Genomic DNA, 115,343 nt, shown 5'->3' with positions numbered 1-115,343 from the left:
AAAATTTAAAATTATATTTTTATATTATGATATATTTAATTTATTAAAATTAATGATTAAATAATATGAAAGATATTATTTTTGGTATACATTCTGTTATTAGTATTTTAAAAAAAAATCCTTTTTGTTTAAAAAAAATATTTATTTTAAATAGTAAAAAAAAATCTAATAAAATTAAAGAATTATTTTTGTATATAAATAAATATAATATTAACATATATAAAGTAAGTAAAAAGTGGTTAGATAAAAAAACTAATAATAGTATCCATCAAGGAATTATGGCTAAAATAAGTATAGTAAAATCTTTTACAGAAAAAGATATTTTTAAAATTATAAATAAATCTAAAAAAATATTAATTCTTATTTTAGATCGTCTTACAGATACTCATAATTTTGGGGCATGTATTAGAAGTGCTGTTGCATTTGGTGTTAGTATGATTATTTTACCTAAAAGACATTCTGTTAAAATTAACGCTATAGTAAAAAAAATATCTTGTGGAACATCAGAATATATACCTATAATTTTTGTAAAAAATTTAATAAATATTATTAATTTTTTAAAATCTAATAACATTTATATTATTGGAGCTGATAATAATAAAAAAAATAATATTATTTATTGTAATAAATTAAAATATCCAATATGTTTAATTATTGGATCTGAAGATAAAGGGATAAGATTTATTATTAAAAAATATTGTGATGTATTAGTTTCTATACCTATGTTTAACAATTTAAATTCTTTAAATGTTTCTGTAGCTACTGGAATTTGTTTATTTGAAATAACTAGACAAAATAATACTTTTTAATTTTATCATTAATTAATTAAGAAAAATATAATTTATTAAATAAATATATTATTTAATAAATATTAAATATTTTCATATATTTATATATACATTGGAAATTTATTATGAATAATCCGTTATTATCTGATTTCCTATTACCTCCTTTTAATAAAATTACTAATAATTGCATGTTATCTGCAATAAAAATTACTATTAATAATTCTAAAGAAAAAATTAATAAAATTTTAAAAAAACATCAAAATAATTATAATTGGCATAATTTTTGTCAAAAAATATTAGAATTAGATGAAAATTTATATCGTATTTTTTCACCAATAAATCATTTAAATTATGTTTGTAATAATCATGAAACAAGAAAAATTTATGAAATTACTATTAAAATAGTAACTAATTATTGTTTATGGTTTAAACAAAATAAATATTTATATAATGCTTATATACAAGTACAAAATAATCAAAAAAATTTAAATTTTGATAAATTAAAAATTAAATCTATTAATAATATTATACGTGATTTTAAACTTTCAGGAATTTTATTATCTAAAGAAAAAAAAAATATATATTCAAAAATTATTACACGTTTATTAAAATTACAAAATATTTTTAATAATAATATTTTTGATAGTACTCAAAAATTAGAAAAAAATATTTTAGATAAAAAAGAACTAGATGGGATACCAGATCATATAATAAATATTATGAGTAAAAATGCTTTGTTAAAAAATAAGAAAGGGTATTTAATTACTTTAGATATTCCTATTTATTTATCAATTATAACATTTTGTAAAAATCATGTTTTAAGAAAAAAAATATATTATATGTATAATACAAGAGCATCTTCTTTTGATCTTAATTCATCAAAATTTAATAATGAACCTATTCTAATAGAAGAATTATCATTACGTTCAAAATTATCAAATTTATTAGGATATAATTCTTATGCTGAACAATCTTTAGCGGTTAAATCTGCTAAAAAAGTTTATAAAGTTTTATCTTTTTTATATAAATTAATACAATTATCAAAAAAACAAGCTGAAAAAGAAGTTTCAAATTTAAAAAAATTTATTAAAAAAAAATATGATTTAAACAATATAAATCCATGGGATATATCATTTTTTGCAGAAAAATACAAATTTTATCTATATGGAATAAATGATAATATTATTCGTAATTATTTTCCAATTAATATTGTAATGAAAGGGATGTTTATTATTATTAATAAAATATATGGTTTAATTTTTAAAAAAAGAAAAGTATCAGTTTGGCATAATAGTGTTATGTTTTTTGATGTTTTTAATTCTAATAATGAATTATATGGTAGTATTTATTTTGATTTATATATACGTTCAGAAAAACGTAGCGGAGCTTGGATGGATATATGTCAATCCAGAATATTAAAAGAAAATGGGATACTTCAATATCCAATAGCTTATGTTAATTGTAATTTTACTCCTTCTATTAATAATTTTTTTTTACTTAATCATAATGAAGTCTTAACTTTATTTCATGAATTTGGACATGCTTTACATCATATTACTTCCAGAATAAATATACCTAACATATCAGGAATTAATGGAATACCTTTAGATATTGTAGAATTTCCTAGTCAATTTATGGAATATTGGTGTTGGGAATTAGAATCTTTAAAATTAATTTCACAACATTATAAAAAAAAAAATAATTTTCCAGTAAGTATAATGAATAAATTAATTGAATCTAAAAAATATAATTCTGCTTTATCTCTTATGCGTCAAATAGAATTAAGTTTATTTGATATAAGAATACATAAAGAATTTAATTTTAAAAAAAATAATCAAATATCAGATTTAATTAAAGAAATAAGAAAAAATTTAATTACAATATCTCCTATCCCTAGTTGGTATAAATATACAAATGTATTTAATCATATATTTGGTGGAGAATATGCTGCTGGATATTACAGTTATTTATGGTCAGAACAATTAGCTGCAGATACTTTTTTATACTTTAAAAAAAATGGATTATTTAATTCAAAAATAGGAAAAAAATTTTTGAATAATGTCTTATCTTTAGGTAGTTCCGCAGATCCTATTATTTTATTTAAAAAATTTAGAGGTAAAGAATTAAATATTAATTCTTTACTTATACAAAGAGGGATTGAAATATAATTAAAAATATTTATTTTATAAAAATTGATTTTCTATATTTATAGGTTTTTAAAAAATTATTTTATGAAAAATATAAGAAATTTTTCAATTATTGCTCATATTGATCATGGTAAATCAACATTTGCCGATAGATTAATTGAAATTTGTGGTGGTTTATCTAAAAGAGAAATGACATCACAAGTATTAGATAGTATGTCATTAGAAAAAGAAAGAGGTATTACAATAAAAGCACAAAGTGTTTCTTTAAATTATAAAGCAAAAAATAATAATTTTTATAAATTAAATTTTATTGATACTCCTGGACATGTAGATTTTTCTTATGAAGTTTCAAGATCATTAGCTGCATGTGAAGGAGCTTTATTATTAATAGATGCTTCACAGGGAATAGAAGCTCAAACTTTATCTAATTATAATACTGCTATTACAATGGGATTAAAAGTATTACCAGTTATTAATAAAATTGATTTATTAAATATAAATATTGAAAAAATAAAAAAAGATATATGTAATATTATAGGTATTCAATCTAAAAAATTTCTTCAATGTTCAGCTAAAACTGGATTAGGAATAAAAAATATAATAGAAAATTTAATTAAAAATATTCCTTCACCTACAGGAAATATTAATACTTCTTTACAAGCTCTTATTATAGATTCATGGTTTGATAAATATTTAGGAGTTATAGTTTTAATATGTATTAAAAATGGTAAAATTTTTAAAGGAATGAAAATAATTATTTTAAATACTCGAAAAAAATATTTTATAGAAAAAATAGGTATTTTTACACCAAAAAAAATAAATTTAAGTAAATTAAAATGTGGTGATGTCGGCTGGATAGTATTAGGAATCAAAAATATAAATGAAGTACCAGTAGGGGCTACTATAACATCATATACAGAACCATCAAATATACTATTACCAGGATTTAAAAAAAGTGTTCCTAAAGTTTTTGCTGGTTTATTTCCTATAATATCTGATGAATATAAAATTTTTAGTAATGCATTAAAAAAATTAAGTTTAAATGATTCTGCTTTATTTTTTGAACCAGATAATTCAGAGATACTGGGTTATGGATATAGATGTGGTTTTTTAGGTTTATTACATATGGAAATTATACAGCAACGTTTATTAAATGAATATAATATAAATATTATTATAACTATACCTTCTGTAAAATATGAAATAGAAACAATTAATAAAGATATTCTATATATAGATAATTTATCTAAATTTCCTTCATCTCATTTTATAAAAGAAATAAGAGAACCAATTTTAAAATGTAAAATACTTTCTCCAGTAAAATATATTGGAAAAATTATTCAATTATGTATTACTAAAAACGGTATACAAAAAAATATAATGTATCATGGAAATCAAGTTATATTAATTTTTGAAATACCTATGATTGAAGTAATTATAAATTTTTTTGATAAATTAAAATCTATTACAAAAGGATATGGATCATTAGATTATAATTTTTTAAAATTTAAAAAATCTAATTTAGTTTGTATTAATATTTTAATTAATAAAAAACGTGTTGATGCATTAACAACAATTACTTATAAAAATAAAATTTATTCTTATAGTAAAATATTAGTAGAAAAAATTCAAAAATTAATTCCAAGACAACAATTTAATATTGTAATTCAAGCTGCAATTGGAAAAAAAATTATTTCTAGTGCAAATATTAGACAATTACGTAAAAATGTAATTGCTAAATGTTATGGAGGAGATGTTAGTAGAAAAAAAAAATTAATTCAAAAACAAAAAGAAGGGAAAAAAAGAATGAAAAATATTGGTAATGTAAAATTACCCCCTTCAGTTTTTCTATCTATATTAAAAACTGCTAAATAATTTATTTTAAAATAAAATTTAAATAATATTTATATTTTTTTATAAAATAAAAATTTTAAATTATTTTATTTTTATAAAAAAATATATCTAACTTAATTAGATAAAATATATGCTAAAAAAAAAATATTTAATAAAACAAATAAGCTCTCTATTACCTATAATTATATTAATTTTTATAGTTCGTTTTTTTATATATGAATCTTTTTATATACCTTCAGGTTCTATGGCACCTACCTTATTAGAAGGTGATTTTATTTTAGTAAATAAATTTATTTATGGAATTAAAAATCCTTTAAATAATAGAATTATTATTAATAATAAATTACCTAAAAGAGGGGATATAGTCGTTTTTAAATATCCTAAAAATACTAAAATAAATTATATTAAAAGAATTATTGGATTACCAGGAGATATTATTGTTTATAATTATAAAAATAAACAAATTACATTATATAATAAAAAATATATAAAACAAAATATTTTTATATATAAAAAACTTAAAAAAAGTAACTTTATTAAAGTTTCTAAAAATAAAGATGAAATATCATTTATTAACATTTCTGAAAATTTTAAAAAACATTATAATTTGAAAAAATTAAGATTTTTTCAATATACAGAATATATAAATAAATTATCACATAAAATATTATTTATTCCTGAATTAGACAATGAATCATTAAATATATATAAACAGAAAAATACCCCATTATATACATGGATTGTTCCAAATAAATGTTATTTTGTGATGGGTGATAATCGTGACTATAGTTTTGATAGTAGATATTGGGGTTTTGTACATAAAAAATATTTATTAGGAAAAGCTATATTAGTTTGGTTAAATATTAAAAAAAAATCAAATTCATGGTTTTTAAAAATTAGATTTAATCGAATACATAAAATTAATTAATTTATTAAAAATATTACTTATTTTATATAATAAATTAAAATATAATTATGTGAATTTTATTATGATTAATCAATTACAAAAAAGATTAGGTTATATGTTTAATCATCAAGATTTATTATATCAAGCTTTAACACATAGAAGTGCAAGTAGTAAACATAATGAAAGATTAGAATTTTTAGGAGATTCTATATTAAGCTATATAATAGCTAAAGCATTATATAATAAATTTCCTGATGTAAATGAAGGAAATATGAGTCGTATGCGCGCTACTTTAGTTAAAGGAAATACATTAGCAAGTATTGCGAGAGAGTTTAAATTAGGAGAATATTTATTTTTAGGTCCTGGTGAATTTAAAAATGGGGGATATAATAGAGAATCTATACTTGCTGATACAATGGAAGCTTTAATTGGTAGTATATGTTTAGATAGTAATATAAAAGTTGTAGAAAAAATTATTTTGTTATGGTATCAGTTTAGATTAAAAAAAATACTACCTGGTAATAATCAAAAAGATCCTAAAACAAGATTACAAGAATATTTACAAAGATCACATCTTCCTTTACCTTATTATTTTATAATACAAATAAATGGTGAAGTACATAATCAAAAATTTACTATACAATGTAAAATTAGCGGTATATCAGCAATAATTATAGGAATAGGATCTAGTCGTAGAAAAGCTGAACAATCAGCAGCAGAAAAAGCTTTAAAAAAACTTGGTTTAGAATAGTTTACTTTAATAATAAAGGTTATTTATGTGAACAAAATATCTACATACTATGGTAGTATTTTAATTATAGGTCGATCTAATGTAGGAAAATCTACTTTATTAAATACTTTAATAGGAAAAAAAATATCTATAATTTCTCATAAAATAAATACTACTAATTATAATATTATAGGTATATATAATAAAGATCATTATCAAATAGAATATATTGATACCCCAGGAGATATATTTTATAATAATAAAATTTTAGATTTACTAAAAAATAGTGGATATAATTATGTTTTTTTTATTTTAGATAAAAATAAATGGAATTATATAGAAGAAAAATTTGTAAAAATTTTAAATAAAATTAATATACCGATAATTTTAATTATTAATAAAATTGATAAAATAAAAAATAAAAATATTTTACTACCTTATATTAATTTTCTCAAACAAAGAATTAAATTTATCTATTTATTTATTATTTCAGCTAAATATAAATTATATACTAATGATATTAATCATATAATTTGTAAAAAATTACCTAAAAAAAAACATAATTATCCTAGTAATTATATTACCAATCAAACAAAAGAATTTATTTTGAAAGAAATTGTAAGAGAAAGTATTATAAAATATCTTCATCAAGAATTACCTTATTTTATAAAAATTAAATTAAATTATCTAAAAAAATTAAATAATTTACCAGAAAAAATAAATATTTTTTTATTTATTAAAAATATAAGACAAAAAAAAATAATAATAGGCAAAAATTCTGTAACAATAAAATTAATTAAATATAGATCTGAAAAAAATATAAAAAATTTTTTTAAAAAAAAAATAAATATAAATTTTTGGATAAAAGTAAAATAATATTTTTTATATATAAATTTATTAAAATTAAAATTAAAGTTATAAATATGAAAATTATTGGTATTGGTATTGATATTATAGAAATAAGTAGAATTAAAAAAATTTTTATACGTTTTGGTAAACGTTTTGCATATAAAATACTTACTAAATATGAATTATCTATTTATAAAAAAAGTAATAATAAAGTAAAAATTCTAGCAAAATTTTTTTCAGTAAAAGAAGCTGCAATTAAAGCTTTAAATAATAGTTTTACTAATGGTATTTTCTTTAATCAAATAGAATTGTCTAACTATAGGACAGGAAAACCAAAACTAAAATTTTTTTATCAAACATTAAAATTTTTGGAAAAAAAAATATATAATTACAATATTCATGTTTCATTTTCAGATGAAAAAAAATATGCTTGTGCAATAGTTATAATTGAAAAAAAATAAGATTTAGTTCATGTTATATGTTTTTTAATTATATTATATGCTCTATGTATGTTTTGTGTTTTAATTTTTGCTATTTCTAATTGTTCAGATGAATATCCTTTTGATACTAATTTATCCGGATGATATTTACTGATTAATTTATGATATGCTCTTTTTATAGTTAATAAATTATCATTATAATTTATTCCTAATAATTCATATGCTTTGTCTAATTCTGATTTATAATTTTTTTGATTTTGAAATTTATTTTTTTCTTTATAAAAATTATAAGTACTATTAGTAGAATAGTCTCTTTTTTTTTTTTCTTGAAAAAAATCATAAAAAAATAAATCTTTTTCATTAATAAAATTATTATTACATTTTAATTTTTTTATTATAAATAATATTTCATTAGTTGAAATATTAAGTTCTTGAAAAATAATATTTAATATTTTTTTAGTTTTAAAATTTAAAAAATTATTTATAAAAGATAATTCAATTTGTATTTCTAAAAATTTATTTATTAAATTTTTGTTTTTATAAATTAAATAATTTAAATTATTTAATTTATAAATTAAAGGATAGTTTATTTTTTTACCATTTTTAAATGCTTTTTTTACAAAAATTATCTCTTCACTATTTAAATTCATTTTTTTCATTAATTTAATAGTAAAATTTATATCATTTTTACTAATAAATCCTTTAGATTTACTAATATAACCCATAACTTCAAAATTTATTTGAAGAAATAATTTTTTTATATTATTAACATAGTTAAAATTATATTTTTTGTTATAAAATTTTATTATTTTATTAATCAAAAAACTAATTAATATAATTATCATTATATTTAATAAATTAAAATTTATATAATAATTAATAATTAAATTTATTAAAAAGAATAATAATTGTGAATAAGAAAACATATATTCCTCAATAAATATATTTAAACTATAATTTTATTATCTATAATAATTACTTATTATATAAATTTGCAATCATTAAATAATATTTTTAATATTTATTATTTAATAAATTTTATTTTTTATGATTAATAATAATAAATTTAATTAGTAATAGGATAAATAATGATGATTAAAAAAATAATTTATATTTTAATATTATCTTTTTATTTTTGTAATGTTTCTAAATGTATGTCTATGCAAAATACTAATAATATTAAAATAATTTTAAATAATGATATAATTTTACAAAAAAATATAAATGAAATTCTCTCTATTACACAAAAAATTTATAATATTAAATATTTTAAATTATATTCTTTTTTAAATATTAAAAACATAAAGGATGTAATAAAATATTTTATTTTTTTAAAAATAATACAAGATTATGGTTTTTCCGTATCTGAAGAAGATTTAAATAATCTAATATTAGAAATATATAAATTATGTCATATTAATGAAAATATATTAAAAAAAGATTTTATAATTAATAATATTAATTATAAAAAATTTTATAAAATTTTTAAAAATATTATGTTAATTAATGTATTAAAAAATAAATTTTTACCAAGAGATATTGATATTTATGATGAAGAAGTTGAATCATTAACCAATCAATTATATTTAAAATTAAAAAATTATAAAATTTATGATATTACTATATTTTATTTTACAATTCATAATAATCCTTTAAAAGATAAATTTAATTATAAAATTTATTTATTAAATCAATTAATATATTTTTTACAAAAAAAAAAATTAAATAATAATTTTCAAAAATATAATGAAAAAACATTTATTTCTCATTTTAATATAAAAAGAAAATTCTTAAAAAATAAAAGAGAAAATCAATTACCAAAAGATATTATTAATTATTTAGATAATTCTAAAAAAAAAGATATCATAGGACCAATATATTCAAATTCAAAATTATTTCTTATAAAAATAAATAATATTCTTATAAAAGATAATATAGATAATGAGAAAGTTTTATTACAATTTATTTATATAAAAAAAAATAATTTAAGTAATAAAGATTTTAATAATAAAATTAAAAATATATATTTTAATCTTTTAAAAAAAAAAATTACTTTTAAAAAAGCAATTCAATTATTTTCTGATGATGTATTAACAAATAAATTTGGAAATAATAAAAATTGGATGTTATTAAATAATTTTTCTCCAAAATTTCAAAAAATTATAAAAAAATTAAAAATAAATGAGTTTAGTTTACCTATTCAAGAATCTGATAGTTTTTTTATCATACAATTATTAGATAAAAGTAATATTCAAAATAATAAATTATTTTTAAAAAAAGAAGCATATAAAATTATTTTACAAGAAAATATAGAAAGAGAATCTGAACTTTTTATTTACGAATATGCTAAACAAATATATATAAAAAATATAAATTAATAATATAAATATTAATTTAATTAATAATTAATATTATATATAAAATAAAAAATTTTAAAAAAAAAGATCATATATGAAAATTATTTTAAAAAAAAAATATGGACAACATATATTAACTAATAAAAAAATTATTAAAAAAATTATTTCTTTTATAAATCCTAAATATTATCAAATTATGGTTGAAATAGGACCTGGATTAGGAGCATTAACTATTCCAATTATAAAATATAATAAAAATCTTTCTATTATTGAAATAGATAAAAAATTTGTTAATATTTTAAAAAAAAATAAAATTTTAATTAATGCAAATATTAATATTATTTTAAATAATATTTTAAATTTTAACTTTTTCATTTTCACAAAAAAATATAAAAAAAGAATACGTATATTTGGTAGTTTACCGTATAATATTTCTATAGAAGTGATTTTTTATTTATTTAAACATTTAAAAAATATTAAAGATATGCATTTTATTATGCAAAAAGAAGTAGTAAATCGTTTAACTGCTTATCCTGGGAGAAAAAATTATGGTTGTTTAAGTATAATAGCACAATTATTTTGTAAAATAAGATCTTTAATAGAAATTAAAGCAAGTAATTTTTTTCCTCAACCTAAAATTATTTCTAATATGGTATATATGAGACCTTATATTAATAATCCTTATAATTTAAATAATATTTTTTTTTTAAAAAAAATTATAAAACAAGCTTTTAGCATGAGAAGAAAAATTTTACGAAATAGTTTAGTAAATTTATTTTCTATAGAAGAATTAAATTATTTAGGTATTGATTATAAAATTCGTGCTGAAAATGTTTCAATATCAGAATATTGTCAATTAGCTAATTGGTTAGAGTTAAATAACAAAAGGTTATAAATTTATGAAATCATTGTTATCTCAAGTTTATATAAAAGGAAGTAGTATTTATATAAAATCACAATCAATACCTACAGCTAATCATTATGTTTTTACATATACAATTACTATTCATAATTTAGGAAAAAAAATTTTACAATTAATTAGTCGTTATTGGAGTATAACTAATGGTAATGGTAAAAAAATTCAAATATATGATGGGGGAATAATAGGACAAAAACCTTATGTTAAACCAGGAAATAATTTTCATCATACTAATATAATCATTTTAGAAACTCCAATTGGAATTATAGAGGGACATTATATCATAACAGATGAAAATAATAACGTTTATCATGTAGAAATTCCTATTTTTCGTTTAGCAATTAAAACTTATATTCATTAATTAATATAACTAATTTATAAAAAATATGACTACTTATTTTATTGGAGATATTCATGGTTATTATAATGAGCTTATTTCCTTATTAAAAAAAATTAATTTTAATTATAAAAATGATAAACTTTGGATTACAGGAGATCTTATAGCAAGAGGGCCAGATTCTATAAAAGTTTTATATTTTTTATATTCTATTAAAACATCTATAAAATTAGTTTTGGGAAATCATGATTTATATTTAATATTTTTAATTTTAAGTTCTGATAATTATAATATTAATGATCCAAAAATTTTAGATTTACTAAAAAATAAAAAAATACTATTTATTGTAAATAATTGGTTAAAATATCAACCTTTAGTACAACATGATAAAAATAAAAAAATTTTAATGTCACATGCAGGTATCCCTCCTCAATGGGATAATATTAATATTATTTTATCTGCTTCAAATGAAGCACAAGAAATTATTTCAAAAGAAAAAAATAGTTTTTTTTTAAACTATATAAATAATGAAAAATATCAAGTAAATAATTGGAAAGAAAATACATTAATAGGTTTTCAACGTTTTAATTATATTATTAATGCATTAACTAAAATGAGATATTGTTATTTAGATGGTACATTAGAAATGTTTACTAAAAAAGCGCCAAATGATATAAATAATAAAACATTAAAACCATGGTTTTGGTTTTCAAATATATTATATAATAAATATACAATATTTTTTGGTCATTGGTCTGATTTACAAGGAGGAGGATATACTCCAAAAAATATAATAGGTTTAGATACTGGATGTTGTTGGGGAAAAAATTTAACTGTTTATTCATGGGAGAAAAAACAATTTTATAGTATAATTTGTAAAGTTTAAAATGTATACACTATTACCAATAAACAAATATTTTTTACGCTTATTCAAAAATAAGTTTTTAAATAAAAAAGTTATTTTTGCTGGAGATTTTAAAGATAAAATACCTATTTATTTAAATACTCTAATGAGTTTCGTAAATACTCATAATTATGATTATTATATATGGTTAAAAAAACAAATGAATAATAATGTTTATTATGGATTAATGAATAATAAATATAAAAAATATAATTTTAATATTCTTATATTTTTTTGGTTAAAAAATAAAAAAGAATCTTTATTTATATTAAATAATATTTTATCATTTTTGTCTTTAAAAGTTGAAATATTTATTATTGGTTCTAATAATAGTGGTGTAAAAAAAATTAATAATATACAAGAATTAGAAATAATAAATTTAAAAAAAATTATTAATGCAAGAAAACATATTATTTTTCATGGAATTTTAACTAAAAATATTTTTTTTAATATAAATCATTATTGGAATTATTATTATTATGATAATTATCCAATATATAGTTTACCTGGCATATTTAGTGGGAATAAAATTGATAATGGTAGTAAATTATTAATTTCTACTATTATTAATAGTAATTTTTTAATAAAAGGAAAAATATTAGATTTAGGTTGTGGTTCTGGAATTATTTCTACTATTATAAATAGTAATTTAGAAAAATATAATATAAAATACTCAATATATGCTACTGATATAGATATAAAAGCAATCTATTCAACTAAAAAAACATTAAACAGAAATTTTATAAAAAATATAAAAGTATTTCCTAGTAATATTTATTCTGATATTAAAGAAAAGTTTAATTTTATTATATCTAATCCTCCTATACACAAAAATGTAAACTTTTCTTTAAAATTTATTTATAAAATGATAAGTAAGTTTAGAAAAAATACATATTATAAAGGAGAATTACTATTTGTAATTAATAATTTTATATCATACAAAAAAATTTTTAATAATTTCTCATTAAAATTTTCTATTTTATCTAAAAATAAAAAATTTTCAGTGTATAGAATAAAAAATATATAAATTTTAAATTTAAATTTTTATTTATTGATAAGTGATTTTTTATTAATTCCTGTTATTAACGCTATTGCTGACATAATATATATTGAAGAAATTGTGCCTATTATTACACCAATAATCATTATAAATATAAAATTCTTTAGAAATAAACCTCCAAAAAAATATAAATTTAATAACATTGTTAATAATATAGATGAAGTAAGAATACTTCTTTTTATTATTTGATTTATAGATAAATTAATAATATTAAAATTATTCTCATCTTTTAAACAAGAATAATTCTCTCTTATTCTATCTAAAATTATGATACTATCATTTAAGGAATAATTTATTATTAATATAATAGAAGTAATAATATTCAAATCTATCTCAATATGTAATAAAGAAATAATTCCCATTGATATTATTATATCATGGATTAAAGATACTATTGTACTAAATGCTAAATACCATTCAAATCTAAATCCAATATATAACCATATACTTAAAAATATAGCGAAAATAGCTGTAATTCCAGATAAAATAAAATCATTGTCTACACTAGGACCTAAAAATTCTATTTTTTTAATTACATACTTTTTTTTAAGTATATTATTAAATATATTTAATAATTTTTTTTTTATAAATTTATCTTTTATAAGATTTTTTGATAATTTAATTAAAAAAATATTTTTTTCTTTAAAAAAATTAATATTATTTTTTTTATTCAAAAAAAATGATTTTTGCAAAAAAAATTTTATTTTATTAAAATTATTTATTGGTTCATGAATATTTAATTCAATTTTCGTTCCTCCTGTAAAGTCTAAACTCCAATTAAATTTATTAGAATAAATAATAATAAAAGATAATATAATTAATATTATTGAAATAATAAAAACATATTTATTCCACTTCATAAAATTATAATATTCTAATTTTCTATTCTTTAATAATTTATTTTTTTTTTTATTAAAAATATACATAAAATTTAACTTTTTTAAATAGATAATTTTTTTATTTTTTTATTTTTATATAAAAAATTAATTATTATCTTCGTAATAAATACAGAAGTTAATATAGACGTAATAATACCAATAAAAGTAGTAATAGCAAATCCTTGCATTTCTCTAGATCCAAAAATATATAAAATAACAGTAGTAATAATATTTATTATACTTGAATCTAAAATGCTATATAAAGCACCTTTATATCCAAAATAAATTATTTTCTGAATAGATAATATTTTTTTAATTTCTTCTTTTATTCGTTCATTTATTATGATATTATAGTTTATTGCTATAGCTAAAGTTAATATTATTCCTACAATACCTGACATAGTTAAAGTAAAATTAGGTAATAAAGAAAAAAGACTAATCATTAATAAAATATTTAAAAATAATGCTATTACCGCAATAACACCAAAAATTTTATAATATAAAATCATAAAAATAATACATATAATAATACTTATAAAAAAAGCTTTTATTCCTTTCATAATATTTTTTCTTCCAATTAAAGGTTCTATAATTTCTTCTTTTATAATGTTTATGGGGGTATTTAATTTTCCTGACTTTAATAAAAGTGTTAATTTTTTTGCTTCTTGTAAATTTTTAAAACCTATAATGCTAAAAGAATTTTTAATCTGTGTTTTAATTTTTGCTATATTGAGAACTTCTATTTTTTTTATTACAGAAAATTTATTTTTTATATTCTTTTTATTATTTATATAACTTACTAATAAAGTAACTACATTTTTTCCAATATGTTTTTTAGTAAAATTAGAAAAAATTTTATTTCCTTTATTATTTAAAAAAACATTTACCTGAGGTTTATTATATTCATTTTTATTATAATTAGCATTTATTATATATGTTCCATCTATTATAATTTCTTTATCTATTAATAAAAAATTATTTTTTTTATTATTAAAATTATCTTCATTAATTAAATGAAATTCTATTGTAGATGTACTACCTAATATATCTTTAGCTTTTTTAATATTTTGTGTTCCTGGTAATTCTACAATTATATTATTTGAATTCCTTTTTTGTACTATAGCATTAGTAATACCCATTTGGTTTACTCTATTACGTAATACATTAATACTATTTTCTATAATAGAATTTTTTATTTTTTCTAATTCATTATTATCTAAATATATTCTAATTCCATTATTATTAATAATTTTATAATTAATAATTATATTATTATTTTTTTGATTTTTTAAAAAAGAAAAAACTTTATCTCTATAAGAGAGATTTTTAAAAAAAATTTTATAATTAAAATTATTTAATTTTTCATTTTTAATAAAAAAAATATTTTTTATATTTATAATTTTTTTTATATCTTCAATATTCTTTTCTTTTAATTTTTTTAAAAAATAATTATTATTAATTTGTATTAAAAAATACACTCCTCCTTTTAAATCTAAACCTAACATAATTGGTTTAGCTTTTATAAAAAGTAACCATTTAGGAATTGAAGATAAAAAGTTATTATTAATAGAAATTATACTATTATTTTTATTTAATTTGTTTTTTATAATTTTATATGCATTTAATTGATTTTGAATATTGTTAAATATAATTTCCATACTTTTATTGTATAAGTATATTTTAATATAAATTAAATTATTTTTTCTTATAATTTTATTAATATTATTAAAAACTTTAATATTAAAATTTTTATTTTTTAACAAACATATTTTAATACTTGGAATGTCATTATAAATATTTGGTAAAGAATAAATTATTCCAAATAAGAATAATGAAATTATAAAAATATATTGTTTAATATTATATTTATTTAACATAAAAATTATTTATTTTGAATAAATTTAAAAATATTATCAACTATTTTATAATAAAAATAAACTTTATTAATTAATATATTAAAATATAAAAATTGTGTAATAAAATTACATTTTATTTAAAATAAAAATCTTAATTAATAAATTTTTTTATATTTTATAATAATTTTATATATAATATTATTATATTTATAATAAATAAATTTAAAGAGAAAAATATGATTTTAGTAACTAAAAAAGCTCCTGATTTTAATGCTTCTGCTGTTTTATCAGATGGATCAATTATTGATAATTTTAATTTATATAAATATTCAAAAAATATGGTAACTGTATTATTTTTTTGGCCTTTAGATTTTACATTCGTTTGTCCTACAGAAATTATATCTTTAAATCAACATTTTGATAGTTTTAAAAAAAGAAATGTGAATTTATTAGGTATATCATGTGACTCTCAATTTGCACATCAAGCATGGAGAAATACTCCTATAAATAAAGGAGGAATAGGTCATATAAAATTTATAATGATATCTGATATCACAAAAAATATACAAAGATCTTATGGTATTGAACATCCACAATTAGGTATAGCTTTAAGAGCTTTATTTTTAATAGATAAAAAAGGAATAATAAGACATCAGTTAGTAAATGATCTTCAATTTGGAAGAAATATAAATGAAATAATTCGTATAATTGATGCTTTAAAACATTATGAAAAATATGGAGATGTATGTCCTGCACAATGGGAAAAAGGTAAAAAAAGTATAGCACCTACTTCTAAAGGAATTATTAATTATTTATCACATAATATACATGAATTATATTAATAATTAGAAATTTATAACATCAATACATTGTGCACGATAACGTAATAAATGATCCATTAAAATTATAGCAACCATAGATTCTCCTATTGGTACAGCTCTAATACCTACACAAGGATCATGTCGTCCTTGTGTAACACAATATGTTTCTTTTCCTAATAAATTAATTGTTTTTCCCGGCATCGAAATACTAGAAGTTGGTTTTACTACAAAATTTATAATTATATTTTGTCCTGTGCTAATACCTCCTAATATTCCTCCAGCATTATTACTTTGAAATCCATTTTTCCTTATTTCATCTCTATAATTACTTCCTAATTTATTTACAGAATTAAAACCATCTCCTATTTCAATTCCTTTTACTGCATTAATACTCATTATTGCATGAGCTAATTCAGCATCTAATTTATCAAATACTGGTTCCCCTAATCCTACTGGTACATTTTCTGCAATAATAGTAATTTTAGCTCCTATAGAATCACCAGATTTTTTTAAATCATTTATCATATTTTGTAAATATTTTATTTGATGTTTATTGGGACAAAAAAAGGGATTTTTATTTACTTCTTCCCAATTATCAAAATCACAAATTATATCACCTATTTGAGATAAATATCCCTGAATTTTTAAATTATATTTTATTAATAAATATTTTTTAGCAATAGCTCCTGCTGCTACACGCATAGTTGTTTCTCTTGCTGATGAACGTCCACCACCTCTATAATCTCTTATCCCATATTTTTTTTCATAAGTATAATCAGCATGACCAGGACGAAAAATATTTTTAATATTATCATAATCTTGAGATCTTATATCAATATTATTAATTAATAATCCAATACTTGTCCCTGTTGTAAAATTATTAAATACACCTGATAAAATTTGTATTTGATCTAATTCTTTACGAGGAGATGTATATTTTGATAATCCTGGTTTACGTCTATCTAAATCTTTTTGTATATCTTTAATTGTTAAAGGAATTTGAGGAGGAACTCCATCTATTATACATCCTAAAGATTTTCCATGAGATTCCCCAAAAGTTGTAACTTTAAATAATTTTCCAATACTATTACCTGCCATAAACATTTACTCCCAAAGTTTATAAATATTATTTCTATAAAATAATAAATTAAATATTTTCTATTTTAAATATTCCTATACCACCATTTTTTATATTAATCCATTGAAAACAAATTTTAGGATATTTTTCTATAATATCTAACATTTTATCTCCTACTTCGCAAATTAAAATACCATTTTTTTTTAGATAAAGAGGTGATTGAGATATTATTTTTTCAATAATTGCTATACCGTTATTTTTACAAAATAATCCTATTTTAGGTTCATATAAATATTCTTTTGGTAAAAACTTTATATCTTCTTTATCTACATATGGAGGATTAGTTATTATTAAATCATAAGTTGATTTTTTTAATTTATGAAATAAATTACTACATATAGGAGTAATACGATTTTCTAATCCGTGTAATTGGATATTATATTCTGCTACATTAATAGCATCAGTAGAAATATCTACTGCATCTATATGTGCATTTGGAAAAATATATGAACAGGCAATAGCTATACAACCACTGCCAGTACATAAATCTAATATATAGTTAGGTTTTCTATGTGGTAAAATAATGGATTTAAATTTATTATTAATTAGTTCAGCAATTGGAGATCTAGGTATTAATACTCTATTGTCAATATATAACTCATGTCCGCAAAACCAAGTTTTTTTTGTTAAATATGCTACTGGAATTCTTTTTTTTATACGTTTAAATACTAATTGATAAATTAGTTTACGTTCTTTAAAAGATAGTTTAGATTCACGAACATTATTCCATAAATAAGGAGGTAATCCTAATGAAGGTAAAACTAAATTTAAAGCTTCATCCCATGGATTATCACTACCATGACCATACCATAAATTTGAAATACTAAAACAACTTGTTATCCAGCGTATTATATCTTGAATAGAGAAAAGTTCATTTATAATTTCTTCATTAAATAAATGTTTTAATTTTATTACCATATAATATATGGTCCTTTAATAAAATATTTCTCAATAATATAAAAAAGTATAAAAATATATTTTATGATATAAAATTTTAATAATTTTAACTCCCCTGACTGGATTCGAACCAGTGACATACGGATTAACAGTCCGCCGTTCTACCAACTGAACTACAGAGGATCTTTGAGAACTTTTATAAGTTATTAGTTAGTAATTTTAATATATATATTATATATATGTCAAGAAAATTATATTTTTATCAAAAATTGATAATAATGTGATTAAATAATATTATTTAAAATAAAAAATATATTAAATTTTAAAAAATTTTTATTTAATATTATAAATTTTTTAATTCTTGAAAAAAAATTTCATATTTTTTACTTATATTAATACCAACATCATTTTGCCATATACCTTTATTAATTATTTGATTATTAGGATATAAAACATTATTATTAATCATATTTAATGGTAATAATTTTTGTGCTTGTAAATTTGGAGTAGAAAAACCTGTTTTTTGAGCTATTTTTGATGCAATATCAGGTCTTAATAAAAAATTAATTAATTTTAAAGCACCTTTAATATTTTTAGCATTACTAGGTATAACAAAACTATCCATCCAAAAAATACCTCCTTCTTTAGGCCAAATAAATTTTAAAGGGATACCTAATTGTTGAACAGAATAAGCAGAACCATTCCAAATCATTCCTATATTTACAGAACCTTCAATAAAGGGATATCCAGGATTATCAGAATTAAATGAAATTATATTAGGCATTAATTTTTTTAAATCAATAAAAGCTTCTTTTATATACTGAAGATTAGTTGTGTTGCCTGGATAACCGAGTTTTATTAGTGACATTTGGAATACTTCTTTAGCATCATCTATTAAAGAAATAGATTTATAATATTTTGGATTCCATAAATCATTCCAACTATTAACAGAATCTGGATTTATGATATTAGTGTTAATTCCTATAGCTGTGGCACCCCACATATATGGAATAGAATATTCATTATTTAAATCAAAAGATTTATTTAAAAATCTAGAATCTAAATTAACAAAATTAGGTATCTTTTTTTTATCTATTTTTTGTATCATACCTTCATTTTTCATTTTTGCTACAAAATATGTAGAAGGTACAACTAAATCATAAGATTGTTTTTTGTAAGTTTTTAGTTTAGCATACATACTTTCATTAGATTCATATGTAGAATAGATAATTTTAATACCAGTTTCTTTAGTAAATTGGTCTAAAATTTCTTGAGGAACATATTCTGTCCAATTATAAAAAAAAATAGTATTTTGAAAAGATTTTGTAAAATTTAAATATTTTTTTGTTATTGGTAAAAATAATATTATAAAAATAATACATATTAATCTAAAAAATAAAAACATTTTATTAAACCTTATTATTAATCATTTATATTGTAAAAATATTTTCTATAAATAAAACTTGTTATATATAGATTATTGATATTTTAAAAAAATAATATTCTATTTATATAATTTTGTAAAAATAAACATATTTTCAATAAAAATTTTATTAATAATTAACTAATTATCATTTTTTATAAAAATTTTTTAGATTTATTTATAAAAATAATAATATTATTATTAAAATATTTCTTCTTTTAATAAAGAAGTCATCATTATAGCTTTAATAGTATGAATTTTATTTTCTGCTTGTTGAAATATAATACTATTGTTAGATTCAAAAATGTCATCTGTTATTTCTACTCCATTATATAAATTATATTTTGAAATTATTTCTTTAGTAAATAAGTTTTTATAATGCTTATATAAATGTAATGATGGTAAACAATGCATAACTTTAACATTATTATTTTGACTTTTTTTAAGCAATAATTTATTAACTTGATAAGTATATAATTTTTCTATTTTTTTTTCCCATGCTTGTGAAGATTTTTTTTCTCCCATAGATAACCAAACATCAGTATAAATAAAATCTGTATTTTTAATACCTAAATTAATATTATTGGTAATATTAATATTACCATTATTATTAATTTTTTTTATTATATTATTTATATAAATATTTTTACTAAAATTAAGTTTTTGTGGTGAAATTAGAAATAATTCAAAACCAATTATACTTGCTGCTTCTATTAAACTATAAGATATATTATTATTAATATCTCCTATATAAGATAATTTAATTTGATCTATTTCTTTATTTTTAATATTTTCTTTAATAGTTAATAAATCAGCTAATATTTGAGTAGGATGAAATTCATTTGTTAATCCATTCCATACAGGAATAGTTGAATAATTAGCAAAAATTTCTAAATTTTTTTGATGTTTCCCTCTATATTCTATTCCATGATACATATTATTTAAAATTCTAGCTGAATCTTTTAAAGATTCTTTAACACCAATATGGCTATCTTTAATATTTAAATAAGTTACATTAGCTCCTTGATCAAAACAAGCTATTTCAAAAGAACATCTAGTTCTTGTTGAATTTTTTTCAAAAATAAGAATAATATTTTTATTAACTAATTTTTTTTTTTCTTTAAAATTTTTTTTTTCATATTTTAATTTTTTTGAAATTTTAATTAATTCATAAATATTTTCCTTTGAAAAATCTGATAATTTTAAAAAATGTTTATTATAAAATTGATTCATAAAACATATCCTTATTTTAAAATAATTTAAATATAAAGAAATATTATAAATTTTTAATTAAAGAAATTTTTTGTAATAATTCTTTTTTTAAAATTTTACAATTTTTTAATTTTTCTAAATTTTTTAATATAATATTCTCGGGAGCCTTAGATAAAAAATTTTTATTTATTATATTTTTGTTTAATAAATCTATTATTTTTTGGTTAATATTTAATTTATTATTCATTTTTTCTAATAATTTTTTTTGATTAATAATTTTATTATTTAGTGGAATAGCAAATTCAATATAATTTATTTTATTTACTAACGTTTTTTCCGGAAAATTAATATTCTTTTTAAGAAAAATAATTTTATTAAGATTCACAAATTTTTTAAAAAATTTTTTGTTATTTTGTAAAAAAATATCAAATTCATTATTCATATTTTTTATATATAAATTAATTTTTTTATTATTTTTTATATTCATTTCTATTTTATTATTACGAATAATTGTAATAATTTTAATAAAAATATTAAAAATATTTATTATTTTTTTATTTATTTCTATTTTATTAATTTTTGGGAAAGACTGTATCATGATACTACTTTTAGAAAATTTTTTATCATTTTTAATTATTTTTTGCCATATAACTTCAGTAATAAATGGAATTATTGGATGAGATAATCTTAATAATGATTCAAAGAGATGATATAATGTATAATGTGTACCAATATGTTTGGTTTGATCTTTTTCCTGAAAAATTATTTTACTATATTCTAAATACCAGTCACAAAATTTGTTCCATACAAAATTATATAAAATATTAGTAGCAAAATCAAAACGATATTCATTTAATGCTTTAGAATAATATTCTACAACTAAATAATATTCAGACCAAATCCATCTATCTATAATAGATAGATTTCTTTTTTCATTAGTAAATTTATAATTAATATTTTTTAAAATAAAAATACTAGCATTCCAAATTTTATTACAAAAATTACGATATCCTTCTAATCTAGTCATATCCCAATAGATATCACGACCTGTTGATGATAATGCAGCTAATGTAAATCTTAATGCATCAGCTCCATAAACTTTATTATTTTTTACTTTTTTTATAGAAGAAATACCTTCAATAAAATTCATAGGATTAATAACATTTCCTTTTGACTTAGACATTTTATTTCCTTTTTCATCTTTTACTAATCCAGTCATTAAAATATTTTTAAAAGGTATTTGAGAAATATTATTTTTATTTTTAACAATATGCATTGTCATCATAATCATTCTAGATATCCAAAAAAAAATAATATCAAAACCACTTATAATAACATTAGTAGGATGAAAAAAAAAAAAGTTTTTATTATTAGGCCAATCTAAAGTAATAAAAGTCCATAAACTAGAAGAAAACCATGTATCTAAAACATCAGAATCTTGTTTTAAATAAAAATTTTTATCTAAATTATATTTTTTTTTTATTTCTTTTTTATTTTTCCCTATATAAATATTATTTTTATTATCATACCAAACTGGTATTTTATGTCCCCACCATAATTGACGTGATATACACCAATCTTCAATATTATTCATCCAAGAATAAAACATATTTTCATATTTTTTAGGAAAAAATATTATTTTCTTTTCTTTTACAGCATTTATTGCATTTTGAGCTAAAATTTTAGTTTTTAAATACCATTGATTTGTTAACATAGGAATAATGATAGTATTACTACGAATACTAAATGGGATTAATCTATTTTTTATTTCATATTTATCTAGTAACCCTTGTTTTTTTATTTTTTTTAGAATAATATTTCTTGCTTTTAAAAAATTTATTTTTTGTAAAAATTTTGGAATATTATCAGTTAATTTTATAAATTGTTGTTCTTTATTAAAAATTTGACATTTTTCTAAAATATTACCTTTTAAATCAAAAATATTAATTAAAGGTAAATTATGTCTAATTGCAATTTGATAATCATTAAAATCATGAGCAGGACTAATTTTTACACATCCTGTTCCTTTTGTAATTTTAGCATAATTATCTGCTATAATAGGAATTTTACGATTAATTATAGGTATAATTACATATTTACCAATTAAATAATTATACCTTTTATCTAAAGGATTTATAGCAATTGCACTATCTGCTAATAATGTTTCTGGTCTAGTTGTAGCAACAGTTAAATACTTTTTATTATCAAGAGTTTTTATTTGATCTGAAAAAAAATATTTTATATACCATAAATTTGTTTTATTTTTTTTATATTCAACTTCTAAATCAGAAATTACAGTTTTAAGTTTTAAATCCCAATGTATTAACCTTTTTTTTTTATAAATTAATCCTTGATTATAAAGGATAATAAAAATATCTCTTACAGATTTAGTAAATTTAGCATCCATTGTAAATCTTGCTTTATTCCATTCTGTAGATAAACCTAAACTTTTCATTTGGTTATAAATAATATTACAATATTTATTTTTCCATTGCCAAATATTATCTAAAAAAAATTTTTTATTATAATTATTTTTAGTTTTTCCTGTTTCATTAAAAATTTTTTGTTCTATTAAATTTTGAGTAGCAATACCTGCGTGATCTATTCCTACTTGACATAATATATTTTTATCTAACATCCGATGATAACGTACTAAAATATCAATGAGAGTATATTGTAATGCATGGCCCATATGTAAAGAACCTGTAATATTAGGTGGTGGGACCATAATAGAAAAACATTTTTTTGAATAATCTAATTTATTTTTTAAAAAATTATTATTTTCCCAATAATTATAAATTTTTTTTTCAAAAATTTTGGGATTATATATTTTATCCATAATAAAAAATATCTCTTATAAAATATAAATTTATATTAAATTTATAAAAACTATTAATCATTGTATACTTGATTAATTAAAAATTGACATAACATACTAATAGGTCTTCCAGAAGACATTGCTTTTTGATTAACATAATACCAGGCTGTTCCAGCAATATCTATATGAGCCCATTTATATTTTTGAGTAAATTTAGATAAAAAACAGGCAGCAGTTATTGCACCAGCAACACCATCACTACTATTTACTAAATCAGCAATATTAGATTTTATTTTGTCAAAATATTTCTTATCATTAATAGGTAATTCCCAAACACGATCATCTGTTTCTAATGAAGCTGTTATAATTTTTTTACATAAAATATTATTATTTGACATTAAACCACTAATATTATTACCTAATGCAATAACACATGCTCCTGTTAAAGTAGCAATATCAATTACATATTTAGGTTTATATTTTTCAATATATGATAATATATCACATAAAATTAAACGTCCTTCAGCATCAGTATTTACAATTTCTACATTAAGACCAGACATTGTTTTAATAATATCACCAGGTCTATATGCATTAGAACTAGGCATATTTTCACTACCAGCTAAAATAGCAATAACATTTATAGGTAATTTTAATTCAGCTATTGCATATATAGTTCCATACACAGCAGCAGCACCACACATATCATATTTCATTTCTTCCATATTTCTACTAGGTTTTAAAGATATACCTCCTGAATCAAAAGTTATACCTTTACCTAATAGTATTATAGGTTGTGATTTTTTATCATTAAAATTATATTTTATTATAGATATAAAAGGTTTATTTTTAGATCCTTTACTAACAGCTAAATAAGCATTCATACCTTTTTTTTGCATAATTTTTTCATCAAGAATTTTTACAGATATATTTTTATATTTTTTTTGTAATTTTTTTGCTTTAATAGATAAATATTTAGGGGTACATATATTAGGAGGTAAATTAGCTATGTTTTTAGCTTTTTTTATACCTAAATTAATAGCATTACCATATTTTATTGCAGAAAAATAAATATCTTTATTATTATCATGAATATTAAATTTTAATTTTGATGAAAAATATGATTTATTTTTTTTAAATCTATGAAATAGATAAGTATTTTTTTCAAAAATATCAATTGTATCTCTTATATTCCAATATAATTTATAATTATCTATTTTTAGATCTGTAAGATACCATATAATTTCTTTAATAGAATATTTTTTTAAAATGTTAATAACATTATTTAAAATTAATTTATTTTTTTCTCTATTAAGTTTATTTTCAATACCACAACCAATAATAATTATTTTATTACACAAAAAATTAGGAATTTTATATAAAATTATATTTTGGTTAATTTTTCCTTGTATACTATTTTCTTTTAAAATATTTAATATATAATTATTAGATATATCATTAATTTTTTTCAAAATTTTAGAAAGTTTATATTGTTCAAATATAGGGATTACTATACAATCAAACGAACTTTTGTTTGAAATATTTATTTTTTCTGCTGTATATTTCATGTTATAATTCCCATAGTTATTAATAAAATTAATTTAGATAAAAATTAATAGTTTTCATTAATTTTAAAAAATAAAAAAATAATAAATGAAATTTTTTAATTAAAAATAATAAAATGTATATAATTTATATATAATATTATTTTTAAGAAAATAACTTTATTTTAAATGAGTAAAATTTTTTATATTTAAAAAATAAATTTAGATTACCCCCTTGATGCATTAATATGTGACCCCATTTCCCCTTAATTAGGAAACTATAATTTATATAATACATGTAAAACATATTATCAAATTTTTTTTAATAAGTTTTATATTTTAAAAAAATTAATTAACTTATAGGAGTTAATAATTTATATGAGTAAAATAATTGGTATTGATTTAGGAACAACAAATTCTTGTGTAGCCATCATTGATGGAAATAAGCCTCGTGTTTTAGAAAATGCTGAAGGAGATAGAACTACACCTTCTGTTATTGCTTATACACAAGATGGTGAAATTTTAGTAGGACAACCAGCAAAACGTCAAGCAGTTACAAATCCTCAAAATACACTTTTTGCTATTAAAAGATTAATTGGTCGGAAATTTAATGATAAAGAAGTACAGCGTGATATAAAAATAATGCCTTATAAAATTATAAGATCCGATAATGGAGATGCATGGATAGATATTAAAGGAAAAAAAATGGCTCCACCTCAAATTTCAGCAGAAATTTTAAAAAAAATGAAAAAAACAGCTGAAGATTTTTTAGGTGTTAAAATAAATAAAGCTGTTATTACAGTACCAGCTTATTTTAATGATGCTCAACGTCAAGCAACTAAAGATGCTGGTAAAATAGCTGGATTAGAAGTAAAAAGAATTATTAATGAACCTACAGCAGCAGCATTAGCATATGGATTAGATAAAGGACAAGGTAATCGTATAATAGCTGTATATGATTTAGGTGGTGGAACTTTTGATATTTCTATAATTGAAATAGATGATGTAGATGGTGAAAAAACTTTTGAAGTATTATCCACTAATGGTGATACCCATTTAGGAGGAGAAGATTTTGATAGTCGAGTTATAAATTATTTAGTAACAGAATTTAAAAAAGATCAAGGAATAGATTTAAAAAATGATCCTTTAGCTATGCAAAGATTAAAAGAAGCAGCAGAAAAAGCTAAAATAGAATTATCTTCTGCACAACAAACAGATGTAAATTTACCATATATTACCGCAAATGTTTCAGGACCAAAACATTTAAATATTAAATTAACTAGAGCTAAATTAGAATCTTTAGTAGAAGATTTAATAGATCAGTCAATAAAACCTTTAAAAATAGCTTTAAAAGATGCTAAGCTCTCTTCTTCAGATATTAATGATGTTATTTTAGTAGGTGGACAAACTCGTATGCCTATGGTGCAAAATAAAGTAGCATTATTTTTTGGTAAAGAACCAAGAAAAGATGTTAACCCCGATGAAGCAGTAGCTATTGGTGCAGCAGTACAAGGAGGAGTTTTAGCAGGAGATGTTAAAGATGTTTTATTATTAGATGTAACTCCTTTATCTTTAGGAATAGAAACTATTGGTGGAGTAATGACTTCATTAATAAATAAAAACACTACTATTCCAACTAAACATAGTCAAGTATTTTCAACTGCTGAAAATAATCAATCTTCTGTTACAATTCATGTTTTACAAGGAGAACGTAAAAGAGCAAATGATAATAAATCTTTAGGACAATTTAATTTAGATGGTATTAGCCCTGCTCCACGAGGTGTACCTCAGATAGAAGTAACATTTGATATAGATGCAGATGGAATTTTACATGTTTCAGCTAAAGATAAAAAAAGTGGTCAAGAGCAAAAAATTACAATACAAGCATCATCAGGTTTAAATAAAAATGAAGTAGAAAAAATGATAAGAGATGCTGAAGCTAATACTGAATCTGATCGTCTTTTTGAAGAATTAGTAAAAATACGTAATGAAGGTGATCAACTTATACATAATACTGAAAAAAAATTACAAGAAGTAAATGATCAAATTAAAGATGAAGATAAAAAATTAATCAAAAATTCAATTAATGAACTAAGTGAATCTCTTAAAAGAGAAAATAAAAATGATATACAAGTAAAACTACAAAAATTAATTGAAGTATCTAGTAAAATTATGAATTTAACTAATACTAAAAATACTAATGAGGAAAAAGATAATATAAAAACTGAAAACCAAGAAAATGAAGTTGTTGATGCTGAATTTGAAGAAGTTAAAGATAAAAAAAAATAATTATTTAATAATCTTATAAATAAATTATTAAATTATTTTATTAGTATTATTTATCTTTTATAAATAATACATATTTACAAAATTATGGGATTAAAGATTAGGACAATAATTTATTATGTCAAAAAAAGATTATTATGATATTTTAGGTATTACTAAGAATGCTGAAGATCGTGAAATTAAAAGAGCATATAAACGTTTAGCTATAAAATTTCATCCAGATCGTAATCCCGGGAATAAAAATGCTGAAAATAAGTTTAAAGAAATTAAACAAGCTTATGAGATTTTAAGTGATTCAAAAAAAAGAGCTGCTTATGATCAATATGGACATTCAGCTTTTGAACAAGAAAATATAAATAGTACAACTGATTTTGGTGATATTTTTGGAGATGTTTTTGGAGATATATTTGGAAGTAGTGCAAGAAATAAAAAGAAATCTAGAAAAGGATCTGATTTAAAATATTTAATTGAAATTTCATTAGAAGAAGCAATTAAAGGAATTACCAAAAAAATAAATATTCCTATTTTAAAAATTTGTAATTATTGTAATGGAACAGGTTCTCAAGGATCTTTACAAAAATGTAATACATGTAATGGTTATGGCCAAATACAAATGAGTCAAGGTTTTTTTACTGTTCAACAAACATGTCCAAGATGTCATGGAAAAGGTAATTTTATTAAAAATCCTTGTTTTTATTGTAAAAGTAAAGGTAAATTAGAAACTTATAAAACTTTATCAGTAAAGATACCAAGTGGTATTGATAGCGGAGATCGTATTAAATTAAATGGTGAAGGAGAATTAGGTGATAATGGAGCTCAATCAGGAGATTTATATATAGAAATTAAAATTAAAAAACATTCTCTTTTTGTTAGAGAGGGTAATAATTTATATTGCGAATTACCTATTAATTTTATTACAGCTATATTAGGTGGAAATATAAAAATACCTATATTAAATGGTTACGTAAAATTAAAAATTCCAGAAGGTACTCAAACAGGTAAAATACTTAGGATCCGTAATAAAGGGATAAAATCTATTAGAAGAAATAGTAATTTTGGTGATTTATTATGTAAAATAATAGTGGAAACTCCAATTAATTTAAATAATGAACAAAAAAATATTTTATGTCAATTAAACAAAGGTTTTAGTTATAAAAATAATCCTAAAATAGGAAAATTTCTAGTAATAATTAAAAACTTTTTTTACAACATTAAAAATTAATAATAAAAGAGGGTATAAAAAATAAGTTTATTTTTTATACTCTCTTTTATTAAAATTATTTAATTATTTAATTATTAAACCATGACAAAATTTATATTTTTTACCCGAGTAACAAGGACATTTTTCATTTCTACCTATTTTTTTTTTGATAAAATTAGTGTTATTCAAATATTTATTATCTTTATTTATATAAGCATTAACTCTTTTTTTTAAGATTAATAAATTATTATTTTTTATATTATTATTAATACTTTTAGTATTTTTTAAAGTACTGGCAAATTTATAATAATCATTTATTATTTTGTTTTCTGCTTTATTTAAAGCAATAATTACTTCTTTTTTTAAATTATCTAACATTGTATTAAACATATAGAAAGATTCTTTTTTATATTCTTGTTTAGGATCTTGTTGTGCATAACCTCTTAAATGTATACCTTGTTTTAAATATTCTATTGAGGCAAGATGTTCTTTCCATAAATCATCTAAAATTTTTAAAATAATATTTTTTTCAAAAATTTTTATATCTTGTATTTTTAAATTATTGATTTTTTTTAAATATTCTTTTTTTGAAAAATCAATAATTTTTTTTAATAAATAATTTTTATTAATTTTTTTTTTATTTTTTTCTTTAAATATATTTATCCAATTTTTTAATGGTAAATTTAAATTTAAAATATTTAAAAAATAAGTTTTTAGTTCTTTTAAATTCCATTTTTCTTTAATAAAATTATCAGATTTTATATAATCATTTATTAATTTTGTAAATACATCGATTCTAAAATTTTTAATTATTTCATTAGTTTTTAATGATTTTAGTAATTTATTTCTTTGTGAATATATTGATAATCGTTGATCATTTATTACATCATCATATTCAAGTAATTGTTTACGTATTTCAAAATTATAATTTTCTACTTTTTTTTGTGCTTTAGATATAGCTTTTGTTATCCAAGGATGTTCAATATAATCATTATATTTCATTCCTAATTTTTGCATTAAAAATAACATGTTTTTAGGTGCAAAAATACGCATTAAAGAATCTTCCATTGATAGATAAAATCTTGACATACCTTTATCTCCTTGTCTTCCTGAACGTCCTCGTAATTGATTATCGATTCTTCTAGATTCATGACGTTCAGTTCCAATAACATATAAACCACCTAATTTAACGATTTCATCATGTTTTACTTTCCATTGTAATTTTAAATTTTTTAATTTATCTAAACTAAATTTACTATTTAATATAAAAATACCACCTAAAACAATATCAGTACCTCTACCAGCCATGTTAGTTGCGATTGTTACCGCATATTTCATACCTGCTTTTGATATAATTTCTGCTTCTCTAGCATGAAATTTAGCATTTAGAACATTATGTTTTATACCTATTTTTTTTAATTTTTGAGAAATTAATTCTGATTTTTTAATTGAAACAGTTCCAACCAAAATAGGTTGACCCTTAAGATGTTTTTCTTTTATGTCTTTAATTATGGCTTTTATTTTTTCTTTTTTAGTTAAATAAATTAAATCAGGTAAATCTTTTCTAACCATAGGCATATTAGTTGGAATTACTATTGTGTTTAATTTATAAATTTCTTTAAATTCAAAAGATTCTGTACTAGCAGTCCCCGTCATACCTGATAATTTTTGATATAATCTAAAATAATTTTGAAATGTAATAGATGCTAAAGTTTGATTTTCATTATTAATTTTTACATTTTCTTTTGCTTCTATTGCTTGATGTAATCCTTCTGACCATCTTCTACCTTCCATTAATCTTCCAGTATGTTCATCTACTATTATTATTTTATTATTTTTTAAAATATAATCTACATTTTTTTTAAAAAGATTATGTGCCCTTAAAGCAGAAATAATATGATGTAAAATAATAATATTTTTACTAGAATATAAAGATTCTCCTTTATTTATTATTTTTTCATCTATCAATATTTTTTCTAAATATATTAAACCTCTTTCTGTTAAATATGCTTGACGAGATTTTTCATCTATAAAATAATGTCCTTTACCTTTATAAAAACTAGAATCTTCTTTAGACTGATAAATTAATTTAGGAATAATACTATTTATTTTTACATATAGTTCTGAACTATCTTCTGCCGGTCCTGAAATAATTAAAGGAGTACGAGATTCATCAATTAATATTGAATCAACTTCATCAATAATAGCATAATGCAAACCACGTTGTACTTTATGAGTATAATCAAAAACCATATTATCTTTTAAAAAATCAAAACCATATTCATTATTAGTTCCATAAGTAATATCTGCTTGATAAGCATCTTTTTTTTCTTCTAATGACATAGAAGATATATTAATACCTACAGTTAATCCTAAAAATTTAAATAATACTCTATTATTTAAAGCATCTCTTTGTGCTAAATAATCATTAACAGTAACAATATGAACTCCTTTTCCAGTAAGAGCATTCAAGTAAGCTGGTAATGTAGAAGTTAATGTTTTTCCCTCTCCAGTTTTCATCTCCGCAACACAATTATTATTTAATACAATACCTCCTATTAATTGAACATCAAAATGACGCATACCAAATATTCTTTTACTAGCTTCTCTAACTGTTGCAAAAGCTTCCGGTAAAATATCTTCTAAAGAAAAATTTTTTTCTAATTTTTCTTTTAGAAATAAAGTTTTATTTTGTAATTCAAAATTAGTTAATTTTTCAAATTCTGCTTCCATCTCATTAATAATATTTACTGTTTTTTGAATACGTCGTAAAACATGATCATTATTACTACCAAAAATTTTAGTAAAAATTTTTTTTAACATATAAATACTCTTAATAAAAAGATATTTGTATAATTATAAATATTAATTAATATTTATTTTAACAAAATAAAAAAAATATATATAATTTTTTATAAAAAAAATAAGAGGATCAAATGATGCGTAATAATAAATTATTATTGATTAATAAAATTTTTAAAAAAAAACATTATTCATCTTATAATGATGTACTTTATAACATATATATACATACAGATGTTTTAATAAAAATTAATAATTTTCTTAAAAAATATTTACCTATACATTTACGTAAATGGTATAATGTTAAAAATTTTAAAAATAATGTTTTAATTATAGAAACATATAATGCTAGTTCTATGATTAGATTTTTATCTGAAAAATCTAATATTTTATATTATTTAAAAAAACACATTATTCCATCTTTAAAAGAAATAGATATCAAAATTAATCCTATTTTTTTTAAAAAAAAATTTGCTAATAATATCAATAAATATAAAATTAAAAAAAAAATATTAAGTAAATATAGTGCTAATTTATTATTAAATATTGCAGAACAGAGTCCTAAAAAATTAAAGTATATAATAAAAAAATTTATTAAAATAACGTATTGTATTGTTAATAAAAATTAATAAATATAATTAATTAAATCAAATTTTTTATTTATTTAAATTTAAAATTTTTAAAACTAAATCATAAAAAGATAATCCCATTTTTTTTGCTGCTATTGGATATAAACTATGAGATGTCATTCCAGGTATAGTATTAATTTCTAATAATTTAAATTTTTGATTTTCATCTAAAATAACATCAATTCTCCCCCATTTATTACATTTTACTACATTCCATGCTTTTAGAACTATATTTTTTAGTTCTTTTTCTTTGTTTTTATTTAATCCACTAGGACAGAAATATTTAGTAGTATTTAAATAATATTTGGCTTGATAATTATAAAAAGAATCAGGATATTCTATTTTTATAGGGGGTAAAATATTTTTATCTAAAATTCCTACTGTATATTCTTCACCTTTTATATATTTTTCAATTAAAATATCATCACTATATATAAATGATTTTTCTATTGCATTAAATAAATCATCTAAATGTTCAACTTTTGAAATACCTAAACTGGATCCATTACAATTAGGTTTTATAAATACAGGTAATTTAAATTTTAAAATTTTCTTTTCAATTTTTAAATAATTTAATTTTATAAAATTTTTTTTATTTAATAAATAATGAGGATAAATAACAGGTAATCCATATTCATTCCAAATAGTTTTTGTAAGAAATTTATTCATAGTAATTGCAGAAGATAATAAATTACTTCCAGTATAAGGAATATTAAGATAATTTAATATTCCTTGAATAGTACCATCTTCTCCTCCTTTTCCATGTAAAGATATAAAAACTTTTTTAAATCCATATTTATTTAAATATAACAGTGGAAAATTTATTGGATCTATCCCAATAGCATTAATTCCTAATTTTAATAAAGCATTTAAAATTTTTTTACCAGATTTTAAAGAAATTTCTCTTTCTGGAGAATTACCCCCAAATAAAACAGCTATTTTTTTAGACATAATTTTTAATTAAAAGTTATTAAAGTTATTTATTATTATTTAATTTTTTAAATTTTAAAATTTATTATTTATTAATAATGATGATATATGATTTATATCACCTGCTCCTTGAAAAATTAATATTTCATTACCTTTTAATTGTAAATATATATTATTTATAATATCATAATAATTTTTTGATTTAATTAAAATAGGAATAATTATACCAAATTTTTTTATTTTTTTAGTTAAATATTCACTATTAGCATTTTCAATTAATATTTCACCTGCAGAATAAACTTCTAGAATAAATAGTTTATCAACTTTAGATAATATTTTTACAAATTCAGTTAATAAATTTTTAGTTCTAGAATAACGATGAGGTTGAAAAACCATTATTAATTTTTTATTTGGCCATATTTGTCGTGCTGTTTTAATAGTCATATTTATTTCAGTTGGATGATGTCCATAATCATCAATAATAATTATATTTTTTTTACATTTTGTTTTTTTATGAGGGAATAAAATACCTAAAATATCAAATCTTCTTTTAATACCTTCAAAATTTTTTAAAGATTTTATAATTACAGAATAATCTATTCCTATATAAGATGATATTGCAAATGCAGCTGTTGCGTTTAAAGCATTATGATATCCAGGAATATTTAAATCTATTTCTATAGAAAGGTTTTTTATTTTTTCTAATAAAGAAAATTTACATTTGTAACCATTTTGTCGGTAATTATATAATTGAATATCAGCATTTTTATTAAAACCATACGTGATAATATTTTGTTTTAAAATATTTTTATTTTTTTTTATTAAATCATAATTATGAAAATTATCTATACAAATAATTATACATCCATAAAATGGTATTTTTTTTAGAAATTTTAAAAAGTTTTTTTTTAAAATTTCAATATCATTTTTATAAAAATTTAAATGTTCTTTTTCAATATTTGTAATTATATTTACAATAGGATTTAAATATAAAAAAGATTTATCACTTTCATCTGCTTCTGTAATAAAATATTTACCTGAACCTAAATAAGCATATTCTTTAGAAAATTTTAAAATTCCTCCGTTAATAAAAGTGGGATTTAATTTAGCTAATTTAAATATTTTATATATTAAAGCAGTAGTCGTAGTTTTTCCATGTGTTCCTGTAATTGTTATACCATAAGAAAATCTCATTAATTCTGCTAATATTTGTGCTCTACTAAGAATAGTAATATTTAATTTTTTTGCAGCAATTAATTCTGGATTATTATTATTAATAGCAGTAGATACTATAATAAGATCTATATTATTTGTAATGTTTTTAGCATCATGTTGAAAATATATTTTTATATTTAATAAATTTAAACTTTTTGTAATAAAATTAGAAAATAAATCTGAACCACTAACTTTATATCCTTGTTTTGCTAAAATTGTTGCAATACCTCCCATACCAGAACCACCGATACCAATAAAATATATATAATTAATATTTTTCATTTTTGGTATATTATTTAATATTTTTTGATTAAGCATATTTAAAATTTCATCTTATTTATAATAATTAAATTAATTAATTTTTATTTTATTTAATTCTTGATAAATTAATTCTGTTGAATTTTTTATAGACAAATTATAAGATTTATTTGACATATATATAATTTTTTTTGTGTTTAAAGTTAATATAGTATTAACAATTTTATTAATATTTAAATTATTTTGTTCATAAATTTTAGCAGCTCCTATTTTTTCTAAATGAATTGCATTAAAATATTGTTGTTTATCTTTATGTTGGAAAGGTATAAAAATAGCAGGTAGACCTATTGCTGTAATTTCACTTACAGTCATTGCTCCTGATCTACATATAATAATGTCAGCCCATTTATATGCTTTATCTATATTTTTTATATATTCTTTTAAAGCTAAATTATTAATAATAATTTTCTTATATTCATAAAATATTTTTTTTAAATTTCCTTTTCCCACTTGATGTAAAATAGATATTTTATTTTTTAAAATTTCAGCTAGTTTTATACCAATTTTATTTAAAATATCTGATCCTTGACTTCCTCCTGTAATAAATACACGAATTGGTTTATGAATTTTTAAAATAGATCTTTTATATAAAGATAATTTAATAATTTTTTTACTTATAGGATTTCCTACTAATATTGCATTATTTAATGTACTAGGATATGCTTGCATTTTTATTGTTGCTATTGTTGATAAAATTTTATTTGTTATACCAGGAATACTATTTTGTTCATGTATTATTAATGGTATATTACATAACCATGCAGCTAAGCCACTTGGACCAGAAATATAACTCCCCATGGTTAAAACTAAATGTGGTTTATATTTTTTATAAATTAAAATTGATTTATAAGTTGATATTAATAATTTTATTATAGTAATAATTATAGAAAAAATATTTTTATTTTTAAATCTAAAAAATTTTATTAAATAAATATGTATGTTTTTTTTAGGAATAATTTGCGATTCCATTCGAGATAATGATCCTAACCAGCGAACTTCCCATCCCTTTTTTATTAATTTATATGCTATATTTAAAGCTGGGTAAATGTGTCCTCCTGTTCCACCAGCTACTATAAGAATTTTTTTTTTTTTTTTCATTTTTTTAAAAAAAAATTTAATATAAATTAAAATATTTTAAATTATATAATATTTTTTTATAAAAATATATTATTTAGGATTATGAAATTTTTTAACTAATCTTACAAATTCTTGTCCACGATGTTTAAAATTTTTAAATTGATCAATACTAGAACAAGCGGGTGATAATAATACAACATCTCCGTATTCTACTAATTTAATTATTTGTTCTATACCTTGATGTATTGTTTTTACTATTTTTGCTTTAGGATAAATAGATAATATTTTTTTTCTTAATACTCCAAAACAATAAACATTAATATTATTTTTTTTTTGTAAATATTTTTTTAATAAATATAATTTACAATTTTTATCATATCCTCCTAATAATAACCAAATTCTTTTTTTTTTATGTAAATATTTTAAAGCAGCTTTAGTACTACTAATATTTGTAGATTTTGAATCATTAATCCAAGTTACTCCATTTTCTATATGTATTATTTGTAATATATGATCCATATTTAGATAATTACTTATTTGTTGTAAAGAAATTTTTTTAGAAATTTTTAATACATCTGTTACAGCCAATACTGCTAAAGCATTTAAATAATTATGAATTCCAATCAATTTAGTTTTATTAAAATTTAAAATTTTTTGATGATTGATTTGTAAATATACATCTTTTTTATTATAACATAATGTATATTTTCCAGAAAATTCTCCAAAAGTTATATATTTTTTTTTTTTTTTAAAATATTTAGGATAACATAATATATTATCAGCATTATATATACAAATAGAAGCATGTTTATAAATATGTAGTTTAAAATTACGGTATTGTTGAATACCTAGAGGATATCGATCCATATGATCTTCTGAGATATTTAAAATAACAGCAATATACACATCTAATTTTTTAATAGTTTCTAATTGAAAACTAGAAATTTCTAAAATATAAAAATCTCTAACAAAAGATAATAAATCTAAAACTGGATATCCGATATTACCCCCGATACTAACATTAAAATTATTTTTTTTCATAATTTTTCCAATCATGTTGGTAACAGTACTTTTTCCATTAGTTCCTGTAATCGCTATTACAGGTGTTTTATTATAACGAGCAAATAATTCTATATCTCCTATTATTTCAATGCCTTTTTTTTTTGCTTCTAATAAAAGATTATTAAATATTGATATACCGGGGCTTAAAATTATTAATTGTGAATTTAATATCCAATCTTTTTTAAAATAACCTAAATGGCATGGGACATAAGATGGTATTTTTTTTATAAATTTGGGATAATTAGATATATCCATAACGGAAGGTATAATATTTTTCTTTAAAAGAAAATTTAAACATGATATACCTGTTAATCCTAATCCTATAATAAGTATTTTTTTATTCATTTTAAATATTTTTATACTATTATAATTAAAGAAAACAATACTAATATTAATGAAATGATCCAAAATCTAATAATAATACAAGGTTCGGCAATTCCTTTTAGTTCATAGTGATGATGTAAAGGTGCCATTAAAAAAAAACGTTTTTTGTCATATTTAAATCTTAAAACTTGAATTATTACAGAAATTGCTTCTAATATAAACACACCACACATTATAAGAAATAAAAATTCTTGTCTTATTAATATTGCAATCATAGATATGATGCAACCTAAAGATAATGATCCTATATCTCCCATAAAAATTTTAGCTGGATAAGTATTATACCATAAAAATCCTAGTCCTGAACCAACAATAGATAAACATATTATTATTAGTTCTTTTATATTTTTTATATAAATAAAATGAAGATTTTTAGAAAAATATATATCTCCTGAAAAATAACATAATATAGATAATGCTAAAGAAATAAAAATTATAGGCATAATAACTAAACCATCTAATCCATCAGTTAAATTAACAGAATTACTTATTCCTATAATTATAAAATAAGAAAATGTTAAATATAAAATCAAATTTAAATTATATTTAATTCTTAAATTAAAGATTGGTATAATATATTGTATATATATTTTTTCTGTATTATTTATATAAATTAATACTATTATAAAAATAGTAGTAATAGATTGAAAAAAAAGTTTTTTATATGGAGATAATCCTGTAGAATTATTTAAAATAATTTTATAATAATCATCTACAAATCCAATTATTGCATATAATATCATTAGAAATAAGGCATAAAAGATATATTTATTAAATAAATTAGACCAAAAAATAACAGAAATAAAAATAGATAATAATAAAATTAAACCTCCCATAGTTGGGATATTATTTTTAGAATAATGTGTTATAGGTCCCTCTTTTCTAATAATTTGAGAAATTTTTTTTTTATTTAAATAATTAATAAAAAATGGACTTAAAAAAAAAGTAATAATAAAAGATGTTAATAATGACATTATTAAACGAATTTTAAAGTTTATAAAAAAAAAATTTAAATTTTTTGAAAAATATGCTAAACATTTAATTAATATTAATAACATTTTAATTTCTCCAATAAAATATCAATTAATATTTCCATTTTATTATTACGTGATCCTTTAAATAAAATTGTATAATTTTTTAATTTCTTTATTATTAAAAATAATTCATTTATTAATAAATTTTTATTTGAAAAATGTTTTGCATTTATATTATTTTCAGTAATATATTTACTATATTTTCCGATACTTAAGATATAATTTATATTAGTTTTTAAAATTAAATTTTTTATTTTTTTATGATAAAATAATGTATAAATACCTAATTCTAACATATCTCCAATAACTAAAATTTTTGTACCACGAAAATTTTTTAAAATATTTATAGCTATATTTACAGAATTAGGATTTGCATTATATGCATCATTAATAATTAATTTATTATTATCAATAATAATTGGATACATTCTTCCTTGGATTGCTTTAAAATGTTTTAAACCAATTGCTATATCTTTTAAAGAAGCTCCAATAGTAAAAGATAATGCAGAAGATGCTAACGCATTACTAATATTATGTATTCCTCCTCCTATTAAAAATAATTGAATTAATACTTCTCCTATAGGAGAAATTAAAATAAATTCAATTTTATTTGATAAAATCGTTATTTTTTTTGTAAAAAAATCAGCTTTTTTATTATGTAACGAAAAAGTTAAAATATTTTTATTATTAATTAATTTTTTTAATATTTTTTTTTGATTTTTATCATCATAATTAAGAATAGCAATTCCTTTATTTGTTAAATAATTAAAAATATCACTTTTACATTTAATAATATTTTGTAATGATTTAAAACCTTCTAGATGTGATGATGATATATTATTAATTATTGCAATATTAGGTTTAACTAAATTAGTAGTATAAGAAATATCATTAATTTGATTACCTCCTATTTCAATTACTGCACATTTATAATAATTTGTTAAATTTAATAATGTTAGAGGAATACCTATATGATTATTCATATTTTTCTTAGTATAAATAATATTATATTTTTTTCTTAATATAGATACTGTCATTTCCTTAACTGAAGTTTTACCTGATGAACCTGTTATTCCTATTATATTATTTTTGAATTGATTTCTTTTCCATAAACCTATTTTTCCTAATCCTAGGATAGTATTAAATACTATTATTTGAGGAATATTAATATTGCAAAATTTATTTACTAATATAGCTAGTGCTCCATTATTAATTGCTTCTTTAATAAAATCATGTCCATCAAAATTTTTTCCATGAATAGCAATAAATAAACATTTTTCGTTAATTTTTTTACTATTTATTGAAAAATTTATTATTTCAATATTATTTCCAATTAATATTCCATTAACTATTTTTGATAGTTTTTTTAAACTAATTAAATTATTCATGTAATATTTTTAATATATTTTGAATAGTATCAAAATCTGAATAATTTAAAATTTTATTATTAATAATTTGGTAATCTTCATGTCCTTTCCCTGCTACTAAAATAGTATCTTTTTTAGAAAAATTAAATATTGCATAACTAATAGCTTTAATTCTATTTAAAATAATAAATACATTATGTAATGTAATACATCCTTTTTTTATATCCTTGATAATATTATTTATATTTTCTGTTCTAGGATTATCAGTTGTTAAAATTATAATATCAGCATATTTAGTAGCTATATAACCCATTATTTTTCTTTTCCCGATATCTCTTTCCCCTCCACAACCAAAAATACACCATATTTTACCTTGAGTACTTGATCTTATTGCTAATAATATATTTTTTAATGCATCAGGAGTATGAGCATAATCAATTATTATATTAGAATATTTTTTTTTAAAAAAAATTTTTTCTACACGTCCTTTAACAGATTTTATTTTAGATGCTGTTTTCAATAATTTTTTTAAAGGATAATTTAATTTTAATAATGCAGCCATACTTAAAATAATATTTATAACATTAAATTTTCCTATAAGATTTATTTTTATTTTTCCATCACCCCAACTTGAATTAAACTTAATAATTGTTTTATTATATAAATAAGTTATTTTTTTTATATAAATAAATACATTTGATTTATATAAAAATTTTTTTTTAGTAGTAATTGGGATTGCATTAGGTAATTTTTTAAACCATTTTAATCCTGTATTATCATCAATATTTATAATTTTTTGTTTTATCTTATGGTCAGAAAAAAATTTCCATTTAGATAATTCATAATTTTTCATATTTATGTGATAATCTAAATGATCTCTAGTTAAATTTGTAAAAATACCAATAGAAAAAAATATATCAAATATTCTATATTGAGATAATCCATGAGAAGAAACTTCCATTATTATAATATTTGCTTTTTTATTTATAAATTTTTTTAATGTGGACTGTATTTCTATTGCTGAATCTGTTGTATTATTTGTTTTAATTAATTTTTTATTAAACCCATTACCGATAGTACTTAAAATAGCTGGATTACCTCCTAATAATTTAATCCATTGCATTAAAAAAATAGTTATACTTGTTTTTCCATTAGTCCCTGTAATTCCTATAACGGGTATTTTTTTACTTGGATGATCATATAATATTCCGGCAAAATGTGAAATATATTTATGTAAATTAGGTAGATATATAATAGGTATATTTTTTTTTAAAATAATATTATAAGATGATGTTTTTTCATCTGTATAAGTTAATATAGCAATAGCTCCTTTTAATATAGCATGTTTTATAAATTCTCTACCATTTTTTTTATATCCTTTTATTGCTATAAAAAGACAATTTTTTCCTTTTACTTTTCTACTATCTAAAACTATTCTATTTATTAAAATATTTTTTATTAAATTACTTTTTATATAATTATTTAATAATTTTTGTAAACTAAATAAAGAAACATTCAATTTTAAATCCTTAATTCAAGATATTTTATTAAAATTAAATAATAAATAAGATTATTCTTTTTATATTTTTTGTGCAATACGTAGTATTGCACTTCGAGATCTTGGATTTTCATAAATTTCTTTTTTACTAGGAAAAATCCTATTAATAATTTTTAATTTTATTTTATTATTTTTATAATAAAAATTATTTATTTCTTTCTCAGTTAAAGGTAATTTATTATGAATATTTTGTTTATTTAAAGAACTATATTTTTTCATAAAATACTTAATAATTCTATCTTCAATAGAGTGAAAACTAATTGTAGCTATAATGCCATTTTTTTTTAGTAATTCCAATGAAATATTTAAAGCTTTTTTTAATTCTTCTATTTCTTGATTTAAAAAAATTCTTATTGCTTGAAAAGATCTTTTTGCTGGATGTTTAAATTTATTATTTTTAGGAATAGAAGAACATATTGAATATGATAAATCTTTTGTGTTATGTAATTTGTTATTTAACATGTTTTTTTTTATATTATATGCTATTTTTTTATGATATTTTTCTTCACCATATATTTTTAATATTTCAGATAATTTCTTTTCATTTATGTTTTTTAATAAATTATAAGCTGTTATTTTATTTTTTTGATTTATACGCATATCTAATGGTCCATTAAACATGTAAGAAAAACCTCTTTTAGAATTATTTAATTGAAAAGAAGAAATTCCTAAATCAAATAATATTCCATCTATTTTACCTATTTTTTTATTTAAAATAGTTTTTAAATTTGAAAAATTATTATTTATATAAATAATTCTATTATCTAAAATTTTATATTTTAATATTGTTTTTATATCACAATCTATTGCATAAATTTTGCCATAATTTCCTAATTTAGATAAAATTAATCTTGTATGACCTCCACAACCATAAGTAGCATCTATATATATTCCATTATCTTTAATATTTAAACTATTAACGGATTCTTTTAATAAAACAGGTATATGATTCATTATATTATATATAAATAAATTAATTACTATGTAATTTATATATTATATTATATAATATAAATATAAATTAAAATTTATAATAAAAATATTTCTTAAAAAATTTGGTTTAATTTTAAAAGGTATAATTATGATAGAATATCCAAATTTAAAAAGTACAACTTTAAAACAAGAAAAAAATCATATACAAATTTATTTTAGAAAAGTATATAGTTGGATGTCTTGTGGTTTGTTATTAACAGCATTTATTTCTTGGTATGTATCTAATACACCACAAGTTATAAATTATATATTAAATAATAAAATTTTTTTATTAAGTTTATGTTTTTTACAATTTATATTAGTATTTGTTATTTCAAGTTTTTTAAATAGATTATCTGGAAAAACACTAACTACATTGTTTATGTTTTATTCTTCATTAACTGGATTAACTACAGCTGGAATATTTTCTGCATATAATCAAAATACAATTTTTACAGCATTTATAACTACATCATTTACTTTTTTATCTATGTGTATTTGGGGATATTTTACGAAAAGAGATCTAAGTTATTTAGGTAATATTATTATAATGGGGATATTTGGTATAGTTATAGCTTCACTTATAAATTTATGGATACAAAATAATTTAATTTCTTCTATAATAAATTATATTAGTGTAATTTTTTTTACATTACTTGTTTCATATGATACACAAAAATTAAAAAATATTGCAGAAAAAATTAGTTTAAACATAAATGATAAAGACAATTTAAGAAGATATGCTATTTTAGGTGCACTTATGTTATATTTAGATTTTATTAATTTATTTTTTGTAATATTACGTTTAATTGATAATAATGATAATAATGACGATAAATAATATTAATATTTTATTATTGAAAATAATAAATATTATTCATTATTTTTTATATAAAAATCTTATTTAAATAAAATTTATAAATTTTATAATAATTAATATTAAAAGTAATAAAATATGTCTATAACACTAACACCTATGATGGATCAATATTTTAAATTAAAAAAACAATATCCTAATATTTTATTATTTTATAGATTAGGAGATTTTTATGAAATGTTTTTTGAAGATGCAAAAAAAGCATCAAAATTATTAAATATTGTTTTAACTAAGAGAGGTAAATTAAATGGAAAACCTGTTCCTATGGCAGGTATACCAGTTAATAGTATAGATAATTATTTATCAAAATTAATTAAGTTAGGAGAATCTATAGCTATTTGTGAACAGATACAAAATAAAAAAACTTTATCTAAAAAAAAAATTTTAGATAGAAAAATAGTTAGAATTATTACACCCGGAACAGTTAGTGATGATATTTTATTAAAAAATAATATCGACAATTTATTAGGGTCAATATATCAAGATATAAAATTAGGATTTGGTTATGCTACACTAAATATTAGTTCTGGTGATTTTAGAATTATGGAAAATAAAGATATTAATATTATTGCTGGAGAATTACAAAGAACAAATCCTAAAGAATTATTATATTCTGAAAATTTTAAAGATATAAATTTATTAGAAAAAAGATACTGTATTAGACGTAGACCATTATGGGAATTTGATATAGATACAGCTATTCAACAATTGAATATGCAATTTAAAACTAAAAATTTAAAAAGTTTTGGTATTGAAAAATCATTATTAGCTATTAGAGCCGCAGGATGTTTAATACAATATGTTAAAGATACACAAAGAGTATATCTACCTCATATTAACAATATTTTTTTAGAAAGACATAATAATGAAATTATTATGGATGAAAATACTCGTAAAAATTTAGAAATTATTAATAGTATTTCTGGAGATAAAAATAATACTTTAGTTAAAATATTAGATTATACTACTACAAATATGGGTAGTCGTTTATTAAAAAGATGGTTAAATAATCCAATACGTGATATTAAAATTATTTTAAATAGACAAAAAAATATTTCTATTTTACAAAAATATTATTTTAATTTTAAAAAAATATTGTCAAAAATTGGTGATATTGAAAGAATTATTGCTAGATTAGCTTTAAGAACTGCTAAACCAAATGATTTAGTCTCTTTAAGAGAGACGTTAAATTATTTACCTAATATTCATAATATTTTTCAAAATATAAATGATTGTGAAATAAAATTTAAAATTTTAAAATTAGGATTATTTACTTCATTAAAAAATTTATTAAAAAAATCTATAAAAGAAAAACCAGCTCCCTCTTTAAAAGAGGGAAATGTTATTGCAACTGGATATAATGTATTATTAGACGATTTAAGAAAATTATCAAAAGATTCAAATAAATATTTATCTTATCTAGAAAATAAAGAACGTAATTCATTAAAAATAAAAAAATTAAAAATAGGATACAACACAGTTCATGGATATTATATCCAACTTAATAAAAGTTATAAATATAATCTCCCTAATAAATATATTCAAATTCAAACTTTAAAAAATTTTAATAGATATATTATTCCAGAATTACAAAAATATCAAAAAAATATTTTTTCTTCTAAAGAAAATCTTTTAAATTTAGAAAAAAATTTATATAACAAATTATTTTATTATATTAATCCTTTTTTAAAAAATTTACAAAAATTATCATTATATTTATCAGAATTAGATGTATTATGTAATTTAGCTGAAAGATCTATAACTTTAAATTATACTTGTCCTATTTTAAATAAAAAAATAGGTATTTCTTTAACTAATTCAAGACATCCTATTGTCGAAAATATTGTAAAAATACCTTTTATATCTAATAATGTATTATTAACTAAAAATCATCATATATTGTTAATAACAGGTCCTAATATGGGTGGTAAAAGTACTTATATGAGACAAATAGCATTAATTATTTTAATGACTTATATAGGTAGTTATGTTCCAGCGGATAAAGCTATTATAGGACCAATAGATAGAATTTTTACAAGAATAGGATCTACAGATAATATTTCTTCCGGATTATCTACTTTTATGGTTGAAATGATAGAAACTGCAAATATTTTAAGAAATGCAACTTCAAAAAGTTTAGTATTAATGGATGAAGTAGGAAGAGGTACATCTACACATGATGGTTTAGCTATAGCTTGGTCTTGTACAGAATATATTGCAAAAAAAAATAAATCACTTACTTTATTTGCAACTAATTATATTGAATTAACAAAATTAAAAGATAAAAATAAATGTATAAAAAATATATATTTTGATGCAATAAAAATTAATAATTCTATTGTCTTTTTACATAAAATTAAGAATGGATCAATTAATAAAAATTATGGTTTGTTTGTAGCATCTTTAGCAGGAATTCCTAAAGAAGTTATTAATAAAGCTAAAAAAAAAATTGAACAGTTAGAAAATTATAAAAATTAAATTAGATTTTTAAAAAAAATAATAATATATAAAATATACATAAATTTATAAAAATTAATATTATAAAATTAATATTTATTTTTTAAAACATAAATTTAAAAATATATAACTTATAAAATTGAGTTAAAAGGATATTTATTTACATGAATTCTTTTGCTAAAGAAATAAAATTAATTAATATTGAAGAAGAATTAAAAAGTTCTTACATAGATTATGCTATGTCAGTTATAGTAGGTAGAGCTTTACCGGATGTAAGAGATGGATTAAAACCTGTTCATAGACGTATATTATACGCTATGTATATATTAGGAAATACATGGAATAAATCTTATAAAAAATCAGCAAGAATAGTCGGAGATGTTATAGGAAAATATCATCCTCATGGAGATAATGCAGTTTATGATACAATTGTAAGATTAGCTCAATCTTTTTCGTTAAGATATCCATTAATACATGGGCAAGGTAATTTTGGTTCTATTGATGGAGATTCAGCTGCAGCTATGCGTTATACTGAAATAAAAATGTCTAAAATTTCGCAAGAAATCATTAATGATTTAGAAAAAAATACAGTAAATTTTTTACCTAATTATGATGGAACAGAAAAAATTCCTGAAATAATGCCCACAAAAATACCTAATTTATTAATTAATGGGTCTTCTGGTATAGCAGTTGGAATGACAACAAATATTCCTCCTCATAATATTATAGAAGTAATTAATGCCTGTTTAGCTTATATTAAGAATAATGATATTAAAATTAAAGAATTAATGAATTATATTCCTGGTCCTGATTTTCCTACTGCAGGTATTATTTATGGTATTAATGAGATTGAAAATGCATATATTACAGGAAAGGGAAAAATATTTCTTAGAGGACGTATTAAAACAATTAAAGATAAAAAAAAAAAATATAAAACAATTATAATTTATGAACTTCCTTATCAAGTAAATAAATCTAAATTAATAGAAAAAATAGCTAATTTAATAAAAGAAAAAAAAATTCAAGGTATTAAAACTTTAAGAGATGAATCTGATAAAGATGGTATAAGAATTTTAATTAGAATAAAAAAAGATACATCTATTAATGTAATTTTAAATACTTTATATAAATTAACTCCTTTGCAAACTACTTTTAGTATAAAAATGGTTTCCTTATATAAAGGTAAACCTACATTAATGTCTTTAAAAAATATAATTAAAGCATTTATTTCTCATAGACGTGAAATAGTAATAAGACGAACAAATTACGAAATAAAAAAATCTCGTATTAAAGCACATATATTAGAAGGACTAATAGTAGCTTTATTAAATATAAAAAAAATTATAAAAATTATACGTTCTTCTAAAATATCAGAAACTTTAAAAAATAAAATTTATTTACAATCTTGGAAAATACCAAATATATTTCAAATATTTAATTTACAAGAAAAAAAAACATTAAATATTTATTTAACTAATTCTAATTTAATAAAATTTAATGATAATTATCATTTTAGTTATAAACAAATTACAGCTATTTTAGATTTAAAATTAAATAAATTAACAAATTTAGAACATAAAAAATTATGTATAGAATATGAAAATTTAATATACAAAATATCAAATTTAACTAAAATTATTGAAAATTATGAATATTTAATGAAAGTAATATATAATGAATTAATATTAATAAAAAAAGAATTTGGAGATAAAAGAAAAACAGAAATTATTTCAAATAATCATTCTATAATTCAAAAAAAAGATTTAATTAATCATGAAAAAGTTATTATTACTTTGTCTCATCAAGGATATATTAAATATCAAAAAATTACTGAATATAATTTACAACATAGAGGAGGTAAAGGTAAAATAGCTATAAAATTAAAAGATAATGATTTTATATCTAAAATATTAATAGCATATACTCATGATAATATTTTATGTTTTTCTAATAAAGGATATTTATATTGGTTAAAAGTTTATAATATACCTGAAGCTAACAGGTATGCAAAAGGAAGACCTATTATAAATTTAATTCCCTTAAAAAATAATGAAATTATTAACACTTTTATTGTAATAAATAACTATAAAGATAATTTTAGTTTAATTATGGTTACTGCACAAGGAAAGGTAAAAAAAACAAATTTGAATAAATTTAATAAACCTAGATATAATGGAATTATTGCAATAAAATTAAAAAAAAATGATACTTTAATAGCTGTCTCTATAATTCAACAAAATGATAAAATTATGATATTTTCTTCTTTAGGTAAAGTAGTAAAATTTAATGAATCTCAAATTAAATCAATAGGAAGAAATACAGTAGGTGTAAAAGGCATTAGTTTTTTAAAAAAGAAAAAAGATTATGTAGTTTCATTAATAATTATAAAAAGTAATTTTCAAAAAAATATTTTTACTATAACAGAAAATGGATATGGTAAATGTACTAATAATAAAGCTTTTCCTACAAAATCTAGATCCACAAAAGGAATTATATCAATGAAAATTAATAATAGAAATGGAAAATTAGTAGATGCTTTAAAAGTTAAAGATAATGATCAAGTAATGATTATTACTAATATGGGTACATTAATACGTATTAATATATCTGAAATTTGTGTTGTTGGACGTAATACTAAAGGAGTTATCATAATAAAAACAAAACTTAATGAAAAAGTTGTTAGTATTCAAAAAATTTAATTTATAGTCATAAAATTTTTTATTTAATTTTAAAAAAATCTTTAAATTTATATACTTTATCTGTTTTTTCCCATGAAAAAATATTTCTACCAAAATGACCATAAGATGCTGTTTCTTTATATATTGGTTTTAATAAATCTAACATTTTAATTAAATTAAAAGGTCTTAAATCAAAAATTTCACGGATAAATGTAATTATTTTTTCATTAGACACTTTTCCAGTACCAAATGTATTTATCATTATTGAAATGGGATTAGCAATACCAATAATATATGCAATTTGTATTTCACATCGTGAAGCTAAAGATGATGCAACTATATTTTTTGCTATATAACGAGCAGCATAAGCTGCTGATCTATCTACTTTAGATGGATCTTTTCCTGAAAAAGCTCCTCCTCCATGTCTAGCCATACCACCATAAGTATCTACGATAATTTTTCTTCCTGTTAAACCACAATCACTTATAGGTCCTCCTATAACAAAACGACCTGAAGGATTAATAAAAAATTTTGTTTTTTTATTTATCCATATTTTAGGTAAAATGGGTTTAATAATTTCTTCCATAACAGCTTCTTCTAATTTTTTAAATGGTATTTCTTTTGAAATTTGTGTTGATAAAACTACAGAATCTATATTAATAATTTTATTATTTTTATATTTAAAAGTAATTTGACTTTTAGCGTCTGGTTCTAACCAGGATAAAATTTTTTTTTTTCTAATTAATGCTTGTTGATATACTAATTTATGTGCATATATAATAGGTGCTGGCATAAAGACATCAGTTTCATTTGTTGCATATCCAAATACAAATCCTTGATCTCCAGCTCCTTGATTATATTTATCTAAATTAGATGTTATTCCCCTATTAATATCTTCAGATTGTTTACTAATAATATTTAATATAGTACATGTATTAGCATCAAATCCTGAATTTGGATTAGTATATCCTATTTCTTTTATAGTTTTTCTAGTTACTTTTTCTATATTTAGAATAGCTTTTGTTGTTATTTCTCCTCCAATTAATACCATATTATTTTTAATATATGTTTCGCATGCTACACGAGAATTAATATCTTGTTTTATTATATCATCTAATATAGCATCAGAAATTTGATCTGCTACTTTATCAGGATGTCCTTCTGATACAGATTCTGAAGTAAATAAATATTCCGTCATTAGTAATACCTTCTATTTTAAAAAAAAAATCTTAATTAAGTTAGTATATATTTAAATAAAATAAAATGTAAATAAAGTTATTATTTTAAATAAATTTTATATTTAAAAATTTTAAAATTATAAAAAATAGATTTTAAAACATTTTACGTATATATTTCTTTTATATAAAGAATTTTTTTAAAAAATATTTTATTAAAATTTAGGAGTAATTTATATTATGCCTTCTAGAAAAGATCTTGCTAATGCTATTCGATTTTTAAGTATAGATGCTATAGAAAATTCTAAATCTGGACATCCTGGTGCTCCTATGGGTATGGCAGATATAGCTGAAGTACTATGGCGTAATTATTTAAATCATAATCCTAATAATCCCAAATGGATTAATCGTGATAGGTTTATATTATCTAATGGACATTGCGTTATGTTACTTTATAGTTTATTACATTTAACTGGATATAATGTAACAATTTCTGATTTAAAAAATTTCCGTAAATTATATTCTAAAACACCAGGACATCCTGAATTTGGATGTACTCCTAATATTGAAACTAGTACAGGTCCTTTAGGACAAGGATTAGCTAATGCTGTTGGTATGGCAATAGCTGAAAAAACATTAGCTGCACAATTTAATAAGTTAAATTATAATATTATTAATCATTATATTTATGTTTTTTTAGGTGATGGTTGTTTAATGGAAGGGATTTCTCATGAAGTATGTTCTTTAGCTGGAACACTAAAATTAAAAAAATTAATTGTTTTTTATGATAGTAACGGTATTTCTATAGATGGAAATATTAAAGGATGGTTTACTGATAATACAAAAAAAAGATTTGAATCTTATGGTTGGAATGTGATTTCTAATATAGATGGACATAATTTTGAAAGTATAGAAAAAGCTATTAATAAAACTAAATCTTTAAAAGAAGATAAACCTTCTTTATTAATTTGTAATACAATTATCGCTTTTGGATCACCTAATAAATCTGGAAAAAATATTTCACATGGTTCACCTTTAGGTGAAAAAGAAGTTTTCTTAACAAGGAAAAATTTAAATTGGAATTATCAACCTTTTAAAATTCCTTCTTCTATTTATAAAAAATGGGATGCTAAAAAAATAGGTAATATAAAAGAATTAAAATGGAAAAATATGTTTAAAAATTATTGTAATGAATTTCCTATTTTAGCTAAAGAATTAAAAAGAAGAATTAAAAATATACTTCCTTTAGATTGGAATAATAAAATTAATAATATTATTTTTAAATTAAATAATGATATTAATACTAATTTTTCTACAAGAGAATCATCTCAATATATTTTACAAAAATATTCAAAATTATTACCAGAATTGTTTGGAGGTTCAGCAGATTTATCTAGTAGTAATTTAACTTTTTTAAAAAATTCTAAACCAATTAATCAATTTAAAAATGGAAATTATATTTATTATGGAGTAAGAGAATTCGGTATGCTAGCAATAGCAAATGGTATTTCTTTATATAATGGTTTTATCCCTTATACATCTACTTTCTTAGTTTTTTCAGATTATTGTCGTAATGCAATAAGAATGGCTGCTTTAATGAAAATAAGAAATATAATGATTTTTACTCATGATTCTATTGGTTTAGGAGAAGATGGACCAACACATCAACCAATAGAACAATTATCTAGTTTGAGATTAATTCCGAATATTAGTATTTGGCGTCCATGTGATCAAATTGAAACAGCAATATCATGGAAAATTAGTATTGAAAATATACATAAACCAACGATATTAATTTTATCTAGGCAAAATCTACTAAAACAAAAAAGAAGTAAAAAACAAATATCCTTTATATCATATGGAGCATATATTTTAAAAGATTGTTTAGATAACAATCCTCAAATTATATTAATAGCTACAGGTTCAGAAGTATCTTTAGCGGTTAAAGTATATAAAAAGTTATCTTTTTTAAAATATAAAATTAGAGTAGTATCAATGCCTTCTACTGATACTTTTGATAAACAAACAAAAGAATATAAAAATTATATATTACCTAAAAATATAAAATGTAAAGTAGCTATTGAAGCTGGAGCAAAAGATTTTTGGTATAAATATGTAGGTTTAAGTGGTAGTGTAATTGGTATTAATACTTTTGGTTATTCTGCTTCTGCAAATAAATTATTTACAAAATTTGGTTTTACTGTTGAAAATATTATTTTAAAAATAAAAAAACTTTTAAAATCATATAATTAATGATTTTAATTATATTAAATAGGATTAATTATTTATGTTAAGTATTTTAGATTTAGATATTAAAAATAAAATTTTATTAATTAGATCTGATTTAAATGTACCTTTAGATATAAAGGGTAATATTACTTCTGATATTAGAATTAAATTATCATTACCTACTATACAATATGCTTTAGAAAAAAAATCTAAAATTATTATAGCTTCTCATTTAGGAAGACCTATTGAAGGAAAATATGATAAATTATTTTCTTTAAAAAAAATTGCTATATATTTAGAAAAAATTTTAAATCACAAAGTTGTTTTACAGAGAAATTATTTAAATGTATGTAATTTTAAAAAAGATGAAATTATTCTTTTAGAAAATGTTCGTTTTAATATTGGTGAAAAAAATAATAACGAAAAATTATCTAAACAATATGCATCTTTATGTGATATATTTGTAATGGATGCTTTTGCAACTTCACATCGTATTCATTCATCTACATATGGTATTATTAATTTTGCTAAAAAATCTTGTGCGGGATTATTATTAATAAATGAAATAAAAAATTTAAATAAGTTTTTAAAAAATCCTGAAAAACCTATAATTTCTATTATAGGAGGATCTAAAATTTCAACTAAATTTAATATTTTAAAAAAATTAGCTAAATTATCAAACAAAGTTATTGTAGGTGGAGGTATAGCAAATACATTATTATCATTAAATAATAATATCGGAAATTCATTATATGAACCTAATGCAATTTTACTAGCTCAAGAAATAATTAAAAAATATAAAAATATAATTATACCTACTGATTGTATAGTTAGTACATCTATTACTAATAATTCTTTAATAAAAAATAAAGATATTCATAATATTTTAAAAAATGAAAGAATTCTTGATATAGGTAATAAAACTATAAATGTAATAAAATATGAGTTAAAAAAAGCTAAAACCATATTATGGAATGGACCTATTGGAGTTTTTGAATTTAAAAAATTTAGAAAAGGAACTGAAATGATAATTAAAGCTATTACACATAGTAATGCTTTTTCTATTGTAGGAGGTGGAGATACTTTAGCTGCAATAGAATTATTTAATTCTTTTAATAAAATTTCATATATTTCTACAGGTGGAGGATCTTTTTTAAAATATATAGAAGGAAATTCATTACCTGTTATATCTATGTTAGAAAATATTTCATAATATTTTATTTAAAAATTAAAATAATAAAAATATTAACAAAAAAAAATTTTAATAAGGTATGTAAATTATATATTATGTCTAAAATTTTAAATTTTATAAAACCAGGCGTTGTTGTTGGTCATGACGTACAAACAATATTTAGAATAGCAAAAGAAAATAAATTTGCCTTACCGGCTATTAATTGTATAGGTACTGATTCTATTAATATAGTTTTAGAAACTGCAGCAAAATTAAAATCTGCTGTAATTATTCAATTTTCTAACTCAGGATCTTCTTTTATTGCAGGTAAAGGATTACAAGAAAAAAATCCAAAATTAGCTTCAATAATTGGAGCTATATCTGGTGCTAAACATGTTCATAATATTGCTAAATATTATGGTATTCCGGTTATTTTACATACTGATCACTGCCCAAAAGATAAATTATCTTGGATTGATAATTTACTAAATGAAAGTGAAAAATATTATTTAACACATAAAAAATCTTTATTTTCATCTCATATGATAGATTTATCTAGAGAATCTATTAAAAATAATATTAAAATATGTAGTCGTTATTTAAAAAGAATGTCAAAAATGCAAATGACATTAGAAATAGAATTAGGATGTACAGGTGGAGAAGAAGATGGTATTGATAATAGTAATATAAATAAAAAGTCATTATATACAGATCCCTATGATATAAATTATGCTTATGAAAAATTAAAACTAATTAGTTCTCAATTTATTATTGCAGCTTCTTTTGGAAACGTGCATGGAGTATATCAAAAAGGAAATGTACAATTATTACCTGAAATTTTAAAAGATTCACAAAAATTTATTAGTAAAAAACATAATATACCTAATAATTCTATAAATTTTGTATTTCATGGTGGTTCTGGATCTTCATTATTAGAAATTAAAGATTCTATAAATTATGGTGTTGTTAAAATGAATATTGATACAGATACACAGTGGGCTACATGGAAAGGTGTATTAAATTTTTATAAAAAATATAAAAAATATTTACAAAAACAACTTGGAAATCCAGAAGGTTTGAATAAACCAAATAAAAAATATTATGATCCTAGATCATGGATTAGAGCATCGCAAATTTCTATGCAAAAACGATTAGAAAAAACATTTAAAGAACTAAATGCAATTAATATTTTATAAAAAAATTATTTTAATTATAAAAAAAATACGAATTATTTCATAAAATGGATTATATAATATGAATAAATTTACTAGTGTATTAGATTTTATAATATCTTCTATCTTTCAAAATAAAATTTTTATTTTATATCAATGTGAACATTTTATTTTAGCTGGTATGATTCTATTTTTTGGATTATGGGGAGTTAAAATTGTTACTAAAACAATAAGAAATGTTTTTACTATTAGAAATATAGATCCTATTACAACTGGATTTCTTACAAATATTTTTAAATATAGTTTAACTGTATTTGTTATTGTTAGTGCATTAAGTAGTATAGGATTAAAAACATCCTCAATTTTTGCTGCATTTGGGACTATAGGATTAGTAATTGGTTTAGCATGGCAAAGTGCTCTAGCAAATTTAGCATCAGGATTATTAATTATTACTTTTCGTATTTTTAAAGTAGGAGATTATATTAACATTGGTAATGTAACTGGTAAAATTACTAATGTTGAAATTTTTTGTACTCTTTTTAAAACATTTAATGGAAGTATTATATCTGTTCCTAATGGGAAAATACTCACTGAAAATATAATAAATTTTTCTAAATCTAATGAGTATCGTAATAAAATTACTTTAGGTATTGCAAGAAATTTAATACAAAAAGATATAAATATAATAAAAAAAATTTTATTAGATACTGTTTCAGTAAATGATAAAATAATAAAAAATTCAATTGTTAATGTTATTTTAGATGAGATAACTAATAATTCTATTAATTTTACTATTTTTTTTTGGATTAATGATTTTATAAATAAAAAAGAAATTTGTTCAGATTTAATTAATATTTTAAAAAATAATTTAGAATTATATAAAAAATCATGTGTATTATGGATTAACAATGATTAATATTGTTATATTAATTTTTTCTAAAACAAATAATAATACGGTGCGAACGGGACTTGAACCCGTGACCCCCGGCGTGACAAGCCGGTATTCTAACCAACTGAACTATCGCACCATGATAATAAATATTATCATATATATCATATTGTTAATCGTCAATATTTTTTTATGTTTTTTTATTATTTCCATAAATTAAAACCACATGTATTTTTAATTAATTTTAATTTTAATTTATGTAATTTTAATTCTTCTTTAGAAGCTTTTACAATTAATAATTTTTTTTTTATCGATTTTTTACATAGAAATTCTAACTTATTATTAAAGTTATTATTTTTTTCTTTTAGAAAATCTAATTTAAAAGAATTTTGTTTTGTAGTCATAAATAAAAAAACTTTTGCTAATAATTTTGCATCTAATAAAGCTCCATGTAAATTACGTTTATTTATGTTAATATTAAATCTAGAACATAAAGAATTTAATGAATTTCTTTTTCCAGGAAACAGATTTCTAGCCATTTTTAATGTATCTCTTACTTTACAAATATTTTCAATTTTAGGTAATTTTTTTTTTAACAATGATAATTCATAATTTAAAAAACTAATATCAAATTGAGCATTATGAATAATAAGTTCAGAATCTTTTATAAAATTAAGAAAATTATTAAAAATATCAGAAAAAATAGGTTTTTTATATAAAAATTTATTAGAAATACCGTGGATATTAAATGCTTCTTTACTTATAATTTTTTGTGGATTAATATATGTGTGAAAATAATTTTTAGTAATATTACGATTAATAATTTCTATTATTCCTATTTCTATAATACGATGTCCTATATAGTAGGGATATGATAAATTCATTCCTGTTGTTTCTGTATCTAAAACTACTTGACGTATATTAATTTTTTTCATATTTGTTATGTAAATAATATAAGTTTTATTAAAATAATATGTATAAAAATATAAATATTTTTACTGATGGTTCTTGTATATATAATCCTGGTCCTGGAGGTTGTGCTGCTATATTACAATATCATAAATATGAAAAAATTTTGACTAAAAGTTTTTTTTTAACTACTAATAATAGAATGGAATTAATGGCTTCTATTATTGCATTAGAATCATTAAAAGAAAATTGTAATATTTATATATTTACTGATAGTAAATATTTAAAAAAAGGAATTACAATATGGTTACAAAATTGGAAAAAATGTAATTGGTTACGTAATAATAAAAAAAAAGTTAAAAATATTGATTTATGGAAAAGATTAGAATTATTGTTATCTAATCATAATATTTATTGGAAATGGATTAAGAGTCATTCATATAATAAAATGAATAATAAATGTGATAAATTAGCTCGTATTTCAGCCAAAAATCCTTTAAATGAAGATTTTGGATATATAAAAAAATAAATATTTTTTATTTTAAATAAAATTTGTTAATAAAAATAGTTGTTATTTTTTTATAACTTATTTAAGTTTAAATAAACTAATTAATTTTTAAAAAAAAATTAATGTTTGAAAATAAAAAAAGGATAAAAGTATGCTAGATAACAATCGTTTACGCATAGCTATGCAAAAATCTGGTCGTTTAAGCAAAGAATCTAGTAAACTCTTAAAGAGTTGTGGTCTTAAAATCAATTTACAACAACAAAAGTTAATAGCTTTTGCAGAGAATATGCCGATTGATATCTTAAAAGTACGTGATGATGATATACCCGGATTAATTATGGAAGGTGTAGTTGATTTAGGAATAATTGGTAAAAATGTTTTAGAAGAAGAAGTTTTAAATAGGTTATCAAGAGGAGATAATGCAAATTATTTAACATTAAGAAAATTAAATTTTGGTATATGTAGATTATCTATAGCAATACCTATTAATAAAAATTATACAGGTCTACAATCTTTACAAAATACTTGTATTGCAACTTCTTATCCTAATTTATTAAAAAAATATCTTGATCAACATCATATTACATTTAAATCTTGTATGTTAAATGGTTCAGTAGAATTGGCACCTAGATTAGGTTTATCAGATGCTATTTGTGATTTAGTATCCACAGGAGCAACTTTAGAAGCACATGGAATTAAAGAAGTAGAAATTATATATACTTCACAAGCATGTTTAATACAACGTTATGATAAAATAACAAATTTTAAACAACAATTAATAAATAAATTATTAACAAAAATTAAAGAAGTTATTAAAGCTAGAGAATCTAAATATATAATGTTACATATCCCTAATAAAAAATTAAAAACGGTTATGTCTTTACTACCATATGTACAAAGTCCTACTATTTTACCATTAGTAGGTGAAACTAAAAAAGTAGCCATACACATGGTGTGTAATGAAACACTATTTTTAGAAAAAATGGAAAAACTAAAATTATTAGGAGCAAGTTCTATTTTAGTTTTACCTATTGAAAAAATAATGGAGTAATTAAAATGAAAATTATGAATAATTTAATTTATTGGCATAATTATAATAAAGAACAAAAAAAAAATATATTATCTAGACCAATATTTTTAATAGATAAAAAAATTAAAAATAATGTAACTGATATTTTAGATCAAGTAAAAAATAAAGGAGATGATGCATTAAAAAAATATAATTTTTTATTTGATAAAATTAAAGTTAATAATTTAAAAATCAATGAAAAAAAAATATATAATTCAAAAATTTATATAGATAAAAAAATTAAAAATGCTATAAAAAATGCGTATAATAATATATATAAATTTCACAAATATCAAATATTAAAAAATAAAATTATTGAGATTATACCTGGAGTATTTTGTAAACAAATTTATCGTCCTATATCTAAAATAGGATTTTATATTCCTGGAGGTACATCTTCATTATTTTCTACTGTATTAATGTTAGGAATTCCGGCTAAATTAGCATTATGTCCTAATATTATATTATGTTCTCCTCCTCCAATATCTAATGAAATTTTATTTTCTGCATATTTATGTAATATAAAAAATATTTTCCAAGTAGGAGGGGCTCATGCTATAGCAGCAATGGCTTTTGGTACAGAATCTATTAATAGAGTAGATAAAATTTTTGGCCCAGGAAATGTTTTTGTTACAGAAGCTAAAAGACAAGTAAGTAATCAAAATAAAATATATAAAAATATCTCTATAGATATGCCAGCAGGTCCATCAGAATTAATGATTTTAGCTGATAAATCAGCAAATTACAATTTTATTGTAGCTGATTTATTATCACAAGCAGAACATGGAATAGATTCACAGGTATTTTTAATTACTATTGAAGAGGAAGTAGCAAAATTAGTTAGAAATAAGCTTTTTAAACAATTAGAAAAATTACCTAAAAAACATATAGCACAAAGATCTCTTAATAAGAGTTATATTATAATAACAAAAAATATAGAAGAATGTATAAAAATAATAAATAAATATGCTCCTGAACATCTTATTATCCAATGTCGTAATTATGAAAAAATTTTACCTAAAATTATTAATGCAGGATCAATTTTTTTAGGTAATTGGACTCCAGAATCAGTTGGAGATTATGCTTCAGGAACTAATCATGTTTTACCTACTTATGGTTATGCTTCAACTTATTCATGTCTAGGAATTTCAGATTTTCAAAAAAGAATGTCTGTACAAAGATTAACTAAACAAGGATTACTAAATATTTCTAATACAGTAGAAATTATGGCAAAAAAAGAAAATTTATTAGGTCATAGTAATTCTGTTACAATAAGAAAAAAATATATTAATGAAAATTATTTAAATAAAGAAAAAAATAAAAAAATAAACACTATTAATAAAATAATTAAAAAAAATATTATTAATTTAATTCCATATAAATCTGCAAGATTATTATATAAAGGAGATAATACTAATAATAATTTAATTGCATTAAATGCTAATGAATCTCCTATAATTTCTTATTTTTCCTTAAATAAAAAAATATTTAATAAATATCCAGAACCACAATCTCAAGAATTAATTATTTTATATAGTAAATATGTAAATTTAAATATTCAAAACATTTTAGTTACAAGAGGAGCAGATGAAGGTATTGATTTAATTATGCGTACATTCTGTAATCAAAAAAAGGATAAAATTTTATTTTGTCCCCCAACGTATGATATGTATCGTGTGACTGCTCAAATATTAGATATAAAATATATAACTATTAATAGTAATAAAAATTGGGAATTAAATTTAGATAAAATTAAAAAAAATCTTAATAATGTTAAAATTATTTATATTTGTAATCCAAATAATCCTACTGGTAATTATATAAATCAAAATAATATAATAGAATTACTAAAATTAACAAAAAATACGGCAATTATTGTTATTGATGAAGCATATATTGAGTTTTGTATAGATCAAACTTTAACTTATTTTATAAATAAATATCATAATTTAATTATACTAAGAACTTTATCAAAAGCATTTGCATTAGCAGGATTACGTTGTGGTTTTATTTTAACAAATAAATATATTGTTAATACTTTACTTAAAGTTATTGCACCATATCCACTATCTGGGCCTTCTATAGATATAGCTATACAAGCTTTAAGTACAAAAAATTTAATTATTATGAAAGATAATGTAAAAACAATAATTAATAATAAAAAATGGTTAATAAAAAATTTAAATAATTGTCGTTGTGTAAAACATGTATTCAATAGTTCAACTAATTTTATTTTAGTAAAATTTCATAATTCTGATTTTATATTTAAAAAATTAAATAAAAAAAAAATAATTGTAAGAAATCAAAATTATCAAAAAAATTTGAATAATTGTTTAAGAATTACAATAGGAACAATATTTGAATGCAAAAAATTATTTTTTGAATTACAACAATTATCTTAATAAAATTTTATAAAAAAGAATTTATTATATGTTAAAAAAAATACTTTTTATAGATAGAGATGGGACTTTAATATCTGAACCTAAAAATAATTATCAAGTTGATGATATCAATAAATTATTTTTTGAAAAATATGTTATTATTGCATTATCAGAGTTAAAAAAACTTTCATATTTATTTGTAATAATTACAAACCAGGATGGTTTAGGTAGTAAATATTTTCCTTATAAATCTTTTAATATTCCTCATAATTTTATGATTAATGTTTTTAAATCTCAAAATATAGAATTTGAAAATATTTTTATTTGTCCTCATTTTTCTTATGAAAATTGTATTTGTAGAAAACCAAATACAACACTATTAAATTTATATATAAATAATAATTTAGATAAAAAAAATAGTTATGTTATAGGAGATCGTTTAACTGATATTGAATTAGCTAAAAATATTGGAATTAATGGTATTTTATATAATAAAAAAACATGTAATTGGTTAAATATTTTAACGAAGTTAACACCAATAAAAAGATATGCTATAATAAAAAGATTAACAAAAGAAACTTCAATACATATTGAATTATTTTTAGATACAAAAGGTAAAAATAATATTAATACTGGAATTAATTTTTTAAATCATATGTTAGAACAAATAGCAATACATGGAGGATTTATTTTAAATATTTATAGTAAAGGAGATTTATATGTTGATGATCATCATACAATAGAAGATATTGCAATATCATTAGGACAAGCTTTTACAAAAGCTATTGGTAACAAAAAGGGAATTAATAGATTTGGTTTTTTATTACCAATGGATGAATCATTAGCTCAATGCTCATTAGACTTATCAGGCAGACCATATTTACAATATCATGTAAAATTTAAATACCAAAAAATTGGTGATTTAAGTACAGAAATGATTAAACATTTTTTTTATTCTTTATCATATTCTATGTCATGTAATATATATTTAAAAGTTACAGGAGAAAATGATCATCATAAAATAGAAAGTTTATTTAAAGCATTTGGATGTTCTTTAAAACAAGCTATAAAAATAGTAAATAATATTATTCCTAGTTCAAAAGGAGTTTTAATTTGAAAATTGTTATTATAGATACATCTTGTGGTAATTTTTGTTCTTTAAAATCTACTATAAAAAAAATAGGATTTAACTCTGAAATTACAAATAATAAGGATTTAATTTTAAATGCTGAAAAAATTTTTTTACCAGGTGTCGGTTCTGCAAATTCTATAATAAAAAAATTAAAAAGTGATAATTTAGTAAAATTAATTCAAAATTGTAAGACAGATATTTTAGGAATATGTTTAGGTATGCAAATTTTAGGGAAATATAGCGAAGAAAATGGTGGAATTTCTACATTAGGTATTTTAAATTATTCTGTCAATTTAATGAATAATAAATATACACCTATTCCTCATATGGGATGGAATAAAGTAAATAATATAGTAACATCACCATTATTTCATAATATTAATCAAAATTCTTATTTTTATTTTTCACACAGTTATAATATTAATATTAATGATTATACAATAGCTACCACTAATTATGAAAAAGTTTTTAGTTCTGTTATTCAAAAAAGAAATTTTTTTGGAGTACAGTTTCATCCAGAAAGATCAGGAATTAATGGTATTCAATTAATTGAAAATTTTTTAAATATATAAAATAAAATATGATTATTCCCGCAATTGATTTAATAAAAGGACAAGTAGTTAGATTACATCAAGGAGATTTTAATTTAAAACGTAAATATTTACATAAACCTTTATTCTATATACAAAAGTATATTAAACAAGGAGCTCGAAAAATTCACATCATAGATTTAGATGGAGCAAAAAATCCAAATAAAAAACAAATAATTTTATTAAAAAATATTTTTAAAAATAAATTACCTCAAATACAATTAGGGGGAGGTATTAGATATAAAAAAGATATAGATTTAATTTTTAATTTAACATCTAAAGTTCAAATTATATTAGGTTCTTCAATTATTCAAGATTTCGAAAATGTCAAAAAATGGTTTAAATTGTATAATCCATATTCTATAATTTTAGCATTAGATATTAAAATTAATAAAAATAATCAGAAAATAGTATTTATTAATGGATGGCAAAATAGAAGTAATATAATTTTTGAAGATATTATTGAAAAATTTTTATATTTAGGATTAAAACATGTTTTATGTACAGATATTTCTAGAGACGGGACATTTTTAGGACCAAATATAAATTTATATACTGAAATAGTAAAAAAATATCCAGAAATATTTTTTCAAGCATCAGGAGGTATTTCTTCATTAAAAGATATTATTAATTTAAAAAATAGTGGAGTAAAACATGTAATTATAGGAAGAGCTTTTTTAGAAAAAAAATTTACTATTCAAGAGGCTAATTTATGTTGGCAAAAAGAATAATTCCTTGTTTAGATGTTTATAAAAATGTAGTAGTTAAAGGAAAAAAATTTAAAAATCATAAAATTGTAGGAGATATTTTATCATTAGCTCATAAGTATGATAAAGAAGGAGCTGATGAATTAGTGTTTTATGATATAACAGCATCTATTGATAAACGTTTAGTGAATAAAAAATGGATATCTCAAATTGCAAAAATAATTAGTATACCTATTTGTGTAGCAGGAGGAATAAAATCTATAGATGACGCTGCAAAAATATTATATTTAGGAGCTGAAAAAATATCTATAAATACTCCTGCATTAAATAATCCTTCTTTAATTACAAAATTATCTAAATATTTTGGAAAACAATGTATTGTTGTAGGAATAGATTCTTGGTATAACAAAAAAGATAAAAAATATTATGTATATAAATATACTGGTAATCAAAAAAATATAAGAATAACTAAATGGGAAACAATTGAATGGATTAAAACAGTACAAGAATTAGGTGCTGGAGAAATAGTATTAAATATGATGAATCAAGATGGATTATGTAAAGGATATGATTTAGTTCAATTAAAAAAAGTAAGAAAAATTTGTAAAATTCCTTTAATAGCTTCAGGTGGAGCAGGTTCTTTAAATAGTTTTTATGAAGTTTTTCATAAAAAAATAAATGTCGATGGAGCTTTAGCTGCATCAATATTTCATAAAAATATTATTAATATTCATACATTAAAAAAATTTTTATATAAAAAAAATATTGAGGTAAGAATATGTTGAAACAAAATAATTTAAATAATTTAAATTGGTTTAAAACAAATGGATTAATTCCTGTTATTATACAACATAAAATTTCAGGACAAATACTTATGCATGCATATATGAATCAAGAATCTCTTAAAATTACATTAGAAACAAAAAAAGTAACATTTTTTTCTAGAACTAAAAATAGAATATGGACAAAAGGAGAAACAACAGGTAATTTCTTATATTTAAAAAAAATAACAACAGACTGTGATAAAGATACATTACTTATTTTAGTTAAACCTATAAATAAAACATGCCATTTAAATGAATATAGTTGTTTTAAAAAAACTATATCAGATTTTACTTTTTTATATTTATTAGAAAATATTTTAAATAAAAAAAAAAATTCTATAGAATCCTCATATACTTATAATTTATATCAAAGTGGATTAAAAAGAATTACACAAAAAGTAGGAGAGGAAGCTATAGAAACCATTATAGCTGCAAATGATAATAATAAAAATGAAACTATACAAGAAACAGCTGATTTAATCTATCATTTAATAGTTTTATTAAAAATAAAAAATATTAGTTTATATGATATCATCAAAATTTTAAAAAAAAGAAATTCATAATTTTAAGAATTTTTGAGGAAATTATAAATTATAAAATTTTTTATTATAAGTTAATATATTATAAGATATATCTACTAATATCTTCATTAATAATTAATGTATCAAGATGTTTACTTACATAATTCTTATCAATAATAATTGATTTATTATCATATTCATTAGCATTATAAGAGATATCAGACATTAAATGCTCAAGAACAGTGTGTAATCTCCTAGCTCCTATATTTTCTGTAGTTTCATTAACTTTCCATGCAGATTCTGCAATTCTTTTAATACCATCTTTAGTAAAGATAATATTTACTTTTTCAGTTGCTAATAATGCTTTATATTGTATTGTTATAGATGTATCGGGTTCTGTAAGAATTCTTTCAAAATCATTACTAGTTAATGCTTTTAATTCTACTCTAATAGGTAATCTTCCTTGTAATTCAGGAATTAAATCAGAAGGTTTAGATATTTGAAATGATCCTGAAGCAATAAATAAAATATGATCTGTTTTAACCATTCCATGTTTTGTTGATACAGTACATCCTTCTACTAATGGTAATAAATCTCTTTGAACTCCTTCTCTAGAAATATCAGAAGATACATTATTACTTCTTCTACAAATTTTATCTATTTCATCTAAAAAAACAATACCATTTTGTTCTACTGCTTCTATAGCTTTTTGTTTAATATCTTCATTATTAATTAATTTACCAGCTTCTTCTTCTATTAATAGTTTAAAAGCATCTCTAATCTTTAATTTACGTTTTTTTTGTTTATTACCTCCTAAATTTTGAAATAATGATTGTAATTGACTAGTCATTTCTTCCATACCTGGAGGTGCCATAATTTCTATACCCATAGGGGTACTGGATACATTAATTTCAATTTCTTGATTATCTAATAATCCATTATTAAGTTTAATTTTTAATTTTTGTCTAATGGATTCAATACTATTATCTTCTTGATTCCAGTTATTTTTATTTGGAATTAAAACATTCAAAATTCTTTCTTCTGCCATTTCTCTGGCTCTATTGCAGTTTTTATTGAATGCTTGTATCTTTATCATTTTTATAGCTACATCAGTTAAATCACGAATTATAGAATCTACTTCTTTACCAACATAACCAATTTCAGTAAATTTAGTTGCTTCTACCTTAATAAAAGGAGAATTAGCTAGTTTTGCTAATCTACGTGCAATTTCTGTTTTTCCAACACCAGTAGGACCTATCATTAATATATTTTTAGGTGTAACTTCTTGTCTTAAATTTTCATTTAATTGCATACGACGCCAACGATTTCTTAATGCTATAGCTACAGCTTTTTTTGCACTTTCTTGTCCAATAATAAATTTATCTAATTCTTTAACAATTTCTTTGGGGGTCATTTCAGACATAATTAGCATTTTCCTCATGCTTATTTACATTGTAATTTTTCAATAGTAAAATTATGATTAGTATAAATACAAATATCTCCTGCTATATTTAAAGATTTTTTTACTATTTCATATGCACTTAAATCCGTATTTTCAAATAAAGCACGAGCTGACGCTTGCGCATATGGGCCACCGGAACCAATAGTAACTATATCATTTTCAGGTTGAATAACATCTCCACTACCTGTAATTATTAAGGAGGTAATTTTATCTGCAATTATTAATAACGCTTCTAGTTTACGTAAAATACGGTCTGTTCTCCAATCTTTAGCTAATTCTACTGCTGACTTAGTTAAATTTCCTTGATATACTTCTAATTTTTGTTCAAATAATTCAAAAAGAGTAAATGCATCTGCAGTTCCACCGGCAAAACCTGCAATTACTGTATCATGATATAATTTCCTAATTTTTTTAACATTTCCTTTCATTATAATATGACCCAGAGTTGCTTGTCCATCACCACCGATAACCACATTACCATTTTTTCTTACACTAACTATTGTTGTCATGAGTTTTATCCCTCACTTCATTATTATTATTTTATATCTCATAACAATATATATATACATAAATAATTTTATATTAAAATTTCTTAGAAATCTTAATAAAATTATTATTAGATTGAGATTTATTCTCATTTTAAATATTTAATATTTTATTATTATAAAATAATATATTATAATCATTAATAGAATAGTTGAATTTTTATTAAAACATTAGAATTATAACATAATTTAAATTTTAAACAATAAATTTATTATTAAATAAGAATTATATGTATAAAAATATTTTAACTATTGATACATCTACAGAATACTGTTCCGTCATTTTAAAAAATAACGGAATTATTTATAAAAAAATTAAATATTGTCCTTGTTCACATATTAAATATATATTATTTTTAATTAATGATCTTCTAAAGGAAACAAATATATCATTATCTAAAATAGATTTATTAGGATATAATTTAGGTCCTGGTAATTTTACAAGCCTAAGAATAGGAATAGCAACAATAGAAAGTATTTCTTATGTTTTTAATATTCCTAAAATAGGATTATCACATTTAATGATTTTAGCAGAAAAATCTTGGAAAATAACAGGAATTAAAAATATTATAACAATTATTAAATGTAATAAAGAATTTCTATATTTTTCTTTATATAGAAAAAATAAGCATGGTTTATGGATTGGAAAAAATAATGAATGCTTATTAAATTATAAAAATTTTATAAAAAAAATTTTATTATTAAAAGGAATATGGGTAATATCTAATATTAATAAATATTTAAAAAATGATATAAAAAAAATATTAAATAAAAATTTAAAAATATATTTTATTGAAAATAATACTTTTTTTTCAGAAGAAATTATTAATATTATTAATAATATTTTATTAAATAAAAAAAGAATAAAAAAAGACTATAAAATTAATTATATTAAAAATATATTTTAAAATAGTTTTTATTTATTATTATTTTTAATATATTCTTTTGCTTTAGGTAAAGTAATATTTAATTCTAGTTTTGATATATTTTTTTTTTTATCATCTAATTCTATATTAATCATATTTGGATTAATTTTAACATATTTAGAAATTACTCTTAATATTTCTTGTTTTAATTGTGTTATATAACAAGGATAAATATACCCTTTTTTTGATTCTTCTGATATAATAATCTGTAGTCTTTTTTTAGCAATATTAGCAGTTTTATTTTTTTTTGATAAAAAAAAATTAATAAAATTCATATTATCTCCAAAACAAACGTTGTAAAAAATTTTTTTTTTCAATTTTTATAAAACGTAAAGGAATTTTTTCTCCTAATAAACGTTTTACGGTATCATTATATGCTAGTGAAGCATTAGAATTATTATTTAAAATAATACTTTTACCTTGATTTGATGCTCTTAAAACTAAAGGATCTTCTGGAATAACTCCTATTATTTTAATACCTAAAATTTCGATAATATCATCAATACTTAACATATCGCCACAATCTACCCTAACAGGATTATAACGTGTTAATAATAAATATTCTTTTATAGGTTCTTCACCATATTTAGCTCTTTTAGATTGTGAAGAAATAATACCTAAAATTCTATCAGAATCTCTAATAGAAGAAATTTCAGGATTAGTAGTAATAATTGCTTCATCTGCAAAATATAATGCAGTTAAAGCTCCAGTTTCAATTCCTGCAGGTGAATCACAAATGATAAAATCAAAATTCATGGTATATAAATTTTTAAAAATTATTTCGACCCCCTTATAAGTTAAGGCATCTTTATTTTTTGTTTGTGAAGCAGGTAAAATGTATAAATTTTTATTTTTTTTATCTTTTATTAATGCCTGATTTAATGTCGCTTCACCTTGTAAAACATTAATAAAATCATAAACAACTCTTCTTTCACATCCCATAATTAGATCAAGATTACGTAATCCAATATCAAAATCAATAACAGCTGTTTTTTTACCATTTCTAGATAATCCTGTAGCTATAGCAGCACTTGAAGTAGTTTTACCTACTCCACCTTTACCTGAAGTAACAACAATTATACGCATTAGAATTTCCTTTAATATGAAATTTAAATAAAAGTTAATTACATAATTTTATTGTTAATACTTTATTTTTTAAATATATTCTTGATGATTTTCCTAAAAATTTATTAGGAATTTGATCTTGAAGTAAATATTCACCAGCAATAGATAACATTTCAGCAAATAATTGATTACAAAAAATTTGACAATTTTTATCTCCATTAGCTCCAGATAAAGCTTTTCCTCTCATAAAACCATAAACATGAATATTACCATCTGCTATTAATTCAGCTCCTGTACTAACATTATTTATAATGATTAAATCACTATTATAAGCATAAATTTGTTGTCCAGATCTAATAGGATTAAAAATAATTTTACTTTTATTAAAATTAATATTTTTATTTGATGATAATGAACTTTTTTCTTTTATTATTTTAATAATGGATTTTGGTACTATATTATTAGTATTATTTTTTTGATTATTAATATCAATATTATTAATTTTTTTATTATTTTTATTATTTGTAAATAAAATAGGTAACCCTGTACTATTTATATTTTTAATTATATTTTTATTATTACAACCACTTACTCCTATAATATTAATTCCTGTAGCAATAATAGCATTATAAACTTTTTTCCAATTTATTTCATTTTTTATATAATAAATATTAATAATAACTGACATATTTTTAAAAAAAATAGGAGAATGATTTATTTTTTTTTTAATTTCATTAAATATAAGTTCAGGTTCACTATTATATAAATAAATTACATAAAATGAAAAATTATTTTTTTTAAATTTAATTACTTTTGTTAACATTTTTATCGCCTTTAATTCACTAAAATTATTTTAAATAAAATAATTTTATTAAAATATTAATATTTTTAAAAACATAAATATAAAAAATATTTTATACTTGTATTTTTTTTTATAAAAGTATAACTTATCTATTTATATAATATTAATATGAAATATATTTAAATAAAAGTTCAAAGAATAAAAATGAATAACTTATCAAAATTAGACTTATTATCTTATAGATTTAGAGGTTTTTATCCTGTTGTAATTGATATAGAAACTTCAGGATTTAATTCTAAATACAATGCTATATTAGAAATAAGTTTAATCACATTAAAAATGCATAATGGTTGGTTAAAAAAAAATGAAACATTACATTTTCATATCTTACCATTTAAAGGTTCAAATATTTCTCCAGAAGCATTAGCTTTTAATGGTATTAATATTAACACCTCCTTAAGAGGAGCTATAGCTGAAAAAGAAGCATTAAAAATTATTTTTAAAAAAATTTCTCAAGATATAAAAATAAATAGATGTAAAAAAGCAGTTATAGTAGCTCATAATGCTAGTTTTGATCATAGTTTTATTATGGAAGCCATTAAAAGAACAAAAATGGAAAGATATAACCCATTTCACTCTTTTGTAATATTTGATACAGCTTCAATGTGTGGCTTAATTTTAGGTCAAACTGTTTTAGCTAAATCTTGTCATGCACTTAATATATCATTTGATAATAATCAAGCACATTCAGCATTATATGATACTAATCGTACTGCTAAATTATTTTGTAAACTAGTAAATAAATGGAAAAAAAAAGGTGGATGGCCTCCTATTTATTCTTAATATTTCATAAAATATATAAATTATTCTTTTTTAAAATCTAAAATATTTTTTAATTCACCGTTATTATGTAACGTATATAAAATATCATAACCCCCTATTAATTTATTTTGCACCCATAATTGGGGAAACGTTGGCCAGTTAGCATATTTCGGTAAATATTTTCTAATATCTGGATTTTTTAAAACATCAATATAAGTAAATTTAATTTTATAAAATAAAATAATTTTAACAGCTCTATCAGAAAAACCACATTGAGGATTTTTTGGATCTCCTTTCATATATAAAATTACACGATTATTATTAATTTGTTTTTTAATTTTATCAAAAATTTGCATGAAATTTTCTACTTTATTTTTAATAATAAAAAAATTAATATAATTATATATATAATAATTTAAAAATTTTTAAAAGTAAAATTTATTTAATAAAATATATTATTAATAAATATTAAAAATGTGAGAGAGAAAATATGTGCAAAAATATTTAATTGAAACAAAAAAATTATTAAATATTGCTATACCAATAATTTTAACACAAACAGCTTATTTTTTAATAAGTATAATAAATATTATCATGTCAAATTCTTTTAATAAAATTGATATTGCTATATTAGCAATAGGAACATCAATTTGGTTACCAATAATATTATTTGGACATGGTATTTTTTTATCTTTAATACCTATTATTACAAAATTATATGTATCTAATAAGCAAAAAAAAATAATAAATTATATTGAACAATCATATTTATTAGCAATAATATTATCATGTATAATGATGTTTATTTTATATAAAATAAATTTTTTAATATCTTTATTATTTCATAATTTATTTTTTATATTAAAAATAAAAAAATTTTTAAACATAATTGTTTTAAGTATACCTGGATATTTACTATTACAAATATTACGTTGTTTGTGTGTATCATTAAATTTAATTATACCTGATATGGTTATTAGTTGGATTGGTGTAATTATATATATACCAATTAATTATATTTGTATTTATGGTTTTTTTTATATACCTCCATTAGGTATTTTAGGCTGTACTATTTCTATAGTATTAATATATTGGATATTATTTTTTATAACTATAACATGGATGTTTAAATCTATTTATTTTAAAAAAATTAGATGTTTCAATTTTTTTAATAAACCTAATTTTAAAATTTTAAAAAAAATATTTAAATTAGGATTACCTATTGGGTTATCTATTTTTTTTGAAATTACATTATTTAGTATTGTATCTTTATTAATTTCGTCTAAAATGAAAGTAGATGATATTGTTAGTCATCAAATAGCTTTAAATTTTAGTTCTTTAATTTTTATTATTCCCTTATCTTTAAGTATAGCTACTACTATATTAGTAGGATTTTATTTAGGTTTAGGTCGTAAAGATAGAGCAAAAACTATTAGTTTAATTTCACAAATTTTAGGAATAGTGATATCCACTATTATTATTTTAATAAGTTTTTTTTTTAAGAAAAAAATTGCTTCATTGTATAATTGTAGTAAAAATATTATAAATTTATCATCAAATTTAATATTACTAGCATCTATTTATCAATTTTTAGATTCTATCCAAATAATTGGTTCAGGTATTTTAAAAGGATATAAAGATACTAAATTTATTTTTTTAATTACATTTATATCATATTGGATCATTAGTTTACCTATTGGTTATATTTTATCCATTACTAATTTAATTACCCATCGTATGGGTCCTCCTGGTTTTTGGATTGGATTTATTATTGGTTTAATTATTGCAGTTATATTAACTATATTACGTATTTTAAAAATACAAAAAAATTGATTATTAAATATATATATTATATAATGTCTTTCAATTTTTTTATATGCGTTCTTAACTCAGTGGTTAGAGTGTCACTATGACATGGTGAAAGTCAGAGGTTCAAATCCTCTAGAACGCATGTAAATTTTATATGTTTAAAAATAAAAATTTTTCTTATTTCCAATAAATTAAACAAAATTTTTTTTTACCTTTACGTAAAAGAGAAAAATGATTAAATTTTTTATAAAATTTTGTAAATATAAATATAGTATTAGATATATTTTCATTATTAATATATATAGAATTTGATTTAATTAAAATAGATGCTTTATTTTTAGAAGATGCAAGTTTACTTAAAACTAATATTGATTTTAAATCAATATTTTTATTTTCTAAATAAATATTTTTAATATTTTTAAGTAATATTAAAAAATCATTTTCTGAAAAATCATTTATATTTTTATAAAAAAGTAAATTAGTTATTTTTTTGGATATAATTAAATTATTTTCTCCATGAACCATTTTTGTCATATATTCTGCAAGAAAATATTGAGGACTATTTTTTTTAATATTATTTTTTTTTCTATTAAAAGTATTAATGATTTTTGATTCATAATTAGTAAACATATTTAAAAAATTAAATATAATTGAATCTGGTATATTTAACCAAAATTGAAAAAATTTATATGGATTAGTTTTTTGAGAATCTAACCAAATAGTTTTTTTTTCAGTTTTTCCAAATTTTGTTCCATCATTTTTAATAATTAAATTAGTAGTTAATCCAAAAACTTTTTTTTTGTTTATTTTTTTTATTAAATCTATTCCTGATACAATATGGCCCCATTGATCTGAACCTCCAATTTGGAGAATTACATTAAATTTTTTATTTAAGTAAGCAAAATCATATGATTGTAATAAATTATAGGAAAATTCAGTATAAGAAATTCCTTCAATATTATTATTTATCATTCTCTTTTTTATGGCATCTTTATTTATCATATGGTTAACATTAAAATATTTTCCAATTTTTTCTAAAAAAAATAAAATATTCATTTTATGAAACCATTCATAATTATTAATTATAATAGCGCTATTTTTACCACAATTAAAATCTAAAAAATTATTTAGTTGTAAACTAATTTTATGAAACCAAATATTAATATGATCTATTGGATTAATTTTTCTTTTTTTTAATTTAAAACTAGGATCTCCAATTAAGCTTGTAGCTCCTCCTAATAAAATTATTGGTTTGTGTCCTAATTCTTGAAAATATTTAAGTACAATTAATTGTATTAAATGACCTATATGTAAACTATCTGCCGTTAAATCGAAACCACAATATAGGTTAATTTTTGTTTCATTTAAAATTTTAGATAAATTATCTTTATTAGTTACTTGATATAAAATATTATGATTTTCTAATTTTTTTATAATATTTATTTTTTTTTTTATCATCCATATTCCTTTTAATATTTTTTTTTAAATATTTTATATTATTAAATAATTTTTCTACAGTTTTTATAATAGTTCTAGTATGTATATCAGTTTCAATATTTACATAATTATAAATATTTTTTTTAGATAATGTAGTTTTAAATAATGTTTTTGGTATTATATTTACACTAAATTTGTTTTTTAATTTTTTATCTATTGTTAAACTAACACCATCTATACATATAGATCCTTTTTTTAGAATATATTTCATTTGTAAAATATTATTAGGTTTTATCCATAAAATTTTAGAAGAAGTATAGTTTTTAATATTAGTAATAATAGCTGTACTAGTAATATGTCCGGAAACTATATGTCCTCCTATAAAATTATTAATTTTTATAGGTTTTTCAAGATTTACATAATCTCTAATTTTTATTTTTTTAAAAGTTGTACTATTAAAGGTTTGTTTAATTATATTAAAAATCATTATGTTATTATATAATTTAATAATTGTTAAACAACATCCATTATTAGAAATAGATTCTCCTATTTTTAAATTTTTTAGAAAATTTTTATTTGTTTTGATATATAAAAAATATAAATTTTTTTTCAAAATAATATTTTGAACTATACCTATAGATTGAATAATACCTGTAAACATTTTTTATAAAGTATATTTATTTATTATAATAATAATATATATTATTTATAAAAAAAAAACTTTGATTAATAAAATTAATTTTAATTAAAAATCTTATCTCTTAATAAAATTTGAAATTTATTTTTTAATGCTAAAATACATTTATTTAAAATATTGTTAATTTCTTGTTCTTGTAATGTATGATATTTATTTTGTATAAATAAACTTAAAGTAATATTTTTGTATCCTATAGGAATATTATTTCCTTGATATATATCAATTAAATCTATTTTTATTATTTCTTTTATTTTTAGTCTTTTTAATAAAGAAGAAATTTCTATAAAACATATATTTTTTTTTATAGAAAAAGATATATCTCTTTTGTTTATTGGAAAATTAATAATTTTATTAAAATTAAAATTATTATTAATAATAATTTTGTCAAAAAAAATTTCAAACAAAAAAGTATCATATTTTATATTAAAAAAATTAATTAATTTAGGATGTAACATACCGATATATCCAATATATATATTATTAAAATATATTGATGAACTTATATATGGATGTAATATTTTCAGTTTGTATTGTGGCCGAAATTCTATTAGATTATTTTTATTAAAAAAATTAAAAATATATTCTATATCACCTTTAATATCATAAAAATTTATTAATTTTTTATTTATATTCCAATAATTAGAATATAAATTTCCATTTATTATTCCAGATAACATTAATTTTTGAGTAATTCCTAGTTTTTCTTTTAAATCTTTTAAAAAACATAATCCATATTCAAAAAAACGTAAATTTTTTTGTTGTCGATTTTGGTTATAGATAATATTATTTATTAAACCATATGATAAAGAATTACGCATAACTGATGTTTCATTTGTAAGAGGATTAATAATCCTAATATTTTTTATGTTTGGATACAATATTGATTGTATTTTAGGATTAATAAAACTGTAATTAATTACTTCATGATATCCTTTATGAATTAAAATATTTTTAATTTTTTTAAAATTAACTTTTGTATATTTTAATTTTATTTTTTTTTTATTTAAAATATTTTTTTTAATTAAATATATTTTTACTTTTTCAGGAATTTTATTATATCCATATACACGTATAATTTCTTCTATTAAATCTTCTTCAATTATTATATCATTACGCCAACTAGGTACTTTAATTAAGTAATTATCATTTGTTTTTTTAAGTATTGAAAAACCTAATTTATTTAAAATATAAATTATTTTTTTTTTCAAAATATTGAAACCTAAAATTTTATATATATGTTTAAATGATAATTTAATTTCTTTTTTTATATAATTAACATTATTAATATTTGTTGTATAAATTTTACTTCTATCTCCACCAAATATTTTTAAAATTAAATTTACTGTTCTTATTATAACTTCTTTTTGAATATACGGGTCTAAAAATCTATTATAAATATTAGTAGTATTATTAAAATAAGGATTTTTACTAAATAAAAATTTAAAGTATTCTTTTTTTATAAATAAACATTCTATAAAAATATCTTTTGTTTTTAAGTTAACAATTATATGTTTATTTTGTATTATTCCTGGTATAGAAATTATTTTATAATTATCTTTTATTAATAAAAGATAATTATCATTTATTAAATTAATTTTTTGATTTTCAAAATCTAAAAAATTACTTTTATTTTTTTCACTATTTTCTATATAAATATCTCCTTGAATTTTATTTAAATCATAAAATTGAATTGGGTATCCTAATTCTAAAACTATATAGTTATAAATATTTAATAATGGATTTTCAGGTATAATTTTAATTCCAGATTGTAATAATTGATTTTTAATAAAAAATGGTATTTCTTTTTTTAAATTAATATTTTTAATTATACAATAATTATATTGATATAATACATCATTAATATTTTTATTAAAATTAATATTAATTTTATATTTTTTTAATTTTTTATTTATATTAATATATGGTTTTTTAAAAGAAAAAAATTTTTTTAAAACGGATAAATCTCTAGTAAATCCTAAGATACTTAAACAATCTGGTCTATTAGTAGGTATGTTAATATATAAAATATTATCTGTTATATTTAAATATTTATTTGCATTTTCTCCGTTAAAACTCTTATCAGATATTTTAATAATATTTTTTTTTAAAAGATTATTTTTATATAAATTAAAAATTTTATTAGAACATAATAAACCTTCTGATTTTAATAAAAAAGAATATTCTGGAATATTAATATATTTTTTATATAAAGATGAATTTTGAGTTGCTAAAATAATTTTAGTTTTATTTTTAAGATTATCTATATCAGAAAATATTTTTAATAATTTTCCATTATTAATTAAAATTTTTAATTTATAAATTTTAGGATTTGTTGTATATAAAGATAATTTAACTATTTCTCCTATGTAAATATTATCAAAATTTATATTTTTTTTAATATATTCAATTTTTTCTACTTCAAAACCTAACATTGTTATTTTTTCTGATAAATAATTGATATCTTTATCATAGTTTAACCATTTATTTAACCATGATTCACTAAATTTTATCATATAAAATTATTAAATTTAAATTGCTTAAGAAAACGTATATCGTTTTCATAAAATAAACGAATATCATTAATATTATAACGTAACATAGCTAATCTTTCTATTCCTAAACCAAAAGCAAATCCACAATATTTAGAAAAATTTGTTTTAATGTTTTTTAATACATTAGGGTGTACCATTCCTGCTCCTAAAATTTCTATCCATTGTTTATTTTTATTTAAAATATCTACTTCTAAAGAAGGTTCAGTAAAAGGAAAATAAGAAGGTCGAAAACGTATTTTATATTTTTTATTAAAGAAAAAATTGAGAAATAAACTTAATATTCCTTTTAGATTAGTAAAAGTTACTTTTTTATCAATAAATAAACCTTCTATTTGATGAAACATAGGTGTATGATTACTATCATAATCATTACGATATACTTTTCCAGAAGTTAATATACGTATAGGAGGTTTTTCTTCTTTCATTATTCTAATTTGTATATTAGATGTTTGAGTACGTAATAAAACATTTTTATCTAACCAAAATGTATCTTGTTCTTTTCTTATCGGATGATTTTTTGAAATGTTTAAAGCATCAAAATTATGATAAACATCTTCTATTTCTGGTCCTGTAACTATCTTAAAACCAATATTTATAAAAAATTCCTCGATTTCATTAATTATCGTTTTAATAGGATGCTCTGAACCAATTTTAATATATTTTCCTGGTAAAGTAATATCAATTTTTTGATTAGATAATTTTTCATCGTTTTTTTCTAATTCTATTTCTTTTTTACGTTTTATTATTATTTTTTTTATTTGTTTTTTTTGTTTATTTAAAATAATACTTTTATAAATTTTTTCTTTTTTATTTAAATTTTTTATTAATAAAAATTGTGTTGTAATATATCCTTTTTTACCTAAATATTTAATTTTTAATTTATTTAAATTATTAATATTTTTTACTGCATCAATTTCCTTTTTTGCAATAATAACTATATCATCAGATAACATACAAATATGCTCGTTAATAAAATAATAATATAAATATTTATATATAAAAAAACGTAAATTTTATTTAATAAATAAAATTTATTAAATTAATTACTTATAAAATTTATTAATTTTTCAAAGGATGAATAATCAAAAGTAGCTATATCGGCTAAAATTTTTCTATTTATATTAATATTATTTTTTTTTAATTTAAAAATTAGATGATTATAAGACATTTTTTTTTGACGTACTGCTGCATTAATTCTCATAATCCATAATTGACGAAACCTTCTTTTTTTTTGTTTCCTGTCTCTATATGAATATTGTCCAGATTTAATTATTGCTTGAAATGCAGATCTGTAAGTTCTAGATCTTGATCCATAATATCCTTTTGCTTGTTTAATTATTTTTTTATGTCTTGCTTTTGCAGTAACTCCACGTTTAATTCTTACCATATAATTTAAATTCCTGTAATTATTATATTTTATATATATTTACCTTATTTTATAAATAAGGTAAACAAATTTTTAATGAATATGAATCTCCTTTTTTAACTATTTTTTTTTGTTTTAAAGATCTTTTTTGTTTTTTACTTTTTTTTGTTAATAAATGTCTTAAATTTGCTTGTTTATGTTTAAAAAAACCATTCCTCGTTTTTTTAAAACGTTTAGCAACACTACGTACTGTTTTTAATTTATTCATATTATGAAAATCCAAATTTTTTATTAATAATTATTTTTTTGGTATTAAAATCATTATAATTTGTCTACCTTCAACTTTAGATGGAAAAGATTCTACTATAGCTAAATTTTGTAAATCATTTTTAATTCTATTTAACATAAAAAATCCAAGTTTTGTATGAACCATTTCTCTTCCTCTAAATCTTAGAGTAACTTTTATTTTATCTCCTTTTTTTAAAAAACGAATTATGTTACGTAATTTAATTTTATAATCTCCTGTATCTGTTCCTGGACGGAATTTAATTTCTTTTAAATGTATTATTTTTTGTTTTTTTTTTTGTTCTTTAGAAGCTTTATTTTTAGTGTATAAAAATTTACCATAATCCATTATACGACAAACAGGAGGTTCAGAATTAGGACTAATTTCAACTAGATCAAAACCGGTGTTTTTTGCTTTGATTAAAGCTTCTTTTATATTAACTATACCAATTTGTTCACCATTTAATCCTATTAATCTTACAATTTTACTCCTAATATTTTTATTTATTTTATTAGGTCGTGATAATTGTATGTTTCTTTTTCCAATTTTAATATTTTACCTCTCTTAATTTTTTTTATTAATATAATAATTACTAATTTCTTTTTTTATTTTACTAATAATATCATGAATTTTCATAAATCCCAAACTTTTACCAAAACAATCTCTTACAGAGATATTATTACTTTTAATTTCTTTATCACCACAAATTAAAATATAAGGAATATGTTGTATAGTATATTTTCTAATTTTAAATGAAATTTTTTGATTTTTTATATTGTATTTAACACGAAAATTATTTTTTCTAAGAATTTCAAATATTTTTAAAACATATTCAGTATGTTTTTCACTAATATTTAAAATTATTATTTGTATTGGAGTTAACCAAATAGGTAAATACCCAGCAAATTCTTCAAGAAGAATACCTATAAATCTTTCTAATGAACCTAAAATTGCACGATGAATGATTACTGGAGTACTATGTTTATTTTTAGTATTAATATAAAATAAATTCAAACATTTTGGTAATGTAAAATCTAATTGTATTGTACCACATTGCCATTCTCTATTTAAACAATCAAAAAAAGAAAATTCTATTTTAGGACCATAAAATGCACCTTCCCCTTTTTGAGATTCAAATTTAATATTTAGTTTTTTTAAAATATAAGATAAATCTCTTTCTGCTTTATCCCAAATTATATTATTACCAATTTTATTAATTGGTCTAGTAGATAATTTTACAAGAAATTTTTTAAAACCAAAAATATGATAAATATCGTACATCATGTTAATACAATTTTCTATTTCTTTTATAACTTGTTTTTTTGTACAAAAAATATGAGCGTCATCTTGTGTAAAATTTCTTAATCTCATTAAACCATGTAAAGAACCAGAAGGTTCATTTCTATGACAAATTCCAAATTCTGCAATTCTTAAGGGTAAATCTCTATATGATTTTAATTTTTGTTGAAAAATTTGAATATGTCCGGGACAATTCATAGGTTTTATACAATAATTTCTATTTTCAGAAAAAGTAGTAAAAATAGCTTCTTTATAAATTTTCCAATGACCTGTTTTTTTCCAAATAGAAAAATCAGTTATTAAAGGAGTTTTTACTTCTAAATAATTATATTTATTTAGTTTTAAACGTAAAAGTTTTTCTAATTCTTTAAAAATAATATAACCATTATTATGCCAAAAAACCATTCCTGGAGATTCATTTTGGAAATGATATAGATTTAATTTTTTTCCTATAATTCTGTGATCTATTTCTAATAATTTTATTTTATTAGATAAATTTATTTTTTTAGAATTATCATTTTGTTCCATTTTTTACTTTTAAAGTAGTAAATATATTTTTTTAATAATAACAAAATTTTTCTTTTAAATATATTAAAAATATTAATTTAAAATTTTTTGCCCACAAATAACTCTATAATGTTGTTGTATATCATAATATTGCATTATATTTTTAAATTGTTTAATTTTAAATATTTTTTTTAAAATATAACCTTGTTCATATCCATGTTCTAATATTAACCAACCATAATTATTTAAATATTTTAAAGCATTCAAAATAATATGGTATAAATCAGCTAATCCATTATTAAATGATACTAATGATTTAATTGGTTCAAATTTCAGTTGTTTTTTAATTAATAAATATTCAAAATAACTTATATAAGGGGGATTACTTACTATAATATCAAATTTATTATTTTTTAAATTACTAAACCAATTACTTATTAAAAAATTAATATTATTAATATGTAATTTTTTAGCATTATATTTTGCTAAATTAATAATTTTTTTAGAAATATCTGTAGCAGTAATATTAATAAAATTATATTTAGAAGCAATCGCTAAAGATATAATTCCACTTCCAGTACCTAAATCTAATATTTTTTTTGTGTTAATATTAATTTTTTTTAAAACAATATTTACTAAGATTTCTGTATCTCTACGAGGTATTAAAACATAAGGAGATACTTGAATTTTTAATGACCAAAATTCACAAAAACCTAATAAATATGCTATTGGTTCTCCTTTAATTCTTCTTTTTAATAAATTTTTTAATATTTTATATTGTTTATAATTTATTTTAGTTTCACTAAAACCATAAATCCATGCTTTAGATTTTTTTAGAACGAAAGATAATATCATAACTGATTCTAATTGATATGCTAAAATTTTATTTTTTTTTAAAATATTAGAAGAATATTCTATGTATTGACTAATAATCATTTGTTATCTTTATAATAAACTATAATTTATTTTTATAATAATATTGATGGATAATTGGTTTTATTAAAATATCCAAATTACCATCCATAATTTCATTTAATTTATAAAGTGTTAAATTAATACGATGATCTGTTACTCTTTTTTGAATAAAATTATATGTTCTATTTCTATCTGAACGATCACCACTACCTAATAATATTTTTTTTTTTATTGCATTATCTTTATTTCTTTTATCTATTTCTAATTTATTTATTCTTGCAGCTAAAACAGATAAAGCTTTTGATTTATTTTTATGTTGTGATCTTTCATCTTGGCATTCTACTACAATTCCAGTAGGAATATGAGTAATTCTTATAGCAGAATCTGTTGTATTAACATGTTGACCTCCTGCTCCTGAAGATCTAAATGTATCAATTTTTAAATCTTGGTTATTTATTTCAGAAATTTCTGTTTTTAATAATTCAGGCATAACAGCAATAATACAAGTAGAAGTATGTATTCTTCCTTGTGATTCTGTTTCAGGAATTCTTTGTACTCTGTGACCTCCTGATTCAAATTTTAATTTTCCGTATACTCCTATTCCTGTAATCTTTAAAATAATTTCCTTAAAACCATTACTATTTTCACTATAATGAATATGTATAATTTCTATCATCCATTTTTTTGATTCTGCATATCTAATATACATTCTTGAAATGTCTTTGACAAAAATAGCTGCTTCATTTCCTCCAGAACCTGCTTTAATTTCTAAAAAACAATTACGATCATCTTCTTTATTTTGAGGAATAAGTAACTTATGTAGTATTTTTTCTACTTTTTTTTGTTTATTTTTAATATTTTCTATATCTTCTAATACCATTAGATATATTTCTTTATCTTTTTCTTTTAATAAAATTTTATTATTAATTAAATTTAATTTTAATTGTTTCCACTTTTTAAATAATTTAATTATATTAGATAATTTTGAATATTCCTTTGATAAATTACGTAAACAATTGTTGTTATTATATGTTTTATAATCACTTAACTTTTTTGATATATAATTATATCTTTTATATAAAATATTAAGTTTTTTAAGAATATAAGAATTCATAATTATGATTTTAATATTTCAAACTTTATAAATAAAATATTTTTTATTATAAACGTAATAATATTAATGTGTATTAATATTATTTTTCTTATTAATAATAATTATAATATTATATTATATTATATAATAATATTTAATATAAATTATTAAATTTTTATTAATATAAAATTTTTCAAATATAAATATTTTAAGAATAATTATAAATATAATTATAAGGAATTTTTATGACTAATATGAAATTATTTGCTGGAAATGCTATTCCTAATTTAGCAATGAAAATTGCTAATCATTTATATATTAATTTAGGAAAAATTTTTGTGGGTAGATTTAGTGATGGAGAAATATCTGTAAAAATAAATGAAAATATAAGAGGAAGTGATATTTTTATTATACAGTCTACCTGTAATCCTACAAATGATAATTTAATTGAATTAATTATAATGATTGATGCATTTAAACGAGCTTCTGCAGGAAGAATAACAGCAGTTATCCCTTATTTTGGTTATGCCAGACAAGATAGAAGAATACGTTCTGCAAGAGTTCCTATTACTGCAAAAGTAATAGCTGATTTTTTATCTAGAGTAGGTGTTGATAGAATATTAACAGTTGATTTACATGCAGAACAAATTCAAGGATTTTTTAATGTTCCTGTTGATAATGTTTTTGCAAGTTCTATCTTTTTAAAAGATATATCAAAAAATATATATAACAATCCTATTATAGTTTCACCTGATATTGGAGGAGTTATACGTGCAAGATCTATAGCAAAACAATTATTTAATGGTACAGATATGGCTATAATAGATAAAAGAAGACCTAATTTTAATAATACTGAAATTATGAATATTATTGGCGATGTTAATCATAGAGATTGTATTTTAATAGATGATATTATTGATACAGCAGGAACATTATGTCAGGCAGCAAAAGCATTAAAAAATCATGGAGCTACAAAAGTTTTTGCTTATGTTACTCATGCTATTTTTTCTGGAGATGCTATTAAAAATATTTCTAATTCTGTAATAGATGAGATTATTGTATGTGATAGTATCCCATTAACAAAAAAAATAAAAAAATTAGATAATGTTAGAGTATTAACTTTATCTTATATGCTTGCAGAAGCAATAAGAAGAATTAGTAACGAAGAATCGATTTCTATAATGTTTAAATAAATTAAAATTAATAAGGTAAACAATTGAATAATATTCAAATGATAGTAGGATTAGGTAACAATTTAAATAATAAATTTCTTAATACTCGTCATAATATAGGTTCTAATTATATTTTAAATTTATCTAATAAATTTAATATAAAATTTAAAAAAATAAAAAAATTAAATGAATATATAGGTTATTTTAATATTTTTAATAAAAAAATAATGTTATTAATACCAAATTCATTTATGAATAATTCAGGTAAATCAATATTTGCTGTATCTAAATTTTATAAAATTTTTTTAAAAAATATTTTAATTATTCATGACGAATTGGATTATTTACCTGGAATTATAAAATTTAAATATGGAGGAAGTAGCGGAGGGCATAATGGAATTAATAGTATTATTAAAATTTTTAATGATACATTATTTTATAGACTAAGAATAGGTATAGGACATCCAGGAGATAAAATGAAAGTAAATAATTTTGTATTAAATTATCCGAATAGTATTGAACAAAAAAATATTAATTTTGCAATAAAAAAGAGTATAAAAGCTTTATTAATATTTATTAAAACAAGTAATTATAATACAGCAATTAATTATTTACATTCTAAAAAATAATAAGGATAACATAATGGGATTAAAATGTGGTATTATAGGTTTACCTAATGTAGGAAAGTCAACATTATTCAATGCATTAACTAAATCTAATGTAAATGCATTAAACTATCCTTTTTGTACAATAAAACCAAATACTAGTATAGTAAGTGTTCCTGATGATAGATTATTTTATTTATCTAAAATTGTAAAATCTAAAAAAACTATACAATCAATAGTAACTTTTGTTGATATTGCTGGTTTAATAAAAGGAGCTTCAAAAGGAGAGGGGTTAGGAAATCAATTTTTACATAATATATCAGAAGTTGATGCTATAATTCATGTGGTACGTTGTTTTAAAAATAAAAATATATTAAATTTATCATATAATCCAATAAAAGATGTTCATATCATAAATAATGAAATAATTCAATTTGATATAAATTTATTATATAAATTACAAAATAATATTTCTCAAAAAAGTAATGAAAAATATTTAAATCAATGGAGATATCTGTTTAATATTTGTTTAAATCATTTAAAAAATGGTAAATTATTAAATTTATTAAAATTAAATATAGAAGAAATAAATTTTTTAAAAAGTTTAAAATTATTAACAATTAAACCAATAATTATTATTGCTAATATAGGTGAATATAATGATATCTATACTAAAAATAATTTTTTTTCAGAAGAAATAAATATTCTTAATCAAAAATATTTAATTTTAAAAATATGTATTAAAAATCTTCATAAAAAACAAAAATTATTACCAATAAATGAAAATGACGATTTAAAAAAAATAATAATTTTTAGTTTTAAGTTATTAAATTTACATACTTTTTACACAGTAGGGATTAAAGAAACAAAATCATGGAGTATTTTAAAAGGTACTACAACATTTATTGCTGCTAAAAAAATTCATAGTGATATTCAAAGAGGTTTTATTAGAGCACAAATAATTCATTATAAAGATTTTATTTTTTACAAATGTAAAAAAAAAGTAAAATTATTTGGTAAAATGAAAATAGAAGGTAAGAATTATATAATACAGGATGGGGATATTATTAATTTTCTTTTTAAAATTTAAAATTTTAGCATTTTAAAATAGAAAATTTTATTTTTTTAACTAAAATTTATATATTTTAAAAATTCTATTTAATTAGTATGATTAATTTTTTAAATTTAATTTTGTCAAATATTAAAATTATAATAATAATTTATATTATAATTAGAATCTTCCTTAAACATAAAGACATAAAGTCTTATGTACTGTGGTATCTTGTTTTATATGTTTTTCCTAAAATAGGGATAATTTTTTATTTTATTTTTGGTGAAATTTATTCAAATACACAGTATAAATCTCAAAAAGCAAAAAAAATATGGCTTTATTATAGTAAATTATTAAAAAAACTACAAAAACATTACAAATTACATCATAAAAATATATATTTGAATCAAAAAATACAAACATTATTTCAATTATGTGAAAATAAACAAAATTTATTTAGTATGACTAATAATTCTATTAAATTAATAGAATCATCATCAAAATTATTTATATCATTAATTAATGATATAAAATTAGCAAAATATAGTATACATATTGTATTTTATATCTGGATTCCAAAAGGATTAGTAAATGAAATTTCAAAATATATGATTTTAGCAGCTAAAAGAGGTGTCAAATGTTATATTATGCTAGATTATATTGGAAGTAAAAGTTTTTTTTATAGTTATTGGTATAAACTTATGATTCATGTTGGTATTTGTATTATTAAATCATTAAAGATTACAATTTTTAATTTTTTTCATTCTCGTATAGATTTAAGACAACATAAAAAAATCATATTAATTGATAATAAAATAGCTTATGTTGGTAGTATGAATATGATAGATTCATCTTATTTCAAAAAAAATATTAAAACAAAAGAATGGATTGATTTAATGATACGTATAACTGGTCCAATTGTTAATACAATTAGTATTATTTATTCATACGATTGGGAAATTGAAACAGGAAAATATATTTTATCCATTAATCAATTAAAAAATAATTTAGTTAAATATAAAAATAAAAATAATATAAACAGAATACAAGTAGTATTTTCTGGGTTACAATTATCTAAAAAAATAATACATAACTCTTTAATTACAGCGATATTTTTATCTAAAAAAAGTTTAATTATTACAACACCTTATTTAATACCAAGTAATAATTTATTATCAGCTATTTGTATAGCCTCTGAAAGAGGAGTAGATGTAAAAATTATTATTCCTAAAGTTAACGATTCAATTTTTATTTATTGGGCAAGTAAATTTTTTTTTTATAAATTATTAAAATCTGGAGTAAAAATTTATCAATTAAAAAAAGGTTTTTTACATACAAAAAGTATTATCATAGATAAAAAAATTAGTTTTATAGGTACCGTAAATTTAGATATAAGAAGTATTTATTTAAATTTTGAAATTAATTTAATTATAGATGATATTATTTTTAATAAATCACTTTTATATTTACAAAATAAATATATTTTAAAATCACAAAAATTAAAATATAATTTATGGATAAAAAGACCATATTGGAAAAAATTAATAGAAAAATTATTTTTTTTATTTAAATTTATTTTATAAAAAAAAATTTTTTTAATTAATTATTTTATAATAGTAATATTGATATTTAAATTTAAAATTAAATTTTATGAAAATTTTTTCATTTAATATTAATGGTATAAGAGCTCATATACATCAATTAAAATTGATTATAAAAATATATAAACCTGATATAATTGGATTACAAGAAATAAAAGTAGATAATAAAAATTTTCCGAGAGAAAAAATATATAGGTTGGGATATAATACTTTTATCTGTGGACAATCAAAATATTACGGAGTAGCTATATTAAGTAAAAATAAACCTTTTCATATCGAAAAAAATTTTTTAAAAAATCTTAATAATCAAAAAAGATTAATAATGATTGATTTAAATAGTTCTATTGGTAATATAAAAATTATAAATTGTTATTGTCCTCAAGGAGATAATCAAAATAATAATATAAAATTTAATTATAAAATTAATTTTTTCAAAAATTTATATTTTTATATTAAAAAAAATTTAAATCCAGAAAATCATATTATAATTATGGGAGATACTAATATTAGTATTTCGAATTTTGATATAGGTATAGGAGAAAAAAATCGTAAAAAATGGCTAAAGCAGGGAAAGTGTTCATTCTTACCAAAAGAAAGATTTTATATTAATAAATTACTTAATTGGGGTTTATTTGATATTTGGAGATTAATGAATCCTTTAATAAATAATAAATTTTCTTGGTTTGATTATAGATCGAAAGGATTTCTTATTAATAACGGTTTAAGAATTGATAATATTTTTATTACTCATTCATTAATAAAATATTATTCTGATTCAAATATAGAATATTCTATTCGTAATTTAATTAAACCTTCAGATCACGCTCCTATTTGGGTAAAATTTAAAAATATTTAATAAATTTTTGTTTAAAAAAAAATAGGTGAAAAATGATTAAGTTATTGAATTTAGTAAAATTTTTTTGTTGTTACTTATGGTCTTTAATTAATTTTACTAGAACGTTAATAATAAATATTATTTTTATATTATTAGTATCTTTATTATGTTATTATATATATAATGTTCGTCATAGAAAAAATGTAGATAATAGAATATTAAAAAAAAATCATCAAGTATTAGAAATTAATTTTGATGAAAATTTTAATAATGAACCTTTTTATAAAAAAAATTTAATATTCAAATTATTTGATAAGTTTACAAATAAAAAAAAACATGATGTTATCAATATAGCTTATGCTATAAACTATGCGAAACAAGATAATAATATTAATGGAATTATATTAAAACTTGACAATTTAAATATTAATGATATACCTTCTTTAAGGTATATAGGTAAGTATTTAAATAGATTTAAAAAAACTGGTAAAAAAATATATGCAATTTCAGATATATATAATAATAATCAATATTATTTAGCTAGTTTTGCTAATAAGATTTTTTTACTACCATATGGTACTGTAAAACTATCTGGTTTAAGTTTCAAAAAAAATTTTTATAAAAAACTTTTACAAAATCTAAAAATAAAAACTTATATATTTAGAGTAGGAAAATATAAATCTGCTGTAGAACCTTTTTTCAGAAACAACATGTCTTTTAATGATAAAGTTGCTATGAATAAATTAATTAATAATTTATGGGATGATTATTTAACTACGGTATCAATTAATAGAAAATTAACTAAAGAAGAAATTTTTCCTACAGATCAAAATTTTTTAATTTCTTTAGAAAAACTTCATGGTGATTTAACTTTATTTGCGTTAAAAAACAAATTAGTAGATAAAATATCTGATAATCATGATTTTGAAAAAGAGATGATTCAAAATTTTGGTTTAGATAAAAATACAAATACATATAATAAAATTAATATTAATGATTATATAAAATTATATATAGATAATGGTATTCAGAAAGATAATGGTAATATTTCAGTTATAACAATAGATGGACTTATAACATATGGTAGTAATGGAAGTCAGATTATTATTAATGCAATACATCAAGTTTATAAAAATCCACAAATTAAAGGATTAATATTAAAAATTAATAGTCCGGGAGGAGATATTATAGCATCACAAGCAATTTATAATGAATTAGCTTTGTTAAAAAAAGTGCATAAACCGATAGTAGTTATAATGGGTAAAGTAGCTGCATCAGGGGCATACTGGATATCTACAATAGCTGATTTTATAATTGCTGATCCAGTTAGTTTAACTGGTTCTATTGGTATTTTTGGTGTTATAAATAATTTTAATAATGTTTTAAATTTTATTGGTATTAATAAAGATGGTGTTAGTATATCAGAAAGATTTAACCTTTCTCTAAATGAGAAATTATCTTCTATAGAAAAAAAAATAATAGAATTAAATATAAAAAATGGTTATAAAAAATTTATTAATTTAGTCTCTAAACAAAGACATTTACCTATTGAACAAGTTAAAAAATTAGCTAATGGTATGGTTTTTTTAGGTAAAGATGCTAAAAAATATGGATTAATTGATGATATAGGTGATTTTGATAGTGCAATAATAAAAATTTCACAATTAACTAAAATAAAAAATATAAATCTACAATGGGAAGATACAAATACTTTTTCTATATTAGATCTTTTAATGAATTCAAATAGATTTATTTTATCTAATTTAATTCAAAATTATATAAATATCATTTTCAATAATGAAGAATCTTTAAATTCTCAAAAAATATATTCTTTGTATATTGCATAAATTTATAAATAAATTAAAAAATTTATTTTAAATTATTTTTTTGTATTAATAAATAGGAGATAAGTAAATGTCTATTAGAGTTGCTATTAATGGATTTGGTCGAATAGGCCGTATTTTTTTTCGTGCTGCTCAAAAAAATACAAAAATTAAAATTATAGCTATTAATGATTTATTAGAAATAAATTATATGGCATATATGATTAAATATGATTCGACACATGGACTTTTTAAGAAAAAAATTAAAATTAATAATAATAATCTTATTATAAATAAAAATATTATACATATTTTTTCTGAACCAGATCCTAGTAAATTAAAATGGGGTGATTTACAAATTGATGTTGTTGTAGAATCTACAGGTATTTTTTTAACAAAAGAATTAGCAAAAAAACATATTATTGCAGGTGCTAAAAAAGTTATTATTACAGCTCCTCCTAAAGATAATTCTATTCCTATGTTTGTTAGTGGAGTAAATTTTAACAATTATAAAGGACAAGATATTATTTCTAATGCTTCATGTACTACTAATTGTTTAGCTCCATTAGCTAAAATTATACATGATCATTATAATATTGAAAATGGTCTTATGACTACTATTCATGCAGTAACTTCAACACAAAAAACTGTAGATAGTCCCTCTAGTAAGGATTGGAGAGGAGGTAGAGGGGCATATCAAAATATTATTCCTTCAAGTACTGGAGCTGCAAAAGCAGTAGGGCTTGTTTTACCTGAATTAAATGATAAATTGACAGGGATATCTTTAAGAGTACCAATTGCTAATGTTTCAGTTGTTGATTTTACGGTAAAAGTTATAAAAAAAACTACATTGTCAGATATTTATGAAGTAATTAAATTTGCTTCTCATAATTATATGAAAGATATTATTGGATATACAGAAGATGATGTTGTATCAAGTGATTTTAATGGATCAACATTAATATCTATTTTTGATAAAAAAGCAAGTATAGCTATTAGTAATAATTTTTTTAAATTAATTTCTTGGTATGATAATGAAACAGGATATTCTTCTAAAATATTAGATTTAATCTTACATATTTTTCAATAAAAATTAAAATATAATCTTGCTATGTATTTTTTTATTAAATACATAGCAATAAAAAATTATGTTCTTTAAAATTTTATTAATGAAAAATATACTTAAAAATTAAAAAAATATTTTCAAACCTTTTCTACCTCCTAATAAATGAAGATGTAAATAAAATATTGTTTGATTTCCATGATTATTACAATTAATAACAATTCTATATCCAGATTTATTGATATGTTTTTTTTTAGCTATTTTTGATGCAACTAATAACATTCTTCCTAAAACTAATTCGTGATTATGATTAACATCGTTAAGTGTTTTTATAAAAATATTAGGTATGATTAAAACATGTATTGGACTTTGTGGTTTTTTGTCATTAAAAGCTGTTACTAAATCATCCTTATAAATAATATCAGCAATAATCTTTTTAGATAAAATTTGTTGAAATATATTTTCTTTATTATTCATAATATTTTACATTTATTTATAATTATTTTCTTTTATAAAATTATCCATTTTTGTTTTTAAATTATCAGATTTAGTTCCAAATATAGCTTGAACTCCATTACCAGCAATAATAACTGCAGAAGCTCCTAATAATTTTAATTCTTTTGAATTAACTTTTTTTATGTTGACAACACTTATACGTAATCTAGTAATACAGGCATCTAAATTAGTAATATTATTTCCTCCACCAAAAGCTTTTACTAATTTTTGAATATAATTTGATGATATATAATTATCTGTATATGTATTATTTTGTATTTTTTCACGTCCTGGAGTTTGTAAATTTAATTTCATAATTATTATTTTAAATATGTAATAATAAAAAATTGCATAAATAAAACCTATTATTGGGAATAACCATATTTTAGAACCATTACCACTCAAAATAATAAAATCAATAAGTCCATGAGAAAAACTTGTCCCATTTCTCATTCCTAGTATAATACAAATAGGAAAAGATAAACCAGATAAAATAATGTGTATTATATATAATAATGGTGCTGTATACATAAAGGAAAATTCTATTGGTTCAGTAATACCTGTAAAAAAAGATGTTAATGCTGCTGATAACATTAAACTACCAATTTTTTTTTTATTTTCTTTTTTTGATGTTTGCCAGATAGCAATAGCTGCTCCAGGTAAGCCATACATTTTAAATAAAAATCCTCCTGCTAATTTTCCTGCAGAGGGATCTCCAGCTATATACCTAGCAATATCACCATGATATATTTGTTTAGTAGCTATATTAATAAATGAACCTATTTCCATTTGAAATGGAACATTCCAAATATGATGTAATCCAAAAGGTAATAAACTTCTTTCTATAATTCCATAAATACCAAATGCAAAAATAGGATTTTGATAAGCAGCCCAATATGAAAAAAATTGTATGAATTTTCCGACAGGAATCCATATAAAAGATAATAATAAACCAATAAAAATAGATGCTAATCCAGAAATAATAGGAACAAAACGTTTACCAGAAAAAAAACCAAGATATTCAACTAATTCTATATTATGAAAACGATTAAACATATATGCTGCAATTGAACCAGATATAATACCACCTAATACTCCTGTATCTGCAAGATGTTTTTGAATTACTATTTCTTGTGTTAAGTGATTATTTAATAAAATAGGTATCATAACTTCAATAGTTTTTGTTAAAATACCATAAGAAACAACAGATGCTAATGCAGATACACCATTATTTTGAGTAAATCCTAAAGAAACCCCAATAGAAAAGATTAATGGCATATTAGCAAAAACAGAACTACCTGTTTTTTCCATAATATTAGAAATAACATTAGGTATCCAATAAAAATTAGCTGATCCGATACCTAATAATATCCCTGCTATTGGTAAAACAGATACTGGTAACATTAAAGATTTACCTATTTTTTGCATATTGGCGAATGTGTTATTAAACATTATAAATATCCTAATTTTTTTCATTATGAAATTTAATAAGTATTATTATTTATTATATTTATATATTTTTTCTAAAGAAAATAATAAATTAATTAATACTAATTTATGATTAATTACATTAATTTTTATTAAAATATTATTAAAAAATAATATTTTTTTTATCATTAATAAAATTTTATCTACTAAAATTAAATTAGATATTTTGTGTATAATATATATTTGATCTAAATTATAAAAAAATTTTTTATCTATATTTAGATGCATTTTAATTACATCTAATAAAATTAGATAAATCCAATTTAAATATAATAAAATATTTTTATCATCTATTATAGATAATAAATTCATAATATCTTCTTCTAAAGAAGAAACTAAAATATTATACAAAATATTTCTTTTTTCCCATATTACGTTATATAATAATTTATATGCATAAATGGGTGCATTATTACATATACGTAGTGCAGTTTTTATAGATTTTTTTTTAAAAAATTTATTATTTTTAATTTTTTTTTTTAACCATAATATTCCTATTTTTTCATTTGGAGGATATATATACCAAAATTGACATCTACTATATATTGTGGGTAATACGTCATTTTTATTTTTACATTGTATAAAAAACCAAGTATTATTAGAAGATTCTTCTAAAATTTTTAAAATAGCATTACTAGATGAAATATTTAATTTATTAGCATTTGGAAACCATATAATTTTACCAATATCTTTATAAGATGATTTATAAATAATATCAGTAATATTTCTAATTAATTCTATACCAATGCTAATTTTTTCTTTATTATTTTGAATAATATGTAAATCAGGATGAATATTTTTTTCTATTAAAATACAATTTTTACATTTAGAACAACTAAAAATTTTTTTTTTATTTATACAAAAAATCCATTTAATTAAAGCAAAAATTAAAGTATTTGTACCTAATCCATTTAAAGAACAAAAAATATAAGCTTTATAATTTTTTTTATTTAAAAACTGATAAATTATTTTTTTATAAAAATAATCTAGCCATGGATACCATGGTGAAATAGGATTTTTTTTCATTTTATGGTGATATTAATTTATATATAATTTTTTTAACTGATAATTTTACATTTTTTAAATTATTATTTGCATTAACTATTTTTATAGTTTTACTTTTATTAGCTATTTTTAAATAATAATTTCTAACTCTAGAAAAAAAATTTATAGATTCTTTTTCAATTCTATCATATGTTTTAAATTTTCTTCTTTGTAAAGAAATTATAGGATTTACATCTAAATAAATAGTTATATTTGGTTTTATATTATTATTAATAAAATTTTGTAAAAATAATATAATTTTTTTATTTATATTTCTCCCCCCTATTTGATAGGCAAATGTAGATAAATCATATCTATCTGATAAAATCCAATTATTATCAATATTTTTTCTTATAACATTATCTAATAATTGTAATCTAGCAGCATATATTAATAATAATTCTGTTTTATAAGAAAAATTTTCTCCTTTAGAGAATTTAATAATATTTCTTAATTTTTCTGCAATTGGAGTCCCTCCTGGTTCATGAGTTCTAATTACATTTTTAATATTAAGATTATTAAATAATTTCATTATATAATGACAAATAGTAGATTTTCCTGAACCATCTATTCCTTCTACTACAATAAATTTTTTTTTATTCATTTTATTTTTTAAGATTATATATCTATTATTAGATCATAATATAATATTTATTTTTATAAATAAAAAAATAAAAATTTTAAATATTAAAAATTATATTTTTTTAAAAATTAATGATGCATGAGTTCCTCCAAAACCAAAAGAATTACATAATACATATTCCATATTACGAACATCTCTTGAAATTTTAGGAATAAAATCTAAATCTAAATTTTTATCAGGATTATCTAAATTAATTGTAGGAGGAACTATTTGATTTTTTAAAGATAAAATAGAATAAATAGATTCAATTGCACCAGCAGCACCTAATAAATGTCCAGTAATTGATTTAGTAGAACTTACACATAATTTATAACAATTATTTTTAAAAATTTTCTTAATAGCATTTACTTCCGCTATATCTCCTAAAATAGTTGATGTACTATGTGCATTTATATATTTAATTTTTTCAGGATCAAGATTAGCATCTTTAAGTGCATTTAACATTGCTAATTGTGCTCCTTCTCCATTAATGGAAGGAGCAGCTATATGATATGAGTCATTACTCATCCCAAAACCTACTAATTCAGCCAAAATATTTGCATTTCTTTTTCTTGCATGATTATATTCTTCTAAAATTATTATACCTGCACCATCTCCAAGTACAAAACCATCTCTATCTTTATCCCATGGTCTACTTGCTTGTTGTGGTTTATTATTTCTTTTAGATAAAGCATTCATTGCACAAAAACCACTTAAACTTAAAGGTGTTATAGCTTTTTCTGAAGCTCCTGTTATCATTACATCAGCATCATTATAAGATATCATCTTAAAAGCAATTCCAATATTATGTATTCCAGAACTACAAGCTGTACTAATTGTTAAACTAGGTCCTGTTATTTTATAATTTATTGCAATATTCCCGGTTAACATATTCATAAGTGTTGATGTCATAAAAAATGGAGTTATTTTTTTAGGGCCTTTTTTATATAAAATATTAGCATTTTTTTCTATTAAATTAATACCTCCTAAACCAGAACCTACAGAAATTCCAAATCTAGGATTGTAAGATTTTTTTAATATTAAACCAGAATTTTTAATAGCTTCTTTACATGCTACTAAACCGTATTGAATAAATAAATCAATATTTTTTTTTTTTTTATCAGAAATATAATTCTGATATTTAAAATTTGTTATTAATCCAGCAATTTTAGTTTTATATTTACTAGTATTAAAAGTATTAATAAAATTAATACCACTATTACCATTAATAAGATTAAACCAATTAGATTCTATTGAATTTCCTATTGGAGTAATCATACCAATACCAGTAATTACTACACGCCTATGTTTAAACATTATATATCTTCTATATAAATTATATTTAATAATTTAATTAATATTATGGAATAGAGTAAAAATATATTTTTACTCTATCCCATAATATCAATTAAATTTTATTTTTTATAATTATTAATATAATTAATAGCTTCTTGAAGAGAAGTAATTTTTTCAGCATCTTCATCTAAAATTTCAATATTAAATTCTTCTTCTAAGGCCATTATAATTTCTATAGTATCAAGAGAATCTGCACCTAAATCTTTTTTAAAAGAAGAATCATGAAAAAATTTTTTTTTTTTAATTCCTAATTGATTAATAATGATTTTTTTAATACGTTTAGTAATAGAATTACTCATAATCTTTATATTTCCTATAAAATTATTTTAGATAATTTATTTTGAAAAAATAAAATAATAAAATTATCCCATATACAAACCACCATTAATATTAAGTATTTCTCCTGTAATATAAGATGCTTTTTCAGAAGCTAAAAAAATTACAGCATCAGCTATTTCTTGAGGATAACCAAAACGTTTAGATGGAATTTGTGCTATGATACTATCATGATTTTTTTTTTGAAGATTTAATGTCATATTAGTTTTAATATAACCAGGAGATATAACATTTACGGTAATACCTTTAGAAGCTACTTCTCTAGCTAAAGATTTACTAAATCCAACAATTCCTGATTTAGATGCTGCATAATTAGCTTGTCCTATATTTCCAGTAATTCCTATAGTAGATCCAATATTAATGATACGACCAAATGATTTTTTTAACATATAATAAATAACTTCTCTACAAATTCTAAAAATAGAAGTTAAATTAATTTGTAATACATCATCCCATTGATAATCTGTCATATTTAATACAAGCCTATCATATATGATCCCAGCATTATTAATAAGTATATCTAATTTTTTAAAGTTATTTATAATATATCTAATTAAATTATTAATCATACATGGTGATTTATTTTTTAAATCAAGAATTAAACCAGTTCCATTTTTACCTAAATAATTATTAATTTTTTTTATTCCATTAATATTAGTTGACGTACCTATTACATAGGCACCATAATTTGCTAATGTGTTAGCAATACTATAACCTATCCCTTTACTTGCTCCAGTAACTAAAGCTATTTTATTTTTAAAATGAATATTTTTTAACATATGTTTGTATTAAATTTTATATTTTTTAGATGTTAAAAGAAATGTTTTTACATTATAAATTGAATTTATATTAATATTTTTTGTAATTTGTTGTGATATTTTTTTCAACATATTTTTAGGAGTAAATTCTATTATATTAAATATATTTTGTTTTTCTATAAAATTTATACATCCCACCCAATTAATTGTAGAATATAATTGTTTTACTAAATTTTTTTTGATTTTTTTAGATGAGTTTTCATGTCTACAATTTGTACTATTAATAAATTTAATATTTGGTTTATTTATAATAATTTTATCTAAAAAAATTTTAAATTTATATGCTATTGGTTTCATTAATAAACAATGAGAAGGTATATTTATATTAATAGGTATTATATATGCACCTAAAGATTTAAATATTTTAATGGCCTTTATTATAGCTAATTTATTTCCACTAACTGTTATATTATTAGGAGAATTATAATTTGATATTGAAATAACATTATTATTTATTGATATTTTTTTACAAATATTTTCTATTTTTTTTTTTTTAATCCAATAATAGTTTTCATATAATATCCATTAATTTTGAAATCATTCAAATGAGATGATATTTCATGCATTAATTTTCCTCTGAATTCTACTATTTTAATAGCATCCATAAAACTAATAATATTACTACATACCATAGCTGTATATTCACCTAAACTATAACCAGTAACTATACTAGGTAATATTTTGTTTTTTTGTATCCATAGTTTATATATAGCTATAGATGTTACTAAAATAGCAGGTTGTGTATAGTATGTTTTATTTAATTTTTTTAAAGGTCCATTTTTAATAAGGTTCCATAGATCATATCCAAGTATTTCTGAAGCAAAATAAAAAGTTTCCCTTATAATTTTATATTTTATATATAAGCAAGATATCATTCCAGTAAATTGAGTTCCCTGTCCAGGAAAAACAGCAGCAAATTTTTTCATATTTTATAATAAATATTTATTTTACATTATTATTATTCTTAATAAGAATACGTTTTCCTCTATAAAATCCATCATCAGTTATATGATGATATAAATATTTTCTTCCTGTTTTTTTATTTATTAATAAAATTTTATTATTAGATAATTTATCATGAGAACGTCTCATTCCTCTTTTAGATCTTGATTTTTTATGTTTTTGAACAGCCATATTATTTATTTATATACCTTTTTATATTATCGAGTAATGTTATATAATATCTAATTAAATAAATTTTTATTATAAATATGTTTGTTTATATTTGCAATATTATTTATTTACATCTTAATTTTAATAAACAATTATTTAATTCATTACTTAATGGAGCAAAAATTCTAATTTTTTTATTATTTTTTGGATGTATAAAAGTAATACTTTTAGCATGTAAAAATAATCTATCTAAATTATAATATTTTTGAAATTGAAAATTAAAATTCTCATCACCATATCTTTGGTCATTAACGATAGGAAAATTTAAATAAGACATATGAACCCTAATTTGATGTGTTCTCCCTGTTATAGGATTAATTTTTATTAACATAATATCTTTATAATTTTTAATTATTTTAAATTTAGTTTCTGCATATTTACCTTTATTATCTATTTTTACTTTAATTTTTTTATTTGAAAAATTTTTTATTAAAAAATTTTTAATATAAATATATTTTTGTTTGAAACAATTACCTTTAACTAAGGCAATATATTCTTTAATTATTTTTTTTTCCATTAATTGTTTTTGTAAAGTTTTTAATATTGATCTTTTTTTAGCTATTAATAAAATACCAGAAGTTTCTTTATCAATTCTATGTACAAGTTCTAAAAATTTTTTTTTTTTAAATAAACATCTAAAATTTTCAATAATACCATAGTTAATTCCACTACCTCCATGTACTGCTATACCAGAAGGTTTATTTATAACTAAAATATATTCATCTTCAAAAATAATTGTTTTTTTTAAAAATTTTATTTTATCTAAAGTTAAGTTATATTTAACTGGTTTTATTTTATTTAGATATATATCAGGAATTTTTATTATATCATGAGATTTAATTTTAAACTTTGGAAGTATTTTTTTTTTATTAACTTTTATTTTTCCTTTTCTTAACATTCTATATATCATACTTTTAGGTACATTTTTAAATTTATTTATTAAAAAATTATCAATTCTTTGTGTATCAATAACAGATGGAACAATTATAATTTTGTACATAATATTATAAAAATATTTATAAAATAAATTAGCAATTATATTAATATAATTAAAAAATATAAAAAAATATAATAATATTTATTATTTTAATATGCTTTAATATAAAATTATTATTTAAAATAAAATTTTATGTTAATATTATTTTAGTTAATAATTTTTTATAAAGTTTTATAAAATATACATAATCATAAAGTATATTCTATTATTATAAAATAATTAGTATTTTAGTTTTTACCTATTCATTAAATATTAAATATAATTTTCTTATTATATAATTTTTTTGTTTTTGTATAAAAATATTAATAAATTTATAAAATAAATACATGAGTAAGTTATTATGAAAAGAATGTTAATAAATGCTACTCAACATGAAGAAATACGTGTTGCTTTAGTAGATGGACAAAAGTTATATGATTTAGATATAGAAAATTCTAATTATATACAAAAAAAATCTAATATATATAAAGGTAAAATTACACGTATTGAACCAAGTTTAGAAGCTGTTTTTGTAGATTATGGAGTAGAGAAACATGGTTTTTTACCAATTAAAGAAATTACAAAAGAATATTTTTCTAATCAAAATTTATATAATAAACTAAATTTAAAAGATTCTTTATTACTTGGTAAAGAAATTATTGTACAAATAAATAAAGAAGAACGAGGGAATAAAGGAGCATCATTAACAACATTTATTAGTTTGGCTGGAAGTTATTTAGTATTAATGCCTAATAATCCTAATTCAAATGGAATATCAAGAAAAATAGAAGGTGATAATAGAAAATATTTAAAAAATATTATATCATTATTATACTTACCTCATAATATGAGTGTAATTATTCGTACAGCTGGTTTAGGTAAAAATATAGAAACATTTAAATTAGATTTAAAATTTAGGTTAAAACATTGGGAAACAATAAAAAATACAGCTAAACATAAACCTGCTCCATTTTTAATATATCAGGAAAGTAATATAATTGTCAGAGCATTACGTGATTATTTATATCAAGATATTAATGAAATTTTAATTGATAATCCTAAAATATTAAAATTAGCAAAAAAACATATTAATATTTTAGGAAGGTCAGATTTAAAACATAAAATTAAGTTATATAAAGGAACTGTTCCTTTATTTAGTCATTATCAAATAGAATCACAAATTGAAACTGCTTTTCAACGAAAAGTTCAATTATCTTCAGGTGGATCAATTATTATTGATACTACAGAAGCATTAACATCAGTTGATGTTAATTCTTCTAAAGCTACTAAAGGTATAGATATTGAAGAAACAGCTTTAAATATTAATTTAGAAGCAGCTGATGAAATTATTAGACAGTTAAGATTACGAGATGTAGGAGGATTAATTGTTATAGATTTTATTGATATGGTACTTTTAAAAAATAAAAAAATTATAGAAAAAAGATTATTAAATAAGATAAGTCAAGATAGAGCTAAAATTCAAATAAATAATATTTCAAAATTTGGATTATTAGAAATGTCTCGTCAAAGATTAAAATCATCTTTAAAAGAATCTAGTTATTATTTATGTCCTAGATGTTTAGGAAATGGTAATTTAAGAAATAGTAAGTCTTTATCTTTATCTATTTTAAGATTAATAGAAGAAGAATCTTTTAAAGAAAATACAAAAGAAGTATATGCTATAGTTCCTGTAACAATAGCATCTTATTTGTTAAATGAAAAAAGAAATGTAGTAAATGCAATTGAAAATAGAAAAATAAGAACTTTTATAATTCCTAATGATAAATTAAATACACCTAATTATTATATTTTAAGAATAAAACATGGAGAAGATAAAAAAAATGTTTATTTTTTTATAAAAAAAATTCTTAAATTAAATTTAAGTTTTAATAGTTATCATTATTTTAAAAATAAGTTTTTAAATAAAATTTTGATAAATAAAGATATTAAATTTAAAACATCAAAAATATATAATCAATCCAGAATAGAAAAAAAAAATTATTCTTTTTTTAAAAAATGTAAATTATTTAATTTTTTAAAGAAAAAAAAAATTTATTTAAAAAAATTTAAAAATTTTTTTATACAAAAAATAATCTTTATAAATAAAATTATTTTAAATATATTTAATAAATATTTATTTTATAATAAAAAAAGTAGTTTAAGTCAAAATATTAATAATTTTTTAAATAAAACAAATTTGAACAAAGAAAAAATTTTAAATTTTTATAAAAAAAAAAATGTTCCAATTTCTAATTTAATAAAAAATAACTTAAAACCAATAAAATTAAATAATCAATTAATATATAAAAATCAAAAAAATAGTCATAATAATTTTAATTATTTTAAATTAAAAAAATTTTTAAAAATACAAGTAAATAAAAATTCTTATTTAAATAAAAAGAAATATATTAAAAATAATATTATTACTGAAGATCAAAAAAATAATATATCTAAATTTTCTATAGAAAATAAAATTGGATTTAATAAATTAAAGAATCATATTAAAACTAATAAAATAATATTAGATAAAGTAAAATTAAATTTTAAAGAAAATTTAATATCTAAAACAAATATAATTATTCCAGATTTAATTGATAAACATCATTTTAAAATTAAAAATAATAATTTTTTAACAAAAAAAAAAATGTATAAAAGTTATATTTTATCAAATGGAAAAAAAATACAAAATAATTTTCCAAATTATTTTAATAATAAATTAATTAATTCATCGTTTAATTCAAAAAATAAGAAAGGCGCAGGGGGACATGCAGCTAAAAGATATGCTACATCTCCAGTAAAAAGACCATAGTTTTTTTATATATTATAAAAAAACTAATATTTTATAAAAAAATATTTATATAAAAAATCGATTTTATTTATAAAAATATTATTTTAATAATTTATAAAGTTTACTCTAGTATTTTACTTACATACAGCGAGTAAACTTTAATATTATATAATTTTCAAAATTTTATTTATTATATCTTTAGCATCACCAAATAACATATAACTATTATCTTTATAAAATAAAGGATTACTAATACCTGAATATCCTTGATTCATACTTCTTTTAAGAATAATAATATTATTAGCTTTCCAAACTTCTAATACAGGCATACCTGATATTGGACTATTAATATCTTCTTGAGCTAATGGATTAACTGTATCATTAGCACCTATTACTAATACAGTATCTGTATTAATAAAATCTTTATTAATTTCATCCATTTCTAATACTATATCGTATGGTATATTAGCTTCTGCTAATAATACATTCATGTGACCAGGTAAACGTCCTGCTACAGGATGAATAGCAAATTTTACTATAATATCTAATAAACGTAATTTTTTTACTATTTCGGAAAGTGGATATTGTGCTTGAGATACAGCTAATCCATATCCAGGAACAATAATAATTCTATTAGAATTTTTTAACATTTCTACTGTATTTTCAATAGATATTTTTTTAAAACTTTGTATATCTTTATCTTTTTGTGTTGTAATAATATTTTTATTAAAAAATTTATTATTTCCACCAAGTAGTACATTAATAAACGATCTATTCATTCCTTTACACATTAAATATGATAGAATAGCACCAGAAGAACCAACTAAAGCTCCAGTTATAATTAATAAATCATTAGTTAACATAAATCCTGAAGATGCAGCTGCCCATCCTGAATAAGAATTTAACATTGAAATTACTACAGGCATGTCTGCTCCACCAATACTCATTATTAAATGGAAACCAAATATTAATGAAATTAAAAATATTAATCCTAATGCTGTAATTTGTAATGTTACATTATGTGTTTTTAAAAAAATTATCATAAAAATAAATGATATTATTAAAGTACAAATATGTATTTGATTTTTATATTTTATATTTAAAGTTTTTGATTTAATAAATCCTGATAATTTACTAAAAGCAACAATAGAACCTATTAAAGTTATTGAACCAATAAAAATACTAATAAAGATTTCTATTAATTGAATATGAATATTTTTATAAAATAAAATTTTATTATAAATTAATAATAAATAATTATTAAATCCGACAAGAATAGCAGTTAATCCCACAAAACTATGTAATATTGCTATTAATTGAGGCATTTTGGTCATGTCAATTTTTTTTGAAATAATAATACCTATAATAGAACCTAAAAAAATTGCTCCTAATACATAACCAATATTATTTATTGGAGATTTTAATATAGTAATAATAATAGCAATAAGCATACCATTAATAGCAAATAAATTACCTCTTTTAGAGGTTTCTTTTTTTGAAAGATTAGCAATACTTAATATGAATAATATTGCAGATATAGTATATATAAATATTAATGACCTATCAAACATTTATAAATTCTCCTTAATTTTTACGAAACATTTGTAACATACGTTGAGTAATAGTTAAACCTCCAAAAATATTAATACTGGATAATAAAGTTCCTAAAAATGAAAATATAATTATAGTATAATAATCACTATTTACTTGTAAGATAGATCCAATAATAATAATACCAGAAATTGCATTAGTAACAGACATTAGTGGTGTGTGTAATTTATGATCAACATTCCATACTACATAATATCCTATTATACAAGATAATAAAAAAATAATAAAATGTGGTATTATTTCATGTGGAACGGATTTTGTTATATAGTAAATACAAAATATTCCTAAAATATACAAAAAATATTTACTTTTAAAAAAACATATATTTTTTTTTGTACTATTTTTTTTATTGCTAAAATTATTAGTTTTTTTTATATTTTTTTTTGTTTTTTTAAATTTAATTTCTGGAGCAGGCCAAATAATTTTACTATTATAAATAATAGTCATATTTCGAATAATTTCGTCTTTTAAATCAATATTAATTTTACCTAAATTATTTTTAGATAATAAATTCATTAAATTAACAATATTTGTACTATATAATTGAGAAGCTTGTGGAGCTAATTTGTTTGTTAAATTAGTAAATCCTAAGATTTTTATATTATTATCTGTAGTAATCATTTTATTAATTTTTGTTAATTCACAATTTCCTCCACTTTCAATTGCAAGGTCAAAAATAATACTACCTGGTTTCATTAATTTAACTATATCTTTAGTAATTAAAATTGGTGCTTTTTTATTTAGAATAACAGCTGTTGTGATTATAATATCTGTTGTTTTTACTATATTATTAAAAAAATTTTGTTCTAATTCTATTTTTTTTTTTGATGAAAGAGTTTTATACTCATTATCATTATCTTCTTGATAATATTTTAATTCTAAAAATTCAGCACCCATACTATGAATTTGTTCTTTTACTTCTTTTCTTTTATCAAAAGCAATTACTTTTGCTCCTAAACTTTTAGCAGTTCCAATTGCTGATAATCCAGCTACTCCTGCTCCAATAACCATTATTTTTGCTGGTAATATTTTACCTGCAGCTGTTATTTGTCCATTTGGAGTTCTTTGTAATAAATTTATAGATTCTATAATACTTCTGTAACCTGCTAAATTATTCATTGAACTTAATGCATCTAAAGATTGAGCTTTAGAAATTCTAGGTACTGCATCCATTGCAATAGTAGTTATATTTTTTTTTGCTAAAATTTCTAATAATAAATGATTTTTATTAGGCCAAATAAAACTAATTAATGTACTATTATTTTTTATTAATTTACTTTCTTCTGTATCAAGAGGATGAATTTTTATTATTATATTTGATTCCCAAATTTTTTCATTTTTTACTATTTTTGCTCCTTCATTTATAAAATCTTGATTTTTAAAATAGGAAAGATTACCTGCATCTTTTTCAACATATACTGTAAATCCTAATTTTATTAATTTTTTAATATTTAAAGGAGTCATTGCTATTCTAGTTTCTTTAAAATATTTTTCTTTTGGTATTCCAATTATCATATATATTTATTCCTTGAATATAAGAAAATATGTTTGTTTAATAAAATTAAATAAAATAAAAAATATTTATTTAAAATTAAAAATTATCATTTATTAATTAATTTTTCAAATTTTTTATTTTATATAAAAACATAAAAATAAATTATTAATAATTTATTTTTATATTAAATCCTGAATCTAAATTTATTATTTCTCCTGTAATACCTAAAGATAAATCAGAAGCTAAAAAAGTAGCTACATTACCTATATGATTTATAGTAATTTTTTCTAATAAAGGACTGTTTTTTTTATATAATTTTATTAATTTATAAATATTTTTTATTTCTGAAGATGCAATAGTTTTTATAGGTGCTGGAGAAATACCATTAATTCTAATATTTTTATTACCAATATTACATGCTATATAACGGATGTTAGCTTCTAATGAAGCTTTTGCTAATCCCATAATATTATAATTTTGTATAACACATCTTGCTCCTAAATAAGTTAATACTATAATTGAAGACTTATGATTTAATATATTAACACATTCTTTTATCATACCTAATAAACTATATGAACTAATATCATGAGAAATTTGAAATACTAAACGCGATGTATTTTGAATGAAATCTTTTTTTAAAGCATTATTAGGAGTAAATGCAACAGAATGTACAAAACCATCAAATTTATTCCATATCTTAGATATTTTAATGAATAAAGATTTAATATCTCTATCTTTAGATAAATCACATTTTATAATTGGATTTTTTGTCATTTTTTTTACTAATTTTTCTATTTTATCTTTATTTTTTTTTTTTTGATATGTAAAAATTAAATTTGCTTTATGTTTATACATAACACGAGCTATACCATATGCAATAGATAATTTATTTAAAATGCCAGTAATTAATATTTTTTTCCCTGATAGTAAACACATAAATTTTTGTCCTTATATAATATAAATTTAATAAAATTATTAATAATAATAAAAAAATTAAATATTTTTTTTAAAAAAATATTTAAAAACTCGATATTTCTCACTTTTTTGATTTGTTTCACTAGACAAATGTATTATTAATTGATGTACTTTTAAATGACACAAATTCGGTGTCTATTTTTATGTAAAGGTAATAATTGATGTCCAAGATTAAAGGTAACGTTAAGTGGTTTAATGAATCTAAAGGTTTTGGTTTCATTACTCCTGAAGATGGTAGCAAAGATGTTTTTGTACATTTTTCTGCCATTCAAAGTAGTGGTTTTAAAACATTAACCGAAGGCCAAAGAGTAGAATTTGAAATTACTAACGGAGCCAAAGGACCTTCTGCTGCTAATGTTGTTGCTCTTTAAATTTTTTTAGTTAGTAAGAAAAGGTTGAATAAAATTTGCCTCTGAAAAAATTTATTTTTTATTAAAATTATTTTAAATATTTATTATTTTAATAAATTAAAAATTTTTAATTATTTTATTTATTCTAAATAATTAAACATAAAATTTTTAAATTTTATCAGAGGCATTATTTTACTACAGAAAAATTTAAAAAGAAAATTTTTCTGCATTATATGAAGAACGTATAAAAGGACCACAGATTACTTTTTTAAAACCAAGTTTTTTTGCTTCTTTTTGAATTTGAGAAAATTCATTTAAACTAATATATTTATGAACAGGTATATGATGTTGACTAGGTTGTAAATATTGTCCTATAGTTAAAATATCAACTTTACTATATTTAAGATCTTTTATAGTATTAAATAATTCTTCTTTTGTTTCTCCTAAACCAACCATTAAACCTGATTTAGTTAAAATATTAGGAAATAAATTTTTAAATTTTTTTAATAATATTAAAGATTTTTGATATTTACCTGAAGGACGTATTTTATAATATAAACGTTTTATTGTTTCTATATTATGATTAAAAACATCAGGTAATGAATAACTAAATATATTTAAAGCTTTTTCCATACAATTTTTAAAATCAGGTACTAAAATTTCTATTTTAATATTAGAATTTTTTTTACGTATTTCTTTTATACACTCAAGAAATTGATTTGCACCTCCATCATGTAAATCATCACGATTAACTGAAGTAATAACAACATATTTTAATTTCATTTTAAAAACAGTATTAGCTAAGTTAGAAGCTTCATTTTTATTATATTTAATTTTTGGTCTACCATGAATTACATCGCAATATGGACAATTTCTTGTACATATATTACCTAAAATCATAAAAGTTAATTGTCCTTTTCCAAAACATTCTATTAAATTAGGACAAGATGCTTCTTCACAAACTGAATATAATCTATTTTTTTTTAAAATAGATTTAATTTTTTTTATTTTATTAATCTTTTTTGTAGAAAATTTAATTTTAATCCAATTAGGTTTTTTTAAAATTTTTTGTTTCATATCATATAAATTGCATAAATTATGTATTTAAAAAATATATTTAATATTATAAAATAAAAATTTTTAAAAAAAAATAAATTTAATTAGTCTTAAGTATTACTTATTAATAATAAAAATTCTTTTATTAATAATTTTTTAATTGTTATTGGTTTTATATATGGAATAAAATCTTTTAATTGAGTCATTTTTAATTTATCAAAACCACATGGATTAATATATTTAAAAGGTAATAAGTTCATATTAATATTAAATGATATTCCATGTGAAGTAAATCCTTTTGAAATTTTTATTCCTATAGATGCAATTTTTTTATTATTAATATATACTCCAGGAGGATGATTAAAAGGACAATCAGGTTTAATATTAAAATATAATAATATATTAATTATAGTTTGTTCTAAAATAGAAATTAATAATTTAATTTTTATTTTTCTTTTTTTTAAATTAATTAAAATATATATAACTTGTTGTCCTGGAGCATGATATGTAATTTTTCCCCCCCTATCAGTATTAAATACTGGTATTTTATGTTTATAAGATAAAATATCTTTTACTTTAGATAATTTTCCTTGTGTAAAAACAGGAGTATGTTCAACTAACCATATTTCATCTAATGTATTATCAGATCTTATATAATTAAAATAATACATTTTTTTATAAGTTATATACCATGATTCTATTCCTAAATCTCTTATAATAAAATTTTTTTTATACATTAATATTTATTGAAATACTATTTTTTATTTAAAAAATAAATAATTATTGATGAATCCATTTACTTAATAATAATCTTATATAATCTAAAAAACAAACAAAAATATTACCCTTTGGTATATTTTCTAATGCAATTAATGGATAATTACCAATTATATGGTTATTAATCATAAAAGTTAAATTACCTAATACTTGATTTCTATAAATTGGAGCAAAAATTTTATTATTTTTAATATGATATAAAATTTTAATTTTTTTTTCTTGATTTTTAAGAACTGTTAAAAAAACATTATTTTTAATACCAATTCTTACATGACTATGTTTACCATATAAAATTGGAATAGAAGCTATTTTTTGATATTTTTTTATTGGATTAATTGTACGAAAAGTTTCGAATCCCCAATTCAATAGTTTTTTACTATTTTTTTTACGATCTTGTTCTGTTTTATCTCCTAAAAGGACAACTATTAATCTCATATTATTTTGTGTTGCAGAAGCAATTATATTATAACCAGCATTTTCAGTATGACCAGTTTTAATTCCATCTACATTTAATGTTTTATCCCATAATAATAAATTACGATTTTTTTGAGAAATATGATTAAAAGTAAAATATTTTTCTTTATATATTGAATATTCATAAGGAAAATCACGTATTAAACATGTTCCCATAATTGCAATATCTTTTGCAGATGTATATTGTCCAATTTCATCTAATCCATGTACATTTTTAAAATGAGTATTTTTTAATCCTATTTTTTTAGCAAAGAAATTCATTAAATTTACAAAATTTTTTTGATTACCAGATATATGTTCTGCCATAGCAACACATGCATCATTTCCTGACTGTAATATAATTCCTTTTATCAAATTTTTTACAGAAATACGATCTCCTATTTTTAAAAACATTAATGATGAACCATTAAATTCTTCATTACCAGCCGCCCAAGCATTTTTTCCAATAATAACTATATCATTTCTATGTAATTTACCTTTTACTAATGCTTTTCCTATTACATAACTAGTCATAATTTTTGCTAAACTAGCTGGTGTTTGAATTTCGTTTGAATTTTTTTCAGTTAAAATCATACCCGTGTTATAATCTATTAAAATATATGATTTAACATCAATATTTGGTTGAGATATAATATTAAATATATTTTCATTTGCATATATAACTGTTGAATATACTAAAAATACAATAATAATTAATTTTAATATATTGTTAATAAATTTATTATTTTTTTTATATATTTTCATTATATTTATACTCATACATAAACATGTATTTTAATTTTGTTAAAATTATTAAAATTTTATTTATTAAAACATTATTTTATATAATTTTTTTTAAAATGTAACTAATTTTTAGTAAAATATAATATTATAAAATAATATAAAGATATAAAAATATCATATGACAAATTTTAAATTTATAAAAATATATAAATTTGCACTAGGAGTAGAATATAATGGTACTAATTATCATGGATGGCAAAAACAAAAACAATATTATAAAAAAACTATACAAGAGTATTTAGAAAATGCTATTTCTAAAGTAGCAAATCATAACATAGTAATTTTTTGTGCAGGTAGAACTGACGTGGGTGTACATAGTTTAGGACAAGTTATTCATTTTGAAACATATAGTTTTAGAAAAAAAAAATCCTGGATCTTAGGTATAAATAGTCTTTTACCTAATGATATAGTTGTAAATTGGATCATATCTGTAAATAAAAAATTTCATGCTAGATTTAGCGCTTTATCTCGTAGATATTTTTATATTATTTATAATAATAAATATAGATCTGCTATATTAAATAATTTAGTTACTTTTTATCATTATAATTTAAATATAAAAAAAATAAAAAATGCAATAAAATATTTATTAGGAGAACATGATTTTTCATCTTTTAGATCTGGAAATAAATTAATTGGTTCTTCATATAGAAGAATCTTAGATTGTAATATTAAAAAATATGGAAATTATATTTTAATAGATATTAAAGCAAATGCTTTTTTATATCATATGGTTAGAAATATTGTAGGAAGTTTATTAGAAATAGGAATTGGTAATAAAAAAGAAGATTGGTTATTAAAATTAATAAAAATGAAAGATAGAACTAAAGCTGCAGCTACAGTTAAACCAAACGGTTTATTTTTAGTAGAAGTTGAATATCCAAAATATTTTCATATTCCAAATATAAATAATAATTTACATTTTTTTTTAAAAAATTTATTTTAGTAAAATTTTCTATTAAAAAAAGATTTTATTTTAAATAAATTGTATAATTTAAATTAAATAAAAAAATTGATGTAAAAAATATGTTTATTATTGATTATTTATTTATATTAGTATTGTTATTTTCTATAATATTTGGTTATTTTAGAGGATTTATAAAAGAAATTTTTATAATATTTAATTGGTTTATATCATTTTATATATCTAAAAAATATTATAATTATTTTATTTTTATAAAAAATCAAAAAATAATTAATCTTTATTTTAAAAAAATTTTTTTATTATTTATTTATTTTATATTAACTTTTTTATCAGGATATATTATTAAAAAATACTTAAATCGAAAAATTATTAATCAATATAATATAAAAAATATTAATAATATATTAGGATTATTTTTTGGAATTTTTAAAGGATGTTTAATAATTTTGCTTTTTTTATATTCATTAAATAATATAGATAGAAGTTTATATAAATATTTTTTAATTGAAAAAAAATCATTATTTTTTATTTATTTTAATAATATTTTACAAAGATATAAATATGTTTTATAAAAACTCTAATACCCAGAGCGGGAATTGAACCCGCATAGCAGTATAAATGCCGAGGGATTTTAAGTCCCTTGTGTCTACCAATTCCACCATCTGGGCAAAATAAAATAAATAAATTATTTTTTTAAAATAGGCGCATCCCGGAATCGAACCGAAATAAAAGGATTTGCAATCCTCTGCATAAACCATTCTGCCAATGCGCCATTCGTATATAATATATTAAATTATTAATTCTGTATATATTATATTTTGTTTTAAAAAAAAAATTATAATTTATCTTATATATAATTTTATAATTTTTTTATATATAATTGAATTTTACTTATTAAATAATATTTTTTTAGGAAAATATATGATAAATAAATTAATACTTGTTATTAATTGTGGTAGTTCTTCTTTAAAATTTTCAGTTATAAATGTTTTAAAAAAAAAAATTTTATTATCTGGTTTATCAGAAAATTTTAAAAATACAGATTCTTATATTAAATGGGATTTTAATAATCAAAAACAAAAAAAATTTTTTTACTCAAAAATTGATCATAAAATCATATTAAATTATTTAATAAAATATATTTTAAAAAAAACTTTATTATATAATAATATAATTGCAGTAGGTCATCGTATAGTTCATGGAGGAGAAAAATTTACAAATCCTGTTATTGTTACGAAAAAAGTTATAGAAGCAATAAATAAGGCATCTATTTTTGCACCTTTACATAATCCTATTCAATTAGTAGGTATTAAAGAAGTTATAAAAATTATACCTCATTTACAAAATAAACAGGTCGCTGTGTTTGATACTTCTTTTCATCAAACAATGCCTGAAACATCGTATTTATATGCTTTACCAATAAAATTTTATGAAAAATATAAAATACGTCGATATGGTGCTCATGGTACTAGTCATAAATATGTTAGTATAATCGCTGCAAAAATATTAAATATTCCATTAAATAAATTGAATTGTATTTCATGTCATTTAGGTAATGGTTCATCTATTACTGCTATAAAAAATGGTAAAAGTATTGATACTTCAATGGGATTAACTCCTCTAGAAGGTTTAGTTATGGGAACTAGATGTGGAAATATTGATCCTGCAATTATCTTTTATATGTTTAGTAAATTAAATATTAAAATAGAAAAGATATATAAAATTTTAACCGAAGAATCAGGTATGTTAGGATTAACAAATATAACTAGTGATTTTAGATATATTGAAGATAATTATTCAAAAAACTTTAAAATAAAAAGAGCTACAGATATATTTATACATTATTTATCTAAGTATATAGCTTCTTATAGTATTTTAATGGAAAATAAAATAAATGCAATTATTTTTACAGGTGGTATTGGAGAAAATAGTATTTTAATTAGAGAAAAAACAATAGAAAAATTAAAAATTCTAAATATTTTTATAAATCATAAATTAAATAATAAAATAAAATTTGGTAAAATGGGGTTAATAAATACTAATAATAGTGTTCCAATATTAGTTATTCCTACAAATGAAGAATTAATGATAGCACAAGATACATTTAATATTTTACTTAATAAGTAGTATTATTAAAAATTATTTATTTTAAAAGGTAAACAATAATGTTAAAAGTAATTATGTCAATACCAGTTAATGTTGATATGTATTTTTTTACTAGTGTAAATATTGGATTATTAAATAATATAAAAAATAAAAAATTAAAATGTAAATTTTTTAAACCTATTTCTCAAATAGAAAACTATAATATTAATTATACTAATAATATTTTAAATAAATATAAATTAAATATTGAGTCTATTAATTCTTTAAAAATTAGTGATTTTAATTTATTAAATAATAACACTGAATATGATAATATTATTGAAAAAATAATAAAAAAATATTTTAAAAATATAAATAATACAGAAATTATCTTTATAGAAGGAATAATTCCATTTTATTTTGAACAAATAATATTTAAATTAAATTGTGATATAGCAAATATATTCAATGCAAAAATTATTTTTGTTACATCTACATTTTCAAAAAATGAAATTTTAGAAAAAACAAAATCTATTATCAATAATTTTTTTAAAGAAAAATTATATAATTTACAAAAAAATAATACATTTTTCTTTATTAAAGAAAAATGTAATAATTATAATCCTTTTTTTTATAAAATAAATATATTTAAAAATATTTTTTTAAAAAATGATACTATAAATCATAATTTATTATCTTTAAAAAAAGATAATATTATTTTTATCCCATGGCTAAAAAATTTTGTGTTTGGAATAGATTTAAAAGTTATATGTAAATATTTAAATTGTCATATATCTAATAATTTTAAATATAAAAATATTAAATATATTATTTTTTTAAATATACAAAAATTTATAAATAAATCTTTTTTTACTGAATCTTTAATTATTTTATCTATAAATGATAATACAAGTTTAAAGAAAATAGATAATATGTTATCTAAAAATATTTTTTTTAAGGCTATATTATTTACAGATTGTATAAGTAAAAATTCTAATTTAATAATACAAAAATTTTCTAAAATTATTAAAAATAATAATATATATATTTTATATACAAAAAATAATTTTTATGAAATTAACTTAAAATTACAAAATATTTATAAGTATAATTTTCCAATTGATGATTTTAAATTAATATCAAATATAATCAATTATATTAATTTGTATATTCCTGATGAAATTTTTGATAAAAAAACTATAAATTATAAATTTTATATTTCACCGTTTTTATTTAGATATAATTTAATTAATAAAGCAAGTAAACTTAATAAAACAATTTTATTACCAGAAGGTACTGATCTACGTACTCTTAAAGCTGCATCAATATGTTCTCAAAAAAATATAGCTAAATGTATATTATTAGGTAAAATAAAAGAAATTATGAATATAGCTAAAATTAATAATATAAATTTAGAAAATATTGATATTATTAACCCTAGTTCTATTAGAAATAATTATATAGAACAATTAATGTATATAAGAAAGAATAAATTATTAAATAAACATAATGCAATAAAATTACTAAAAGATAATATGTTCTTAGCTACTATGATGTTAAAGAATAATGAAGTTGATGGTATAGTTTCTGGAGCTAATACAACAACTGCAAATACTATAAGACCAGCACTACAAATAATTAAAACTTTACCAGAATATTCTATAATTTCATCAATATTTATAATGTTATTACATGAAAATATATTAATATATGGTGATTGTGCAATTAATCCTAATCCCAATTATCAACAATTAGCTGAAATAGCAATACAATCAGCAAATACTAGTAAATTATTTAATTTAAAACCTAAAATAGCAATGATTTCTTATTCTACAGGTAATTCTAGTAAGGGTATTGAAGTTGAAAAAGTTTATAAAGCAACTAAATTAGTACAAAATAAATTACCAAATTTAATAATAGATGGACCATTACAATACGATGCTGCTATTATAAAAGATATTGGTAAATATAAAGCACCAAAATCTTTAGTTGCCGGAAAAGCTAATGTTATTATTTTTCCTGATCTTAATACAGGTAATACTACTTATAAAGCAGTTCAAAGAACATCTAAAATAATTTCTATAGGCCCTATTCTACAAGGTATAAAAAAACCAATTAATGATCTTTCAAGAGGTTCATCAATTAATGATATAATCTATACAATAGCAGTAACAGTTATTCAATCTCAATATACAAAAAAATAAAATAATATTTTATGTATTAATTATTTAAATAATATTTTTTTTTATAGTTTAAATTACTATCAAATTCATAAACTATAGGTATACCGGTAGCAATATTTAAATTAATAATATCATTATCATTAATATTTTCAATATGTTTAATTAAAGCTCTTAGTGAGTTACCGTGTGCAACAATAAGAATTCTTTCTCCATTTATAATCTTAGTTGATATGTTATGTTTCCATATATACATTACTCTTTCTAATGTCTTGCATAAGCTTTCTGATAAAGGTAATTGATAATCTTCTAATTTAGAATACTTTGAATCAAATCTAGACCATCTAATATCGTCATTAGATAATGCTGGTGGTGTAACTGTAAAACTACGACGCCATTCTTGTACTTTTTTTTTACCAAATTTATTAATAATTTCATCTTTGTTCATACCTTGGAGTTTGCCATAATGTCTTTCATTTAATCTCCATGTTTTTTTAATAGGAATCCAGAGTTGATCTAATTCTTTTAAAGTTAACCATAAAGTATGAATTGCTCTTTTTAAAACAGAAGTATATGCGTAATCAAATTTAAAATTTTTTATTTTTAATATTTTACCTGCTTGTATTGCTTCAATTTTTCCTTCTGGAGATAATTCAACATCATGCCAACCAGTAAATAAATTTTTTTTATTCCATGTACTTTGTCCATGACGTAATAATACTAATTTTGTATTAGACATAAATTTTTTCCTTATATAAATATATTTTTTGATATTAAATATCAAAAGAAGAACCACAACTACATGTATTTTTCATATATGGATTTTTAATAATAAATTTAGATTCTTCAATATTTTCTATATAATCAATAATACTTCCAGTTAAATATTGCATACTTATTTTATCTATTACGATATTTATACCTAACAAATTTATAAGAATATCGTTTTTTTTTATTTTTTTATCTAACATAAAATCATATTTAAATCCACTACATCCTCCACCTAAAATAAATATTCTAAAATTTTTATTTTTAGAATATAATTTTTTTATTTTATTTGCGGCTCTCTTTGTTAAAGAGATATTAATATCTTTTGAATTAATATTCATTATTTTAATTTTTAAAATTATTATATAAAAGTTAAATTAATTTCAGTTAATTAAGATGTAAAATCTTATTAAATAATCTAGACTTGTAACGTGATGCTTTATTTTTATGAATTAATTTTTTTTGTACTTGTTTATCAATAATAGATTGCATTATTTTAAAATTTTTTTTTGATAATTTTATATTTTTATTAAAAATAGCATTATTAACTTTTTTAATAAAAGTTTTTAACATTGAACGATACCTGATATTATTTTTTCTTTTTTTTTCTGATTTTAAAATCCTTTTTTTAGCTGACTTTATATTCGCCATATAAAATACCCTTATAATTATTATATGAATAATTTTTATTTTTTTATAAAAATTATATATTTACATAAAATATTATTATATATAATATCTATGTATAAATAAAATTTATATTTGTTAATTTTTATCAAAATAATAATCAATTAAAGATAATTAGTATGAAAAATAAATTTGATTTAAATTTACCAAAAACAAAATTTCCAATGAAAGCATGTTTAACGGAAAATGAGTTAATTATATTAAAAGAATGGGAAAAGGATAATTTATATGAAAAAATATTAAATATAAAAAAAAATAAAAAAATATTTATTTTACATGATGGACCACCATATGCAAATGGAGATATTCATATCGGGCATGCTTTTAATAAAATTTTAAAAG

General features: G+C 19.5%; 102 protein-coding genes, 5 tRNA genes and 3 pseudogenes (2 of these 110 cut by a window edge). 50 read left to right on the top strand and 60 right to left on the bottom strand.

The window, feature by feature from the left end:
* The 8 genes and pseudogenes from miaA to acpS form a co-directional block, all read left to right on the top strand.
* Window positions 1-9, top strand: partial view of a tRNA (adenosine(37)-N6)-dimethylallyltransferase MiaA gene (miaA, locus tag GJT94_RS00850; protein WP_168894259.1) — the 3' end only. Its footprint begins 960 nt before the window's first position; 9 of the gene's 969 nt are visible here — the last part of the coding sequence; the start codon falls outside the window, past its left edge; it ends in the stop codon at window positions 7-9.
* Window positions 10-65: 56 nt separating this feature from the next.
* Window positions 66-809, top strand: coding sequence for a 23S rRNA (guanosine(2251)-2'-O)-methyltransferase RlmB (gene rlmB, locus GJT94_RS00845; RefSeq protein ID WP_168894258.1), 744 nt, complete (start codon window positions 66-68; stop codon window positions 807-809).
* Between the two features lie 104 nt (window positions 810-913).
* Window positions 914-2,956: a M3 family metallopeptidase gene (locus GJT94_RS00840; RefSeq protein WP_168894257.1), complete on the top strand. Its 2,043-nt coding sequence runs from the start codon at window positions 914-916 to the stop codon at window positions 2,954-2,956.
* Between the two features lie 63 nt (window positions 2,957-3,019).
* A complete protein-coding gene (lepA, locus tag GJT94_RS00835) occupies window positions 3,020-4,810 on the top strand; it encodes a translation elongation factor 4 (RefSeq protein WP_168894256.1) in 1,791 nt (596 codons plus the stop codon).
* Window positions 4,811-4,928: 118 nt separating this feature from the next.
* Window positions 4,929-5,717, top strand: a pseudogene (lepB, locus tag GJT94_RS00830) (signal peptidase I); the annotation flags it as partial.
* Between the two features lie 49 nt (window positions 5,718-5,766).
* Window positions 5,767-6,447: a ribonuclease III gene (gene rnc, locus GJT94_RS00825; protein ID WP_168894254.1), complete on the top strand. Its 681-nt coding sequence runs from the start codon at window positions 5,767-5,769 to the stop codon at window positions 6,445-6,447.
* 27 nt (window positions 6,448-6,474) lie between these two features.
* Window positions 6,475-7,302, top strand: a complete 828-nt coding sequence (gene era / locus GJT94_RS00820; RefSeq protein ID WP_168894253.1) for a GTPase Era — start codon at window positions 6,475-6,477, stop codon at window positions 7,300-7,302.
* 47 nt (window positions 7,303-7,349) lie between these two features.
* On the top strand, window positions 7,350-7,736 hold the full coding sequence (gene acpS / locus GJT94_RS00815; protein WP_168894252.1) for a holo-ACP synthase: 387 nt from the start codon (window positions 7,350-7,352) through the stop codon (window positions 7,734-7,736).
* An 8-nt stretch (window positions 7,737-7,744) separates the two neighbouring features.
* On the opposite strand, the gene djlA is transcribed toward acpS, so the two are convergent.
* The gene (gene djlA / locus GJT94_RS00810; protein WP_168894251.1) at window positions 7,745-8,641 is read right to left on the bottom strand and encodes a co-chaperone DjlA; all 897 of its coding nucleotides are present in this window, start codon (window positions 8,639-8,641) and stop codon (window positions 7,745-7,747) included.
* Between the two features lie 162 nt (window positions 8,642-8,803).
* Between djlA and GJT94_RS00805 the strand changes: the two genes are divergently transcribed.
* The 5 genes from GJT94_RS00805 (at window position 8,804) to GJT94_RS00785 (ending at window position 13,259) form a co-directional block, all read left to right on the top strand.
* Complete coding sequence (locus GJT94_RS00805) at window positions 8,804-10,093, top strand: peptidylprolyl isomerase (RefSeq protein WP_168894250.1); 1,290 nt, start codon at window positions 8,804-8,806, stop codon at window positions 10,091-10,093.
* A 73-nt stretch (window positions 10,094-10,166) separates the two neighbouring features.
* Window positions 10,167-10,967: a 16S rRNA (adenine(1518)-N(6)/adenine(1519)-N(6))-dimethyltransferase RsmA gene (rsmA, locus tag GJT94_RS00800; protein WP_168894249.1), complete on the top strand. Its 801-nt coding sequence runs from the start codon at window positions 10,167-10,169 to the stop codon at window positions 10,965-10,967.
* Between the two features lie 4 nt (window positions 10,968-10,971).
* Window positions 10,972-11,352, top strand: a complete 381-nt coding sequence (gene apaG, locus GJT94_RS00795) for a Co2+/Mg2+ efflux protein ApaG (RefSeq protein ID WP_246208899.1) — start codon at window positions 10,972-10,974, stop codon at window positions 11,350-11,352.
* Window positions 11,353-11,377: 25 nt separating this feature from the next.
* Window positions 11,378-12,214, top strand: coding sequence for a symmetrical bis(5'-nucleosyl)-tetraphosphatase (locus GJT94_RS00790; protein WP_168894248.1), 837 nt, complete (start codon window positions 11,378-11,380; stop codon window positions 12,212-12,214).
* 1 nt (window position 12,215) lies between these two features.
* Entirely contained in the window at window positions 12,216-13,259 is a 1,044-nt protein-coding gene (locus GJT94_RS00785) for a methyltransferase (protein WP_168894247.1), read from the top strand.
* Window positions 13,260-13,276: 17 nt separating this feature from the next.
* On the opposite strand, the gene secF is transcribed toward GJT94_RS00785, so the two are convergent.
* Together secF and secD are read right to left on the bottom strand one after the other, a co-directional pair.
* On the bottom strand, window positions 13,277-14,218 hold the full coding sequence (gene secF, locus GJT94_RS00780; RefSeq protein ID WP_168894246.1) for a protein translocase subunit SecF: 942 nt from the start codon (window positions 14,216-14,218) through the stop codon (window positions 13,277-13,279).
* A gap of 14 nt (window positions 14,219-14,232) precedes the next feature.
* Window positions 14,233-16,047: a protein translocase subunit SecD gene (gene secD / locus GJT94_RS00775; protein ID WP_168894245.1), complete on the bottom strand. Its 1,815-nt coding sequence runs from the start codon at window positions 16,045-16,047 to the stop codon at window positions 14,233-14,235.
* A gap of 215 nt (window positions 16,048-16,262) precedes the next feature.
* Here secD and GJT94_RS00770 point away from each other — a divergent pair, with 215 nt between their 5' ends.
* Window positions 16,263-16,868, top strand: coding sequence for a redoxin domain-containing protein (locus GJT94_RS00770; RefSeq protein WP_168894244.1), 606 nt, complete (start codon window positions 16,263-16,265; stop codon window positions 16,866-16,868).
* 3 nt (window positions 16,869-16,871) lie between these two features.
* On the opposite strand, the gene aroC is transcribed toward GJT94_RS00770, so the two are convergent.
* The 7 genes from aroC to GJT94_RS00735 all read right to left on the bottom strand — a co-directional run bounded on the left by aroC (window position 16,872) and on the right by GJT94_RS00735 (window position 25,903).
* Complete coding sequence (gene aroC, locus GJT94_RS00765; RefSeq protein WP_168894511.1) at window positions 16,872-17,945, bottom strand: chorismate synthase; 1,074 nt, start codon at window positions 17,943-17,945, stop codon at window positions 16,872-16,874.
* A gap of 49 nt (window positions 17,946-17,994) precedes the next feature.
* Window positions 17,995-18,903 carry a 50S ribosomal protein L3 N(5)-glutamine methyltransferase gene (prmB, locus tag GJT94_RS00760; RefSeq protein WP_168894243.1) on the bottom strand — a complete coding sequence of 303 codons (909 nt, stop codon included), beginning with the start codon at window positions 18,901-18,903 and terminating at the stop codon, window positions 17,995-17,997.
* Between the two features lie 89 nt (window positions 18,904-18,992).
* Window positions 18,993-19,065: transfer RNA gene (locus GJT94_RS00755), tRNA-Asn, on the bottom strand.
* A gap of 160 nt (window positions 19,066-19,225) precedes the next feature.
* Complete coding sequence (locus GJT94_RS00750; protein ID WP_168894242.1) at window positions 19,226-20,287, bottom strand: extracellular solute-binding protein; 1,062 nt, start codon at window positions 20,285-20,287, stop codon at window positions 19,226-19,228.
* A 219-nt stretch (window positions 20,288-20,506) separates the two neighbouring features.
* On the bottom strand, window positions 20,507-21,538 hold the full coding sequence (gene argF / locus GJT94_RS00745; RefSeq protein ID WP_168894241.1) for an ornithine carbamoyltransferase: 1,032 nt from the start codon (window positions 21,536-21,538) through the stop codon (window positions 20,507-20,509).
* Window positions 21,539-21,581: 43 nt separating this feature from the next.
* Window positions 21,582-24,356, bottom strand: a complete 2,775-nt coding sequence (locus GJT94_RS00740; protein WP_168894240.1) for a valine--tRNA ligase — start codon at window positions 24,354-24,356, stop codon at window positions 21,582-21,584.
* Window positions 24,357-24,409: 53 nt separating this feature from the next.
* On the bottom strand, window positions 24,410-25,903 hold the full coding sequence (locus GJT94_RS00735; RefSeq protein WP_168894239.1) for a leucyl aminopeptidase: 1,494 nt from the start codon (window positions 25,901-25,903) through the stop codon (window positions 24,410-24,412).
* A 354-nt stretch (window positions 25,904-26,257) separates the two neighbouring features.
* Between GJT94_RS00735 and dnaK the strand changes: the two genes are divergently transcribed.
* Together dnaK and dnaJ are read left to right on the top strand one after the other, a co-directional pair.
* The gene (gene dnaK, locus GJT94_RS00730; protein ID WP_168894238.1) at window positions 26,258-28,168 is read left to right on the top strand and encodes a molecular chaperone DnaK; all 1,911 of its coding nucleotides are present in this window, start codon (window positions 26,258-26,260) and stop codon (window positions 28,166-28,168) included.
* Between the two features lie 115 nt (window positions 28,169-28,283).
* On the top strand, window positions 28,284-29,387 hold the full coding sequence (gene dnaJ / locus GJT94_RS00725) for a molecular chaperone DnaJ (RefSeq protein WP_168894237.1): 1,104 nt from the start codon (window positions 28,284-28,286) through the stop codon (window positions 29,385-29,387).
* Between the two features lie 63 nt (window positions 29,388-29,450).
* On the opposite strand, the gene secA is transcribed toward dnaJ, so the two are convergent.
* Complete coding sequence (secA, locus tag GJT94_RS00720; protein WP_168894236.1) at window positions 29,451-32,189, bottom strand: preprotein translocase subunit SecA; 2,739 nt, start codon at window positions 32,187-32,189, stop codon at window positions 29,451-29,453.
* Window positions 32,190-32,302: 113 nt separating this feature from the next.
* Here secA and GJT94_RS00715 point away from each other — a divergent pair, with 113 nt between their 5' ends.
* A complete protein-coding gene (locus GJT94_RS00715; RefSeq protein ID WP_168894235.1) occupies window positions 32,303-32,797 on the top strand; it encodes a DUF721 domain-containing protein in 495 nt (164 codons plus the stop codon).
* 27 nt (window positions 32,798-32,824) lie between these two features.
* Here the strand turns inward: GJT94_RS00715 and GJT94_RS00710 are convergent, their stop codons facing one another.
* From GJT94_RS00710 to rsmH, 8 genes are all read right to left on the bottom strand, one after another.
* Entirely contained in the window at window positions 32,825-33,748 is a 924-nt protein-coding gene (locus GJT94_RS00710) for a D-alanine--D-alanine ligase (protein WP_168894234.1), read from the bottom strand.
* A 54-nt stretch (window positions 33,749-33,802) separates the two neighbouring features.
* The gene (murC, locus tag GJT94_RS00705; protein WP_168894233.1) at window positions 33,803-35,260 is read right to left on the bottom strand and encodes a UDP-N-acetylmuramate--L-alanine ligase; all 1,458 of its coding nucleotides are present in this window, start codon (window positions 35,258-35,260) and stop codon (window positions 33,803-33,805) included.
* Window positions 35,261-35,293: 33 nt separating this feature from the next.
* Entirely contained in the window at window positions 35,294-36,358 is a 1,065-nt protein-coding gene (gene murG, locus GJT94_RS00700; protein WP_168894232.1) for an undecaprenyldiphospho-muramoylpentapeptide beta-N-acetylglucosaminyltransferase, read from the bottom strand.
* A 69-nt stretch (window positions 36,359-36,427) separates the two neighbouring features.
* Window positions 36,428-37,744: a UDP-N-acetylmuramoyl-L-alanine--D-glutamate ligase gene (murD, locus tag GJT94_RS00695; protein WP_168894231.1), complete on the bottom strand. Its 1,317-nt coding sequence runs from the start codon at window positions 37,742-37,744 to the stop codon at window positions 36,428-36,430.
* Between the two features lie 11 nt (window positions 37,745-37,755).
* Window positions 37,756-38,841, bottom strand: a complete 1,086-nt coding sequence (gene mraY, locus GJT94_RS00690) for a phospho-N-acetylmuramoyl-pentapeptide-transferase (protein ID WP_168894230.1) — start codon at window positions 38,839-38,841, stop codon at window positions 37,756-37,758.
* Entirely contained in the window at window positions 38,832-40,205 is a 1,374-nt protein-coding gene (locus tag GJT94_RS00685) for a UDP-N-acetylmuramoyl-tripeptide--D-alanyl-D-alanine ligase (RefSeq protein WP_168894229.1), read from the bottom strand. Before GJT94_RS00685 ends, mraY begins: the two co-directional genes overlap by 10 nt.
* Window positions 40,198-41,703 (bottom strand): UDP-N-acetylmuramoyl-L-alanyl-D-glutamate--2,6-diaminopimelate ligase, encoded by a 1,506-nt coding sequence (gene murE, locus GJT94_RS00680; protein ID WP_168894228.1) that lies wholly within the window; start codon window positions 41,701-41,703, stop codon window positions 40,198-40,200. Before murE ends, GJT94_RS00685 begins: the two co-directional genes overlap by 8 nt.
* A 60-nt stretch (window positions 41,704-41,763) precedes the next feature.
* On the bottom strand, window positions 41,764-42,696 hold the full coding sequence (rsmH, locus tag GJT94_RS00675; protein WP_211080455.1) for a 16S rRNA (cytosine(1402)-N(4))-methyltransferase RsmH: 933 nt from the start codon (window positions 42,694-42,696) through the stop codon (window positions 41,764-41,766).
* Between the two features lie 127 nt (window positions 42,697-42,823).
* Between rsmH and GJT94_RS00670 the strand changes: the two genes are divergently transcribed.
* The 3 genes and pseudogenes from GJT94_RS00670 (at window position 42,824) to gyrA (ending at window position 48,747) form a co-directional block, all read left to right on the top strand.
* On the top strand, window positions 42,824-43,555 hold the full coding sequence (locus GJT94_RS00670) for a Bax inhibitor-1/YccA family protein (protein ID WP_168894227.1): 732 nt from the start codon (window positions 42,824-42,826) through the stop codon (window positions 43,553-43,555).
* 114 nt (window positions 43,556-43,669) lie between these two features.
* Window positions 43,670-46,048: pseudogene (gene mutS / locus GJT94_RS00665) on the top strand (DNA mismatch repair protein MutS); the annotation flags it as partial.
* Window positions 46,049-46,212: 164 nt separating this feature from the next.
* The gene (gene gyrA, locus GJT94_RS00660; protein WP_168894225.1) at window positions 46,213-48,747 is read left to right on the top strand and encodes a DNA topoisomerase (ATP-hydrolyzing) subunit A; all 2,535 of its coding nucleotides are present in this window, start codon (window positions 46,213-46,215) and stop codon (window positions 48,745-48,747) included.
* A 19-nt stretch (window positions 48,748-48,766) separates the two neighbouring features.
* Here gyrA and metK read toward each other — a convergent pair whose 3' ends face one another.
* Complete coding sequence (metK, locus tag GJT94_RS00655) at window positions 48,767-49,924, bottom strand: methionine adenosyltransferase (RefSeq protein WP_168894224.1); 1,158 nt, start codon at window positions 49,922-49,924, stop codon at window positions 48,767-48,769.
* 217 nt (window positions 49,925-50,141) lie between these two features.
* Here metK and tkt point away from each other — a divergent pair, with 217 nt between their 5' ends.
* The 4 genes from tkt (at window position 50,142) to GJT94_RS00635 (ending at window position 55,389) form a co-directional block, all read left to right on the top strand.
* Window positions 50,142-52,154 (top strand): transketolase, encoded by a 2,013-nt coding sequence (gene tkt, locus GJT94_RS00650; RefSeq protein WP_168894223.1) that lies wholly within the window; start codon window positions 50,142-50,144, stop codon window positions 52,152-52,154.
* Between the two features lie 34 nt (window positions 52,155-52,188).
* A complete protein-coding gene (locus GJT94_RS00645) occupies window positions 52,189-53,343 on the top strand; it encodes a phosphoglycerate kinase (RefSeq protein WP_168894222.1) in 1,155 nt (384 codons plus the stop codon).
* Window positions 53,344-53,417: 74 nt separating this feature from the next.
* Entirely contained in the window at window positions 53,418-54,497 is a 1,080-nt protein-coding gene (fbaA, locus tag GJT94_RS00640) for a class II fructose-bisphosphate aldolase (protein WP_168894221.1), read from the top strand.
* 58 nt (window positions 54,498-54,555) lie between these two features.
* Window positions 54,556-55,389: a mechanosensitive ion channel domain-containing protein gene (locus tag GJT94_RS00635; protein ID WP_168894220.1), complete on the top strand. Its 834-nt coding sequence runs from the start codon at window positions 54,556-54,558 to the stop codon at window positions 55,387-55,389.
* Between the two features lie 38 nt (window positions 55,390-55,427).
* On the opposite strand, the gene GJT94_RS00630 is transcribed toward GJT94_RS00635, so the two are convergent.
* Together GJT94_RS00630 and dnaQ are read right to left on the bottom strand one after the other, a co-directional pair.
* A tRNA-Asp gene (locus GJT94_RS00630) sits at window positions 55,428-55,501 on the bottom strand.
* A gap of 64 nt (window positions 55,502-55,565) precedes the next feature.
* Complete coding sequence (gene dnaQ / locus GJT94_RS00625; RefSeq protein ID WP_168894219.1) at window positions 55,566-56,297, bottom strand: DNA polymerase III subunit epsilon; 732 nt, start codon at window positions 56,295-56,297, stop codon at window positions 55,566-55,568.
* Between the two features lie 38 nt (window positions 56,298-56,335).
* Between dnaQ and rnhA the strand changes: the two genes are divergently transcribed.
* The 8 genes from rnhA to hisIE all read left to right on the top strand — a co-directional run bounded on the left by rnhA (window position 56,336) and on the right by hisIE (window position 64,045).
* Entirely contained in the window at window positions 56,336-56,800 is a 465-nt protein-coding gene (gene rnhA / locus GJT94_RS00620; protein WP_168894218.1) for a ribonuclease HI, read from the top strand.
* 130 nt (window positions 56,801-56,930) lie between these two features.
* On the top strand, window positions 56,931-57,830 hold the full coding sequence (gene hisG / locus GJT94_RS00615; RefSeq protein WP_168894217.1) for an ATP phosphoribosyltransferase: 900 nt from the start codon (window positions 56,931-56,933) through the stop codon (window positions 57,828-57,830).
* Between the two features lie 5 nt (window positions 57,831-57,835).
* On the top strand, window positions 57,836-60,250 hold the full coding sequence (gene hisD / locus GJT94_RS02285) for a histidinol dehydrogenase (RefSeq protein WP_211080454.1): 2,415 nt from the start codon (window positions 57,836-57,838) through the stop codon (window positions 60,248-60,250).
* Between the two features lie 28 nt (window positions 60,251-60,278).
* Entirely contained in the window at window positions 60,279-61,346 is a 1,068-nt protein-coding gene (gene hisB, locus GJT94_RS00605) for a bifunctional histidinol-phosphatase/imidazoleglycerol-phosphate dehydratase HisB (RefSeq protein WP_168894216.1), read from the top strand.
* Window positions 61,343-61,933: an imidazole glycerol phosphate synthase subunit HisH gene (hisH, locus tag GJT94_RS00600; protein ID WP_168894215.1), complete on the top strand. Its 591-nt coding sequence runs from the start codon at window positions 61,343-61,345 to the stop codon at window positions 61,931-61,933. Before hisB ends, hisH begins: the two co-directional genes overlap by 4 nt.
* Before the next feature lie 8 nt (window positions 61,934-61,941).
* Window positions 61,942-62,682, top strand: a complete 741-nt coding sequence (locus GJT94_RS00595) for a 1-(5-phosphoribosyl)-5-[(5-phosphoribosylamino)methylideneamino] imidazole-4-carboxamide isomerase (RefSeq protein WP_168894214.1) — start codon at window positions 61,942-61,944, stop codon at window positions 62,680-62,682.
* A complete protein-coding gene (gene hisF, locus GJT94_RS00590; RefSeq protein WP_168894213.1) occupies window positions 62,664-63,443 on the top strand; it encodes an imidazole glycerol phosphate synthase subunit HisF in 780 nt (259 codons plus the stop codon). Before GJT94_RS00595 ends, hisF begins: the two co-directional genes overlap by 19 nt.
* Complete coding sequence (gene hisIE, locus GJT94_RS00585) at window positions 63,437-64,045, top strand: bifunctional phosphoribosyl-AMP cyclohydrolase/phosphoribosyl-ATP diphosphatase HisIE (protein ID WP_168894212.1); 609 nt, start codon at window positions 63,437-63,439, stop codon at window positions 64,043-64,045. Before hisF ends, hisIE begins: the two co-directional genes overlap by 7 nt.
* Before the next feature lie 58 nt (window positions 64,046-64,103).
* On the opposite strand, the gene hslU is transcribed toward hisIE, so the two are convergent.
* Window positions 64,104-65,426: an ATP-dependent protease ATPase subunit HslU gene (gene hslU, locus GJT94_RS00580; RefSeq protein WP_168894211.1), complete on the bottom strand. Its 1,323-nt coding sequence runs from the start codon at window positions 65,424-65,426 to the stop codon at window positions 64,104-64,106.
* A 20-nt stretch (window positions 65,427-65,446) separates the two neighbouring features.
* Window positions 65,447-65,974 carry an ATP-dependent protease subunit HslV gene (hslV, locus tag GJT94_RS00575; RefSeq protein ID WP_168894210.1) on the bottom strand — a complete coding sequence of 176 codons (528 nt, stop codon included), beginning with the start codon at window positions 65,972-65,974 and terminating at the stop codon, window positions 65,447-65,449.
* Between the two features lie 266 nt (window positions 65,975-66,240).
* Here hslV and tsaB point away from each other — a divergent pair, with 266 nt between their 5' ends.
* Entirely contained in the window at window positions 66,241-66,918 is a 678-nt protein-coding gene (tsaB, locus tag GJT94_RS00570) for a tRNA (adenosine(37)-N6)-threonylcarbamoyltransferase complex dimerization subunit type 1 TsaB (protein ID WP_168894209.1), read from the top strand.
* A gap of 8 nt (window positions 66,919-66,926) precedes the next feature.
* Here tsaB and minE read toward each other — a convergent pair whose 3' ends face one another.
* From minE to minC, 3 genes are read right to left on the bottom strand one after another with little or no spacing between them, the layout of a single operon-like run.
* Complete coding sequence (minE, locus tag GJT94_RS00565) at window positions 66,927-67,211, bottom strand: cell division topological specificity factor MinE (protein ID WP_168894208.1); 285 nt, start codon at window positions 67,209-67,211, stop codon at window positions 66,927-66,929.
* Window position 67,212: 1 nt separating this feature from the next.
* Window positions 67,213-68,022, bottom strand: coding sequence for a septum site-determining protein MinD (gene minD, locus GJT94_RS00560; protein ID WP_168894207.1), 810 nt, complete (start codon window positions 68,020-68,022; stop codon window positions 67,213-67,215).
* Between the two features lie 34 nt (window positions 68,023-68,056).
* Window positions 68,057-68,824 carry a septum site-determining protein MinC gene (minC, locus tag GJT94_RS00555; protein WP_168894206.1) on the bottom strand — a complete coding sequence of 256 codons (768 nt, stop codon included), beginning with the start codon at window positions 68,822-68,824 and terminating at the stop codon, window positions 68,057-68,059.
* A 183-nt stretch (window positions 68,825-69,007) separates the two neighbouring features.
* On the opposite strand from minC, the gene rnt reads away from it, so the two are divergent.
* The gene (gene rnt, locus GJT94_RS00550) at window positions 69,008-69,646 is read left to right on the top strand and encodes a ribonuclease T (protein WP_168894205.1); all 639 of its coding nucleotides are present in this window, start codon (window positions 69,008-69,010) and stop codon (window positions 69,644-69,646) included.
* Between the two features lie 20 nt (window positions 69,647-69,666).
* Here rnt and grxD read toward each other — a convergent pair whose 3' ends face one another.
* Window positions 69,667-69,981 (bottom strand): Grx4 family monothiol glutaredoxin, encoded by a 315-nt coding sequence (gene grxD, locus GJT94_RS00545; protein ID WP_168894204.1) that lies wholly within the window; start codon window positions 69,979-69,981, stop codon window positions 69,667-69,669.
* A gap of 136 nt (window positions 69,982-70,117) precedes the next feature.
* Here grxD and GJT94_RS00540 point away from each other — a divergent pair, with 136 nt between their 5' ends.
* Together GJT94_RS00540 and GJT94_RS00535 are read left to right on the top strand one after the other, a co-directional pair.
* Window positions 70,118-71,458 (top strand): MATE family efflux transporter, encoded by a 1,341-nt coding sequence (locus GJT94_RS00540; RefSeq protein WP_168894203.1) that lies wholly within the window; start codon window positions 70,118-70,120, stop codon window positions 71,456-71,458.
* Window positions 71,459-71,503: 45 nt separating this feature from the next.
* Window positions 71,504-71,576 (top strand) — tRNA-Val (locus GJT94_RS00535).
* 35 nt (window positions 71,577-71,611) lie between these two features.
* On the opposite strand, the gene tyrS is transcribed toward GJT94_RS00535, so the two are convergent.
* The 10 genes and pseudogenes from tyrS to prfA all read right to left on the bottom strand — a co-directional run bounded on the left by tyrS (window position 71,612) and on the right by prfA (window position 81,607).
* Entirely contained in the window at window positions 71,612-72,892 is a 1,281-nt protein-coding gene (gene tyrS, locus GJT94_RS00530; protein WP_168894202.1) for a tyrosine--tRNA ligase, read from the bottom strand.
* Entirely contained in the window at window positions 72,846-73,532 is a 687-nt protein-coding gene (locus tag GJT94_RS00525; protein WP_168894201.1) for a riboflavin synthase, read from the bottom strand. The genes tyrS and GJT94_RS00525 overlap by 47 nt, the downstream gene beginning before the upstream one ends.
* 80 nt (window positions 73,533-73,612) lie before the next feature.
* On the bottom strand, window positions 73,613-76,081 hold the full coding sequence (pheT, locus tag GJT94_RS00520; RefSeq protein ID WP_168894200.1) for a phenylalanine--tRNA ligase subunit beta: 2,469 nt from the start codon (window positions 76,079-76,081) through the stop codon (window positions 73,613-73,615).
* Window positions 76,078-77,073, bottom strand: a complete 996-nt coding sequence (gene pheS / locus GJT94_RS00515; protein WP_168894199.1) for a phenylalanine--tRNA ligase subunit alpha — start codon at window positions 77,071-77,073, stop codon at window positions 76,078-76,080. Before pheS ends, pheT begins: the two co-directional genes overlap by 4 nt.
* Before the next feature lie 86 nt (window positions 77,074-77,159).
* Window positions 77,160-77,507, bottom strand: a complete 348-nt coding sequence (rplT, locus tag GJT94_RS00510) for a 50S ribosomal protein L20 (protein ID WP_168894198.1) — start codon at window positions 77,505-77,507, stop codon at window positions 77,160-77,162.
* 49 nt (window positions 77,508-77,556) lie between these two features.
* Window positions 77,557-77,754, bottom strand: coding sequence for a 50S ribosomal protein L35 (rpmI, locus tag GJT94_RS00505; protein WP_168894197.1), 198 nt, complete (start codon window positions 77,752-77,754; stop codon window positions 77,557-77,559).
* A 30-nt stretch (window positions 77,755-77,784) separates the two neighbouring features.
* Window positions 77,785-78,324, bottom strand: a complete 540-nt coding sequence (gene infC, locus GJT94_RS00500) for a translation initiation factor IF-3 (RefSeq protein ID WP_168894509.1) — start codon at window positions 78,322-78,324, stop codon at window positions 77,785-77,787.
* A gap of 12 nt (window positions 78,325-78,336) precedes the next feature.
* A pseudogene (gene thrS, locus GJT94_RS00495) lies at window positions 78,337-79,536 on the bottom strand (threonine--tRNA ligase); the annotation flags it as partial.
* A gap of 135 nt (window positions 79,537-79,671) precedes the next feature.
* Entirely contained in the window at window positions 79,672-80,514 is an 843-nt protein-coding gene (gene prmC, locus GJT94_RS00490) for a peptide chain release factor N(5)-glutamine methyltransferase (RefSeq protein WP_168894195.1), read from the bottom strand.
* A gap of 19 nt (window positions 80,515-80,533) precedes the next feature.
* Entirely contained in the window at window positions 80,534-81,607 is a 1,074-nt protein-coding gene (gene prfA, locus GJT94_RS00485) for a peptide chain release factor 1 (RefSeq protein ID WP_168894194.1), read from the bottom strand.
* 224 nt (window positions 81,608-81,831) lie between these two features.
* On the opposite strand from prfA, the gene GJT94_RS00480 reads away from it, so the two are divergent.
* The 7 genes from GJT94_RS00480 (at window position 81,832) to gap (ending at window position 89,763) form a co-directional block, all read left to right on the top strand.
* Entirely contained in the window at window positions 81,832-82,779 is a 948-nt protein-coding gene (locus GJT94_RS00480) for a ribose-phosphate pyrophosphokinase (protein ID WP_168894193.1), read from the top strand.
* Between the two features lie 23 nt (window positions 82,780-82,802).
* Window positions 82,803-83,387 carry an aminoacyl-tRNA hydrolase gene (pth, locus tag GJT94_RS00475; RefSeq protein WP_168894192.1) on the top strand — a complete coding sequence of 195 codons (585 nt, stop codon included), beginning with the start codon at window positions 82,803-82,805 and terminating at the stop codon, window positions 83,385-83,387.
* 13 nt (window positions 83,388-83,400) lie between these two features.
* A complete protein-coding gene (gene ychF / locus GJT94_RS00470) occupies window positions 83,401-84,453 on the top strand; it encodes a redox-regulated ATPase YchF (RefSeq protein ID WP_168894191.1) in 1,053 nt (350 codons plus the stop codon).
* 77 nt (window positions 84,454-84,530) lie between these two features.
* Window positions 84,531-85,997 (top strand): cardiolipin synthase, encoded by a 1,467-nt coding sequence (gene cls, locus GJT94_RS00465; protein WP_168894190.1) that lies wholly within the window; start codon window positions 84,531-84,533, stop codon window positions 85,995-85,997.
* 67 nt (window positions 85,998-86,064) lie between these two features.
* Window positions 86,065-86,871, top strand: a complete 807-nt coding sequence (gene xthA, locus GJT94_RS00460) for an exodeoxyribonuclease III (RefSeq protein WP_168894189.1) — start codon at window positions 86,065-86,067, stop codon at window positions 86,869-86,871.
* A gap of 32 nt (window positions 86,872-86,903) precedes the next feature.
* Window positions 86,904-88,697 carry a signal peptide peptidase SppA gene (gene sppA, locus GJT94_RS00455; protein WP_168894188.1) on the top strand — a complete coding sequence of 598 codons (1,794 nt, stop codon included), beginning with the start codon at window positions 86,904-86,906 and terminating at the stop codon, window positions 88,695-88,697.
* Window positions 88,698-88,764: 67 nt separating this feature from the next.
* Window positions 88,765-89,763 (top strand): type I glyceraldehyde-3-phosphate dehydrogenase, encoded by a 999-nt coding sequence (gene gap, locus GJT94_RS00450; protein WP_168894187.1) that lies wholly within the window; start codon window positions 88,765-88,767, stop codon window positions 89,761-89,763.
* A gap of 99 nt (window positions 89,764-89,862) precedes the next feature.
* Here gap and GJT94_RS00445 read toward each other — a convergent pair whose 3' ends face one another.
* From GJT94_RS00445 to GJT94_RS00395, 11 genes are all read right to left on the bottom strand, one after another.
* Entirely contained in the window at window positions 89,863-90,213 is a 351-nt protein-coding gene (locus GJT94_RS00445) for an HIT domain-containing protein (protein WP_168894186.1), read from the bottom strand.
* A gap of 12 nt (window positions 90,214-90,225) precedes the next feature.
* On the bottom strand, window positions 90,226-91,683 hold the full coding sequence (gene ptsG / locus GJT94_RS00440; protein WP_168894185.1) for a PTS glucose transporter subunit IIBC: 1,458 nt from the start codon (window positions 91,681-91,683) through the stop codon (window positions 90,226-90,228).
* Between the two features lie 45 nt (window positions 91,684-91,728).
* Window positions 91,729-92,745: a DNA polymerase III subunit delta' C-terminal domain-containing protein gene (locus GJT94_RS00435; RefSeq protein ID WP_168894184.1), complete on the bottom strand. Its 1,017-nt coding sequence runs from the start codon at window positions 92,743-92,745 to the stop codon at window positions 91,729-91,731.
* Window position 92,746: 1 nt separating this feature from the next.
* Complete coding sequence (gene tmk, locus GJT94_RS00430; protein WP_168894183.1) at window positions 92,747-93,367, bottom strand: dTMP kinase; 621 nt, start codon at window positions 93,365-93,367, stop codon at window positions 92,747-92,749.
* Between the two features lie 90 nt (window positions 93,368-93,457).
* Entirely contained in the window at window positions 93,458-94,702 is a 1,245-nt protein-coding gene (fabF, locus tag GJT94_RS00425; RefSeq protein WP_168894182.1) for a beta-ketoacyl-ACP synthase II, read from the bottom strand.
* A 98-nt stretch (window positions 94,703-94,800) separates the two neighbouring features.
* Window positions 94,801-95,040, bottom strand: coding sequence for an acyl carrier protein (gene acpP, locus GJT94_RS00420; protein ID WP_168894181.1), 240 nt, complete (start codon window positions 95,038-95,040; stop codon window positions 94,801-94,803).
* 63 nt (window positions 95,041-95,103) lie between these two features.
* Window positions 95,104-95,844 (bottom strand): 3-oxoacyl-ACP reductase FabG, encoded by a 741-nt coding sequence (gene fabG / locus GJT94_RS00415; protein ID WP_168894508.1) that lies wholly within the window; start codon window positions 95,842-95,844, stop codon window positions 95,104-95,106.
* Window positions 95,845-95,865: 21 nt separating this feature from the next.
* Window positions 95,866-96,192 carry an ACP S-malonyltransferase gene (locus GJT94_RS00410; protein ID WP_168894180.1) on the bottom strand — a complete coding sequence of 109 codons (327 nt, stop codon included), beginning with the start codon at window positions 96,190-96,192 and terminating at the stop codon, window positions 95,866-95,868.
* 182 nt (window positions 96,193-96,374) lie between these two features.
* Window positions 96,375-96,821: an ACP S-malonyltransferase gene (locus GJT94_RS00405; RefSeq protein WP_168894179.1), complete on the bottom strand. Its 447-nt coding sequence runs from the start codon at window positions 96,819-96,821 to the stop codon at window positions 96,375-96,377.
* 16 nt (window positions 96,822-96,837) lie between these two features.
* Window positions 96,838-97,029 carry a 50S ribosomal protein L32 gene (gene rpmF / locus GJT94_RS00400; protein WP_168894178.1) on the bottom strand — a complete coding sequence of 64 codons (192 nt, stop codon included), beginning with the start codon at window positions 97,027-97,029 and terminating at the stop codon, window positions 96,838-96,840.
* A gap of 103 nt (window positions 97,030-97,132) precedes the next feature.
* Entirely contained in the window at window positions 97,133-98,068 is a 936-nt protein-coding gene (locus GJT94_RS00395) for an RluA family pseudouridine synthase (RefSeq protein ID WP_168894177.1), read from the bottom strand.
* A 337-nt stretch (window positions 98,069-98,405) separates the two neighbouring features.
* On the opposite strand from GJT94_RS00395, the gene GJT94_RS00390 reads away from it, so the two are divergent.
* Window positions 98,406-100,853 (top strand): Rne/Rng family ribonuclease, encoded by a 2,448-nt coding sequence (locus GJT94_RS00390; RefSeq protein ID WP_168894176.1) that lies wholly within the window; start codon window positions 98,406-98,408, stop codon window positions 100,851-100,853.
* Window positions 100,854-100,996: 143 nt separating this feature from the next.
* Here GJT94_RS00390 and GJT94_RS00385 read toward each other — a convergent pair whose 3' ends face one another.
* The 3 genes from GJT94_RS00385 to GJT94_RS00375 all read right to left on the bottom strand — a co-directional run bounded on the left by GJT94_RS00385 (window position 100,997) and on the right by GJT94_RS00375 (window position 104,877).
* On the bottom strand, window positions 100,997-102,403 hold the full coding sequence (locus GJT94_RS00385; RefSeq protein ID WP_168894175.1) for an NAD(P)(+) transhydrogenase (Re/Si-specific) subunit beta: 1,407 nt from the start codon (window positions 102,401-102,403) through the stop codon (window positions 100,997-100,999).
* A 13-nt stretch (window positions 102,404-102,416) separates the two neighbouring features.
* Window positions 102,417-103,958 (bottom strand): Re/Si-specific NAD(P)(+) transhydrogenase subunit alpha, encoded by a 1,542-nt coding sequence (locus GJT94_RS00380; protein ID WP_168894174.1) that lies wholly within the window; start codon window positions 103,956-103,958, stop codon window positions 102,417-102,419.
* A gap of 145 nt (window positions 103,959-104,103) precedes the next feature.
* On the bottom strand, window positions 104,104-104,877 hold the full coding sequence (locus tag GJT94_RS00375) for an enoyl-ACP reductase FabI (protein ID WP_168894173.1): 774 nt from the start codon (window positions 104,875-104,877) through the stop codon (window positions 104,104-104,106).
* A gap of 200 nt (window positions 104,878-105,077) precedes the next feature.
* On the opposite strand from GJT94_RS00375, the gene cspE reads away from it, so the two are divergent.
* Window positions 105,078-105,287 carry a transcription antiterminator/RNA stability regulator CspE gene (cspE, locus tag GJT94_RS00370; protein WP_168820769.1) on the top strand — a complete coding sequence of 70 codons (210 nt, stop codon included), beginning with the start codon at window positions 105,078-105,080 and terminating at the stop codon, window positions 105,285-105,287.
* A gap of 186 nt (window positions 105,288-105,473) precedes the next feature.
* On the opposite strand, the gene lipA is transcribed toward cspE, so the two are convergent.
* From lipA to GJT94_RS00355, 3 genes are all read right to left on the bottom strand, one after another.
* Window positions 105,474-106,370, bottom strand: a complete 897-nt coding sequence (lipA, locus tag GJT94_RS00365; protein WP_425482916.1) for a lipoyl synthase — start codon at window positions 106,368-106,370, stop codon at window positions 105,474-105,476.
* 62 nt (window positions 106,371-106,432) lie between these two features.
* On the bottom strand, window positions 106,433-107,059 hold the full coding sequence (lipB, locus tag GJT94_RS00360) for a lipoyl(octanoyl) transferase LipB (protein ID WP_168894171.1): 627 nt from the start codon (window positions 107,057-107,059) through the stop codon (window positions 106,433-106,435).
* Between the two features lie 43 nt (window positions 107,060-107,102).
* On the bottom strand, window positions 107,103-108,317 hold the full coding sequence (locus GJT94_RS00355) for a serine-type D-Ala-D-Ala carboxypeptidase (RefSeq protein WP_168894170.1): 1,215 nt from the start codon (window positions 108,315-108,317) through the stop codon (window positions 107,103-107,105).
* Between the two features lie 157 nt (window positions 108,318-108,474).
* Between GJT94_RS00355 and truA the strand changes: the two genes are divergently transcribed.
* Together truA and GJT94_RS00345 are read left to right on the top strand one after the other, a co-directional pair.
* Window positions 108,475-109,302 carry a tRNA pseudouridine(38-40) synthase TruA gene (truA, locus tag GJT94_RS00350; RefSeq protein WP_168894169.1) on the top strand — a complete coding sequence of 276 codons (828 nt, stop codon included), beginning with the start codon at window positions 108,475-108,477 and terminating at the stop codon, window positions 109,300-109,302.
* Between the two features lie 80 nt (window positions 109,303-109,382).
* Window positions 109,383-109,853, top strand: coding sequence for a CvpA family protein (locus GJT94_RS00345; RefSeq protein ID WP_168894168.1), 471 nt, complete (start codon window positions 109,383-109,385; stop codon window positions 109,851-109,853).
* Window positions 109,854-109,862: 9 nt separating this feature from the next.
* Here GJT94_RS00345 and GJT94_RS00340 read toward each other — a convergent pair.
* Window positions 109,863-109,949 (bottom strand) — tRNA-Leu (locus tag GJT94_RS00340).
* A 32-nt stretch (window positions 109,950-109,981) separates the two neighbouring features.
* A tRNA-Cys gene (locus GJT94_RS00335) sits at window positions 109,982-110,053 on the bottom strand.
* A gap of 149 nt (window positions 110,054-110,202) precedes the next feature.
* Here GJT94_RS00335 and GJT94_RS00330 point away from each other — a divergent pair.
* Both GJT94_RS00330 and pta read left to right on the top strand, forming a co-directional pair.
* A complete protein-coding gene (locus tag GJT94_RS00330; protein WP_168894167.1) occupies window positions 110,203-111,408 on the top strand; it encodes an acetate kinase in 1,206 nt (401 codons plus the stop codon).
* A 38-nt stretch (window positions 111,409-111,446) separates the two neighbouring features.
* A complete protein-coding gene (gene pta / locus GJT94_RS00325) occupies window positions 111,447-113,570 on the top strand; it encodes a phosphate acetyltransferase (RefSeq protein WP_168894166.1) in 2,124 nt (707 codons plus the stop codon).
* 16 nt (window positions 113,571-113,586) lie between these two features.
* On the opposite strand, the gene gpmA is transcribed toward pta, so the two are convergent.
* The 3 genes from gpmA to rpsT are packed head-to-tail and all read right to left on the bottom strand — an operon-like array spanning window position 113,587 to window position 114,965.
* Window positions 113,587-114,285, bottom strand: a complete 699-nt coding sequence (gene gpmA, locus GJT94_RS00320) for a 2,3-diphosphoglycerate-dependent phosphoglycerate mutase (RefSeq protein ID WP_168894165.1) — start codon at window positions 114,283-114,285, stop codon at window positions 113,587-113,589.
* A gap of 34 nt (window positions 114,286-114,319) precedes the next feature.
* A complete protein-coding gene (gene erpA, locus GJT94_RS00315) occupies window positions 114,320-114,655 on the bottom strand; it encodes an iron-sulfur cluster insertion protein ErpA (RefSeq protein WP_168894164.1) in 336 nt (111 codons plus the stop codon).
* Window positions 114,656-114,701: 46 nt separating this feature from the next.
* Window positions 114,702-114,965 (bottom strand): 30S ribosomal protein S20, encoded by a 264-nt coding sequence (gene rpsT / locus GJT94_RS00310; RefSeq protein WP_168894163.1) that lies wholly within the window; start codon window positions 114,963-114,965, stop codon window positions 114,702-114,704.
* Between the two features lie 146 nt (window positions 114,966-115,111).
* Here rpsT and ileS point away from each other — a divergent pair, with 146 nt between their 5' ends.
* On the top strand, window positions 115,112-115,343 hold the start of the coding sequence (ileS, locus tag GJT94_RS00305; RefSeq protein ID WP_425482915.1) for an isoleucine--tRNA ligase. 2,561 nt of this gene lie beyond the right edge of the window; 232 of the gene's 2,793 nt are visible here — the first part of the coding sequence; it begins with the start codon at window positions 115,112-115,114; its stop codon lies beyond the right edge, outside the window.

It is taken from the genome of Enterobacteriaceae endosymbiont of Donacia cinerea (assembly GCF_012569925.1).
GTDB lineage: Bacteria > Pseudomonadota > Gammaproteobacteria > Enterobacterales > Enterobacteriaceae.
This window is presented reverse-complemented; position numbering and strand designations above follow the sequence as displayed.

Bases quoted from the DNA above. Each gene is read 5' to 3' on its own strand.
- gap (WP_168894187.1), top strand. From the start codon at position 88,765: ATGTCTATTAGAGTTGCTATTAATGGATTTGGTCGAATAGGCCGTATT.
- cspE (WP_168820769.1), top strand. From the start codon at position 105,078: ATGTCCAAGATTAAAGGTAACGTTAAGTGGTTTAATGAATCTAAAGGT.
- hslV (WP_168894210.1), bottom strand. From the start codon at position 65,974: ATGACAACAATAGTTAGTGTAAGAAAAAATGGTAATGTGGTTATCGGT.
- metK (WP_168894224.1), bottom strand. From the start codon at position 49,924: ATGACGGAATATTTATTTACTTCAGAATCTGTATCAGAAGGACATCCT.
- minE (WP_168894208.1), bottom strand. From the start codon at position 67,211: ATGAATTTTATTAATTTTTTTTTATCAAAAAAAAATAAAACTGCTAAT.
- grxD (WP_168894204.1), bottom strand. From the start codon at position 69,981: ATGCAAATTTTTGATAAAATTAAAAAACAAATTAATAATAATCGTGTA.
- acpP (WP_168894181.1), bottom strand. From the start codon at position 95,040: ATGAGTAATTCTATTACTAAACGTATTAAAAAAATCATTATTAATCAA.
- pta (WP_168894166.1), top strand. From the start codon at position 111,447: ATGTTAAAAGTAATTATGTCAATACCAGTTAATGTTGATATGTATTTT.
- GJT94_RS00445 (WP_168894186.1), bottom strand. From the start codon at position 90,213: ATGAATAATAAAGAAAATATATTTCAACAAATTTTATCTAAAAAGATT.
- fbaA (WP_168894221.1), top strand. From the start codon at position 53,418: ATGTCTAAAATTTTAAATTTTATAAAACCAGGCGTTGTTGTTGGTCAT.
- rplT (WP_168894198.1), bottom strand. From the start codon at position 77,507: ATGGTAAGAATTAAACGTGGAGTTACTGCAAAAGCAAGACATAAAAAA.
- GJT94_RS00375 (WP_168894173.1), bottom strand. From the start codon at position 104,877: ATGTGTTTACTATCAGGGAAAAAAATATTAATTACTGGCATTTTAAAT.
- truA (WP_168894169.1), top strand. From the start codon at position 108,475: ATGACAAATTTTAAATTTATAAAAATATATAAATTTGCACTAGGAGTA.
- minC (WP_168894206.1), bottom strand. From the start codon at position 68,824: ATGTTAACAAAAGTAATTAAATTTAAAAAAAATAATTTTTCATTTTAT.
- secF (WP_168894246.1), bottom strand. From the start codon at position 14,218: ATGTATATTTTTAATAAAAAAAAAAATAAATTATTAAAGAATAGAAAA.
- dnaJ (WP_168894237.1), top strand. From the start codon at position 28,284: ATGTCAAAAAAAGATTATTATGATATTTTAGGTATTACTAAGAATGCT.
- rnt (WP_168894205.1), top strand. From the start codon at position 69,008: ATGAATAACTTATCAAAATTAGACTTATTATCTTATAGATTTAGAGGT.
- tyrS (WP_168894202.1), bottom strand. From the start codon at position 72,892: ATGATAAAAAAAAAAATAAATATTATAAAAAAATTAGAAAATCATAAT.
- aroC (WP_168894511.1), bottom strand. From the start codon at position 17,945: ATGGCAGGTAATAGTATTGGAAAATTATTTAAAGTTACAACTTTTGGG.
- GJT94_RS00385 (WP_168894175.1), bottom strand. From the start codon at position 102,403: ATGTTTGATAGGTCATTAATATTTATATATACTATATCTGCAATATTA.
- hisD (WP_211080454.1), top strand. From the start codon at position 57,836: ATGAAAATTATGAATAATTTAATTTATTGGCATAATTATAATAAAGAA.
- djlA (WP_168894251.1), bottom strand. From the start codon at position 8,641: ATGTTTTCTTATTCACAATTATTATTCTTTTTAATAAATTTAATTATT.
- hslU (WP_168894211.1), bottom strand. From the start codon at position 65,426: ATGTCTGAAATGACCCCCAAAGAAATTGTTAAAGAATTAGATAAATTT.
- lipB (WP_168894171.1), bottom strand. From the start codon at position 107,059: ATGTATAAAAAAAATTTTATTATAAGAGATTTAGGAATAGAATCATGG.
- GJT94_RS00685 (WP_168894229.1), bottom strand. From the start codon at position 40,205: ATGAATAATTTAATTAGTTTAAAAAAACTATCAAAAATAGTTAATGGA.
- mraY (WP_168894230.1), bottom strand. From the start codon at position 38,841: ATGTTATTAATATTAATTAAATGTTTAGCATATTTTTCAAAAAATTTA.
- sppA (WP_168894188.1), top strand. From the start codon at position 86,904: ATGATTAAGTTATTGAATTTAGTAAAATTTTTTTGTTGTTACTTATGG.
- minD (WP_168894207.1), bottom strand. From the start codon at position 68,022: ATGCGTATAATTGTTGTTACTTCAGGTAAAGGTGGAGTAGGTAAAACT.
- xthA (WP_168894189.1), top strand. From the start codon at position 86,065: ATGAAAATTTTTTCATTTAATATTAATGGTATAAGAGCTCATATACAT.
- GJT94_RS00715 (WP_168894235.1), top strand. From the start codon at position 32,303: ATGATGCGTAATAATAAATTATTATTGATTAATAAAATTTTTAAAAAA.
- prmB (WP_168894243.1), bottom strand. From the start codon at position 18,903: ATGGTAATAAAATTAAAACATTTATTTAATGAAGAAATTATAAATGAA.
- rpmF (WP_168894178.1), bottom strand. From the start codon at position 97,029: ATGGCTGTTCAAAAACATAAAAAATCAAGATCTAAAAGAGGAATGAGA.
- secA (WP_168894236.1), bottom strand. From the start codon at position 32,189: ATGTTAAAAAAAATTTTTACTAAAATTTTTGGTAGTAATAATGATCAT.
- GJT94_RS00410 (WP_168894180.1), bottom strand. From the start codon at position 96,192: ATGAAACCAATAGCATATAAATTTAAAATTTTTTTAGATAAAATTATT.
- gyrA (WP_168894225.1), top strand. From the start codon at position 46,213: ATGAATTCTTTTGCTAAAGAAATAAAATTAATTAATATTGAAGAAGAA.
- hisB (WP_168894216.1), top strand. From the start codon at position 60,279: ATGTTAAAAAAAATACTTTTTATAGATAGAGATGGGACTTTAATATCT.
- tmk (WP_168894183.1), bottom strand. From the start codon at position 93,367: ATGAATAAAAAAAAATTTATTGTAGTAGAAGGAATAGATGGTTCAGGA.
- GJT94_RS00635 (WP_168894220.1), top strand. From the start codon at position 54,556: ATGAATAAATTTACTAGTGTATTAGATTTTATAATATCTTCTATCTTT.
- GJT94_RS00740 (WP_168894240.1), bottom strand. From the start codon at position 24,356: ATGGATAAAATATATAATCCCAAAATTTTTGAAAAAAAAATTTATAAT.
- prfA (WP_168894194.1), bottom strand. From the start codon at position 81,607: ATGAATTCTTATATTCTTAAAAAACTTAATATTTTATATAAAAGATAT.
- GJT94_RS00330 (WP_168894167.1), top strand. From the start codon at position 110,203: ATGATAAATAAATTAATACTTGTTATTAATTGTGGTAGTTCTTCTTTA.
- murG (WP_168894232.1), bottom strand. From the start codon at position 36,358: ATGAAAAAAAAAAAAAAAATTCTTATAGTAGCTGGTGGAACAGGAGGA.
- rsmH (WP_211080455.1), bottom strand. From the start codon at position 42,696: ATGAATCATATACCTGTTTTATTAAAAGAATCCGTTAATAGTTTAAAT.
- fabF (WP_168894182.1), bottom strand. From the start codon at position 94,702: ATGTTTAAACATAGGCGTGTAGTAATTACTGGTATTGGTATGATTACT.
- pheT (WP_168894200.1), bottom strand. From the start codon at position 76,081: ATGATAAAATTTAGTGAATCATGGTTAAATAAATGGTTAAACTATGAT.
- GJT94_RS00785 (WP_168894247.1), top strand. From the start codon at position 12,216: ATGTATACACTATTACCAATAAACAAATATTTTTTACGCTTATTCAAA.
- GJT94_RS00645 (WP_168894222.1), top strand. From the start codon at position 52,189: ATGTTAAGTATTTTAGATTTAGATATTAAAAATAAAATTTTATTAATT.
- argF (WP_168894241.1), bottom strand. From the start codon at position 21,538: ATGAATCAATTTTATAATAAACATTTTTTAAAATTATCAGATTTTTCA.
- pheS (WP_168894199.1), bottom strand. From the start codon at position 77,073: ATGTTATCTGATGATATAGTTATTATTGCAAAAAAGGAAATTGATGCA.
- secD (WP_168894245.1), bottom strand. From the start codon at position 16,047: ATGTTAAATAAATATAATATTAAACAATATATTTTTATAATTTCATTA.
- GJT94_RS00405 (WP_168894179.1), bottom strand. From the start codon at position 96,821: ATGAAAAAATTTGCTGCTGTTTTTCCTGGACAGGGAACTCAATTTACT.
- ychF (WP_168894191.1), top strand. From the start codon at position 83,401: ATGGGATTAAAATGTGGTATTATAGGTTTACCTAATGTAGGAAAGTCA.
- hisIE (WP_168894212.1), top strand. From the start codon at position 63,437: ATGTTGAAACAAAATAATTTAAATAATTTAAATTGGTTTAAAACAAAT.
- hisG (WP_168894217.1), top strand. From the start codon at position 56,931: ATGCTAGATAACAATCGTTTACGCATAGCTATGCAAAAATCTGGTCGT.
- gpmA (WP_168894165.1), bottom strand. From the start codon at position 114,285: ATGTCTAATACAAAATTAGTATTATTACGTCATGGACAAAGTACATGG.
- murD (WP_168894231.1), bottom strand. From the start codon at position 37,744: ATGAATAAAAAAATACTTATTATAGGATTAGGATTAACAGGTATATCA.
- GJT94_RS00595 (WP_168894214.1), top strand. From the start codon at position 61,942: ATGATTATTCCCGCAATTGATTTAATAAAAGGACAAGTAGTTAGATTA.
- GJT94_RS00390 (WP_168894176.1), top strand. From the start codon at position 98,406: ATGAAAAGAATGTTAATAAATGCTACTCAACATGAAGAAATACGTGTT.
- GJT94_RS00345 (WP_168894168.1), top strand. From the start codon at position 109,383: ATGTTTATTATTGATTATTTATTTATATTAGTATTGTTATTTTCTATA.
- acpS (WP_168894252.1), top strand. From the start codon at position 7,350: ATGAAAATTATTGGTATTGGTATTGATATTATAGAAATAAGTAGAATT.
- rpmI (WP_168894197.1), bottom strand. From the start codon at position 77,754: ATGAATAAATTAAAAACAGTACGTAGTGTTGCTAAACGTTTTAAAAAA.
- GJT94_RS00735 (WP_168894239.1), bottom strand. From the start codon at position 25,903: ATGAAATATACAGCAGAAAAAATAAATATTTCAAACAAAAGTTCGTTT.
- apaG (WP_246208899.1), top strand. From the start codon at position 10,972: ATGAAATCATTGTTATCTCAAGTTTATATAAAAGGAAGTAGTATTTAT.
- hisF (WP_168894213.1), top strand. From the start codon at position 62,664: ATGTTGGCAAAAAGAATAATTCCTTGTTTAGATGTTTATAAAAATGTA.
- GJT94_RS00355 (WP_168894170.1), bottom strand. From the start codon at position 108,317: ATGAAAATATATAAAAAAAATAATAAATTTATTAACAATATATTAAAA.
- GJT94_RS00770 (WP_168894244.1), top strand. From the start codon at position 16,263: ATGATTTTAGTAACTAAAAAAGCTCCTGATTTTAATGCTTCTGCTGTT.
- GJT94_RS00750 (WP_168894242.1), bottom strand. From the start codon at position 20,287: ATGTTTTTATTTTTTAGATTAATATGTATTATTTTTATAATATTATTT.
- tsaB (WP_168894209.1), top strand. From the start codon at position 66,241: ATGTATAAAAATATTTTAACTATTGATACATCTACAGAATACTGTTCC.
- ptsG (WP_168894185.1), bottom strand. From the start codon at position 91,683: ATGTTTAATAACACATTCGCCAATATGCAAAAAATAGGTAAATCTTTA.
- GJT94_RS00805 (WP_168894250.1), top strand. From the start codon at position 8,804: ATGATGATTAAAAAAATAATTTATATTTTAATATTATCTTTTTATTTT.
- lepA (WP_168894256.1), top strand. From the start codon at position 3,020: ATGAAAAATATAAGAAATTTTTCAATTATTGCTCATATTGATCATGGT.
- GJT94_RS00435 (WP_168894184.1), bottom strand. From the start codon at position 92,745: ATGAAAAAAAATCCTATTTCACCATGGTATCCATGGCTAGATTATTTT.
- GJT94_RS00670 (WP_168894227.1), top strand. From the start codon at position 42,824: ATGATAGAATATCCAAATTTAAAAAGTACAACTTTAAAACAAGAAAAA.
- rpsT (WP_168894163.1), bottom strand. From the start codon at position 114,965: ATGGCGAATATAAAGTCAGCTAAAAAAAGGATTTTAAAATCAGAAAAA.
- GJT94_RS00380 (WP_168894174.1), bottom strand. From the start codon at position 103,958: ATGATAATTGGAATACCAAAAGAAAAATATTTTAAAGAAACTAGAATA.
- GJT94_RS00790 (WP_168894248.1), top strand. From the start codon at position 11,378: ATGACTACTTATTTTATTGGAGATATTCATGGTTATTATAATGAGCTT.
- murC (WP_168894233.1), bottom strand. From the start codon at position 35,260: ATGCTTAATCAAAAAATATTAAATAATATACCAAAAATGAAAAATATT.
- prmC (WP_168894195.1), bottom strand. From the start codon at position 80,514: ATGATTATTAGTCAATACATAGAATATTCTTCTAATATTTTAAAAAAA.
- GJT94_RS00525 (WP_168894201.1), bottom strand. From the start codon at position 73,532: ATGTTTACAGGTATTATTCAATCTATAGGTATAGTTCAAAATATTATT.
- rlmB (WP_168894258.1), top strand. From the start codon at position 66: ATGAAAGATATTATTTTTGGTATACATTCTGTTATTAGTATTTTAAAA.
- rnhA (WP_168894218.1), top strand. From the start codon at position 56,336: ATGTATAAAAATATAAATATTTTTACTGATGGTTCTTGTATATATAAT.
- cls (WP_168894190.1), top strand. From the start codon at position 84,531: ATGATTAATTTTTTAAATTTAATTTTGTCAAATATTAAAATTATAATA.
- GJT94_RS00710 (WP_168894234.1), bottom strand. From the start codon at position 33,748: ATGTCTAAAAAAATAGCTGTTTTATTTGGGGGTAATTCTCCAGAAAGA.
- dnaQ (WP_168894219.1), bottom strand. From the start codon at position 56,297: ATGAAAAAAATTAATATACGTCAAGTAGTTTTAGATACAGAAACAACA.
- GJT94_RS00480 (WP_168894193.1), top strand. From the start codon at position 81,832: ATGACTAATATGAAATTATTTGCTGGAAATGCTATTCCTAATTTAGCA.
- erpA (WP_168894164.1), bottom strand. From the start codon at position 114,655: ATGAATATTAATTCAAAAGATATTAATATCTCTTTAACAAAGAGAGCC.
- GJT94_RS00395 (WP_168894177.1), bottom strand. From the start codon at position 98,068: ATGTACAAAATTATAATTGTTCCATCTGTTATTGATACACAAAGAATT.
- dnaK (WP_168894238.1), top strand. From the start codon at position 26,258: ATGAGTAAAATAATTGGTATTGATTTAGGAACAACAAATTCTTGTGTA.
- GJT94_RS00840 (WP_168894257.1), top strand. From the start codon at position 914: ATGAATAATCCGTTATTATCTGATTTCCTATTACCTCCTTTTAATAAA.
- rsmA (WP_168894249.1), top strand. From the start codon at position 10,167: ATGAAAATTATTTTAAAAAAAAAATATGGACAACATATATTAACTAAT.
- tkt (WP_168894223.1), top strand. From the start codon at position 50,142: ATGCCTTCTAGAAAAGATCTTGCTAATGCTATTCGATTTTTAAGTATA.